89 protein-coding genes are annotated in these 86,689 nt (G+C 65.0%); 34 read left to right on the top strand and 55 right to left on the bottom strand.

All coding sequences use genetic code 11. The annotated features are described in order from the left end of the window. On the top strand, positions 1–1,018 hold a 1,018-nt coding region (hppD, locus tag CDE01S_RS09165), incomplete at its 5' end, for a 4-hydroxyphenylpyruvate dioxygenase (RefSeq protein WP_066706271.1). A 22-nt stretch (positions 1,019–1,040) separates the two neighbouring features. Here the strand turns inward: hppD and CDE01S_RS09160 are convergent. Beyond that, positions 1,041–2,201 (bottom strand): phospholipase A, encoded by a 1,161-nt coding sequence (locus tag CDE01S_RS09160; protein WP_084382821.1) that lies wholly within the window; start codon positions 2,199–2,201, stop codon positions 1,041–1,043. Beyond that, positions 2,198–4,351, bottom strand: coding sequence for an ATP-dependent helicase (locus tag CDE01S_RS09155; protein ID WP_066706212.1), 2,154 nt, complete (start codon positions 4,349–4,351; stop codon positions 2,198–2,200). The genes CDE01S_RS09160 and CDE01S_RS09155 overlap by 4 nt, the downstream gene beginning before the upstream one ends. Positions 4,352–4,418: 67 nt before the next feature. On the opposite strand from CDE01S_RS09155, the gene CDE01S_RS09150 reads away from it, so the two are divergent. Then, positions 4,419–5,384, top strand: a complete 966-nt coding sequence (locus CDE01S_RS09150; protein ID WP_066706210.1) for an AEC family transporter — start codon at positions 4,419–4,421, stop codon at positions 5,382–5,384. Between the two features lie 264 nt (positions 5,385–5,648). Continuing rightward, on the top strand, positions 5,649–7,805 hold the full coding sequence (gene katG / locus CDE01S_RS09145; RefSeq protein ID WP_066706207.1) for a catalase/peroxidase HPI: 2,157 nt from the start codon (positions 5,649–5,651) through the stop codon (positions 7,803–7,805). Positions 7,806–7,889: 84 nt separating this feature from the next. Here katG and CDE01S_RS09140 read toward each other — a convergent pair whose 3' ends face one another. The 8 genes from CDE01S_RS09140 to CDE01S_RS09105 all read right to left on the bottom strand — a co-directional run bounded on the left by CDE01S_RS09140 (position 7,890) and on the right by CDE01S_RS09105 (position 17,212). Beyond that, a complete protein-coding gene (locus CDE01S_RS09140) occupies positions 7,890–8,438 on the bottom strand; it encodes a c-type cytochrome (protein ID WP_084382820.1) in 549 nt (182 codons plus the stop codon). A 46-nt stretch (positions 8,439–8,484) separates the two neighbouring features. Further along, positions 8,485–9,831: an MATE family efflux transporter gene (locus tag CDE01S_RS09135; RefSeq protein WP_066706269.1), complete on the bottom strand. Its 1,347-nt coding sequence runs from the start codon at positions 9,829–9,831 to the stop codon at positions 8,485–8,487. 14 nt (positions 9,832–9,845) lie between these two features. Continuing rightward, positions 9,846–10,442, bottom strand: a complete 597-nt coding sequence (locus CDE01S_RS09130; RefSeq protein ID WP_066706199.1) for a DUF2239 family protein — start codon at positions 10,440–10,442, stop codon at positions 9,846–9,848. 86 nt (positions 10,443–10,528) lie between these two features. Then, on the bottom strand, positions 10,529–12,673 hold the full coding sequence (priA, locus tag CDE01S_RS09125) for a replication restart helicase PriA (protein WP_066706196.1): 2,145 nt from the start codon (positions 12,671–12,673) through the stop codon (positions 10,529–10,531). Between the two features lie 342 nt (positions 12,674–13,015). Further along, complete coding sequence (gene hemE, locus CDE01S_RS09120) at positions 13,016–14,122, bottom strand: uroporphyrinogen decarboxylase (protein WP_066706193.1); 1,107 nt, start codon at positions 14,120–14,122, stop codon at positions 13,016–13,018. Positions 14,123–14,250: 128 nt separating this feature from the next. Further along, positions 14,251–14,616 (bottom strand): hypothetical protein, encoded by a 366-nt coding sequence (locus CDE01S_RS18475; protein ID WP_066706190.1) that lies wholly within the window; start codon positions 14,614–14,616, stop codon positions 14,251–14,253. 10 nt (positions 14,617–14,626) lie between these two features. Then, positions 14,627–15,043 (bottom strand): CoA-binding protein, encoded by a 417-nt coding sequence (locus CDE01S_RS18470; protein ID WP_066706187.1) that lies wholly within the window; start codon positions 15,041–15,043, stop codon positions 14,627–14,629. Positions 15,044–15,058: 15 nt separating this feature from the next. Continuing rightward, positions 15,059–17,212, bottom strand: coding sequence for a protein-disulfide reductase DsbD family protein (locus CDE01S_RS09105; protein WP_066706266.1), 2,154 nt, complete (start codon positions 17,210–17,212; stop codon positions 15,059–15,061). A gap of 279 nt (positions 17,213–17,491) precedes the next feature. Here CDE01S_RS09105 and CDE01S_RS09100 point away from each other — a divergent pair, with 279 nt between their 5' ends. The 4 genes from CDE01S_RS09100 (at position 17,492) to CDE01S_RS09085 (ending at position 21,606) form a co-directional block, all read left to right on the top strand. Next, positions 17,492–18,706 carry a class I SAM-dependent methyltransferase gene (locus tag CDE01S_RS09100; RefSeq protein WP_066706263.1) on the top strand — a complete coding sequence of 405 codons (1,215 nt, stop codon included), beginning with the start codon at positions 17,492–17,494 and terminating at the stop codon, positions 18,704–18,706. A 26-nt stretch (positions 18,707–18,732) separates the two neighbouring features. Further along, a complete protein-coding gene (locus CDE01S_RS09095) occupies positions 18,733–20,331 on the top strand; it encodes a B12-binding domain-containing radical SAM protein (RefSeq protein WP_066706252.1) in 1,599 nt (532 codons plus the stop codon). Between the two features lie 4 nt (positions 20,332–20,335). Beyond that, the gene (locus CDE01S_RS09090; RefSeq protein WP_066706184.1) at positions 20,336–21,154 is read left to right on the top strand and encodes a creatininase family protein; all 819 of its coding nucleotides are present in this window, start codon (positions 20,336–20,338) and stop codon (positions 21,152–21,154) included. A gap of 68 nt (positions 21,155–21,222) precedes the next feature. Further along, positions 21,223–21,606 carry a PilZ domain-containing protein gene (locus tag CDE01S_RS09085; protein ID WP_066706181.1) on the top strand — a complete coding sequence of 128 codons (384 nt, stop codon included), beginning with the start codon at positions 21,223–21,225 and terminating at the stop codon, positions 21,604–21,606. A gap of 51 nt (positions 21,607–21,657) precedes the next feature. Here the strand turns inward: CDE01S_RS09085 and CDE01S_RS09080 are convergent, their stop codons facing one another. Beyond that, positions 21,658–22,074, bottom strand: coding sequence for an organic hydroperoxide resistance protein (locus tag CDE01S_RS09080; protein WP_066706178.1), 417 nt, complete (start codon positions 22,072–22,074; stop codon positions 21,658–21,660). A 78-nt stretch (positions 22,075–22,152) separates the two neighbouring features. Continuing rightward, positions 22,153–22,599 (bottom strand): MarR family winged helix-turn-helix transcriptional regulator, encoded by a 447-nt coding sequence (locus CDE01S_RS09075; RefSeq protein WP_066706175.1) that lies wholly within the window; start codon positions 22,597–22,599, stop codon positions 22,153–22,155. Positions 22,600–22,693: 94 nt separating this feature from the next. Between CDE01S_RS09075 and CDE01S_RS09070 the strand changes: the two genes are divergently transcribed. The 6 genes from CDE01S_RS09070 (at position 22,694) to cynS (ending at position 28,325) form a co-directional block, all read left to right on the top strand. After that, entirely contained in the window at positions 22,694–23,914 is a 1,221-nt protein-coding gene (locus tag CDE01S_RS09070; RefSeq protein WP_066706172.1) for a sensor histidine kinase, read from the top strand. Continuing rightward, positions 23,907–24,572 (top strand): response regulator, encoded by a 666-nt coding sequence (locus CDE01S_RS09065; protein WP_066706169.1) that lies wholly within the window; start codon positions 23,907–23,909, stop codon positions 24,570–24,572. Before CDE01S_RS09070 ends, CDE01S_RS09065 begins: the two co-directional genes overlap by 8 nt. Before the next feature lie 137 nt (positions 24,573–24,709). Further along, a complete protein-coding gene (locus CDE01S_RS09060) occupies positions 24,710–26,110 on the top strand; it encodes a CmpA/NrtA family ABC transporter substrate-binding protein (RefSeq protein WP_066706249.1) in 1,401 nt (466 codons plus the stop codon). Between the two features lies 1 nt (position 26,111). Next, positions 26,112–26,978 (top strand): nitrate ABC transporter permease, encoded by an 867-nt coding sequence (gene ntrB, locus CDE01S_RS09055; RefSeq protein WP_066706166.1) that lies wholly within the window; start codon positions 26,112–26,114, stop codon positions 26,976–26,978. Then, positions 26,968–27,840, top strand: coding sequence for an ABC transporter ATP-binding protein (locus CDE01S_RS09050; RefSeq protein WP_066706163.1), 873 nt, complete (start codon positions 26,968–26,970; stop codon positions 27,838–27,840). The genes ntrB and CDE01S_RS09050 overlap by 11 nt, the downstream gene beginning before the upstream one ends. Positions 27,841–27,881: 41 nt before the next feature. Further along, complete coding sequence (cynS, locus tag CDE01S_RS09045) at positions 27,882–28,325, top strand: cyanase (RefSeq protein ID WP_066706160.1); 444 nt, start codon at positions 27,882–27,884, stop codon at positions 28,323–28,325. 48 nt (positions 28,326–28,373) lie between these two features. On the opposite strand, the gene CDE01S_RS09040 is transcribed toward cynS, so the two are convergent. Then, complete coding sequence (locus CDE01S_RS09040) at positions 28,374–28,979, bottom strand: TetR/AcrR family transcriptional regulator (protein ID WP_066706158.1); 606 nt, start codon at positions 28,977–28,979, stop codon at positions 28,374–28,376. Between the two features lie 89 nt (positions 28,980–29,068). Between CDE01S_RS09040 and CDE01S_RS09035 the strand changes: the two genes are divergently transcribed. Then, complete coding sequence (locus tag CDE01S_RS09035) at positions 29,069–29,536, top strand: nuclear transport factor 2 family protein (RefSeq protein WP_066706241.1); 468 nt, start codon at positions 29,069–29,071, stop codon at positions 29,534–29,536. A gap of 85 nt (positions 29,537–29,621) precedes the next feature. Here the strand turns inward: CDE01S_RS09035 and infA are convergent, their stop codons facing one another. The 6 genes from infA to phnF all read right to left on the bottom strand — a co-directional run bounded on the left by infA (position 29,622) and on the right by phnF (position 32,917). Continuing rightward, a complete protein-coding gene (infA, locus tag CDE01S_RS09030; RefSeq protein WP_066706155.1) occupies positions 29,622–29,885 on the bottom strand; it encodes a translation initiation factor IF-1 in 264 nt (87 codons plus the stop codon). Positions 29,886–29,909: 24 nt separating this feature from the next. Continuing rightward, on the bottom strand, positions 29,910–30,164 hold the full coding sequence (locus CDE01S_RS09025) for a DUF6566 family protein (protein ID WP_157077087.1): 255 nt from the start codon (positions 30,162–30,164) through the stop codon (positions 29,910–29,912). Between the two features lie 338 nt (positions 30,165–30,502). Then, on the bottom strand, positions 30,503–30,721 hold the full coding sequence (locus CDE01S_RS09020) for a SlyX family protein (RefSeq protein ID WP_066706149.1): 219 nt from the start codon (positions 30,719–30,721) through the stop codon (positions 30,503–30,505). A gap of 106 nt (positions 30,722–30,827) precedes the next feature. Next, a complete protein-coding gene (phnN, locus tag CDE01S_RS09015; RefSeq protein WP_066706146.1) occupies positions 30,828–31,433 on the bottom strand; it encodes a phosphonate metabolism protein/1,5-bisphosphokinase (PRPP-forming) PhnN in 606 nt (201 codons plus the stop codon). 19 nt (positions 31,434–31,452) lie between these two features. Further along, positions 31,453–32,163: a DUF1045 domain-containing protein gene (locus CDE01S_RS09010; protein WP_066706144.1), complete on the bottom strand. Its 711-nt coding sequence runs from the start codon at positions 32,161–32,163 to the stop codon at positions 31,453–31,455. Then, entirely contained in the window at positions 32,153–32,917 is a 765-nt protein-coding gene (gene phnF / locus CDE01S_RS09005; protein ID WP_066706239.1) for a phosphonate metabolism transcriptional regulator PhnF, read from the bottom strand. Before phnF ends, CDE01S_RS09010 begins: the two co-directional genes overlap by 11 nt. A 73-nt stretch (positions 32,918–32,990) precedes the next feature. Between phnF and phnG the strand changes: the two genes are divergently transcribed. The 12 genes from phnG to phnE all read left to right on the top strand — a co-directional run bounded on the left by phnG (position 32,991) and on the right by phnE (position 42,611). Then, complete coding sequence (gene phnG / locus CDE01S_RS09000; protein ID WP_066706143.1) at positions 32,991–33,497, top strand: phosphonate C-P lyase system protein PhnG; 507 nt, start codon at positions 32,991–32,993, stop codon at positions 33,495–33,497. After that, positions 33,494–34,120, top strand: a complete 627-nt coding sequence (gene phnH / locus CDE01S_RS08995; RefSeq protein WP_066706140.1) for a phosphonate C-P lyase system protein PhnH — start codon at positions 33,494–33,496, stop codon at positions 34,118–34,120. The genes phnG and phnH overlap by 4 nt, the downstream gene beginning before the upstream one ends. Positions 34,121–34,122: 2 nt before the next feature. Then, positions 34,123–35,223: a carbon-phosphorus lyase complex subunit gene (locus CDE01S_RS08990; RefSeq protein WP_066706137.1), complete on the top strand. Its 1,101-nt coding sequence runs from the start codon at positions 34,123–34,125 to the stop codon at positions 35,221–35,223. Further along, positions 35,220–36,092 (top strand): alpha-D-ribose 1-methylphosphonate 5-phosphate C-P-lyase PhnJ, encoded by an 873-nt coding sequence (locus tag CDE01S_RS08985; protein ID WP_066706134.1) that lies wholly within the window; start codon positions 35,220–35,222, stop codon positions 36,090–36,092. Before CDE01S_RS08990 ends, CDE01S_RS08985 begins: the two co-directional genes overlap by 4 nt. Further along, entirely contained in the window at positions 36,089–36,538 is a 450-nt protein-coding gene (locus CDE01S_RS08980; protein WP_066706130.1) for a GNAT family N-acetyltransferase, read from the top strand. The genes CDE01S_RS08985 and CDE01S_RS08980 overlap by 4 nt, the downstream gene beginning before the upstream one ends. Position 36,539: 1 nt before the next feature. Further along, the gene (phnK, locus tag CDE01S_RS08975) at positions 36,540–37,322 is read left to right on the top strand and encodes a phosphonate C-P lyase system protein PhnK (protein WP_066706128.1); all 783 of its coding nucleotides are present in this window, start codon (positions 36,540–36,542) and stop codon (positions 37,320–37,322) included. After that, a complete protein-coding gene (gene phnL, locus CDE01S_RS08970) occupies positions 37,319–38,035 on the top strand; it encodes a phosphonate C-P lyase system protein PhnL (protein ID WP_066706124.1) in 717 nt (238 codons plus the stop codon). Before phnK ends, phnL begins: the two co-directional genes overlap by 4 nt. Then, positions 38,032–39,189: an alpha-D-ribose 1-methylphosphonate 5-triphosphate diphosphatase gene (locus CDE01S_RS08965; protein WP_066706108.1), complete on the top strand. Its 1,158-nt coding sequence runs from the start codon at positions 38,032–38,034 to the stop codon at positions 39,187–39,189. The genes phnL and CDE01S_RS08965 overlap by 4 nt, the downstream gene beginning before the upstream one ends. Before the next feature lie 14 nt (positions 39,190–39,203). Continuing rightward, the gene (locus tag CDE01S_RS08960) at positions 39,204–39,863 is read left to right on the top strand and encodes a DapH/DapD/GlmU-related protein (protein WP_066706105.1); all 660 of its coding nucleotides are present in this window, start codon (positions 39,204–39,206) and stop codon (positions 39,861–39,863) included. A gap of 100 nt (positions 39,864–39,963) precedes the next feature. Then, positions 39,964–40,827: a phosphonate ABC transporter ATP-binding protein gene (gene phnC, locus CDE01S_RS08955; RefSeq protein ID WP_066706102.1), complete on the top strand. Its 864-nt coding sequence runs from the start codon at positions 39,964–39,966 to the stop codon at positions 40,825–40,827. 39 nt (positions 40,828–40,866) lie between these two features. Further along, positions 40,867–41,811, top strand: coding sequence for a phosphonate ABC transporter substrate-binding protein (phnD, locus tag CDE01S_RS08950; RefSeq protein ID WP_066706099.1), 945 nt, complete (start codon positions 40,867–40,869; stop codon positions 41,809–41,811). Beyond that, positions 41,808–42,611 carry a phosphonate ABC transporter, permease protein PhnE gene (gene phnE, locus CDE01S_RS08945; protein WP_066706096.1) on the top strand — a complete coding sequence of 268 codons (804 nt, stop codon included), beginning with the start codon at positions 41,808–41,810 and terminating at the stop codon, positions 42,609–42,611. Before phnD ends, phnE begins: the two co-directional genes overlap by 4 nt. A gap of 20 nt (positions 42,612–42,631) precedes the next feature. On the opposite strand, the gene maiA is transcribed toward phnE, so the two are convergent. Genes maiA through CDE01S_RS08920 form a run of 5 tightly spaced genes read right to left on the bottom strand, consistent with a single transcriptional unit; the run spans position 42,632 to position 47,368 of the window. Continuing rightward, entirely contained in the window at positions 42,632–43,303 is a 672-nt protein-coding gene (gene maiA, locus CDE01S_RS08940) for a maleylacetoacetate isomerase (RefSeq protein ID WP_066706093.1), read from the bottom strand. Positions 43,304–43,307: 4 nt separating this feature from the next. After that, positions 43,308–44,645, bottom strand: coding sequence for an FAD-dependent oxidoreductase (locus CDE01S_RS08935; RefSeq protein ID WP_084382818.1), 1,338 nt, complete (start codon positions 44,643–44,645; stop codon positions 43,308–43,310). Further along, positions 44,642–45,799, bottom strand: coding sequence for an acyl-CoA dehydrogenase family protein (locus CDE01S_RS08930; protein ID WP_066706090.1), 1,158 nt, complete (start codon positions 45,797–45,799; stop codon positions 44,642–44,644). Before CDE01S_RS08930 ends, CDE01S_RS08935 begins: the two co-directional genes overlap by 4 nt. A gap of 45 nt (positions 45,800–45,844) precedes the next feature. After that, on the bottom strand, positions 45,845–46,417 hold the full coding sequence (locus CDE01S_RS08925; RefSeq protein ID WP_066706085.1) for an OsmC family protein: 573 nt from the start codon (positions 46,415–46,417) through the stop codon (positions 45,845–45,847). A gap of 48 nt (positions 46,418–46,465) precedes the next feature. After that, positions 46,466–47,368 (bottom strand): sulfurtransferase, encoded by a 903-nt coding sequence (locus CDE01S_RS08920; protein WP_066706082.1) that lies wholly within the window; start codon positions 47,366–47,368, stop codon positions 46,466–46,468. 189 nt (positions 47,369–47,557) lie between these two features. Here CDE01S_RS08920 and CDE01S_RS08915 point away from each other — a divergent pair, with 189 nt between their 5' ends. Continuing rightward, the gene (locus tag CDE01S_RS08915; protein WP_084382817.1) at positions 47,558–49,231 is read left to right on the top strand and encodes a bifunctional aminoglycoside phosphotransferase/ATP-binding protein; all 1,674 of its coding nucleotides are present in this window, start codon (positions 47,558–47,560) and stop codon (positions 49,229–49,231) included. A gap of 74 nt (positions 49,232–49,305) precedes the next feature. Next, the gene (locus tag CDE01S_RS08910) at positions 49,306–50,811 is read left to right on the top strand and encodes a hypothetical protein (protein ID WP_218016511.1); all 1,506 of its coding nucleotides are present in this window, start codon (positions 49,306–49,308) and stop codon (positions 50,809–50,811) included. Positions 50,812–50,953: 142 nt separating this feature from the next. On the opposite strand, the gene CDE01S_RS08905 is transcribed toward CDE01S_RS08910, so the two are convergent. From CDE01S_RS08905 to CDE01S_RS08895, 3 genes are all read right to left on the bottom strand, one after another. Then, positions 50,954–52,528 carry a hybrid sensor histidine kinase/response regulator gene (locus tag CDE01S_RS08905; protein WP_084382816.1) on the bottom strand — a complete coding sequence of 525 codons (1,575 nt, stop codon included), beginning with the start codon at positions 52,526–52,528 and terminating at the stop codon, positions 50,954–50,956. A 239-nt stretch (positions 52,529–52,767) separates the two neighbouring features. Next, on the bottom strand, positions 52,768–53,760 hold the full coding sequence (locus CDE01S_RS08900) for a Bug family tripartite tricarboxylate transporter substrate binding protein (RefSeq protein WP_066706076.1): 993 nt from the start codon (positions 53,758–53,760) through the stop codon (positions 52,768–52,770). Between the two features lie 58 nt (positions 53,761–53,818). Then, positions 53,819–54,286, bottom strand: coding sequence for a DUF3237 domain-containing protein (locus CDE01S_RS08895; protein WP_066706073.1), 468 nt, complete (start codon positions 54,284–54,286; stop codon positions 53,819–53,821). Between the two features lie 73 nt (positions 54,287–54,359). Between CDE01S_RS08895 and CDE01S_RS08890 the strand changes: the two genes are divergently transcribed. After that, a complete protein-coding gene (locus CDE01S_RS08890; RefSeq protein ID WP_157077086.1) occupies positions 54,360–55,166 on the top strand; it encodes a helix-turn-helix transcriptional regulator in 807 nt (268 codons plus the stop codon). A gap of 34 nt (positions 55,167–55,200) precedes the next feature. Here the strand turns inward: CDE01S_RS08890 and CDE01S_RS08885 are convergent, their stop codons facing one another. Next, positions 55,201–56,832, bottom strand: coding sequence for a sigma-54 interaction domain-containing protein (locus CDE01S_RS08885; protein ID WP_066706069.1), 1,632 nt, complete (start codon positions 56,830–56,832; stop codon positions 55,201–55,203). A gap of 56 nt (positions 56,833–56,888) precedes the next feature. Between CDE01S_RS08885 and CDE01S_RS08880 the strand changes: the two genes are divergently transcribed. Beyond that, positions 56,889–57,365, top strand: coding sequence for a PilZ domain-containing protein (locus CDE01S_RS08880; protein WP_169802248.1), 477 nt, complete (start codon positions 56,889–56,891; stop codon positions 57,363–57,365). Between the two features lie 21 nt (positions 57,366–57,386). Here the strand turns inward: CDE01S_RS08880 and CDE01S_RS08875 are convergent, their stop codons facing one another. From CDE01S_RS08875 to flgB, 16 genes are all read right to left on the bottom strand, one after another. Further along, the gene (locus CDE01S_RS08875; RefSeq protein WP_066706066.1) at positions 57,387–58,082 is read right to left on the bottom strand and encodes a histidine phosphatase family protein; all 696 of its coding nucleotides are present in this window, start codon (positions 58,080–58,082) and stop codon (positions 57,387–57,389) included. 100 nt (positions 58,083–58,182) lie between these two features. Next, a complete protein-coding gene (locus tag CDE01S_RS08870; RefSeq protein ID WP_066706063.1) occupies positions 58,183–59,115 on the bottom strand; it encodes a PhzF family phenazine biosynthesis protein in 933 nt (310 codons plus the stop codon). After that, entirely contained in the window at positions 59,115–60,311 is a 1,197-nt protein-coding gene (locus CDE01S_RS08865) for an aminotransferase-like domain-containing protein (protein ID WP_066706061.1), read from the bottom strand. The genes CDE01S_RS08870 and CDE01S_RS08865 overlap by 1 nt, the downstream gene beginning before the upstream one ends. Next, a complete protein-coding gene (locus tag CDE01S_RS08860) occupies positions 60,308–61,255 on the bottom strand; it encodes a DMT family transporter (RefSeq protein WP_066706059.1) in 948 nt (315 codons plus the stop codon). The genes CDE01S_RS08865 and CDE01S_RS08860 overlap by 4 nt, the downstream gene beginning before the upstream one ends. Before the next feature lie 81 nt (positions 61,256–61,336). Beyond that, positions 61,337–62,581, bottom strand: a complete 1,245-nt coding sequence (locus CDE01S_RS08855; RefSeq protein ID WP_066706057.1) for an HDOD domain-containing protein — start codon at positions 62,579–62,581, stop codon at positions 61,337–61,339. Positions 62,582–62,597: 16 nt separating this feature from the next. Next, a complete protein-coding gene (flgL, locus tag CDE01S_RS08850; RefSeq protein WP_066706054.1) occupies positions 62,598–63,791 on the bottom strand; it encodes a flagellar hook-associated protein FlgL in 1,194 nt (397 codons plus the stop codon). 25 nt (positions 63,792–63,816) lie between these two features. Then, positions 63,817–65,742 carry a flagellar hook-associated protein FlgK gene (flgK, locus tag CDE01S_RS08845; protein ID WP_066706051.1) on the bottom strand — a complete coding sequence of 642 codons (1,926 nt, stop codon included), beginning with the start codon at positions 65,740–65,742 and terminating at the stop codon, positions 63,817–63,819. Positions 65,743–65,753: 11 nt separating this feature from the next. Continuing rightward, positions 65,754–66,629 (bottom strand): flagellar assembly peptidoglycan hydrolase FlgJ, encoded by an 876-nt coding sequence (flgJ, locus tag CDE01S_RS08840; protein WP_066706048.1) that lies wholly within the window; start codon positions 66,627–66,629, stop codon positions 65,754–65,756. Between the two features lies 1 nt (position 66,630). Then, positions 66,631–67,701 (bottom strand): flagellar basal body P-ring protein FlgI, encoded by a 1,071-nt coding sequence (locus tag CDE01S_RS08835; protein WP_245636147.1) that lies wholly within the window; start codon positions 67,699–67,701, stop codon positions 66,631–66,633. A gap of 142 nt (positions 67,702–67,843) precedes the next feature. Beyond that, complete coding sequence (locus tag CDE01S_RS08830; RefSeq protein WP_066706045.1) at positions 67,844–68,542, bottom strand: flagellar basal body L-ring protein FlgH; 699 nt, start codon at positions 68,540–68,542, stop codon at positions 67,844–67,846. After that, positions 68,542–69,330, bottom strand: a complete 789-nt coding sequence (gene flgG / locus CDE01S_RS08825; RefSeq protein WP_066706042.1) for a flagellar basal-body rod protein FlgG — start codon at positions 69,328–69,330, stop codon at positions 68,542–68,544. The genes CDE01S_RS08830 and flgG overlap by 1 nt, the downstream gene beginning before the upstream one ends. Positions 69,331–69,371: 41 nt before the next feature. After that, entirely contained in the window at positions 69,372–70,112 is a 741-nt protein-coding gene (gene flgF, locus CDE01S_RS08820; protein ID WP_066706039.1) for a flagellar basal-body rod protein FlgF, read from the bottom strand. A gap of 37 nt (positions 70,113–70,149) precedes the next feature. Then, positions 70,150–71,400, bottom strand: a complete 1,251-nt coding sequence (locus CDE01S_RS08815; RefSeq protein ID WP_066706036.1) for a flagellar hook protein FlgE — start codon at positions 71,398–71,400, stop codon at positions 70,150–70,152. A 59-nt stretch (positions 71,401–71,459) separates the two neighbouring features. After that, positions 71,460–72,119, bottom strand: coding sequence for a flagellar hook assembly protein FlgD (locus CDE01S_RS08810; protein ID WP_066706029.1), 660 nt, complete (start codon positions 72,117–72,119; stop codon positions 71,460–71,462). 18 nt (positions 72,120–72,137) lie between these two features. Continuing rightward, positions 72,138–72,542, bottom strand: a complete 405-nt coding sequence (gene flgC, locus CDE01S_RS08805; RefSeq protein WP_066706027.1) for a flagellar basal body rod protein FlgC — start codon at positions 72,540–72,542, stop codon at positions 72,138–72,140. 26 nt (positions 72,543–72,568) lie between these two features. Then, the gene (gene flgB, locus CDE01S_RS08800) at positions 72,569–72,991 is read right to left on the bottom strand and encodes a flagellar basal body rod protein FlgB (protein ID WP_066706025.1); all 423 of its coding nucleotides are present in this window, start codon (positions 72,989–72,991) and stop codon (positions 72,569–72,571) included. A gap of 217 nt (positions 72,992–73,208) precedes the next feature. Here flgB and flgA point away from each other — a divergent pair, with 217 nt between their 5' ends. The 3 genes from flgA (at position 73,209) to CDE01S_RS08785 (ending at position 74,792) form a co-directional block, all read left to right on the top strand. Then, entirely contained in the window at positions 73,209–73,955 is a 747-nt protein-coding gene (flgA, locus tag CDE01S_RS08795) for a flagellar basal body P-ring formation chaperone FlgA (RefSeq protein ID WP_084382813.1), read from the top strand. Between the two features lie 101 nt (positions 73,956–74,056). After that, positions 74,057–74,386 carry a flagellar biosynthesis anti-sigma factor FlgM gene (flgM, locus tag CDE01S_RS08790; RefSeq protein ID WP_066706021.1) on the top strand — a complete coding sequence of 110 codons (330 nt, stop codon included), beginning with the start codon at positions 74,057–74,059 and terminating at the stop codon, positions 74,384–74,386. 25 nt (positions 74,387–74,411) lie between these two features. Next, positions 74,412–74,792 (top strand): hypothetical protein, encoded by a 381-nt coding sequence (locus CDE01S_RS08785; RefSeq protein ID WP_066706019.1) that lies wholly within the window; start codon positions 74,412–74,414, stop codon positions 74,790–74,792. Between the two features lie 45 nt (positions 74,793–74,837). Here CDE01S_RS08785 and CDE01S_RS08780 read toward each other — a convergent pair whose 3' ends face one another. The 11 genes from CDE01S_RS08780 to flhD all read right to left on the bottom strand — a co-directional run bounded on the left by CDE01S_RS08780 (position 74,838) and on the right by flhD (position 85,073). Beyond that, entirely contained in the window at positions 74,838–75,551 is a 714-nt protein-coding gene (locus tag CDE01S_RS08780; RefSeq protein ID WP_066706017.1) for an RNA polymerase sigma factor FliA, read from the bottom strand. Further along, entirely contained in the window at positions 75,551–76,360 is an 810-nt protein-coding gene (locus CDE01S_RS08775) for a hypothetical protein (protein ID WP_157077085.1), read from the bottom strand. The genes CDE01S_RS08780 and CDE01S_RS08775 overlap by 1 nt, the downstream gene beginning before the upstream one ends. Then, positions 76,353–77,783: a flagellar biosynthesis GTPase FlhF gene (gene flhF, locus CDE01S_RS08770; protein ID WP_066706013.1), complete on the bottom strand. Its 1,431-nt coding sequence runs from the start codon at positions 77,781–77,783 to the stop codon at positions 76,353–76,355. The genes CDE01S_RS08775 and flhF overlap by 8 nt, the downstream gene beginning before the upstream one ends. Beyond that, on the bottom strand, positions 77,780–79,861 hold the full coding sequence (flhA, locus tag CDE01S_RS08765) for a flagellar biosynthesis protein FlhA (RefSeq protein WP_066706011.1): 2,082 nt from the start codon (positions 79,859–79,861) through the stop codon (positions 77,780–77,782). Before flhA ends, flhF begins: the two co-directional genes overlap by 4 nt. Next, complete coding sequence (locus tag CDE01S_RS08760; protein WP_066706009.1) at positions 79,858–81,009, bottom strand: EscU/YscU/HrcU family type III secretion system export apparatus switch protein; 1,152 nt, start codon at positions 81,007–81,009, stop codon at positions 79,858–79,860. Before CDE01S_RS08760 ends, flhA begins: the two co-directional genes overlap by 4 nt. A 114-nt stretch (positions 81,010–81,123) precedes the next feature. Then, positions 81,124–81,768 carry a protein phosphatase CheZ gene (locus tag CDE01S_RS08755; RefSeq protein ID WP_066706007.1) on the bottom strand — a complete coding sequence of 215 codons (645 nt, stop codon included), beginning with the start codon at positions 81,766–81,768 and terminating at the stop codon, positions 81,124–81,126. A 2-nt stretch (positions 81,769–81,770) separates the two neighbouring features. Beyond that, positions 81,771–82,160, bottom strand: a complete 390-nt coding sequence (gene cheY, locus CDE01S_RS08750; protein WP_066706006.1) for a chemotaxis response regulator CheY — start codon at positions 82,158–82,160, stop codon at positions 81,771–81,773. A gap of 70 nt (positions 82,161–82,230) precedes the next feature. After that, positions 82,231–83,160, bottom strand: coding sequence for a flagellar motor protein MotB (motB, locus tag CDE01S_RS08745; RefSeq protein ID WP_066706005.1), 930 nt, complete (start codon positions 83,158–83,160; stop codon positions 82,231–82,233). A 17-nt stretch (positions 83,161–83,177) separates the two neighbouring features. Next, positions 83,178–84,038: a flagellar motor stator protein MotA gene (gene motA / locus CDE01S_RS08740; RefSeq protein WP_066706004.1), complete on the bottom strand. Its 861-nt coding sequence runs from the start codon at positions 84,036–84,038 to the stop codon at positions 83,178–83,180. Between the two features lie 157 nt (positions 84,039–84,195). Next, complete coding sequence (gene flhC, locus CDE01S_RS08735) at positions 84,196–84,735, bottom strand: flagellar transcriptional regulator FlhC (protein ID WP_066706002.1); 540 nt, start codon at positions 84,733–84,735, stop codon at positions 84,196–84,198. An 11-nt stretch (positions 84,736–84,746) separates the two neighbouring features. After that, positions 84,747–85,073 (bottom strand): flagellar transcriptional regulator FlhD, encoded by a 327-nt coding sequence (flhD, locus tag CDE01S_RS08730; protein WP_066706216.1) that lies wholly within the window; start codon positions 85,071–85,073, stop codon positions 84,747–84,749. Positions 85,074–85,175: 102 nt separating this feature from the next. Between flhD and CDE01S_RS08725 the strand changes: the two genes are divergently transcribed. Further along, the coding region (locus tag CDE01S_RS08725; RefSeq protein WP_157077084.1) for a tetratricopeptide repeat protein at positions 85,176–86,689 on the top strand (1,514 nt) is incomplete at its 3' end.

The raw sequence follows: 86,689 nt of genomic DNA, 5'->3' as shown, positions 1-86,689 counted from the left end.
TCAGCAAATCCCTAACCTGCTGGAGCCCCTGTTCGAGAAAATGGGCTTCAGCCTGGTGGCCCGCCACCGTTCCAAGGACGTGCTGCTGTACCGCCAGGGCGAGATCAACTTCATCGTCAACCGCGAGCCGCGCAGCCTGGCCTCGTATTTCGCGGCCGAGCACGGTCCCTCGGCCTGCGGGTTGGCCTTTCGCGTGCGCGATGCCCACCAGGCTTATGCGCGTGCACTGGAGCTGGGTGCGCAGCCGGTCGAGATTCCGACCGGGCCGATGGAGTTGCGCCTGCCGGCGATCCGCGGCATCGGCGGGGCGCCGTTGTACCTGATCGACCGCTTCGAAGATGGCAAGTCGATCTACGACATCGATTTCGAGTGGGTTGAGGGCGCCGACCGCCGGCCGCGCGGCCATGGGCTGCGCCTGATCGACCACCTGACGCACAACGTCTACCGCGGCCGCATGGCCTATTGGGGCCAGTTTTACGAACGGCTGTTCAACTTCCGCGAGATCCGCTACTTCGACATCCAGGGTGAATACACCGGCCTGACGTCCAAGGCCATGACGGCGCCGGATGGCAAGATCCGCATCCCGCTCAACGAGGAGTCTTCGCGCGGTGCTGGCCAGATCGAGGAGTTCCTGATGCAGTTCAACGGCGAGGGCATCCAGCACGTGGCGCTGCTGACCGACGACCTGCAGGCCAGTGTGGATGCCTTGCAGCTGGCCGGCATTCCGCTCATGACGGCGCCCAACGACGTCTATTACGAGATGCTGGGCGAGCGTCTGCCCGGCCACGGCCAGCCGGTGCCCGAGCTGCAGGCGCGCGGCATCCTGCTCGACGGTTCTACCGCCGGGGAGAAGCCTCGCCTGCTGCTGCAGATCTTTTCGCAGACCCTGCTCGGGCCGGTGTTCTTCGAGTTCATCCAGCGCCAGGGCGACGAGGGTTTTGGCGAAGGCAACTTCAAGGCCTTGTTCGAGTCGCTGGAGCGCGACCAGATCCGCCGCGGCGCGCTCCAGACGGGCTGAACCACGTCCGTCGGTTTGGGGCCTACCAGTCCACCAGGCTCAGGCCGATGCTGAGCACCGTGCGCTGGCGGTTGTAGTCCAGCAGCGAGTCGCCGTAGCCGCTGAACAGCTGCACGTGAAAGCGCAGCCCGCTGGCCAGGTTGCTGCGGGCGGGTGTGCCTATTGCGCGCAGCCAGTCGATGCGGATCGAACCGTTGCCGGCCGCCTGCAAGGAATGGCGCACCGTCATGCCCAGCGAGTTGAGTTTGTCCAGGTTCCACATGCCGGTGACTTCGGCGCGCCCCACGTAGTCACTGATGCCCGGGTTGTCATCACTGGCGGCGTCTTCCGGCATGCGTTGCCAGAGGCGGCCGGTCAGCGTGAAACGGTCGTCTTTTTCTGCCCCGGCCATCAGGATGATGCGGTTCCAGCTGCGTGACAGCGGCAGTGTCTGGCCGTTGGACTGGTGGTTCAGGCTGATGCCGCTGTAGCGCAGGCGCCAACCGCCGGGCAGGTCGGCGTCGGTGGGCACGATGTACATCAGCTCCGGTTCGTGGTCGGTGTTGCGGAACGGGCGCGAGAGCTGCTCGTTGAAGAGCTGCCAGTAGGACTGCTGGCTGTAGCCAAACCACAGCGAGTCGCGCTTGAGCGGGTCGTCGTGCGTCAGGAAGCCGGAGGCGATCTTGGTGCGCACCGAGAGCTGGATGCGGGTCTCGCCTTGCAGGTAGGGCTGGTAGCTGGCGGTGTGGCCGGCCGTGGGCGTGCTCGGCGCCGTGTTGACGCTGTCGGCGCCGATCAGTGACAGGCTGATCGGGCGGTAGCCGCGGATGTTGAAACGGCCGCAATCGCTGCTGGCCTCCAGTTCCCAGAAGCGTGACAAGGTTGACGACTGGCCGCTGCGACAGTCGGGTTCGGCTGCTGCGGTCTGTGCGGGCTTGTCAGCCGCCGCGGTGGCGGCAGGTGCTGCGGGCGTCGGCTGTTCCGAGGCCAGGGCCGGTGGGGCCGTTTTGGGCACTGTGACGGTCGTGGCCGGCACCTGCTGGGCGGCCCAGCGGTCGAAGCAGGCCAGCCGTGCCGGCGCGTCACCCAACCGGGTGCAGGCCAACCAGTCGACGTCTGGTGTCGGGATTTCAGGGTGATTTTGGGCTGTGGCGCTTGTCGATATTGCGCCAATAGCTATCAAAAATATAGCAATCGACCTCATGGCGAACCGGCCAGCGCTTGCGCAGCCGCCGTTTCCTGTGCCTTCTTGGCAAATTCGGCGCGCAAGGCACGCAGCTTTTCGCGCGGGTCCTCCTTCACCGTGGCCTGGTCCAGCGCCATCTCGGCGATGAAACGGCTGGGCTGGGCCGACACCATCTCGCGGCCCTTTTTCTTGCGGCGCGGCCAGCTCACGGCCAGCGTACGCTGAGCGCGTGTGATGCCCACGTACATCAGGCGGCGTTCTTCCTGCAGGCGCTGCGCAATGCTTTCATTGGCCGCCTCGTGCTCGCGCGTGGAGCCGCCCACCGAGTCGGCGCCTTCGTCGAGCTTGAACGGCAGCATGCCTTCGGTCACACCGGCCAGGATCACGTGCGGCCACTCCAGTCCCTTGGAGGCGTGCAGGGTGGAGAGCGTCACCACGTTCTGGTCCTGTTCGCGTTCGCTGATGGTGGACAGCAGCGAGATCGTCTGCGCCACTTCCAGCAGTGACTTCTTCTCGCTGGTGAGCGACACGCCGGCGGCATCGTCGATCTGGCCGCCGCAACGCTGCGCCATCCAGTCGCAGAACTCCATCACATTGGTCCAGCGCGAGGCGGCCACTTTTTCGTTGTCTTCGCTGTCGTACAGGTGTTTCTCGTAGCCGATCTCCTTGAGCCAGTCAGTCAGGAAGGCACGTGCATCTTCCGCACCGTTGGTGTGGCGGGCCCGGTACTCGAGGTCGTTCAGGTAACGGCCGAACTCGTGCAGGCTGCCGACGGCGCGGGCGTTCAGCACCGAGCCGAGCGAAGACGAGAACAGCGCTTCGAACAGGCTGAGCTTGTACTTGCTGGCGAACACGCCCAACTGCTGCAGCGTCTGGTGGCCAATGCCGCGCTTGGGCGTGGTGACGGCGCGCAGGAAGGCCGGATCGTCATCGTTGTTGACCCACAGGCGGAACCAGCCGCACAGGTCCTTGATCTCGGCGCGGTCAAAGAAGCTCTGGCCGCCCGACACCTTGTAGGGAATCTGCGCGCGTCGTAGCGCCTGTTCGAACACGCGCGCCTGGTGGTTGGCGCGGTAGAGCACAGCGAAGTCGCGGAACTCCTTGTGCTGCGAGCTGGCGCGCAGGCTCTGGATGCGTGCCACGGTGCGCTCGGCCTCGTGTTCCTCGTTGTCGGCATCCACCACGCGCACCGGCTCGCCTTCGCCCAGGTCGCTCCACAGGTTCTTCGGGAACAGCTTGGGGTTGGGGCCGATCACATTGTTGGCGGCGCGCAGGATGGCACTGGTGGAGCGGTAGTTCTGCTCCAGCTTGATGACCTTCAGGTTGGGGAAGTCAACCGGCAGCTTCTTCAGGTTGTCCAGCGTGGCGCCGCGCCAGCCATAGATCGACTGGTCGTCGTCCCCCACGGCGGTGAAACGCGAATTCTGCGGGTCGTGGCTGCCGACCAGTGCCTTCAGCACCTCGTACTGGGTGGCATTGGTGTCCTGGTACTCGTCCACCAGGATGTGGCCCATCATCTGCTGCCACTTGCTGCGCACGTCTTCGTGGTCGCGCAGCAGTTTCAGCGGCAGGCCGATCAGGTCGTCGAAGTCCACGCTCTGGTAGGCCGTCAGGCGCTCTTCGTAACGCGCCATGATGTGCGCGATGATGCGTTCGTTGTCGTCGGCCGCCTGCGCTTCGGCCTGCTCGGCGTTCAGGCCCATGTTTTTCCACGCACTGATGGTCCACTGCCACTGGCGGGCGGTGGCGGCGTCGACCGAGCCGCCAGCATCTTTCAGGATGCTGGTGACGTCATCGCTGTCGAGGATGGAGAACTGGGGCTTGAGGCCCAGCACCTCGCCGCTTTCGCGCAGCATGTGCACGCCCAGCGCGTGGAAGGTGCAGATGCGCACGTCCTTGGCTGCCTTGCCGATCAGGCCCTTGGCGCGCTCGCGCATCTCGGCCGCCGCCTTGTTGGTGAAGGTGATGGCGGCAATGCGTTTCGGGTCCATCCCGGCCTGGATCAGGCGGGCGATCTTGTGTGTGATGACGCGCGTCTTGCCCGAACCGGCGCCGGCCAGCACCAGGCAGGGGCCGTGCAGGTAATTGACGGCATCCTGTTGCGCGAGATTCAGACCGTGGGAAGGGGTGGACGACATGCAGAAAACAGAGGCGAAGCGAGGAATCATACCGAGAGTGCATCCCGCATCCTGAAGGGGGCGCAAAGCCGTGCCATCTGCTGTGACAATAAGGTCCGTGCTGAACATTCTTTCTGTCACCTTTCCCTTTTTCGCCCTGGTGCTGTGCGGCTATCTGGCGGCGCGCCGGCGCGCGCTGCCGCTGGAGGCGATTCCCGGGCTGAACGGTTTTGTGCTGTTCTTCGCCCTGCCCTGCATGCTGTACCGCTTCGGTGCCACCACACCGATTGGCCAGCTATTGGACTACGCGGTGTTCGCCGTCTGGCTGCTGTGCGGCCTGGTCATGGTGGGGGTTGCCGTTGCCGTCACGCGCAACCAGCGCACCAGCTGGAACGATGCCTCGTTTGGCGCGCTGGTGGCGGCTTTCCCCAACACCGGCTTCATGGGCGTGCCGCTGCTGGTGGCGCTGCTGGGGCCGCTGGCGGCTGCGCCCACCATCGTCGGCATGCTGGTCGACATGGTGGTCACCACCTCGCTGTGCATCGCCCTGTCGCGCCTGGACGGTGCCGACAAGCACGGCATGGCCGTGGCGCTCAAGAGCGCGTTGCGCGGCATTCTGACCAATCCCATGCCGTGGGCCATCCTGCTGGGCGGTGTGGCCTCCTCTCTCCAGCTGCAGTTGCCTGGGCCGCTGGACAAGACCGTGGGCCTGCTGGCCGACGCCGCTTCCCCGGTTGCGTTGTTCACCATCGGTGCCGTGCTGGCGCGTTCGCAGATCCTGACCGAGCAGAGCGGCCACCCGCCCATTCCGCCGCGCGACTATGTGCCGGTGGCGCTGTTCAAGCTGGTCCTGCACCCGCTGCTGGTGCTGCTGGTGGGCAGTGCCGCCATCTGGCTCGGCGTGCCGCTGTCACGTTTTGCCCTGACGGTGATGGTGCTGGCCGCGGCCCTGCCCAGCGCCAGCAATGTGTCGTTGCTGGCCGAGCGCTTTGGTGCCGACAACGGGCGTATCGCCCGCATCATCCTGGTCTCCACCGCGGCGGCCTTCTTGAGCTTCTCGGCCGCCGTGGCCCTGATGACCTGATTCCCGTTCTTTCCTCTGAGGCCGCTGCAGGCGCCGCGATAGGCTTGCGCTATTTGATGGATATTTCAAATCAAATGGCAAATTCAATAGTCAATATCTAAACTCGAGCCACTTTCAAGTCAAAGGAGTACCGTATGACCACTGCCTATCTGCAAGCCCATGCCCAACGCCAGCCGTCCTGGCTTGAATGCCTGGCCACCTTGGCGCAAGCCAGCTGAGACGTCGCGCCGCGGAACGTCAACCTCACACGCCTAGGAGAAAACCATGTCCCATGAAGCCAAATGCCCCTTTCACGGTGCCGCCGGTGGCGGTACGCAAAACAAGGATTGGTGGCCCAACCAATTGCGCCTGGATCTGCTGAGCCAGCATTCGGAGAAGTCCAACCCATTGGGCGCGAACTTCGACTACGCCCAGGAATTCAAGAAGCTTGACTATGCGGCACTCAAGGCCGATCTGAACAAGCTGATGACGACGTCGCAGGACTGGTGGCCGGCCGACTTCGGCAGCTATGCCGGTCTGATGATCCGCATGGCCTGGCACAGCGCCGGCACCTACCGCGTGGGCGACGGCCGCGGCGGTGCGGGCCGTGGCCAGCAGCGCTTCGCGCCCCTGAACTCCTGGCCCGACAACGTGAACCTGGACAAGGCACGCCGCCTGCTCTGGCCGATCAAGCAGAAATACGGCCAGAAGATTTCCTGGGCCGACCTGATGATCCTGGCCGGCAACGTGGCACTGGAAAACGCGGGTTTCCGCACCTTCGGTTTTGCCGCCGGCCGGGAAGACGTGTGGGAGCCGGACCAGGACGTGTACTGGGGCCAGGAAACCACCTGGCTGGCCGGCGACCAGCGCTACAGCGGCGAGCGTGATCTGGAGAACCCGCTGGCTGCCGTTCAGATGGGTCTGATCTACGTGAACCCCGAAGGTCCGAACGGCAATGGCGATCCGCTCTCGGCCGCCAAAGACATCCGCGAGACCTTTGCGCGCATGGCGATGGACGACGAGGAAACCGTGGCGTTGATTGCCGGTGGCCACACCCTCGGCAAGACCCACGGTGCCGGCCCGGCCGACAACGTGGGTGCCGATCCGGAAGCCGCCGCCCTGGAGCAGCAGGGTTTCGGCTGGGCCAATAAATTCGGCGCCGGCAAGGGCAAGGACACCATCTCATCCGGCCTGGAAGTGACCTGGACCAGCACCCCGGCGCGCTGGAGCAACGACTTCTTCCAGTTCCTGTTCAAGTACGAATGGGAAAAGACCAAGTCACCGGCCGGCGCCATCCAGTGGGTGGCCAAGGGCGCGGACGCCATCATTCCCGGCCCAACAGCTGATTCGCCGGCGCGCCGTCCGACGATGCTCACCACCGACCTGTCGCTGCGCTTCGACCCGGCCTACGAAAAGATCTCGCGCAAATTCCTGAACGACCCGCAGGCCTTTGCCGAAGCCTATGCCCGTGCCTGGTTCAAGCTGACCCACCGCGACCTGGGGCCGAAGGCGCGCTACCTGGGCCCCGAGGTGCCGAAGGAGGACCTGCTCTGGCAAGACCCATTGCCTGCCGCAACGCACAAGCCGACGGCGGCCGACATTGCCGACGCGAAGGCGAAGATTGCTGCCTCCGGCCTGTCCGTGGCTGAACTGGTGGCCACGGCCTGGGCCTCGGCTTCCACCTTCCGGGGCGGCGACAAGCGTGGCGGCGCCAACGGCGCGCGCATCCGCCTGGCGCCGCAGAAGGACTGGGCGGTCAACCAGATCGCGGCCAAGGTGCTGCCCAAGCTGGAAGCCATCCAGCAGGCCTCGGGCAAGCTGTCGTTGGCCGACATCATCGTGCTGGCCGGTGGCGTCGGCATCGAGATGGCCGCCAAGGCCGCCGGGACGGCCGTGGACGTGCCGTTCGCACCGGGCCGCGTGGATGCCACGATCGAGCAGACGGATGTGGCGTCCTTCGGCCACCTGGAACCCCTGGCCGATGGTTTCCGCAACTATGTCAGCGCGAAGATGGCCAAGTCGGGCATCCCGGCCGAGCACCTGCTGGTGGACAAGGCCCAGCTGCTCACCCTGACGGCGCCCGAGATGACGGCACTGGTCGGCGGCCTGCGGGTGCTGGGCGCCAACTTCGATGGCAGCAAGCAGGGCGTGCTCACGGCCAAGCCCGGCACCTTGACGAACGACTTCTTCGTCAACCTGCTCGACATGGCAACGGAATGGAAGCCGGTGTCCAAAGAGGCCGACAACTTCGAGGGCCGGGACCGCAAAACCGGCGCCGTCAGGTGGACGGGCAGCCGTGTGGATCTGGTGTTCGGTTCCAACGCCGTGCTGCGTGCGCTGGCCGAGGTCTATGCCAGTGCCGACGGCAAACAGAAGTTCGTGCAGGACTTCGTGGTGGCCTGGACCAAGGTGATGAACCTGGACCGTTTCGATCTGGCGTGAGTCGCCTGCAGTCTGGAAAGACAAAACAAAGGCCGCCCTCGGGCGGCCTTTGTCGTCTGGCGGCGATGCGCGCTGGCCCCCCGCTCAGGGCTGGGGCCGGCCAGGGCTTTGGGTGCCTTCGGCGCGTGCTGCGAGGTAGGCATACAGGTCCATGATTTGCGCGCTCACGACCGGTTCCCCTTGCCAGGCGGGCATCGTCAGCGGAGCGTCTTTGCGTTGCATGACCACTTCGACCTGGGTTTCCCGTGTGGTGCCCGGGGTGTTGGTTTGCGCCGGGGGCTGTGCCCAGTCGTAGCGTTGAAGCACCAGGCCGGCAAAACGACGCGGGCCCATGTCTTTCACGCGCGGCAGCAGGTCGGGGGCATTGACCGTGCCGTTTGCATCGGCGCCGTGGCAGCTGGCGCAGCGCGCCTGGAAAACGCGCCAGCCGACGTAGACCGATCCTGGCGGCTTGCTGCGCTGGGCGATTTCCTGGGCCGGCTGGCGGTTCAGCCATTCGGCAGAACAGCCGGCCAGCAGCAGGGCTGCCAGCACGGCGGCGCCATACAAGCGAGCGCGCGGCTGACGTGGGGACGTTGAAAACCTGGCCATCATCATTTTTTCCTTTTCTGGGCTGGAGCTGCTGTCATCCATGGTGCTGCTCCTGCTTCATTATGCGTGGGCTTGCGGCTGTTCGGCCTCACAGTCGGCGCAGCGGTTTCTTTTTCCAGACCAGCCGGTAATACGCCGTCTGCAGGGCCAGCATCGCCAGAAAGGCAATGGGGTAGGACGCCCAGATGCCGTTCAGGCCATAGAACTGGTTCAAGACCCAGGCCGCTGGAATTTCGATGCCCGCAATGGCGAACATCGTGATGGCGGTGGGCATCAGCACGTTGCCGCTGGCGCGCATCAGGCCCGACAGCACCATCGACATGCCCATGATCACGCTGCTCCACAGCATGATGTGCAGCAACGTCTGCGCCATGTCCACCACTGCCATGTCGGTGATGAACAGGCCCAGGATGTGGCACGAGAACAGATAACCCAGCCCTACCAGCGCGCCGGTCAGCACCAGGTTCATCATGATGCCGGTGCGGGCGATTTTGCCCAGCGTGTGGCCGCGTCCGGCGCCGATGGCCTGGGCCGCCAGGATGGAGGCCGTGATGGCGATGGAGATGGCCGGGAACTGCACGTACGAAACGATCTGGTTCACCGCGCCATAGGCCGCAGTGGCCTGTGAACCATGGCGGTTGACCAGGAACAGGACGGCGATCTCGGCCACCGAGATGGTGATCATCGACAAGGCCGTGGGCAGGCCGACGAACAGGATCTTGAGCAGGATGCTGCGGTCGATGCGCAGATGCCTGATGAACGTGGCATCGGGGGCGAGCGGGTGGTGCTTGCGCAGGAGGTACCAGGCCGTCCAGCCCAGTGCAACCAGGAACGACACGGCCGCGGCATAGGCACCGCTGGTCACACCCAGGCGCGGCAGGCCGGCCCAGCCCAGGATCAGTGCCGGTGTGAGCAGCAGGCTGACGCCGGTGGAAATCAGCAGCGTCAGCAGCGACGTGGTGGTGTCGCCGACGCCGCGTAGCATGGAGGTGACCAGCAAGAACAGGAACAGGCCGGGGGCGGCGATCAGCATGATGCGGGCATAGGCCGTGGCCTCCGGCAGGATGTCGGCCGGCGTTTCCAGCGCACGCAGCATCATCTCGGTGAACGTGCCGCCAAAGGCCGCCACCACCAAGCCTGCGTACAGGCCCACCATCAGTGTGGTGCCGGCGATGGCCTTGACGCGGCCCAGCTCCTTGGCACCCCAGGCCTGGCCGATGAGGATGGCGGCACCCGCCCCCAGGCCGATCATGAAGGCGATGAAAAAGAACAGCACCGGAAAGAGCGCTGACACCGCGGCCATGGCCTTCACGCCCAGCATCTGGCCCAGGTAGATGTTGTTCACCGTGCCGGAAAGCGCTTGCAGGATGTTGCTGACGATCATCGGCCCCAGGAAGGCCAGGTAGACCTTCCACAAGACGGGCGGCGATTGGATGGGTTCGGCGTGACTCATGCTTGAAAAGCCTCCGCCAGCAATTTTTTCAGGTGCGTTTGCACATCCACCGGCCAGGTGGCGATGCGGGCCTCCAGGCCGGCCTGGTCACCCGCAAACAGGGCACGGCTGGCCTCCTCGAAGCCCGCTTCGTGCCCGGCCATGGTGGCCATGAACTTGTAGCCCACCTCCCGGCTCTGCCGGGCGCGGTCCTTCCCTTCGGATGACATGCGGGCCGCCTCCACCAACTTGCGCAGTGCCACCGAGGCGCCGCCAGGCTGCTGGCCCAGCCACTCCCAGTGCCGCGGCAGCAGGGTCACTTCCCGCGCCACCACGCCAAGTTTGGGGCGGCCGGGGCCGCGGATGGGCTCGGGGCTGGGTTGGGGCGTGGCCGGCATGCCCAGCCGGGTTGCGAAGTCTTGCGCCGAGCCACGCCAGTCCAGCTCGATCGTCTCGCTGGTCGTGTCGTTGAAGACCAGCACAGGTGGCGGGTTGGGCTTGTCGGCACTGCGGTCCAGTGCGGCTTTGGCCAGCGGGGCCACGTCCTTGAGTTCGCCTGTGGCGATGCAGCGGCTGCCTTCAAAGGCCGTGCAGGGTGTGCGGAGCCAATCCATAAATTACCCGGATGAAATTGAAAAATCAAATTATACCCGGGTATAAATAATTTTGCAATTTCACCCGGGTGATAATTGATCTCGGGTCAGATCGTCAGGGGGTCAACGTCCACCGCCCAGCGGATCAGCCCTTTGCCCTCGGGCCCCTGCCGCACCTCGTGCAACACCTCATGCCAGCCGGCCAGGAAGCGCTGCAGTGCCGCGCGCGACGGGCTTTCGATCAGCATCTGCGCGCGCTCCACATTCGCCACCCGCTGCACGCTCATCGGCACCGCCGGGTAAAGCGTGACACCCAGCGCGGCGGCGGCTTCGGTGCCTGACGCACTGGCAGCCTGCAGAAAGCCCTGAGCCGTTTCCTGCGAACGCGCCTCGGCGCGCACCAGGGCCTGGAAGCTGAACGGCGGCAGGCCAGCCTGTTCGCGCTCTTTCAGTTCCCCGGCGGCGAAGGCCGGGTAGTCGTGCCGCTTCAGGGCGTCAAACAGCGGGTGGGTGGGATGGAAGGTCTGCACCCACATCTCGCTGTCGCTGCTGACACCGGTGTCACGCCCGGCGCGGCCGGCCGCCTGCATCAGCAGGCTGAACAGGCGCTCCGGCGCGCGGAAGTCGCTGGAAAACAGCGCGCTGTCGGCATTGACGGCCGCCACCAGCGTGATGCGGCGGAAGTCGTGGCCTTTGGCGATCATCTGCGTGCCAACCAGCACATCCACGTCGCCGGCGTGCACCTGGGCCAGTTGCGATTCCAGTTCGCCCTTGTGTTTGGTGGTGTCGGCATCAATGCGCACGATGCGCACGGCTTGGCCGTCCGGCCGCCTTACATCGTCCAGCAGCTCGGCCAGGTGTTCCTCCAGCCGTTCGGTGCCGCGCCCCATGGGGCGGATGTCCGGGTTGCCGCAGGCCGGGCAGGCGCGCGGCACGCGCTCGGTGAAACCGCAGTGGTGGCAGCGCAGCGTGCGGTCGATCTTGTGGAAGACACGGAAGGCGCTGCAGTAGGGGCACTCACTCTTCCAGTCGCAGTCCGTGCAGTGCAGCACCGGCGCGTAGCCGCGGCGGTTCAGGAACATCATGCTCTGCTCGCCGCGGGCGATGCGAACCTTGATCGCTTCCACCAGCGGCGGCGAGAACACCGCGTGTTTGGGCTGGTGGTTCATGTCGACACGACGCACCAGTGGCAGGCCGCTGGCCGGGTTGTGGCGGCCGTCCGCGGTGACGGCGGGTTCACTGTTGCCGCCCACGCGGCTGGGCATGTGCAGCCGCAGGTAGCGGCCGCCTTCGCTGGCGGGGCGGCTGTGGTGCCAGCTCTCCAGCGAGGGCGTGGCCGAGCCGAGGATGACCTTGGCGCCCTCCAGCTTGCCGCGGTAGACGGCGAGGTCGCGCGCGGAATAACGTGCGCCTTCCTGCTGCTTGTAGCTCGGGTCGTGTTCCTCGTCGACCACGATCAGTTTCAGCTGCGGCAGGGAGGCAAACACCGCCATGCGTGTGCCCAGCACGATGCGCGCCGCACCGCTGTGCGCGGCCAGCCAGCTGGCCAGGCGCTGCGGGTTGGTCATGCCGCTGTGCAGCGACACCACCGCCTGTTCGCCGTACACGGGGCCGAAGCGTTCGATGAAACGCGCCTCCAGCTGCGGCGTGAGGTTGATCTCGGGCACCATCACCAGCACTTGCGCCTGCGGGTCGCGTTCCAGCAGTTGCTGCACGCAGCGCAGGTAGACCTCGGTCTTGCCGCTGCCGGTGGCACCGAACAGCAGGAAGGGGCCGGCCTGGGTCTCGATCTGCGAGATGACGCTGGCCTGCTCCGGCGTCAGCGTCAACGGGGCAATGGCCTGGCCGGCCGGCGCGGGGCTGGCCGGGGCCGCCTTGGCTTGGCGCTTGAGCCGGCGCGCCAGTTGTTCGGCGCTGAGTTCGCGCAACTGCGGCGGCAGTGCGGCCAGTGCCACCTCGCCCAGCGAGCGCTGGTAGTAGCCGGCGGCAAAACCGACCAGTTGCCGCCAAGTATCGGTCAGCGGGCTCAGGCTGTCCAACGCGGCGGTGATGGGGCGGGTCTTGTCGGCATCGAACGGGGCTGCTTCGCCATCGGCGGGTGTGTCCCACACCACTCCCAGGGTCTCGCGTTTGCCGAAAGGGACACGGACCAGGGTGCCGGCGGCAAGTGCCAGCTCACTTCGGTAGCTCAGCGGCCCGGCGACCTGGCTGTGTGCCGGGGTCTGGACCAGAACCGAAAGCCAGTGCGTCATGGAAAAGCCCGAGTTGGGGTGAATTCTTGAAGTTGACTTCCGAAAAAGACGCTAAGTGCTTGATCTGGAAGGCTTTTGTAAAGCATTCAAAGTTTCTGTGGATAACTTTGTTGATATCGCGTATCGATTCAGGCCGAAGCCTTGAAAATCAAGGCTTTTCTTGGAATGCCCACAAAAAAAGCAAAGTACTAAACCCTTATAAATCAACCACTTAGGTCCGCTATGGCTTTGATAGCGGGCATCCCCCATTTGGGGGACGGATTCTGCACCGCAGCACAGCTTTTGTGCATAAGTCAGGATTCACCAACCTGTTCTGGGGCATGCCGGAACTCGGGAAAACCACTATTTCCGCATCTTGCGGGAATGTTCGTGCACCGCTTGCACCAGGGCTGCCACGTGCTCGGGCGGGGTGTACTGGCTGATGCCATGGCCGAGGTTGAAGATGTGGGTCGGGCCCTGGGTGGCCGGGTCGCGGTGCGGTGCGCCGAAGCTGTCCAGCACCTTCTTCACCTCGGCCTCGATGGCGGCCGGCGGGGCAAACAGCACGTTCGGGTCGATATTGCCCTGCAGCGCCTTGTGCGCGCCAACCTGCGCACGCGCCTTGCCCAGGTTCACGGTCCAGTCCAGGCCGAGCACGTCGCAGTCGAGTTGGCCCATCTCCTCCAGCCACAGGCCACCGCCCTTGGTGAAGACGATGCGCGGCACCACTTGGCCGTCCACGCCGGTGCGCTTGAGCTGCGCCAGCACGCGGGCCGTGTAGGCCAGGCTGAACTGCTGGAAGGCGCCGTCGGCCAGCACACCACCCCAGCTGTCGAAGATCATCACCGCTTGGGCGCCGGCGTCGATCTGGGCGTTCAGGTAGGTGGCCACGGCGTCAGCGTTCACTTGCAGGATGCGGTGCATCAGGTCCGGCCGGCTGTACAGCATGGTCTTGACCTGGCGGTAGTCGTCCGAGCCGGCGCCTTCGACCATGTAGCAGGCCAGCGTCCACGGGCTGCCGGAGAAACCGATCAGCGGCACGCGGCCGTTCAGCGCCTTGCGGATCGAGGTCACAGCGTCGAACACATAACGCAGCTTGTCCATGTCCGGCACTTCGAGCTTGGCCACGGCCGCCTCGTCGCGCACGGCGGTGGCAAAACGCGGACCCTCGCCCTGGGCGAAGGACAGGCCCAGGCCCATGGCATCGGGCACGGTCAGGATGTCGCTGAACAGAATGGCGGCATCGAGCGGGTAGCGTTCCAGCGGCTGCAGCGTGACCTCGGTGGCGTAGTCCACGTTGGTGGCCAGGCCCATGAAGCTGCCGGCCTTGGCGCGCGTGGCGCAGTACTCGGGCAGGTAACGGCCGGCCTGGCGCATCAGCCACAGCGGCGTGTAGTCGGTGGCCTGGCGCAGGCAGGCGCGCAGGAAGGTGTCGTTTTGCAGGGGGGCGAAGCGGGGGGTAGAACTCATACCCCCAATTGTCGCAGGTGTACCGGCGTCCCCACGCGCCCGCACTTCGTGTCGTTCGCTGCCCCACACAAGGGGAAGGGGGCGCTCGTTACCTTGGGGCGGCCCGGCGGCAGCTCGGGCGGCGGGCCTTACCGGGCCAAGCGCACTTCGAGGATTTCGAAGTCGATTGCCTCGCGGTAGATGCGCGCGTCCTGGCCGGCCATGTGCAGCAGGATCTTGGGGGCCTGGTGGGTCACGAGCCGGTGCGCCGCGATACCGGCCAGCACCAGGCCCAGGCCGATCCACGGATAGCCGTACCAAGCCATGCCGATGCCGGTCCCGATGATGGGCAGGATCAGCGCCGTCAGCATCAGCCGGTGCTTGACGTACTTGCGTGCCCGCTCCGGGTTGACGATGACGCGGAAACGCCCGGCCGGCAGGCCGGTGCGGAACTCGTCATAGGGCACCTCGATGGTTTCCGGTGCCGTGCTGTCGCGGCTGTTTGTCTCGCTCATATTCTTGTACTCAGGCCCGGGTGCGGGCGGCGTGGTCAATCTTCAGGCAACGATTCTGCACCACGGCCAGGCCGGCGGCGCGCGCCCGGTCTGCGGCAGCCGCATGTTCCACGCCGAGCTGCATCCACACCGCCTGCGCGCCGATGGCAATGGCCTCCTCGACGATGGGCGGGATGTCGGCCGAATTGCGAAAGCAGTTCACCAGCTCGATGCGCGCGTGCTGCGCTGCTTCACGCAGGCTGGGGTAGACCCGCTCACCCAGGATCTCGCCATTGGCATTCGGGTTGACCGGCACGATGCGCCAGCCCTGCGCCTGCATGTAGCGTGCCACCTGGTAGCTGTCGCGGTGTGGCTTGGGTGACAGGCCGACCACCGCCACGGTGCGGCAGTGGTCGAGGATGGTGCGGATCGCCTGGGTCTGGTCCATGCACGTGCTTTCAGCTCACAGCTGCGCCAGGGCGGCGCGCACTTCCTGCACGCTCAGGATTTCCGACAAGACGATCGGCGCCCTGCCTTGTTGGTAAAACACATAAACCGGCACGCCGTTGCGCCCCAGCTGCGCCAGTGCGGCGGTGATGGCCGGGTCGCGCCGGGTCCAGTCGGCGCGCAATAGCGTCACCTTTTTCGCTTCCAGCTCGGCCAGCACAGAGGGATCGGCCAGTGTGGTCTGTTTGTTGTACTGGCAGGTCACGCACCAGGCGGCGGTGAAGTCGACGAACACGGTCTGTTGGGCGGCCACCAGTTCCTCCACCCGGCCCGGGGCCCAGGCCTGCCAGCGTTCACCGGCCGCCGGGGCTTCCGCGGTGGTTTGGGTTTTCAAGGCAAATGGGCCGATGGCCCATGTCAACCATGCGCCAGCAGCTATCAAAATAGTAGCAATCACAAAACGTGAACGGCCGGTGAGCGTGAGCGACCAGATCACTGCGCTGAAAACCACCAGCAGTGCCAGCAGCGCGCCGGCGCCATCGACGCCGCTCTGGTGGCCCAGCACCCAGACCAGCCAGGCCACGGTGCCGAACATCGGGAAGGCCAGCAGTTTGCGCAGCGCGTCCATCCAGGCGCCCGGCTTGGGCAGGGCGCGGGCAAAGGCCGGCACGAAGCTGGCCAGCAGGTAGGGCAGCGCCAGGCCGAGGCCGATGGTGGCAAAGATCAGCAGCGCCTGCAGCGCCGGCAAGGTGACGGCCAGGCCGAGCGAGGCGCCCATGAAAGGCGCGGTGCAGGGCGAGGCCACCGCCACCGCCAGCACGCCGGTGAGGAAGGCGTCGAGCACCGGGTGGCGCGCCTGGAAGGCCGCCAGCGAGGAGGGCGCGAACTGGCCGAACTCGAACACGCCGGCCAGGTTGAGGCCGATCAGGGTGAAGAGGGCGGCGAGGGCCGCCACCACGGCCGGGTTCTGCAGTTGGAAGCCCCAGCCCAGGCTTTCGCCGGCGGCGCGCAGGCCCAGCAGCAGCAGGCCCAGCAGCACAAAACTCGCCACCACACCCGCGGTGTAGGCCAGGCCGCTGATGCGGTGGCCGCGGTGGTCGTCGGCATGGCGCGTGAAGCTCAGCACCTTGATGGCCAGCACCGGAAAGACGCAGGGCATGAGGTTGAGAATCAGGCCGCCCAACAACGCGCCCAGCAAGGCGGCGAGGAAACCGAGCGAGGCGGCGGGGGCAGCCGGGATCTGTGCATTGGCTTGCAGGGCCGCCTGCAGCGCTGGCGACAGCGCCGCCGGGGCCGCCGTCTTGGGCCACTCGCCGGTGACTGGCAACTCGACGCGCCAGCCCGCGTTCTTGTGCGTCAGCACCAGCGGCAGCACGGTGGGGCTGGCACTGCGCGCTTCGGCCAGCGGCAGGGTGGCGGTCCAGACCGCCCCCTGCCAGGCCTGCTGCCAGGGGGCCGAGGGGTTGACGATTTCGGCGGTCTCGGGAAAAACCTCCAACGTCTGCCCCTGCAGCCTGGCCGGCAAGCCGTGCAAGGTCAGCTGCAGGGTCCGGCCGTCGATGCGGAGCTGGCTGCCCTTGGCTGCCGCCAGCGCTTGCGGCTGGGCGGCCAGCGCGGCGTCAAAGGCGGCGCCGTTCAGGGCGGTCGAGCCTTTGACCGGAACGCTGAGCGTGAACTCGCCCTCTTCCGGAATGCATTCCTTGCGGCAGACCAGCCAGCTGGCCTTGAGCTTGACCGTCAGGTCCGGGTTGAGCAGCGAAGGTTTGAAGTCGGGGGTGATGGTCAGCGGCACCGGCAGCAGCAGCGTGCCTTCATAACCGTAGTTGACCAGCTTGCCGAGCGCGATCTTGTGCGGCAGCGGCCAGGCGATGTCGCCGGCCAGCACGCCCGGTGGCAGCGTCCATTCCAGCTGCGTGGGCAGGCCGGAGTCGCCCGAGTTCTTCCAGTAGGTGTGCCATTCGGGCTGGTGCCGGATCTGCAGCCCGAGCCAGACCGGCTGGCCCGGTGCCACGCCTTGGGGCGCATGGGCCATCAGTTCGGCGCGCACCTGCTCGGTGGTGACCACCGTTTTTTGCGAGCTTATTTGGGCCTGGGACCCGATGGATAAAGCGGCAGCTGCTATGAAAAAAAGAGCGTTCTGCAGAAGTCGGGACGGCCGGGGCAAGGTCATGAAGGGCAAGCGGTGAGTGAAGCCGGTGGGAGTGAGGGGCGCGGCACAAGTTCCCCGCCCGTTCGGGCGGGCGACGCACAGGCCACAGGCCCGCGCCGGGTGCAAGCACCAAATATAAGCCAATGCGAAAGGGCTTGCAAAAGGCTATGGCTGTCATAGACACTATCAAAGCCACGAGCCGGCTTGGGCTCGAATAATGCTTTCGTTTCCCGGAAACAGGCCGCGAAGAAGAGCCTGCGCATGACGTTCATCTAGCGGAGGATGCTTATGGTGCCCAGCATGGAAGCGGTTCTGAGCCCTTGGGTGACGCAACTCAAGGCCAAGACCAATCTACCGGTCCTGATTCAGTGGGGCGACAACCCGGCGCCGGGTTCCGGCCTGCGGCTCGGCGAGTTCAGCCAGCCCAAGGTGGTGATCCAGGTGCGCAAGGCCAGCGCCATCCCGCTGCTGCTGTCGCCCAGCCTCGACAGCCTGGGCGAGGCCTATGTTGAAGGCCAGATCGATGTGACCGGCAGCGTGGACGACGTGCTCGACATCGCGCACCGGCTGGCCGAGGCCGGCAGCAAGACCGAGGGCCGGCTGTCGCGCATGGTGCGCCGTTTCACGCACACCAAGAACACCGACCGCGAAGACATCCAGTACCACTACGACGTCTCCAACGCGTTCTACCAGGTCTGGCTCGACCCGGCCATGGTCTATTCCTGCGCCTACTTCGAGAACGGCGACGAGACACTGGCCGAGGCGCAGACCAAGAAGATCGACCACATCCTGACCAAGGTGCAGCTGCAGCCGGGCCAGCGCCTGCTCGACATCGGGTGCGGCTGGGGCGCGCTGGTCATGCGCGCGGCCTCGAAGTTCGGCGCGCGCTGCCTCGGCGTCACGCTGTCGCAGCGGCAGTTCGAGCTGGCCACCGAGCGAGTGCGCCAGGCCGGCTTGCAGGACCGGGTGGAGATCCGCCTGCAGGACTACCGCGACGTGCAGGGCCAGTTCGACCGCATCACCAGCGTCGGCATGTTCGAGCACGTCGGCATCCAGCACCTGCCCGGCTATTTCAGTCGTATCAACGAACTGCTGACGGACGAGGGCTGGGTGCTCAACCATGGCATCACCTCCACCGACGCCAATGACGGCGAAACCAGCCATGGCGGTGGCCGTTTCATTGACCGTTACGTCTTCCCGCACGGCGAGCTGCCACACATCGGCACCGTGCTCAGGACCATGCAGGAGGGCGGGCTGGAAGCGCTCGACATCGAGAGCCTGCGCCGCCACTACGCGCGCACCACCGGCTTGTGGAGCCAAGCCTTCGAGGCCAACGGCGAGAAACTCAAGGCCATGGTGGATGAGAAACGTTGGCGCATCTGGCGTGTCTACCTCGCCGGCAGCCAATGGGCCTTCGAGCACGACGAGGTGTCGCTGTACCAGGTGCTGTGCCGCAAGGCAGGCCGCCCGGCGCGTGGCCTGCCGTGGTCGCGGCGCTGGATGTACGCCCGCTGACAACGGCGCACTCCGATAATGGCGGCATGCCCGACCAGCCTGCCGCCATCGTCCTGACAACGCTCAACGCCAAGTACATCCACGCCTCGCTCGGCCTGCGTTACCTGCTGGCCAACATGGCGCGCCATGGCGGCGAGGACTTGCGCGCGCGTTGTGTGCTGCGTGAGTTCACCATCGCGCGCAAGCCGCAGGACATCGTGGACGAACTGCTGGCACTCCATCCGGCCATCGTTGGTTTTGGTGTCTACATCTGGAATGTGACGCAGACCACCGAGGTGCTGCGTTTGCTGAAAAGTGCGCAACCGGCTATCAAAGTCGTGTTGGGCGGGCCTGAGGTCAGCCACGAAGTCGAGCAACAGGCCATCGTGCAGTTGGCTGACCACGTGATCACGGGTTGGGGCGATGTCAGTTTCCCCAAGTTGTGCCGGGCGCTGCTGCATGGCCCGCAGCCCCTGATGAAAATCGTCGCAGGCGAGCAGCCACCGCTGGACGAGATCGTGCTGCCCTACGCCGAGTACAGCGACGACGACCTGGCGCACCGCCTGCTGTACGTGGAGGCGTCGCGCGGTTGCCCGTTCAAGTGCGAGTTCTGTTTGAGCTCGCTCGACAAGACCGCCTGGGCTTTCGACCTCGACACCTTTCTGGCCGAGATGGATGCGTTGTACCGGCGCGGTGCGCGCCACTTCAAATTTGTCGACCGTACCTTCAACCTCAAGGTCGAGGCCTCGGTACGCATCCTGCAGTTTTTCCTGGACCGGATGAGTGAGGACCTGTTCGTCCACTTCGAGGTGGTGCCGGACCAGCTGCCCGACCGGCTGAAAGCCATGATCGTCCGCTTCCCTGAGGGCGTGCTGCAGTTCGAGGTTGGCATCCAGAGCTTCAACGTCGAGGTGCAGCAGCGCATCTCGCGCCGGCAGGACAACGCCAAGACCGAGGCCAACCTGCGCTGGCTGGTGGGCGAGAGCCCGGCTCACCTGCATGCCGACCTGATCTTCGGTCTGCCGGGTGAGACGCTGCAAAGTTTTGCCCAAGGTTTCGATCGTCTGTACGCGCTGGGGCCGCACGAGATCCAGCTCGGCATCCTCAAGCGCCTGCGCGGCACGCCGATTGCGCGTCACACCGCCGACTACGGCATGGTCTACGACCCCGCGCCGCCCTACACCGTGTTGCAGACTGGTGCGGTGGACGCGGCCGCGCTGCAGCGCTTTACCCGCTTGGCGCGCTACTGGGATCTGGTGGCCAATTCAGGCCGGTTCCGGCAAAGCCTGCCGCTGCTGTTGCAGGGGCCGTCGGCGTTCGCTGCCTTTGCGGCCTTTGCCGACTGGCTGTGGCAGCGCCAGGGCGAGACGGCGCACCTGACGCCCGAACAACTGGTCGATGCGCTGTTCGATTACCTCGTCAGCGAACGCGGGGGCGACGAACAGGCGGTGCGCCAGGCCTTGCTGGCCGATTACCTGGCCAGCGGCGCCCGCGCACGGCCGCGCAGCCTGCGCGAGGTGCTGCCGCCCCAGGGGGTGCCCGTGCCGCGGGCCGTCCGGGTGCGGGCCGAGCGCCAGGCGCGTCACGGTGACCCAGCGACGCCAGCGGCCAGCACGGCCGCGGTGACGGCCGAGGCTCTAAGATAGACGCATGAGCACACCCGCCGTTCCTTCACGCTACTGGGCCGACCTGAGCACACGCGACTTCGCACAGCTCGACACAAGCTGCACCATCGCCGTGCTGCCGGTGGCCGCCACCGAACAGCATGGCCCGCACCTGCCGGTGAGTGTGGACACCGATCTGGTGGACGGCGTGGTGGCGGCATCGTTGCCGCACCTGCCGGCCGATCTGCCGGTGCTGTTTCTGCCAACGCAGGCGGTCGGCCTGAGCCCGGAGCATCAGCGCTTTCCCGGCACGCTCACCTTGTCCTCGCACACCATCATCAGCCTGTGGACCGAGATTGGCGAATCGGTGGCGCGCGCCGGCATCAAAAAGCTGGTGTTGCTCAATTCGCACGGTGGCCAGGTGAGCGTGATGGACATCGTGGCGCGTGACCTGCGGGCCCGGCTCGGCATGCTGGTCTACAGCGTGAGCTCGTTCAACCTGCCGCTGGGGCCGGAGGTGGCGCAGCAGTTCACGGCGGAAGAACACCGCTTCGGCATCCATGCCGGCCAGATCGAGACCGCCATGATGCTGGCGCTCAAACCGGAGCGGGTGGCCATGGGGCAGGCGCAGGACTTTGCTTCCGCTTCGCAGCAGCGCGCGCAGAAGTTCCCCATCCTCGGCAACGGCAAAAGTGCCAAGCTGGGCTGGCAGATGCAGGACTACAACCCGGCCGGTGCCGTCGGCAATGCGGCGGCTGCCACCGCTGCGCAGGGGCAGGCCGTGCTGCAGGCCAGCGGCCGGGCCTTGGCGCAATTGCTGGGTGAAATCGATCGCCTGCCGCCCGATACCCTGGTAAACACCTAGCCGTCCCGGTTTGACAGCCCGGGTCCGCAGGGCTACCGTGAGCACGTCTCCCTCTTCAGGAGTTGCTCATGAACACGACCACCGAACGTCGCCAATTCTGGCGCTCCGGCTTCGATGCGCCGGCGCTGGTATCTGTTGCCGGCCGCAACCATGCGGCGCGCCTGATCGATGTCTCGCTCAAGGGCGCCTTGATTGAGCATGACGACACCTGGCCCGCGAAGACCGGTCAGCCCTGTCACCTGCGCCTGGAGCTGGCCCCCGGGGCGGTGATCGTGATGGACGCCACGGTGGCCCATGTGGATGGCCGCCATATCGGGCTGCACTGCGACCGCATCGACCTCGACAGCATCACGCATTTGCGCCAGCTGGTCGAGTTCAATGCCGGTGACCACAGCGTGCTGGAGCGCGACCTGGCCAAGCTGATGGCCCAGGACACCAGCCTGCGGCATTAAGGAACGGGCCGCCCAGCAGTCGGCAAACGCGCCGGGCGGCCGAGGTGCTGCTTATTTCAGGATCAGTTCCACCGGCACGTTGCCGCGCAGCGCATTGGAGTAGGGGCAGACCAGGTGGGTGGCGTCCATCAATGCTTGGGCTTCTTCGCGCGGCAGGTCGGGAATGGTGACCTCCAGCGTCACGGCCAGGCCGAAACCGCCCTGGCCGTTCGGGCCGATGCCCACCGTGGCATCCACCTGGGTACCCTGCAGCTTGATCTTGCGCTGGCCGGCGACAAACGCCAGGGCCGAATCAAAACACGCCGAATAGCCAGCGGCAAACAGCTGCTCCGGGTTGCTGAGCGCGCCGCCAGGGCCACCCATTTCCTTCGGAATCGCCAGACGCAGATCGAGCACGCCGTCTTGCGAGACGACATGGCCATTGCGGCCGCCGGTGGCACTGGCACGGGTTTGGTACACGGTTTTCATAAATAGCTCCTAAAAGATTAAATCGCGTGCGATTAATTATCCGGGATTCATGAAACCTTGTTGGGAGCAGGGGATTTGTCAGCCTGCGGCCGACTGCAGATGGGCCAGCAGGCTGTCGAGTTGTTTCTTGAGTTTCAGCGCGTCCTGGGTGGAATAGCCCATGCGCTCGAGCAGCTGGGTCGGGATGCAGGTGCACTTCTGTTTGAGCGCGCGCCCGGCCGGCGTGAGGCTGATGTTGACCACACGCTCGTCTTCGCTGGAGCGCACACGCTGCACCAGGCCGAGCTGCTCCAGGCGTTTGAGCAGCGGTGTCAGCGTGTTGCTGGCAAGCTGGGCCCGCTCGCCAATGTGGGACACAGCGCACGGGGCGTCTTCCCACAGGATCATCAGCACGATGTACTGCGGGTAGGTCAGCCCGAGCGGCTCCAGCAGGGGCTGGTAGAGCCGGGTCAGCAACCGCGAGGCTGCATAGAGCGGGAAGCAGAGCTGCTGCTCAAGCAGCAGGTCATCGGAGGAGGGGGGCATGGACGGGCGGGTGAAAGCTGATATTCAGCGCTATTGTTTCAGGATTGGCGGCCACTGGACAAGCGGCTGGCATAAACATTGCAGCAGACAGGGCATGCCTGCCGCTCAGTTCGAAGCCCGCAACCCCTTGCCTGCCAGCGACGATCCGCTGTGGCAGCACCAGCTCGAGCTGCTGCTGGAGTCAACCGGCGAGGGCATTTTCGGTATCGACCTGGACGGCCACTGTACCTTCATCAACCGGGCCGGTGCCCGCATGCTGGGCTGGGCGGCTGACGAGGTGCTGGGCCGCAACATGCACGAGCTGACCCACCACTCGCACGCCGACGGCAGCGTCTATGCGGCACAGGACTGCCCGATCTTCAACGCCTTCCGCCAGGGCCTGCCCTGCCGCATTGACGCCGAGGTGTTCTGGCGCTGCGATGGCCAGCCGTTTCCGGTCGAATACTCCAGCTACCCGCTGCTCGATGCCGGCGTGGTGCGTGGCGCCGTGGTCACTTTTGTTGATATCACCGAACGCCGCCATGCGGCCGAGGCGCTGCAGTGTGCCAACGCCGAACTGGCACGTGCCAATGACGAACTGGAAAACCGCGTGGCCGCGCGCACGCGCGAGTTGTCAGTGGCACTGGGCCAGTTGCGCGAGCTGGCAGCGTATTCGGAAAAAGTGCGCGAGGACGAACGCACCCGCATCGCACGCGAGGTGCACGACGAACTCGGCAGCCTGCTGGTGGCGCTGAAGATGGACGTCAACTGGATGGACAAGCGCCTGGGCGAGCAGCAGCAGCGCGCACCGCACGAAGCCGAGGCCATGCGCACCCGGCTGCGCTGCAAGTGCCAGAACATGAGCCGCATGATCGAGACCGCGGTCGACAACGTCGGGCGCATCATCACCGACCTGCGTCCCAGCATCCTCGACCACCAGGGCCTGTGGGCGGCGCTGGAATGGCAGGCGCAGGAATTTGCCCAGTCGGCTGAACTAGCGCTGGCCTGGGACATGCGGGGCACCGAGGGCGTGATCCTGCCCGAGCCGATGGCGATGGCGGTGTTCCGCATCTTCCAGGAAATGCTCAGCAACGTAGGCCGTCATGCACGCGCCAATGGGCTGGACGTGCGCATCCGCATCGAACACGGCGAGTTGACGATCGAGGTGCAGGACAACGGCTGCGGTGCGACCGCGCAGGCCTTCGAGGCGCCGACGGCCTACGGCGTGCTGGGCATGCGCGAGCGGGCGCGCCACTTTGGCGGCCAGCTCGATATTTCAAGCCAAATTGGCTACGGGACCTTGTTCCGCTTGCGCACGCCGCTACGGAATGCATAGCATGATTCGCGTCCTCATCGGCGACGACCATCGCATTGTGCGCGAAGGGCTCAAGCAGGTGCTGGCCGATGCACCAGATGTGTGCGTCGTGGCCGAAGCGCCCAGCGGCCCCGAGGTGCTGGATCAGGTGCAGATGCAAGACGGTGCAACCGGGCTGGACCTGGTGTTGCTCGACATCGCCCTGCCGGGCCTGGACGGGCTGGAGGTGTTGCAGGCGCTGCGCCGCGACCATCCGGCGCTGCCGGTGCTGATGCTCAGCACCTACCCGGAAAGCCAGTATGCGGTGCGCTGCATCAAGCTCGGTGCCGGTGGGTACCTCAACAAGAGTGCCGATCCCGACGACATGCTGGCCGCCGTGCGCAAGGTGGCCGCCGGCGGCCGCTACGTCACGCCGGCCACGGCCGAGGCACTGGCGGCGGCCGTCGGCGCAGCGGCAGCAGGTGCCGGCGGGTTGGAGGCCTTGTCGCACCGTGAGCACCAGGTGTTCCGCCTGCTCACCGCCGGCCAGAGCGTGAGCGAAATTGGTGCGCAGCTCAAGCTCGCGCCCAACACGGTCAGCACCTACCGCGCCCGCATCCTTGAAAAAACCGGCACCAAGAACGATGTGGAGCTGGCGCTGTTTGCCGAACGGCATGGCCGCCGACCACCGACGGCTTGAATTGCACAGGGCTTTGTAGGGCTGGCCCTACAGGGCGTGGTGCTGGCGGGCACGAAATGCAGGCCAGCATGGGCGTGCCGCACAAACTGGCCCGACCTTTGCGTAAGACGTGGCATCCCAACCCAGAAGGTGATGCCATGACCCAGTACTTCGATCCCTATGACGCCGACCGCCCCCTGATGCTCAAGTGCAGCTGCGGCCGTGACCACAGCGTGGCCGAGCACCAGCAGGAGCTGGCAGCCGAACAGGCTGTCAAGGAACTCAAGCGCCGCAGCCTGACAAGTGAATTCGAGGCCTACAGCAATGAATTCATCGAAGCCACGTTGGTGAAAGCCATCTTTCCGCAGGACGCGGTGCGCCGGCGTTTCCTGCGTGCCGTCGGCAAGGGCACGGCCATGGCCGCCATTGCCAGCGTGCTGCCAGTGGCCAGCCTGCAGGCCATGGCACAGGAAAAAGGCTCACTGGAGAAGAAGGACCTGAAGATCGGCTTCATCCCGATCACCTGCGCCACGCCGCTGATCATGGCCCATCCGCTGGGTTTCTACAAACAGCAAGGCCTGAATGTCGAGGTGACCAAAACCGCCGGCTGGGCGCTGATCCGCGACAAGATGATCAACAAGGAGTACGACGCCACGCACTTTCTGAGCCCCATGCCGCTGGCCATCTCCATGGGCCTGGGCTCCAACGCCACGCCGATGAACGTGGCCACGATCCAGAACATCAACGGCCAGGCCATCACGCTGGCGCTCAAGCACAAGAACAACCGTGACCCGAAGAACTGGAAGGGCTTCAAGTTCGCCATTCCCTTCGAGTTCAGCATGCACAACTTCCTGCTGCGCTACTACCTGGCTGAAGCCGGACTGAACCCCGACACCGATGTGCAGCTGCGTGTGGTGCCGCCGGCCGAGATGGTGGCCAACCTGCGTGCCGGCAACATCGACGGTTTCCTCGGCCCCGATCCGTTCAACCAGCGCGCGGTGTACGAGGAGGTGGGTTTCATCCATGTGTTGACCAAGGACTTGTGGAATGGGCACCCTTGCTGCGCCTTTGGCACCAGCACCGAGTTCATCCAGAAGAACCCCAACACCTTCGCTGCGTTGTATCGCGCGGTGCTGACCTCAGCCGCCATGGCGCGCGACCCGAAGAACCGCGAGCTGATCGCCAAGGTGATTGCCCCGGCGCAGTATCTCAACCAGCCCGAGGTGGTGATCAACCAGGTGCTGACCGGCAAGTTCGCCGACGGCCTGGGCAACATCCAGAACGTGCCCGACCGTGCCGACTTCGACCCCATGCCCTGGCAGAGCATGGCGGTTTGGATGCTCACGCAGATGCAGCGCTGGGGTTACGTCAAGGGCGAGGTCAACTACAAGCAGATCGCCGAAAAGGTGTTCCTGATCACCGACGCCAAGAAGCATATGAAGGCGCTGGACCAGAAGGTGCCCGACGGGGCCTACCCGAAGTTCAAGATCATGGGCCGCGAGTTCGATGCTGCCAAGGCCGCCGAATACGCCAAGAGCTTCCCGATCCGAAAGGCATGACATGAACGCCGCACGTTCCCTCCAACTCAAGGCGGCCCTGCTGTCGGCGCTGATCCTGCTGCTGGTGCTGGGCATCTGGTACGTCGCCACCGCGTCTTCGGGCGCGGGTGGGGCGGCGGCCGGGTTGACGGCCGAGCAGATCGAATACACCAAGATGATGGGCAAGGAGATCGGCAACAGCAAGAGCGGCGGCTTCCCGACGCTGGGCCAGATGGGTAGCACGGTCTGGGGCCACCTGGCCAACCCGTTCTACGACAACGGTCTCAACGACAAGGGCATCGTCATCCAGCTGGGGTATTCACTGGGCCGGGTCGGGTTGGGTTTCGGGCTGGCCTGCCTGGTGGCGATTCCGCTCGGTTTCATCATCGGCATGTCGCCGCTGCTGCGCCGCGCCTTTGACCCCTTCATCCAGGTGCTCAAGCCCATCAGCCCGCTGGCGTGGATGCCGCTGGCGCTCTATACCATCAAGGACTCCTCCATCTCGGGCATCTTTGTCATCTTCATCTGCTCGGTCTGGCCGATGTTGGTCAACACCGCCTTCGGCGTGGCCTCGGTCAAGCGCGACTGGCTCAACGTGGCCAGCACGCTGGAAGTCAACCCGCTGCGCAAGGCCTTCCTCGTCATCCTGCCGGCGGCGGCGCCCACCATCCTGACCGGCATGCGCATCAGCATGGGCATTGCCTGGCTGGTGATTGTGGCGGCCGAGATGCTGGTGGGCGGCACCGGCGTTGGTTACTTCGTCTGGAACGAGTGGAACAACCTGTCGCTCACCAACGTGATCTTTGCCATCCTGGTCATCGGCGTGGTCGGCATGCTGCTTGACCTGGCGTTCGGCCAATTGCAGAAGGCGGTGACCTATGTGGAGTGAAGTCCCCTCGCGCGTTGCCACACCCGTGGCCATTGCCCCTACCTCGCCGCAACGAAAGGTTCCCACCGTGGACGGTTTCCTCAGAATCGAACAGCTCAGCAAGGCTTACCAGGCGGCCAAGCCGGTGTTCGCCGACGTCTCATTCACGCTGGAGCGCGGCGAGTTCGTCTGCATCATCGGCCATTCCGGCTGCGGCAAGACCACCATCCTCAACGTGCTGGCCGGGCTCGACACCGCCAGCAGCGGCCACGTTTTCATGGACGGGCGCGAGGTGGCCGGCCCCAGCCTGGAGCGTGGTGTGGTGTTCCAGGGCCATGCGCTCATGCCCTGGCTCACGGTGCGCCAGAACATTGCCTTTGCCGTCAAGTCGCGCTGGCCGGAGTGGCCGGCCGCCAAGGTCAACGTGCAGGTGGAGAAGTTCGTCGCCATGGTGGGGCTGAGCCATGCCATCGACAAGAAACCCAGCCAGCTCTCGGGCGGCATGAAACAACGCGTCGGCATTGCGCGCGCCTTTTCCATCCAGCCCAAGATGCTGCTGCTCGACGAGCCCTTCGGTGCCCTCGATGCGCTCACGCGCGGCACCATCCAGGACGAGCTGATGACCATCGTGCGCCAGACGCAGCAGACGGTGTTCATGATCACGCACGACGTGGACGAAGCCATCCTGCTGGCCGACCGCATCCTGCTCATGAGCAATGGCAGCGAGACCGCCACCGGCTACGTGCCCGGCGGCATTGCCGAAGTGGTGGTCAATCCGCTACCGCGTGAACGCACGCGCGCCGGTCTGCACCACCTGGACGGCTACTACGAACTGCGCAACCACATCGTCGATTTCCTGGTCACGCGCGCTGTGGCGCATTGACCTTGTCTCTTTCAACCTTCAACTCAACAACGGAGTCCATCATGAACCGCAACGACGTCACCGAAAAAATCATTGCCACCAAAGTGTCCAAGGGCCTGAAGTGGGACGATGTGGCCAAGAAGGTCGGCCTCTCCAAGGAGTGGGTCACCGCCGGTTGCCTGGGCCAGATGACTTTCGACGCCAAGCAGGCCAAGATCCTGGGCAAGATCTTCGGCCTCAGCGTCGAAGAGCAGAAATGGCTGCAGGTCGTGCCCTACAAAGGCTCGTTGCCCACGCCGGTGCCCACCGACCCGCTGATCTACCGCTGGTACGAGATCGTCAGCGTCTACGGCAGCACCATCAAGGAACTGATCCACGAGGAGTTCGGCGACGGCATCATGAGCGCCATCGACTTCAGCATGGACATCGTGCGCCAGCCCGACCCGAAAGGCGACCGTGTCAACGTGGTGCTGTCGGGCAAGTTCCTGCCGTACAAGCAGTATTGAGCGGCACGTTCGGGGCCAGGTCATGCTGGCCCCGAACGGTTCTCGGCCTCAGTGTGCCGTGCGTTTCGCCGGCATGGGGTGGTGGGGTGCGCTGGCCTGCAGCGACTTCAAAATCCGTTCCAGCGCCTGCAGCGCTGCATCGGCTGCCTGGTCGAACTGCGCCCGGATGATGGCGCCATCCACCGCGAGCGCAATGGCCTGGGCGTCGCGCGCACGCTGTTTCGACGGCGGCAGCAACGTCGCGATGGCCGCCACCATGTCCTGCTTGTGGCGTTGTGCGATCGCCACCACCTCGGGCTGCGTGCCACCCAGTTCGCTGACGCTGTTGATGAACGCACAGCCGCGGAAATCCGCATCGCCGAACCACTCCGCCAGCGCCGGCACCAGCGCTTTCAGGCCTGGGCCCTTGCGCTGCAAGGCATCGGTGAACCAGTCCATCCAGCGCTGGTGCCGGTATTCCAGAAAGGCCAGGATGAGGTCGTTCTTGCTCGGGAAGTGCCGGTAGAAGGTGACTTTTGTCACACCGGACGCCGCGATCACGCGGTCGATGCCCGTCGCGCGGATGCCTTCGCGGTAGAACAGCTCATGTGCGGTCAGCAGGATGCGTTCGCGGGCGGAGAGGTTCCGGGTGTCGGCGGGTTCTGTGAGGTGCATGGGTTCATTGTAGACAGATCTGTCTACTTTGGGTAGACTGCGGCATGTAGACAGACCTGTCTACATCAACCTGACCTGAGGACTGCATGATGGAAACCAAACCGCCGCTGCCACCCTTTACCCTTGAGACCGCCGCACAGAAGGTGCGCCTGGCCGAAGACGCCTGGAACTCGCGCGACCCGGACCGGGTGGTGCAGGTCTATACCGAAGACACGCGCTGGCGCAACCGCGCCGAGTTCCCGGTCGGGCGTGCGCAGGTGCGCGAGTTCCTGGCGCGCAAGTGGGTGCGCGAACTGGACTACCGCCTCATCAAGGAGCTGTGGGCCCATAGCGGCAACCGCATTGCGGTGCGTTTTGCCTACGAATGGCGCGATGATGCCGGCCAGTGGTTCCGTTCCTACGGCAACGAAAACTGGGAGTTCAACGAGCAGGGTTTCATGCAGCGGCGCTTTGCCAGCATCAACGACCTGCCGATCAAGGCGGAAGAGCGCAAGTTCTTCTGGCCGTTGGGCCGCCGCCCGGACGACCATCCGGGCCTGAGCGATCTGGGGCTGTGAGGCCGGCCTGAAAAAGCAAAGGCCTGGCGGCACCTCGGCTTCTATAAGCGGGGTGCCCCAGGCCTTGGCTTTGGTGAGCGCTGGCTTAGCGTGCCGGCGGGCGGCGCGGCGCCATGGCGGGGCCGCGGCCTTCCAGGTGGCGGAACTTGATACGGCCCTTGCTCAGGTCATAAGGCGACAGTTCGAGCGACACCTTGTCGCCGGCCAGGATGCGAATGTGGTTCTTGCGCATCTTGCCGGCGGAATAGGCGATCAGCTCATGGCCGTTGTCCAGCACCACACGAAAACGCGTGTCGGGCAGGACTTCCTTGACGACGCCGGCCATCTCAATCAGTTCTTCCTTTGCCATGTGGGTACTCCTGTGTTGCTTGGGTTAATGGGTCGGGGTACGCGTGGTTTCGCGTACCCAGTTCAGGCCTTGCTCGATCGCGTAATGCGCGGCTTCCTGGTAAGTGGGGAAATCGGGGATGAAGCGCATCACCCGGTCGGTCGAGGCGCTGCCGCGCCCGCTGGCAATCGACACCTGGGCCGCAAAGCGGCCGCCGGTCAGAGGTCGGGGGCAGGCTGCCACCCGGTATTTGCCCATCGTGATGGGCGAAGCATGAGAAATTGTCGTGTGTTGAATCATCAAAAAGCAAACCGGTCCGGGCGCCAGGCGCCTGACGGACGAATAACCAGTTGGCACGCACCTGTGCCGGTGGGTTCCGCCTGATCACCCTGGTCGCCCGTGCGGATGCATCGGGGCAGGGCACGCGTCACAGCAGGGACGACGTGAAGAACAGAAGGGAGGAAAAACCTGCCGCGTCGTGAGAAGGGGGCCGGTTCGCTCATGCGGGGCTGGACTGGCTACCCCTCTGCCGGGGGCGCACGCGTCATGCCTGGCAGGATGGACGCACACAGTCGCAACAAGCGATGGGTTAATGTAACACGTTTGCCCTCAACGCGCAGGACTTCTCTTCCATGGGCTCAGTAGTGCGGCGGCAGTTCGTCGCGCAGGTTGCGCTGCACAGGCTGGCCGCCTTCGGGCTGCTGGCGGCGCAACTCGGCCACCTCGCGCAGCAGGGCGTCAATCTGCTGCTGCTGGCGGAAGATGGTCTGGTTCAACTGGTCCAGCAGGTCTTCGGCGTAGCTGGCCTTGATCTCCAGTTCGGTCAGGCGGGCGTCGGTGTCGTGCGCTTGGTTCATGCCCTGTATTGGACCTGAAAACAGGTCTGCCGTGGCGATGCCGACGACAGACTGCACTGTTGGCATGGCTGTCGTCGTTGGCATGAGTCAGCGCCATGGCTGGGGGTTATGGCGCCGGGCGGTCCCTCGTTGTCACCGGGTTGGCAGGGAGCCGGGGCCACTCTGTCAGCTGTCCCAAGGCCTGCAGCAATCTTTCGCCGGCGGCGTCCAAGGCGCCGTCATTGCGAACTTCGAGTACAGCCCCCTGGGATGGCAGCCGGAGATCGACCGCTCTTTGCACGCGTGCTTCGATCATCTCGGGTGTCTCGCGGCCCCGTGCCAGCAGCCGCTGCCGCAGGATGTCGGCGCTGGCGGTGATGTGCAGCACGGTCAGGCCGGGGTAGCTGGCCTGCGCCTGCGGCAGGTAGGCCCGCGAGCCGTTGACCATCACCCAGCTGCCTGCAGTGAAAGCAGCCAGTTCGGCATGTCGAATGCCGTAATGCAGACCGTTGGCTTTCCAGTGCAGGGCGAAGGCCTGTTGGTCGCGCAATTGCTCAAAAGCGGCAACGTCCACGCTTTCGTGCGCCTCGCCGCCGGCCTGCGCCGGCCGGCTGATGGTGCGGCGCGCCCAGTGGATCGGCAGCGCAGGATCGAGCCGCGCCCGCAGCCAGGCCAGCAGGCTGTCCTTGCCAGCGCCGGAGGGACCGATCACATACACCAGACGTCGGTTCATCGGGAAACCTCCGCGCTGCTCATGCGCCCATCTCCTCATGCGCCACCAGCACGAAATCCGCGCCCGGGGTCGGTTCGGCAAACAGAGCCAGGGTGTCGAAGCGACAGGGCGGCAATGGGTCGAAGTGCTGCTGCGCGGCGTGTTGCAGCGCGTGCACGAGCGCCGGCGCTTCGTGCTGCAGCGGGCCGGTCAGCGACAGATGGAAGCGGAAGCGCTCCAGCACGAAGGGGTAACCCCAGCGCAGCAGCAGCGCATCCTCCTCCGGGCTGAGGCCGGCGGCGCGCCGGCGCTGTAGTTCGGCTGGCGACAGTGGGGCGGCCAGCGGAAGCAACTGCGTCACGCAGGCGGCAGCCACAGCATCAATGGCACGGTGGTCTCCCTGCGGGACCAGCGCCAGAAAATCGTCCAGCCGTGTCACCTGCAGTCGAGGCATGTCGAAGGGCTTCAGTTCGCGTGCCAACGCCCGCAACGCATCGCGCAGCTGTGCCGGCGTCACGCCGGCGGCGAGTGCGAACGGGGCCTTCAGCGTGGCGTGCCAGCCATAGCGGCGCGGCGCGGCCGTCAGGCGCTGCAGCGCCTGTGGCGGCACATGTGCAACCTCCGGCTGGGGCAGCAGCGTGTGGCGCGCGGCGCAGCGTCCGAGCCACTGGCTGCCGGCTTGCCACCAGGCACTGTCGGGCCGGGGTGCGTAGTAGACCGCATAGCGGTAGGCGGCGGTGTCAGCGTTCATCGTGGTTCACCGTGAGCTTGACGCGGTCGCCGGCAAAGCAGGCCGTGGCGTATTCGATCGGCTGCCCTGCGGCATCCACATTGATGCTCTCCACCTGCAACACCGGCCGGCTCGGCGACTGCTTGAGCAGCGCTGCCACCTCGGCCTCGGGCAGCACGGCGGTGATGCGGCTCTCGCGCCGCGTGTAGTCCGCCACACCGCAGGCGGCAAAGCCGGCCGTGATCGAGCCGGTGCTGCGCACCACCTCGGCCAGCTCCTCGAAGCGCGGCAGCGGAAAGAGCCGTTCGCTCACCTGCAGCGGCTGCTGTTCAGCCTCGCCCAGCACACGCAACCACAGCAGCGGGCTGCGCGTCGGCACCTGCAGCGCCTTCGCTTGCGCGGCAGTCGCCCGGACCGTGCGCGCCTGCAGCACCTGCAGGCCGCCGCGCAGGCCGGATTGCGCCAGGTTCTGCTGGTGGCGCGTGCGTTTGCCCAGCGCCAGGTCCACGGCGAACTCCTCCACATAGGTGCCGCTGCCCTGGCTGATGCGTACCAGGCCCTGCGTGCACAGGCTGGCCAGGGAGCGCCGGATGGTGTGGCGGTTCACGCCGTACTGCTCGGCCAGGGTGTGTTCCGAGGGCAGGCGCTGGCCGGGCGCGTAGACACCGTTGCCGATGGCCTCGGCCAGTTCGCTGGCGATGCGGGTCCAGAAGCTGTCCCGGCTGCTGCGGGCGGGGGGCGGTGATGCCGTGGCGGTGGTGCTGAGTGTTGTCATGAAACCTACATCTTTGATCTTTAAGCTGGCGCCATCGATCAACTTGTCTATACAACTTTAGGGTACCACGGACATGTTTCATGCATTTGACAACCCCGGCCCCAACCGGCCGCTGCAACGCCCGGACTGGATGGCCCTGCTGGCGCGCGCGCCGCTGCCGTTGCTGGAGTCCGCGCTCGGCCCGCAGGCGGCCGAACCGCGCTGGCTGCGCCGCCCGGAGACCGGCCTGATGATGGTGCAGGGCCGCGTCGGTGGCACCGGGGAGCGCTTCAACCTGGGCGAGGTCACGGTCACGCGTTGCGCCCTGCGCGTGGGCGCGGCCGAACAGGCGGCCGTGGGCGTGGCCTACGTGCTGGGCCGCTCGCACCGTCAGGCGCAGCTGGCCGCGCTGGCCGACGCACTGCTGCAGGACCCGGCGCAGCAGGACGGGCTCGATGCCGCGCTGCTGACCCCCGTGCGTCAGCACCTGGCGCGCCGGCGCGCCGAGCAGGCCGCCCGCACGCAGAGTACCAAGGTGGACTTCTTCACGCTGGCGCGCGAGAGCGGCGCCGACAACGACGACGAGGAGGAGGGCGCATGAACGCGGATGCACTCGCCACCTTGGGTGCCGGCTTCTCCCACGAGGCACATGGCAGTCAATCTGTCTTCCGTGCCGCGCTGCAGGCGCTGTCGCATCCCGGCCGGCCGGTGACAGTCGAGCACGATGCCGAGGTGCCGCCCAGCGGCCATGCGGCTTCGGCCGCCGTGCTGCTAGCCTTGCTGGATGCCGATTGCAAGCTCTGGCTGTCGCCCGCCCTGCGCAACAGCGGCGCTGCGGCCTGGCTGCGCTTCCATACCGGTTGCCGCCTGACAGAGCAGCCGGCGCAGGCGCACTTTGCCTGGCTGGCCGCGGCGGATGTGCTGCAACCGCTGGACAGTTTCAGCCTGGGCAGTGACAGCTACCCCGACCAGTCGACCACCTGTGTCATCGACGTGGCGGCATTGCACGCCGTGCCGGCAGCCACCGCACCGTGGCGCCTGAGCGGCCCCGGTATCCAGGATGTGGCGGGCCTGCAGGTGGAAGGGCTGGACCGCGGCTTCGTGGCGCAGTGGCAAGCCAACCACGCCCTCTTCCCGCGCGGTGTGGACGTGCTGCTGGCCACCGGCCGGCAGATCGTCGGCCTGCCACGCACCACTCGCATCGAACAGCAGAAGGAGGCCTGAGCATGTACGTGGCCGTCAAGGGCGGGGAAGCCGCCATCCTCAACAGCTACCGGTTGCTGGCGGCGCAGCGCCGCGGCGACACCGCGCTGCCGGAACTCTCGGTGGCGCAGATCCGCGCGCAGCTCAAGCTGGCGGTGGACCGTGTCATGACCGAGGGCTCGGTCTACGACCCCGAACTCGCCGCGCTGGCCATCAAGCAGGCCGCTGGCGATCTGGTGGAAGCCATCTTTCTCTTGCGCGCCTACCGTGCCACGCTGCCGCGCCTGGGCACCACCTGTGCGCTGGATACCGCGCGCATGACGCTGCAGCGGCGCATCTCTGCCACCTTCAAGGACTTGCCGGGCGGCCAGGTGCTGGGCCCGACTTACGACTACACCCAGCGCCTGCTCGATTTCACGCTGCTGGCCAACGCGCAAGAGGAGTCTGCAGCGTCTGGCGCAGTACCCGCCGCGCCCGAGCCGGCCACGCCGCGCGTGGTCGACCTGCTGAACCAGGAAGGCCTGATCGAAAACCGGCCCATGCCACCGGGCGACCCGGACCCGATGGACCTGACGCGCGAGCCGCTGCGCTTTCCGGCCGACCGCGCCACCCGTCTGCAAAACCTGGCGCGCGGCGACGAGGGCTTCCTGCTCTCCATGGCCTATTCAACCCAGCGCGGCTACTCGCACAGCCACCCCTTTGTGGGTGAAATCCGCTTCGGCGAAGTCGCGCTGGAGGTCGAGCCCGAGGAGCTGGGTTTTGCCATTTCCATCGGCGACCTGGAAATCACCGAATGCGAGATGGTCAACCAGTTCGCTGGCAGCAAGAGCGAGCCGCCGCAGTTCACGCGCGGTTACGGCCTGGCCTTCGGCCACAGTGAACGCAAGGCCATGGCCATGAGCCTGGTGGACCGCGCGCTGCGTGCCGACGAACTGGGCGAGAGCATCGAGTCGCCGGCGCAGATGCAGGAGTTCGTGCTCTCGCATTCCGACAGCCTGGAGGCCTCGGGTTTTGTGCAGCACCTGAAGCTGCCGCATTACGTGGACTTCCAGTCCGAGCTGGAGCTGGTACGCCGCATGCGAGCTGACCACAGGTCACCTACGACAGCAGGAGATGAGGCATGAGCGCCGCGCAAGTCAATTTCGCCTACCTCGACGAGCGCACCAAGCGCATGATCCGCCGCGCCATCCTCAAGGCCGTGGCCATCCCCGGTTACCAGGTGCCGTTCGGCTCGCGCGAGATGCCACTGCCTTACGGCTGGGGCACCGGTGGCATCCAGGTCACGGCCTCCGTCATCGGGCCGCAGGACGTGCTCAAGGTCATCGACCAGGGTTCGGATGACACCGTCAACGCGGTCAACATCCGGCGTTTCTTTGCGCGCACCACCGATGTGGCCACCACCACCCACACCACGGAGGCCACGCTGATCCAGACGCGCCACCGCATCCCCGAGACGCCGCTGCGCGAGGGCCAGGTCATCGTCTACCAGGTGCCGGTGCCCGAGCCCATGCAGCGCCTGGAGCCGCGCGAGGCCGAGACGCGCATGCTGCACGGCCTGGCCGAGTACGGCCTGATGCACGTCAAGCTGTACGAGGACATCGCGCGCTACGGCCATATCGCCACCACCTACGACTATCCCGTCTTGGTGAACGACCGCTACGTCATGGCGCCGTCGCCGATCCCGAAGTTCGACAACCCCAAGATGCACATGAACCCGGCGCTGCAGCTGTTCGGCGCCGGACGTGAAAAACGCATCTACGCCGTGCCGCCCTACACCCGGGTGGAAAGCCTGGCCTTCGACGACCACCCGTTCGAGGTGCAGCGCTGGGACGCGGCCTGCGCGCTGTGCGGTGCCACCGACAGCTTCCTCGACGAAGTCATCACCGACGACGCCGGCGGCCGCATGCACGTCTGCTCTGATTCCGACTACTGCCAGGAACGCCAGCAGGCGGCCGCCGATGTTGCCAGCACCGCCGACCGGGAGGTGGCATGAACATCGTCATGCGCCAGGCCCAGGCGACCGACATCCCCGCCGTGCTGGCTCTGTACGCCCAGCCGGGCATGGACGACGGGCGCGTGCTGAGCGAAGAAGAGGCGCAAGGTCTCTTCGCCGAGTTCGTCCGCTACCCCAACTACCGCCTGTTTGTGGCCTGTGACGAGTCGTCCGGCCGCGTCGTCGGCAGTTATGCCTTGCTGGTGATGCACAACCTCGCGCACCGCGGCACGCCCTCGGCGATTGCCGAAGACGTGGTGGTGTTACCCGACTGTCAGGGCCAGGGCATTGGTCGCCGCATGATGGCCCACGCCGTCGAGCAGGCGCGCCAGGCCTGTTGCTACAAGCTGGCCCTCTCCTCCAACCGCAAGCGCCATGCGGCGCATGCCTTCTATGAATCGCTCGGCTTTGCCCAACACGGCTTGAGCTTTGTCATTGAGCCTTGACATGACAACAACCACTACACCGCTCCTGCAGGTCCGCGGCATCCAAAAAAGCTATGGCGAGCGCGTGGCGCTGCACGACGCCTCCTTTGATCTCTGGCCTGGCGAGGTGCTGGCCGTGGTGGGCGAGTCCGGCTCGGGCAAGTCCACCCTGCTCAATGCCGTGGCTGCGCGCAGCCTGCCCGACGCCGGCAGCGTGCAGTTCCAGAACCGCACCGGTACCCTGCAGGAGGTCTACGCCATGAGCGAGGCCGAGCGCCGCCTGCTGGCCCGCACCGACTGGGGCTTCGTGCACCAGAACGCGGCCGACGGCCTGCGCATGGACGTCTCGGCCGGCGCCAACGTCGGCGAACGCCTGATGGGCCTGGGCGAGCGCCATTACGGCCGCCTGCGCACCACCGCGCAGGACTGGCTGCAACGCGTGGAGATCGACCCGGCGCGCATCGACGAGGCGCCGCGCGCCTTCTCCGGCGGCATGCGCCAGCGCCTGCAGATCGCACGCAACCTGGTCACGCAGCCACGCCTGGTGTTCATGGACGAGCCGACCTCGGGGCTGGACGTCTCGGTGCAGGCCCGCCTGCTCGACCTGCTGCGCCAGCTCACGCGCCAGATGCAGCTGGCCGTCATCATCGTCACGCACGACCTCGCGGTGGCGCGCCTGCTGGCGCACCGCATGATGGTCATGCAGCGCGGCCGCGTGGTCGAGTCGGGCCTCACCGACCAGGTGCTCGATGACCCGCAGCACCCCTACACCCAGCTTCTCGTCTCTTCGGTACTTCAACCATGACCGCACCCCTGCTCCAGATGAAAGGGGTGGCCAAGCGCTTCACCCTGCACCACCAGCACGGCGCCGAATTGCCGGTGCTCGACCAGGTCGACCTCAGCGTCCATCCCGGCGAGTGCATCGTGCTCGACGGCCCCTCCGGCATGGGCAAGAGCACCCTGCTCAAGCTCATCTACGCCAACTACCGCGCCAGTGCCGGCCGCATCACGCTGCAGCCGCCCGGCGGCGCGGCGGTGGAGATCACCGAGGCCACACCGCGCATGCTGGTGGAGCTGCGCCGCCACACCATTGGCTACGTCAGCCAGTTCCTGCGCGTGATACCGCGCGTCTCGGCGCTCGATGTGGTCGCCGAGCCGCTGGCCGAGGACGCCGCGGGCGACGCGGTCGCGCTGGAGGCCGCGCGCGAGCAGGCCCGCCAGTGGTTGACGCGGCTGCGCATCCCCGAGCGCCTGTGGCACCTGCCGCCGGCCACTTTCTCCGGCGGCGAGCAGCAGCGCATCAACATCGCGCGCAACATGATCAAACCGCGGCCGCTGCTGCTGCTCGACGAGCCCACCGCCTCGCTCGATGCCGCCAACACGCGCACCGTGATCGAACTCATCCACGAAGCGGTGGCGCGCGGCGCCGCCCTGGTGGGCATCTTCCATGACACCGCCGTCGGGGCCGAGGTCGCTACCCGCCGCGTCAACGTTGCCGACTTCCGGAGAAGCGCATGAACACCGCCACCGTCTTCAAGAATGCCCGCCTCGTGCTGCCCGACGAGGTACTGCTCGGCACACTGGCCGCCACCGAGGGCCGCATCGCCGCCATCGACAGCGGCAGCAGCGCCGCGCCGCAGGCCATCGACCTCGAGGGCGACTACCTGCTGCCCGGTCTGGTGGAAATGCACACCGACAATTTCGAGCGCCACCTGATGCCGCGGCCCAAGGTGCACTGGGCCGAGCTGCCGGCGCTGCTGGCGCACGACGCCGAGATCGCGGCCGCCGGCATCACCACCGTGTTCGACGCGCTGGGTGTCGGCGAGGCCGATCCCGAGAGCCTGCGCGGCAGCGCCTGGAACGGCGTGCTGGCCACGCTGGACAGCTGCACAGCGCAGGACCTGCTGCGTGCCGACCACCACCTGCATGTTCGCTGCGAGCTGCCGGCGCCCAACACCATCGATCTGTTCCAGCCCTTCCACGACCATCCGCGCCTGTCGCTGATCTCGCTGATGGACCACACCCCGGGCCAGCGCCAGTGGGAAGACATCGAGCAGGCGCGCATCTACTACACCGGCAAGAAGGGCTGGAGTGCCGAGAAGTTCGAGCGCCAGGTGGCCCACGCTGCGGAGCTGCAGGCACAGTACGCCGAGCCGCACCGCGCCTACTTCGTGGACTACTGCCGCACGCACGGCATCGCGCTGGCCAGTCACGACGACACCACGCCGACCCACGTGCAGCAGGCCCATGCCGAAGGCGCCAGCATGTCGGAGTTCCCCACCACGGTGGCCGCGGCACGCACCGCGCACGAACTGGGCCTGCTGACTGTCATGGGCGGCCCCAACGTCGTGCGCGGCGGCTCGCACTCCGGCAACGTGGCAGCGGCCGAGCTGGCACGCCACGGCCTGCTCGACATTCTTTCTTCCGACTACGTGCCGGGCAGCCTGCTCAGCAGCGTCATGCGCCTGGTGGACGACGGCCTGATGACACTGCCGCAGGCCGTGGCCACGGTGACGCGCAACCCGGCGCGCGCCACCGGCCTGCACGACCGCGGTGAACTGGTTGCCGGCCAGCGGGCCGACCTGGTGCAGGTGCGCCTGGCCGAGATGCCGGGCGGTGCCCGCCAGGCGGTGGTGCGCGCGGTCTGGCGCGAAGGCCGCCGTGTGCTGTGACGCAGGGACACGCGATGCACTACACCCATATCGCCGCCCGCAACCTGCCGCCCGATGTCGAACTGGGCCGCGAGCCGGCGATCGCGCCCGATGCCGTGATTGCCGACTGCCGCTTCGGCCGCTATACCGAGGTCGGGCAGGGCGTGCACATGACTGACAGCCTGCTCGACGACTACAGCTACCTGAGCCGCGGCTGCGAGCTGATCTCGACGGACATCGGCAAGTTCTCCAACATCGCTGCCATGGTGCGCATCAACCCCGGCTTCCATCCGATGGAGCGCGTCACGCTGCACCACATCACCTACCGTCGCCAGCGCTACGGCGCGCATGCGCAGGACGATGCCGAGTTCTTCGCCTGGCGTCGCCGCCAGCGCGTGCACATCGGCCATGACACCTGGATCGGCCATGGCGTGGTGATCATGCCCGGCGTGCGCATCGGCAACGGTGCGGTGGTGGGCAGCAATTCAGTGGTGACCAAGGATGTGCCAGCCTACGCCATCGTGGCCGGGGCGCCGGCGCGTCTGCTGCGCATGCGCTTTGCGCCTGCCATCGCCTGCGCCATCGAGGCCACCGCCTGGTGGGACTGGGACCACGCCACGCTGGTTGAACGCCTGCCGGCCATGGGCGATGTGCGGCACTTCCTGGCGCTGTACGGCGCACGGGACGGCTGCTGACCCCGGCCTACGCTGACACGCAAATGCCGCCGGGCTGTCAAACCGCTGTCACAACACGCTTTCACACTGAGCAGGATGTCTAGACGACTTGAGGACAACCATGAACACTGCATTGCATATCCGACAACTCAACAAGCATTTCGCCAACGGCAAGCATGCCCTGCGTGACATCAACCTGAGCGTGCAGCAGGGCGAGATGGTGGCGCTCATCGGCGCTTCCGGTTCCGGCAAGTCCACCCTGCTGCGCCATGTGGCCGGCTTGGTGGCAGCCGACGGCGCCAGCGACTCCCTGATCGAAATCCACGGCTGCTGCGTGCAGCAGGGCGGCCGCATCCATCGCAACATCCGCAGGGTGCGTTCCCAGATCGGCTTCGTGTTCCAGCAGTTCAACCTGGTGGACCGTCTGCCGGTGCTGATGAACGTGCTGGTCGGCCTGCTGCACCGCACGCCCGGCTGGCGCAGCTGGCTGCGCTGGTTCAACGCCCACGAACGCAGCGTGGCGCTGGACGCCCTGGCCCGCGTGGGCATTGCCGAGTGCCATGCCCAGCGGGCCTCCACCCTGTCCGGCGGCCAGCAGCAGCGTGCCGCCATCGCCCGCACGCTGGTGCAGGGCGCCCGGGTGGTGCTGGCCGACGAGCCGATCGCCTCGCTCGACCCCGAGTCCTCACGCAAGGTGATGGAGACGCTGGCCCGCATCAACCGTGAAGACGGCTGCACCGTCATCGTTTCGCTGCACCAGGTGGAGATGGCCATGAAGTACTGCCCGCGTGTGGTGGCGCTGCACCAGGGGCAGGTGGTCTATGACGGCCCGTCCGCCGCGCTTACACCGCGGCTGTTGCGCGAGCTTTACGGCATGCACGCCGACGAGCTGTTGGCAGAGCCCTCCGCACCGCAGGTATCCCCCCTGCCTGTGTCCCATGCGCCGGCCTCCGGCTGGCAAGTCCCGGTGGCGCAAGTCGCCTGATCCTCCACCCCTCCTTCAACCTCTACGGGAGTTCTTTCCATGTTCAAAAAAGCACTGGCCGGCCTGGCGCTGGGCCTGTCCCTGACTTGCGCCTGGGCGCAGGACAGCATCAACTTCGGCATCATCTCCACCGATTCGACGCAGAACCTCAAGACCGCCTGGCAACCCGTGCTCGACGAGATGGCCAAACAGACCGGCCTGAAGGTCAACGCCTTCTTCGCACCGGACTACGCCGGCATCATCGAAGGCATGCGCTTCAACAAGGTGCAGCTGGGCTGGTTCGGCAACAAGTCGGCCATGGAGGCGGTGGACCGCGCCAACGGCGAAATCTTCGCCAAGGTTGTCAACGTTGACGGCACCGAGGGCTACTACTCGCAGATGATCGTGCACAAGGACAGCCCGATCAAGTCGCTCGACGACGTGCTGAAGAACGGCAAGAGCTACAGCTTCGGCAACGGCGACCCCAACTCCACCTCCGGCTTCCTGGTGCCGGGTTATTACGTGTTCGCGCAGAACAAGATCGACGCCAAGACCCATTTCAAGGTCGTGCGTTCGGCCAACCATGAAACCAATGCCATGGCCGTGGCCAACAAGCAGGTGGATGTGGCCACCTTCAACAGCGAGAACATGGCCAAGCTGGAGAAGAACCTGCCGGAGAAGGCCAAGGAGCTGCGCGTGATCTGGACCTCGCCGCTCATCCCGTCCGATCCGCTGGTCATGCGCAAGGACCTGCCGGAGGCCACCAAGGCCAAGATCAAGGCCTTCTTCCTCAACTACGCCAAGACCAATCCGGCCGAGAAGGACATCATGGCCCGCATGAACTGGTCGCAGTTCCGCGAGTCGAGCAATGCCCAGCTGACCCCGATCCGCCAGCTGGACCTGTTCGGCCAGCGCAACAAGGTCGAGGCCGACGCCACCCTGGGCGACGCCGACAAGAAGAGCCGCCTGGCCGAGATCGACAAGAAGCTGGCCGCCCTGAAATGAGTACCGCCGCTCCCTTGCCGGCCCTGGCACCGGCACCGCCGGCGCTCAAGCGCAGCCTGGGTGCCTACCTCGTCTGGGGCCTGCTGCTGGTCCTGCTCGCGGCCTCGTGGCGCGGCGCCGACATGCGCCCGCTCGAGCTCTGGCGCGATGGCGGCAACATGGCCACCTACGCGGCCGAGTTTTTCCCGCCCAACTTCAGCCAGTGGCCGCTGTATGTGAAGGAAATGGTGGTCACGCTGCAGATCGCGCTCTGGGGCACGGCGCTGGCGGTCATCACCGCTGTGCCCATGGGGCTGCTGGCCTCGTCGAACATCGTGCCATGGTGGGTCTACCAGCCCATGCGCCGCCTGATGGACGCCTGCCGTGCCATCAACGAGATGGTGTTTGCCATGCTGTTTGTCGTCGCCGTCGGCCTGGGGCCGTTTGCCGGTGTGCTGGCCTTGTGGATCCACACCGCCGGCATCCTGGCCAAGCTGTTCTCGGAGGCCGTGGAGTCCATCGACCCGCAGCCGGTGGAGGGTATCCGTGCCACCGGCGCCAGCGCGTTGCACGAAATCATCTACGGCGTCATCCCGCAAGTCATGCCGCTCTGGATTTCGTTCACGCTCTACCGCTTCGAATCCAACGTGCGTTCGGCCTCGGTGGTGGGCATGGTCGGGGCCGGCGGCATCGGCGTCGTGCTGTGGGAGATCATCCGCGGCTTCCAGTACGCCGAAACCAGCGCGGTGATGCTGATCATCATCGTCACCGTCAGCGCGATCGACCTGGTGTCGGCCCGCATCCGCAAGCTGCTGGTCTGAGCGTTTGCAGCCGGGGCCGCTCAGGCCGCCGGCGCACCCGGCTGGCGGCGCGGGTGGGCGCGGGCGAAGGGCGCCAGCGTCTGGCAACGCGCCACGATGCGCTCGATGGTCGGGATGTCACGCACCTCGATCTGGAACACCTGCATCACCGCCAGCACGCTGGCCAGGCAGATGTCGGCCATGCCGGGCTGGTCGCCGTGGCAGAAGACGCCGGTTTCGGCCTCACTGGCCAGGCGCTGTTCCACGGCGCGCAACCCGGTGCCGAACCAGTGGGTCTGCCAGGCACGCCAGGCGGCATCGTCAAGGCCATGGGAGGCATTGAGGTATTTCCTCACCCGCGGTGTGATCAGCGGATGCGTGTCCGCCGCCAGCATGCCTGCCAGCGAGCGCACCCGCGCCCGCGCGTGGCGCTCGCTAGGCAACAGCGGCGGCTCGGGCTGGGTCTCTTCCAGAAATTCCAGAATGGCCAGCGACTGGGTGATGGGCGCATGGCCCGGTTCCACCAGCGTCGGGATACCGCCCAGGGGGTTGAGCGCGCGGTAGACCGGGCTGTGCTGCTCGCCGGCGTCGAGGTTGACGATGTGCTCGTGCACCGGCAACCCCTTCATCGCCAGCGCCACGCGCACGCGGTAGGTGGCCGAGGTGCGCCAGAAACCGTACAGATCGAACGCAGGGGTGGCGGATGTCGTCATGTGTTCAATGCAGCGTCAAGGGCAGCGAGGTTGTCTTCACCCGCACCATGGCTGGCCGGCTTTCGTAGGGCTGCGGCGTGCAGCCGCAGATGTCGGCCGCAATGGTGCGGGCCTGGCGCACGATCGGTTCGATGTAACGGCTGGCCTGCCCGTTCACCGTGATGCAGTCGCCCAGGGCGTGGATGTGCGGGTCGCTGGTGCGCAAGGTGTCGGGCGTCACCGCAATGCCGTTTTGCCATGCCAGCCCGGCGCCCTGGGCCAGTCGGCTCGGTGTCTGCAGGCCGGTAGCGGCAATCACCTGGTCGGCGGCAAAACGTTGGCCGCACTCGGTGCTCACGCGGTAGCGCCCCTGGATCTTCTCCACACGGGCCACGCATACGCCGCCAACAAAACGGATCGGCAGATCCTGCCAAGCCTGCAGCACCTGTGCGCCGGCCTGTGCGTCGTGCCAGCGTGCCAACGGTTCGGGCTGTGTGTCCAGCAGGGTGACGCGGTGGCCGCCCAGCGCCAGATCGTTGGCCAGTTCGCTGCCCACCAAGCCGGCGCCGACGATCAGCACGTCCTTGGATGTGTCTCCGAGTGCCGCACGCAATTGCAGGTAGGCGCCCAGATGATTGACGCGCCAGCACAGCGCGGCCGGCAGGCTGGGCGGCAGCGCCGGCTGCGCGCCGTGCGCCAGCACAAGGTGCTGGTAGGGCAAGGTGCCGCGTGTGGTGCGCAACTGCTGCGTATCGGCGCAGATGCGGATGGCATGGGTGTGCGCCAGCAGGCGCACGTTCAGGCGCTGCGCGGCGGCGGCACCGGTCTCGCGCACCAGCTTGTCCGCGTCGAGTTGGCGCGCCACCGCCACCGACAGCAGCGGCTTATCGTACACGTCGCCGGCGCAGGCGGTCACCAGCGTGATGGGCAGCGCCGCATCCAGGGCGCGCAGCGTTTCGGCCAGTTGCCAGCCGGCGCGGCCGGCGCCGACGATCACCACGCCCGGTGTCTGGCGCGCGGCCAGCGCCGGGGTGCAAGCGGCTTGCGCCTGCAACGCGGCCAGGTCTGGCGGCGTGTAGGGCGCAAAGTCGGCCTTGGTCACACCGCACAGCGGGCAGGCCCAGTCGTCCGGGATGTCGGCGAAGCGGGTGCCGGCGGGCAGGCCGCTGTCGGGGTCGCCATCGGCTTCGTTGTAGATGTAGCCGCAGGCGTTGCAGATGTACTGCTCAAACGGAGCGAGTGTGGCCCCCACGCTTGCCACTGCGTGTGCTGCGCTGCCCCCCGAGGGGGCCTTCGTGCCTTCGGGCTGCCGTGCGGCACTCGTACCTTGGACCGCCTCGGCAATCGGGGTGCGTGTGTTCATGCCGGCAGCTCCTCGGCGCTCAGGCGCGCCATCTCCTTGCGCAGGTGTTTGATGGCCGGCGTGACGATGGCCACGAAATGCGACTCGCGCACGCGGCGCTGCACGTCCGAACTCATCAGGTAACCACGCGCGCCCTGGTGCATCAGGGCCGACTGCGCGGCACGCAGACACAGCTCGGCACCATGCGCCCGCGCATCGAGCACGTCAATGAAAAACTCGGTGCTGCTGTCGAACGGTGTCTCGGCCATCTTCATCACGCGCGCGGTCAAGGCATCGAGTTCAGCCTGCAGCTCGGCGGGCCGGTCTTCCAGGAACTGGTTCACGTGGCCGAGTTGCGGCTCGACCGCCCACATGCTGTCTATGGCGCCCTGCGTGATGCCCACCGCCATGCCGCACTGGAGCATGACGAAGGCGGCGCGGATGCGTGCAATGGTCGGCTTGGCCGGGTCGGCGATCAGGTCGTCGGCGCCGATGAACAGGTCTTTCACGCGCAGGGCGTAGGTGCCGGTGCCTTCCATGGCCGAGAAGCTCGGGCATTCGCGCAGCTCCACACCGGGCGCGTTGCAGCGCAGCAGGAACATCACTTCCTTGTCCAACGGCTGTTGTGCCTCGTCCACCACCGCGGCAATGGCGCCGCAGTAATGGTCCGGTCCCAGGTTGCTCACCCAGGGCAGCGTGCCGTTGATGCGGTAGCCGCCTTCCACCGGGGTGGCCTTGAGCAGCAGGCCCTCGATCTGCGCGTAGCTCTTCATCGGGTTGGACAGCGCGGTACCGCCCAGGCCCACGCCGCTGGCGTGTTCCATCAGCGCCTCACCCATCAGCGCCGGGTTGCCCGACTGCTGCATGTACAGGCCGCACACTGCCTGGCACCACATCATGAAGCCGGTGGCACCGCACACACGCGACACCTCGGCCATGGCCTGAATGGCCAGTGCGTAGCTGCCTGGGCCGGCGTGCGCGTCCAGGTGCGCGCTCATGGCGCCCACGGCCGCGAGCTGGCGCAGCACCGCAGCCGGGTAGTGGCCTTGGCGGTCGATCGCTTCCACCTGCTGCTGCAGCGGGCCCTGTGCCACCGCACGTACGGCGGCCAGCAGGGCGTCGCCGGACAGTGGCGGCAGGCTGGTGACTTCACGGGGCAGGTCGGCGGCGTTCATGCGGGGCTCCTCGGTTGGCAGCGGGTGGAATGTCGGGGTGAAGGTTCAGTCGGCCAGGCCGATGGTGAACGGGATCGGGTTGCGCATCGTGTTGGCCACCGGCGAGTAGTAGTTGGCGTGCTGCACGATCTCGTCCAGCACCTCACGCGGCGCATCGCCTTCCACCAGCACCTTGACGCGGATGGCCTGGAAGCCCATCTCGGGCGGCGTTTTCTGCAGCGCGCCGTCGGCACCCCAGGCGGCCGGGTTGCCGATGTCGCCTTCCAGAAACACTTCGAGCTTGGTGAGCTTGACGCGCTTCCAGGTGGCCACGGCGGTGATGCCCACCGCCAGGCAGCCGCCCAGGCCCGAGAGCACGATCTCGCCCGGCGCCGGCGCGGTGTCCTGGCCGAACAGGTGCAGCGGCTCGTCCACCACCACCGGCGCATGGTTGCCCACGTAGCTGAGCGAGCGGTACTGGCCTTCCATCACGGTGTGGACCTTGTTGGTGCCGCGGCTGGCCGGGTTGTTGCGGCCTTTCTCGGCAAAGGCCATCAGGCCGTCGCGGTCGATCGGGCGCAGGTAGGCCTTCACGGTGGTCACGGGGGCGGTGGGTTCGAGCAGGTCGGTGGAGGACATGGTGTTTCCTAAAGTGCAGTTGCGTGTTGAAAAATGGGGGTGCAGGCGTCAGGCCGCCAGGGCCAGCGCCGGTGCGGCGCTCTTGAAGGGCAGGCCGGACTCGATCGGCAGCGCGTTGTCACGCGACCACTCGTTCCACGAGCCGAAGTACATGCGCACGTCCTGGAAGCCGGCCTGCTTGAGCGCCAGGAAGGTGTTGGAGGCGCGTGCGCCCTTGAAGCAGTAGAGGTAAACCGTGTCGCTCGGGCTGATGCCGGCGGTGGCGCATTCGGCGCGCACCTCGTCCGGCGACTTGAACACCGGGCCCTGTGGCGAAGGCTTCATGAAGCGGTACCACTCCACCCACTTGGCGCCTGGCAGGCGGCCCTTGCGCGGTGCGAAGTCCTTGCCATAGGGGCTGGAGCTGTCACCAATCCATTCGTCCACGTCGCGCACGTCCAGCAGCACGGTATCGGTGCCCAGGGCCGCGGCCACGTCTTCCTTGGTCAGCATCACGTCGGCGGTCTTGAGGTGGGTGGGGAAGGTGGCCGGCACCGGCGTCACCGCTGCGGTGGAAACCGGCAGGCCCGCCGCCTTCCAGGCCGAGAAGCCGCCGTTGAGCACCTTCACCTTGGGGTAACCCAGCCAGGTCAGCAGGTAATAACCGCGGCAGGACTGGCCGTAACCGCTGTTCATCGCATCTTCGTAAAACACCGCCGTCTCCTTGCCGGAGAGGCCGATGGCGCCCAGGTGGGCGGCAAAGGTGTCCTTGAGTTCCTTCAGCCCTTCGGGCGTGGAGGTGGCCAGGTAGGTGAAGGTTTCGCGCAGGTTGACGGCGCCGGCAATGTGGCCTTGCGCATAGGTGTCGGCGTCGCGTGTGTCGATGAGGACCACCGGCTCACTGGCCAGCAGGGCCTGCAGCTCGGCGGGAGAAATCAGGACGGTGGAATCCGCGGTGGGGGCTGTGCTCATGGTGCTCTCTCCTGGGGTTGAAAGGCAGATGCCTGGAATGCTTATCGCAACCCTCGTGCCAGGGGATGTCATGATGCGGAAATTTATGAAAAATAAGGCTGTAGGCCTTGTGAAATATGCGCCAACAGCTATCAAAACAGGAGCGTTTCGGGCGACGTGCCTGGCCGCTGAGGCTGGGCTGTGTCGACAATGTCAACACAATGTCGGCAATGGATCGAGGCGTGTCACCGCAGTGGCCGCGCTAATATCCGGCAGACCCATCTACCCCCAGCCACTTCGCATGCCGGCCCCCTCATCACCCAACTGCAGCGCACCCCAGCGGCCTTTGCGCATGCGGTGCCGGGCATTGAATGCATCGAGACCCACATCTCCTGGGTGCTGCTGGCCGGCGAGCACGTCTACAAGTTCAAGAAGCCGCTGGCGCTGGACTTTCTTGACTACAGCACGCTGGCCCTGCGCCGCGCCGCCTGCGAGGAAGAGCTGCGCATCAACCGCCGCACCGCGCCCGGCATCTACCTGGGCGTGGTGGCCGTCACCGGCACGCTGCAGGCGCCGCGCATCGTCCCCGTGGACGCGCTGCCCGTGGACACCCCGGTGCTGGAGTGGGCCGTGCACATGCGCCGTTTTGCGCAAGACGGCCTGCTGAGCCACCTGGCGGCCCAGGGTGCCCTGCTGCCGGCGCACATTGACCAACTGGCGCAGCACATCGCCGCTTTCCATGCCGGCGCTGCTGTGGCAGATGCCAGCAGCCCCTGGGGCCAGCCCGAGGCCATGCGCGAAGCCGTGGCGCACAACTTCGCTGACGTGTTGGCCGTGGTGGCGGGTACGCCTTTGCAGGGCACTTTGCAGACGGTGCAGGCATGGAGCCTGGCACAAGGCGCGGCATTGGCGCCGCTCATGCAACAGCGCCGAACCCAGGGCTGGGTGCGCGAATGCCATGGCGACCTGCACCTCAACAACCTGGTGCTGATTGACGGCGTGCCGGAGCTGTTTGATGCCATCGAATTCAACCCCGCCTTCCGCTGGACCGACGTGCTGGCCGACCTGGCTTTCGTGCTCATGGACCTGCAGGCCCATGGCCGCGCAGACTATGCGTGGCGCCTGCTCAACGCCTACCTGGAGCACAGCGGCGACTACTTCGCCCTGCAGCTGCTGCCCTACTACCAGTGCTACCGCGCCATGGTGCGTGCCAAGGTGGCGGCGCTGCGTTGTGCGCAACTGCAAGGGCAGGCAGGCGTGCAAGCGGCCGCGCAGCAGGAGGTGGTGCGTTACCTGCAGCTGGCGGCTGACTTGATCAAGCCACGTTCGCTGGCGCTGTGGCTCGCCACCGGTGTCTCCGGCTCCGGCAAGAGCAGCCAGACGCAATCACTCATCGAGTGGCAAGGCATCGTGCGCGCGAAGGCGGACGTGGAGCGCAAGCGCCTGTTCGGCCTGCCCGCCCTGGCACGCAGTGCCGACCATGTGCCCGGTGGCATCTACACCGCCGAGGCCGGCCAACGCACCTATGCGCACCTGGCTGAACTGGCGCGCGCCATCCTGCACGCCGGCCTGCCGGTGTTGGTGGACGCCACCTGCCTCAAGGTGGCGCAGCGCCAGCCCTTCATGGCATTGGCGCGGGAACTCGGTCTGCCCTGCCGCATCCTGGCGTTGGACGCACCGGTGGACGTGCTGCGCCAGCGTGTGCTGCAGCGGGCTTCAAAAGGGGGTGATCCGTCAGAGGCGGATGTGGCGGTGCTGGAAGGGCAGCTCAAGGCGCGCGAGCCGTTGACGCAGGAGGAGCGGGCGTGTGCGGTGCAGGTGGATACCAGCCGGCCAGTGGATTGGGCGGTGGTGTTGCCGTTTGACTGGATTTGCGCGAACTAGTTTGATTGTCAGGGCATCCTGAGTAGCAGGGTTTACGGTGAACGCGTTGATCCCAGGAGTAACTTCTTCATCGCGTGGCTACTGCAGCACAATTCAAATTAAAGATTTCGGAGGACGCAATGGGACAAGCCAAGCTTAAAGGCGCGAGCCAGGAGGAGCGTGTTGCTACGCTTTTTGCCGTGCATTCGGTCAAGCCTCTTACGCGGGAGCGCTACAACGCGTTCGTCGCATGGACCCGTTCTCCCATTGCTGCGGTTGCTGGCGAAGAACTCCAGTTTTTTTCTACTTTGGACGAACATGTGATTGGCGTGCTAATCCGTGATCGAACGGATCGTGACTACGGCTATATCACTCTTGGTCGAGACGGCAAGGGGAGATATCGCTGTATCGGTGGCGAGGTAAGCATGAGTCGTAATGACGCTTTGCATGCGATGCTGAAGGACCTCAAGAAACACTTTGATAGCGGCGCTGAGGTGTTCCAGCAAGGCGACGAAGTCGAGGATAAGGCCGGAATCGACCTATTTACGCCGGTCGTTCAAGAGGAAAAACTCAGCTCTACCTTTCAATTAATGCGATCGAGCAACCATTGGTTGCCGGCACGTTCGATCATGGCCGAAATGATGCGTCACTTTCGCGATATCGACGGAAATTTTGTCGAGCAGTTTCAAACAACTGGCTTCGATTCGAGGATTTGGGAGCTCTACCTCTACGCTGCACTACTGGAAGAAGGGCTGTATGTCGAGAAGCCCGACCCAGCGCCAGATTTCATGGTCTCCTTCGGTAGAAAGAAGGTCTTCATTGAGGCCGTTACAGTAAATCCCTCGTTGAATGATCCCGCGCCAAAGCCTGACGACAAGCCGCTATTTCGCCCGATCGAAGAGATTCGAAAGCTGAACGAAACCAAGATTCCAATTAAGTTCGGAAGCCCACTATGGTCAAAGCTCACACGCGCAAAGCCTTATTGGGAGATGCCAAATGTCGTTGGGAATCCACTCGTATTCGCCATCGCTGATTTCCATGAAAAACAGTCGATGACCTGGACGTCAACTGCTTTGATCGACTACTTGTATGGGGTCAGCCATGATTTCTCGATAGATGAGAAGGGGCAACTCATCATTTCTCCTGTGAAGATTGAGATGCACGAGTACGAAGGAAAGCAGATTCCGTCTGGGTTTTTTCTGCAACCTAACTCCGAGAACATCAGTGCGGTACTGTTCTCAGCCTCTGGCACTATCTCAAAATTCAACAGAATGGGGCGCCTTGCTGGTTTTGGTTTGCCCGAGCAACGAATGATGCGTGCAGGCACTAGGTACAAGCACGACAAAAATTCAGCATTACCGGAACCATTTTGCTTTGAGATCAAGCAGGGGGAGATTACGGAGACCTGGGCTGAAGGGCTCTCAATGTTCCACAACCCTAATGCGAAGTACCCAGTGGACCGGGAGATGTTCCCCAATATTGCGCACCACTACTTCGACGAGGGCCAAATTCGAAGTTATCTTCCTGATTTCCATCCGTATGGTTCATACACTTGGAATATCCTGCCGATAAAGGAAGAGGGCAAGCCAAGCGGTGCATAGCGCAGGTTGCGTTCAGATCCACTCAGTCCATCGCCGAGCTCGCGCCCTGACCGGTGCCAGCGCGATGTGCAGGCTGGTGTGGCGGTCGCCCCATGCATTTTTCTACGAAGAGCCTGCTGTGAAGGCTAAGGTCACGGTGGACTCAGTTAAACGCCGGCAGGTGGATGATCAACGTCGTGCTGTCCGTGGCGTCTGACACGACCAGCTCCACATCCCCTCCCTGAGCGCGGGCCAGGACCCGTGCCGAGTAGATGCCCAGCCCCGTTTTGCCGTCCTGGCCAGGTTCCAGGCGGTCGAAGAAATGGTCACGCAGCGCGGGCGGTACGGCGCGTGGGTTGCGGATCTCGATTCGCAGCCCGGCCTGTTCGCGCACGGTGATCTCGACGCGTGCGCCGGCCGGGGAGGCTTCGCAGGCATTGCGCAGCAGGTTTTCGAAGATGGAATAACACAGCGTGGCGTCGCCGCGTGCCAGCAGCGGGGCGTGGCCCGGGGTGTCGTCGGCCAGCACGGCCACGGTGAGTCGTTTGTCGGCATAACTCACGCGGTCGATGTCGGCAATGCGGCGCAGCAGCTCGACGATGGGCACCGGTTTGGAGTCGAGCACAAAGCGGCCGGTCTCGATCTTGAACAGCTCGGACGAGAGGTTGATGAGGTTCATCGCATGCAGGCTGCCCTGTTCGATGGCGCGCAGCGTGGCCAGCTGGCGGTGGGTGAGGTCGCGGTCCTGCAGCAGGCCCTGCAACTGCTCCACCACGCCGGACAAGGGGGACTTGATGTCGTGGCGGATGATGTGCTCCACATCGTCCTGCAGCTTGGCGGTTTCGAGCAGCCGGTCGTAGTGTTCCTGCAGGCCGTGGCGCAGCTGCCGGCTGTGCAACAGGTTGCGCAGGCGCAGGCGCAGCAGGCGCGGGGCCGCGGCACGTTCCAGGACGTCCACACTTCCCAGTGGTTCCAGGCGGCTCACATCCAGCGTGTGTGCGCTGTCTTCAAGCAACACCACCGGCACGTCCTCGGTGCCCGGCAGGGCGCGCAGTTTCTGCAACAGGGCATAGGGGTCCAGCCCCGGGGTGGCGCAGTCCAGCACCGCCAGGTCCGGGTGGTGTTCGGACGCGGCGGCTGTGAGGGCCTGGGCCTCGGTGCTGGCGCGGCTGAGCCGGTAGTCCTGCGCTGGCAGCAGGGCTGGCCAGTCGGCCTGGGTGTCTGCCAGCACCAGTACGTGGGGCAGCGGGCGGGCGGGTGCCGGTGCGGCTGGCGCCGTGGGGGCCGCGGCAGCCGGCTGCGGCGCTTTTGCCATGGCGGGCTTGTGGGCAGTGGGCGCGGGTGGCGTCCACGTCAGGGCGCGTGTCACGCGGGTTTCCAGCAGCGCCTGGGAGTAGGGCTTGACCAGCAGCGATGTCACGCCGGCGGCGATGACTTCATCCACCCGGTCACGCTCGGCGGACGACGTGATCATGATCACAGGCAGCTTGCGCAGTCTTGCATCAGACCGGATGGCCTTGAGCAGCTCCAGCCCATCCATCAGCGGCATGTGCAGGTCGGTGAGCACCACGTCGATATCGTGTTGATGCAGCAGCTTCAGGCCTTCCAGGCCATTGTGGGCGGCCAGGATCTTGCCGGCACCCAGCAGGCGCAGTTGGTTGACGGTGATGTGGCGCATGGTTTCCAGGTCGTCGACCACAAGAAAGACCAGGTCATCCATCGGGCGTGCAGGCGGCATGAAAAATCAACTCAGTGGTGAAGGCCGTGAGGGCGGGCAGCGCGGGGTGCGCCACGGCAACAGGGTGAGGACGTCCTCTTCCGGTGCCGGTGCCTCTGTATTCTGCGTCAGTTTGCCGCCGCGCTGGTTCACGCCGTCAGCACGCACGGCTGTGTGCATCAAATGCCAAAAGACCGCCAGCCGCGTGAGGTGCGGCTGGCGGTGAGCGCGGAGAGCCCGCGCGTGTAGGCGGTGTGGCCTCAGTCGGCCTTGAAGCCGGTGGCCGCCACGGCCTTGCCCCAGGTGACAGTGTCGGCGGCGATGATGCGGGCGAACTCGTCCGCGGTGGTGCCGGTGACGCGGAAGCCGGCTTCTTCCATCTTGGCCTTGGCGTCCGGGGCCTTCATGGCCTTCTGGACGTCGGCACTGAGCTTGACCAGGATGTCGTTGGGCGTCTTGGCCGGGGCCACGATGCCGAACCAGGAGCTGAACTCCAGCGTGGGGTAACCCTGTTCCTTGATGGTGGGCACATCGGGCAGGGCGCCCGCGCGTGTGGCGCCGGTGGTGCCCAGCGCCACCAGCTTGCCGGCCTTGACGTTGGGGGCTGCCAGCCCGACGCTGGCAAACACGCCTTGCACATCGCCGCTGAACAGGCCGCCCAGCGCGTCGGCCGTGCTCTTGTAGTGCACCGCTTCCGGCTTGAGCTTGACCGCTTCGCCGAACATGAAGGCACCGAAGTGGCCCGGCGTGCCGGCGCCGAAGGTGGCCATGAACAGGCCCTTCTGCTGCTGCGTCCAGCTGACGAATTCCTTCACGTTCTTCGCCGGCACCTTCTGTGGGTTGACCAGCAGCGCGAAGTCCGAACTCACCACCTGGCTCACGGGTGCGAAGTCCTTGGCAGGGTTGTAGGGCAGCTTGTTGTAGCTGCTGGGCGCGATGCTGAGCTGGCCGGTTTCGCCCAGCATCAGGGTGTAGCCGTCGGGTGTGGCGCGCGCGGCTTCGCTGGCGGCAATCAGGCCGCCGGCACCGGGTTTGTTGTCCACGATCACGCCCAGGTTGCCCCAGTTTTCGGAGAGCTTCTGCGCCAGCAGGCGGGCCACGATGTCGGGGCCGGTGCCGGCCGGGAAACCGACGATGATGCGCACCGGTCGCGTCGGGTAGGCGGCTTGTGCCTGCACGGCGGGCGCGGCGGCACAGGCGAGCAAGGCCGTGGCGGCGAGCACGGCACGGCGGGTGGTGAGGGTTGTTTTCATGGGGGTGTCTCCAGTTTTGTTATGAAAAAGGGGGATGCCGGTAGAGGGCTGCTGTGGCTCAGGCCACGGCAAACAACTTCATTTCGACGCGGTCCGGGTGCCGCGCGCCGGTGCCGATGAACAGGCGTTCGCTGATCCAGCCCAGCGCGGGCGAAGCAGTTTCGAAGCTCGGGCTGCAGCGGAAATAGATCAGCTGCGGGTCCACCGGCTCGCCGCGGATAAGCCGGGCGGTGAGCTCCGGCGGCGCCACGCGCACGGCCCGGTTCTGCACATAGATCAGGTCGCCGGCATCGGTCTCCAGCACGTAGCGGGCGTCCAGCTCGGCCAGGCGCGGGGTGACGATGAGCTGGAAGTCGGCGCCGCCGGGCAGCACACGCGCCGTCCAGCCCTGGCCCTGCGCCTGCCCGCCCAGGATCGGGATCAGGCGGCGCATGCCGTGCACGGTCTGGCCGACCTCCTGGGGTTTGTCCACCGTGACGGACAGATCGACAAAAAATTCGAGTGCGGGTTGTGGCAGGTTCAGCATGGCGGCAGCTTAAGGCGGCTCGACGTGAAGGGTTGTCATCCCTTAAGATGACAAGAAAAGAGAGAGACAAGCGATGAGGAAATGGACACCTGCGGCCAGCGCCAGCAGCACGGGCTGCTACGCGCACGTGCTGGCGGACCTGATCGGCCAGCTGGGCCAGCCGCGCTTCACGTCAGCCCTGCTGGAAGGGCTGAACCCGGTGGTGCCGGCCGCGTCGTTCTCGATCTACCAGACCGGCCACAGTTGTGTGCCGCAGCTGTTCATGTCGGGCAGCTTCGGCGTGCCGGACACCACGCGCGACTGCTGGCGCGCCTACCTCTCCGGCCCCTACCTGAGCGACCAGACCCTGGTGCATGACAGCGCCGGCGACACGCCACTGCTGTGCCACATCACGGCGCAGGAGGTGCCGGTGCAGCACCGGGCCCGGGTGTACGAGGCGCATGGTGTGGCGGAACGCGTGTCGGTGGTGCAGCAGACCGGGGCGTCGCTGCTGGCGCTCAACTTCTACCGCCACCAGCACCAGCGGCCGTTTAGCGACCAGCAGGTGGCCGGTTTTGCCGACATGGCGCCGGCACTGCTGGCCCTGGCCAAGAAACACATCGCCTTGTCGAGTCCGCCGCCGGTCACCGACCCGCTGGCGGCTTGGCAGCAGCGCCTGCGCCAGCTCAACCCGGCGCTGACGCCGCGCGAGCTGGACGTCTGCGCCCGGCTGTTGACCGGCATGACGCAGGACGGCATTGCGAGCGATCTGGGCTTGAGCCTGCCGAGCGTCAAGACCTACCGCAACCGCGCTTTTGCCCGCCTGGGCATCCATTTCCGCAACGAGCTGTTCGCCTTGTTGTTGCGCTCACCCGTCGTGCCAGCGGTCCACCACCAGTAGCAGTCGCGCACGGGCGCAGAAGGGTGCCGGGGTTTTATGCCCCGTGCTTTGCTTTTTTCAGCCGGTAGCCGAACTGCCGCACGGTCAGGCCCAGCGCTTGCGCGGCGCGCGACTGGTTGCCGCGGTGCAGCGCCAGCACCTGCTGCAACTCGTCCAGACTGTGCGAGTCGGCCGGCAGGTAAGCGCGCACCGGCGGCGCGTCGGCTGGCGGCTGCAGGGTCGCCGCCGGGTGCGACAGCTCGGGCATGTGGCTGGCCTGCGCCTTGCCGCGCGGCAGAAAGCGTTCCAGCTCGGCGGCCGAGACCATGGTGCTGTCGGTCAGCAGCACCAGCCGCTCGATGACGTTGCCCAGCTCGCGGATGTTGCCGGGCCAGGGGTGGGCCTCCAGCCGCGCCAGTGCAGCAGGCGAGAGGTTGACGTTGCGCTGGTTGGCCTGGTTGGCACGGTTGACGAAGTGCAGCGCCAGGGTGCGGATGTCGTCGCGCCGCTCACGCAGACTGGGCAGGTGGATCGGCACCACGCTGATGCGGTAGTACAGGTCCTGCCGGAAGCGGCCGCGTGCCACTTCGGCCTCCAGGTCGCGGTGGGTGGCGGTGACCAATCGCACGTCCACCTTGACTTCGCGCTTGCCGCCCAGCCGCACCACCGTGCCTTCCTGCAGCGTGCGCAGCAGCTTGGTCTGCATGGCCAGCGGCATGTCGCCGATCTCGTCGAGGAAGATGGTGCCGCCGTCGGCCTGCTCGAACCAGCCGGCGCGCGCGCTGGCCGCACCGGTGAAGGCACCACGCTCGTAACCGAACAGTTCGGACTCCAGCAGCGAGTCGGGGATGGCAGCGCAGTTGACCTTGATGAAAGGCGCATCGCGCCGCGGGCTGGACAGGTGCAGGGCGCGTGCAAACAGCTCCTTGCCGGTGCCCGATTCGCCCAGCAGCAGCACGCCGGCCTGCGAGGGCGCCACGCGTTCCAGCTCGTGCAGCGCCTGCAGCAGCGCCGACGAACTGCCGATGATGCCGTAGCGCACGGCGGCGGCGTCCAGCGCGTGGGTCAGCAGGGCGTTGCGTGTTTCCAGCTCACGGGTTTTTTCCTGCAGCAGGCCGTGCAACTGCAGGATCTGCCCGGCCAACGTGGCCAGGATCTGCAGCAGCGCCATGTCGTCGTTCAGGTGGCGCCGCCGGCTGCGGATGCGGTGACAGGCCAGCACGCCCACGGTGTGGTGGTTGACCTCGATCGGCAGCGCCATGAAGGCCACGGTGTCGGGTGGCAGCTGGGCGCGCGCCACGCAACGCGCCAGAAACAGCGGTTCGGCGTCGATGTCCTGCACCAAGATGGGCTGGCCGGTGGCCAGCACGCGGCCGGTGACGCCTTCGCCCACGGCATAGACACCACGCGCCACCTCGGCCCGGGTCAGGCCGTAGGCATGGCAGATGCAGGCCATGCCCAGGCCGTCCGGCGCCTCGGCGTCTAGCAGCACGATGCGGCCGCGGTTCAGGCCCAGCAGTTCGGACATCAGGTGCAGCATTTCGCGCAGCACCACGCCGGGCGCCAGGCTTTTGCCGATCAGGCGCATGACTTCGCGCATCAGCAGCAACTCCTGGGCGCGCCATTGCGCCTCGGGCGTGGCGCCGGGGGCGCCTGGATGGGAAAGTGCGGTCAGGGGCGGGGGCATGGACGGACACAAGCAAGAAGCTGGCCTGCTTGATGTCAGCCGCCGCCAAGTGCCTCATGGTATGGTCTGCGCTGGTCGCCCTGCGCTGTTCATGCCCCATGTGGAAATTCTGGAAGAAACCCGTTGTTGCCAAGCCGGTTGAGCCTGTCGAGGTGCTGCCGGTGCTGGCCCGGCCGCTGGCTTACCGGCGCTTTCTGCGCATGGTCTTCCAGGCCCCGGCCCGGCTCAACCTGAGCGGGCGGATGCGTGAGGTGCAGTTGCTCGACGTCTCGCTCAAAGGTGCGCTGGTGGACATGGGCTCGGTACTGCGCTGCCCTGTGGGCACGCACGGTCGTCTGCGCCTCATGCTGTCGTCCACTACCTTCATTGCCATGGACATCGTGGTGGCGCGTGTGCAGGGCAGCCAGCTGGGGCTGCAGTGCACGCACATCGACCTCGACAGCGTGACGCATCTGCGCCAGCTCATCGAGCGCAATGCCCAAGACCCGGCGCTGCTGGGGCGTGAGCTGGCAATGCTGATCGGCAGCGCCTGAGCGTCGCCTAGCGCCTGCTTGTCAGGCAGAGGTGATCCAGTCCGCCAGCGCGGGCTGGTCCAGGTGCGGCAGGGTGTTGTAGCTCAGCAGGGTGTGGCGCTTCGGGTTGAAGATGAACTCGGTCACCGCGCTGTTGCGGATGCGCATATTGAGTTCAATCGTGGTCTCGGGCGTGGTGCCCAGCACGTGGCCCACGGCGGTGGCGATCGGCCCCCCGCTGGAGACAATCAGCACATTGCCCTCGAAGTTCTGCCGCACATGGTCGAGCGCGCTGGTGACGCCGGCCTTGAACTCGTTGTAGCTTGGCATGCCCTTGGGGCTGACCACGCCGTTCATCCACTGCGTCAGGCCGTCGCGCAGCAGGCGGAAGTGGTGGCGGTACAGCTCGGGGGTGTCCGGCTTCTGCAGCTTGTGCGGGTGGATGGTGGCGATCACCGCTTCGCTGTCGTACTCGTTCAGGCCGGGCCACAGCAAGGCAGTGCTGGCGTGGGCCGCGGCGTCCTGCGGGTGGGCCAGCCCCAGGCCCTCGGCAATGCCGGCCCAGGTCTGTGCATGGCGGCGCAACGTGCCGGTGATGACCGCGTCGAACGTCATGCCGCGCTCGCGCCAGTATTGCCCCAGGCGTACGCTCTGCTTGTGGCCGAGTTCGCTCAGGCGGTCATAGTCCTGTTCGCCAAATGAGGCCTGGCCGTGGCGTACGAGGTAAAGGGTTCCCATGCAAGAAATTGTGGCAAAAAATGCCCCTGACCCTTGTCGCTCGTGCGACGCCAGCTATCAAATCAGGAGTGATGGGCCTGGTGCCGACGCGTTTGAGGACTCACAACTGCACATGGCCATCGATGCAGGTCACCACCTGGCCGCCGACCCAGACCTGGCCGCTGGCATCGCGCTCCAGTTGCACGCGTCCGGCGCGGCCCAGGCAGGTGCCTTGCGAGGCGACGTAGCGCGTGGGCAGGTGGCCCTCGGCCATCAACCACTGCGCCAGGCTGGCGTTGAGGCTGCCGGTGACCGGGTCTTCCGGGATGCCCACCGGCGCGGCGAAGGCGCGCACCTCCAGGTCCGCTGCGGCCTGTTGCGGGGCGTCGGCCGCGTGCTCGGCAAAGGCGCGTGCCTCACGGCTTGATTTTGCTATTAAATTTATAGCTGATTGCCCAGATTCGACGGCGCAAACCCCTACTTTTTGCTTCAAGTCCTTGAGCGCCTGGTGATCCGGCTCCAGTGCCAGCACGGTGTCGGTGCTGTCCAGCAGCAGGCCCAGCCACTGCGGGCCGTTGTCCAGATGCTGGGCGGCGCGGATCTGGTCCGTACGGATGCCGAGCGCCTGCGCCACCAGGGCCAGCAACTCGGGTGTCGGTGTGCTGCGCTGGAGCGGCGGCGCGGCAAAGGCCAGGTGGTGGCCGGCACGGCGGATCGACACCAGGCCCACGGCGCATTCCTGCACGATCACCTCCGTTTGCCTGGGTTTTCCTCCGGCTTCCAGCCAGGCATGGCAGCTGCCCAGTGTCGGGTGGCCGGCAAAGGGCAGTTCGGTGCCGGGTGTGAAGATGCGCACCCGGTAGTCGGCGCCGGCTTGTGTGGGTGGCAGCACGAAGGTGGTTTCCGACAGGTTGGTCCAGCGCGCGAAACGCTGCATCTCGTCATCGCTCAGGCCGCTGCCGTCGAGCACCACGGCCAATGGGTTGCCGTAGTAGGGCGTGGCGGTGAACACGTCAACCTGCTTGAAGGGGCGTTGGCGGTGCGTAGCGCTCATCACATGTTCTCCCGGATGACGGCGGCCAGGGCGGTCACGCCTTGCTGGATCTCCTGCTCGCTGGCGGTGACGAAGGACAGGCGCAGCGTGCGTGGGTCGGCCAGGTCGGCATAAAACGCAGCGCCCGGCACAAAGGCAACGCCCTTGTCGACCGCCTTGGGCAGCAGCGCTGCCGTGTCCATGCCTTGCGGCAGGCAGGCCCAGAGGAACATGCCGCCGTCGGGCTGGTTCCATGTCACCTCGGGAGGCATGTGCTGCGCGAGTGCGGCCAGCATGACGTCGCGCTGCGCCTTGTACAGCGCGCGGATGCGCGGCACGTGGCGGTCAAGGAAGCCATCCTTCATGACCTCGGCCACCACGCGCTGGTTGAATCCGGGGCTGTGCAGGTCGGCCGCCTGCTTGGCCTGCAGCAGCTTGGGGAAGAGGGCTTTGGGCGCCACCACGAAGCCCAAGCGCAAACTGGGTGCCAGCACCTTGGAAAACGAGCCGAGGTAGAGGCAGCCGTCGGGGTTGCGCGCAGTTAATGGTGCCGGCGGTGGGGTGTCGAACCAGAGCTCGCCATAGGGGTTGTCCTCGATCAGCGGCAGGCCCAGCTCGGCCGCACAGGCGGAGAGCGCCACGCGCCGGGCTTCGCTCAGGGTGCGCCCTGTCGGGTTCTGGAAGTTGGGCAGCACGTACAAAAAACGCGCCGGCGTGCCGGCCGCCTGGGCCTGGCGCAGCGCGGTGATGTCCACGCCTTCGTCGTCACTGGCCACGCTCTGCACCTGCGGCTCCATGGGGGCGAAGGCCTGCAGGGCGCCGAGGTAGGTGGGTGTTTCCACCAGGATGCGACTGCCCTGGTCGATCAGCACCTTGGCGGCCAGGTCCAGGCCTTGCTGCGAGCCGGTGGTGATGAGCACCTGGGACGGATCGACCGGCCAGGGCAGGGAGGCGGCCACCATCTCGCGCAGCGGGCCATAGCCTTCGCTGGCGGCGTATTGCAGCGCCGCGGCGGCATCGTCGCGCAGCACCTTGGTGCAGGCCGCGGCAAATTCGTCGACCGGGAAGGTTTTGGGCGAGGGCAGTCCGCCGGCAAAGCTGATGATGCCCGGGCGTTCGGTGACCTTGAGCAGTTCGCGCAACACCGAGGGGTTCATTTTTTCGGCACGTGCGGCCAGCACCCAGGGCGATGGGGTGTGCGGGGCACTCGGATTCATGGGGTGGTTCCTTCTTGATCGAGAGGGTGGTGTCGGGCAGCGGACACAGGCATTTTGCGCCCGGCGAACACCACGACCATCACGGCCAGGCCGAAGCCGAGGGTCATGACGTCGAGTGTTTCGCCCAGCAGCGGCACGGCAAACAGCATGGAGAGAAAGGGTTGCAGCAGCTGCAGCTGGCTCACGCGCACAGTACCTCCGAGCGACAGGCCACGGTACCAGGCGAAGAAGCCCAGCCACATGGAGAACAGCGCCATGTAGGCAAAGCCGCCCCAGGCGGCGGGACGGACCGGTGTGGCCGGCCAGGTCCAGAGGGTCAGCGGCAGCGTGACGGGCAGCGCCAGCAGCAGGGCCCAGCAGATCACGTGCTCGGCCGGCATGCGGTTGGCCAATCGGGCACCAAAACCATAACCGACGGCTGCGCACAGCATGCCGGCCAGCAGCAGGAGGTCGGCGGCTTGCAGGGTCAGGCTGCTGGCACCCGAACGCAGCATGGCAAACACCATGACCAGTGCCGCGCCCACCACGGCGAACAACCAGAAGCCGGCCGAGGGCTGCTGCCGGTGCAGCCAGGCACCCACGGCGGCGGTGGCCAGCGGCAGCACGCCCAAGATGACGCTGGCGTGCACCGCTTCCACGTGACGCATCGCCAGCGAGGTGCAGAGGGGAAAACCGAACACCACGCCCAGCGCCACGAGGACCAGGGCACGCCAGTCTTCCGCCGTGGGCCAGGGCGCGCGCATGACAAGCAGCAGGACGGCAGACAGGGCGGCCGCCACGGCGGCGCGGCCGAGTGCAATGAACAGGCCCGACAACTGGGGCGCATCAGGCGTGCCGGTGGCCAAGCGCGTCATGGGCAGGGTGAGCGCGAAGATGGCAACGCCCAGCAGGCCGAGCCAGAGGCCTTGGCGGAGATGGGGAGCAGGGTTCGGCGGGCGGGGCATGGGCTTCACTCTACCGTGCTTTCACGCGCTGGCCGCGCGGCGGTGTGCCGGCACCATGGCCGGAGAAGTCCGGCCGCTGGCTCAGGCCAGCAGGCCGCGCGCGGGGCGCGCCAACATGGCCGACAGGGTGCGCAGCAAGGCGCGGTTGACCTCTTCCATGTCAATCTGGTGCTCATTGCACAAGGTGTGGGTGGCACGGGTGTTGGGGGATTCCAGTGCCGTGGCAATGGCGAGGTAGGGCGCGTAGGGGCCGTCGTTCTGCAGCAGTGCGGCCTGGATCCGCTCGGGCAGCGGCAGGCGTTCCAGCGCGGTGGCCAGCGGCTCGCCCAGCAGCACGTCGATCTGCGACAGCAGGCCGCAGAGGTAGACCTCGCGCCGCAGGTTGTCTTCCTCGCCCGCATCCAGCAGGTGTTCCAGCAGGTGGGCGCGCGTGACCAGTGTGGTGCGGACCGGCTGCAGGTTCAGGTCGCTGGCGGCGTGCGGCAGCTGTTCCAGCAGCCAGGCCTTGAGCACCGAGTAGCCCAGCACCATCAGGCCGCGGCGGATGGACTCGACTTCGTTGCGCAGACCCAGGCCGGCCGAGTTCACGTAACGCAGGAAATGGTAGGCCAGCAGCGGCTCTTCGCTCAGGATGAGTTCGATGGTGTCGAGCGCCACGTCAGCGTCGATGGCTTCGACCAGGCGCACGATGGCGGTCTGGCCCGGCTGGATCAGTTGCTCCCGGTAACTGTGCAGCACATCTTCCACCGGCCAACCGGTCAAGGCCCAGGCGCCTTGCTGGTCCAGGCAATGCTCGGCCAGTGCGCGATTGGCGATGGCCTCATAGATCTGGCCGGGCACGACCGGGCTCTTGAGCGGCGCCTCGCCATCATGATCGCGGTGCGTCTGCAACGAGACGCGCAGGCCCAGCAAAGCTTCCTCAGCCGTGAGGTTGATGATGCTTTTATGGAAGCGTTCACTGATGGCGGGGTCGGGACGTTGACCAGGTGCCCCGCACCAGATCATCCGCAGGCCGCGCCCATGGGCGTGTTCCACACGTTGCGCCAGGGCGGCATCGCCCAGCCAGGCTTCGGGCACCTGCACCCAGGGATCGCTGGCGGTGCCGTGTTCCAGGATGTCGTTCAACAGCGAGGCGGAGTGGATCTCCAGCAGCAGCACCGGGGCCTGTTCCGGCCATTGCTCGCGCAAGGCGGCCAGCAGGTGCTGGGCGTCCACCGGCACCGCCGCATCGATGTCGACAAAGAGCCGCACGGCCGCCGGTTGGCGCAACTGGTTCCACAGCAGCTGATAGCCCAGAGAGATGTTGCCAAGAACGGTTTGGGCCATGGCGTGGCGGGTGGTTTTACCCCAGGTAGTTGAACAGGGACAGGCGTTGAACCTGTGCGTAGGTCTTCAGCGCCGCATCGTAACCGGTCTGCTGGTTCTGGAAGTCCGAGATGCCCTTGATCATGTCCATGTCCTCGGCGCGGGAGCGGTCGGTCTCGAGCTGGTTGGACTTGGTCTGCTGGTTGCTGTCAATGCTGTCGGCACGGTTGAGCATGTCGCCGGCCAGGCCGCGGGCGGACTGGATGCGATTCATGCCGGTATCGAGCTCGGCCAGGGCCTTGGTAAAGGCCTGGCTCAGCGTGTTGCTGTTGTTGGCGTTGTTGATGCCGGCAATGGCCTTGTCGATCACCTTGAAGACGTTGGTGGTGGTGCTGGGTGCCACGGCCAGCGTGTCAGCATTGGCCGGGTCGCCGTCCACCCGCACGGCCATGCCGCCGAACTGGATCGACTGGCCCTTGGTGTAGAGGCCGGTGGCCACGGTGGCGGTCGTGGTGTTGTTGACGACGGCGTAGGTGGTGACGCCAGCCGCGACGGTGAACGTGACTGTGTAGCTGTCACCTGTCACGGCGGAGGGGTTGACGACCTGGCCGGCATCGGTCCACGCAGTGCCGGTGTTGCCACCGCCCAGCGAAACGTCAAACACGCCATTGCCGGAGGGCACATTCATCCAGACGGCCTGGCCATCCATGGCGCTGGGAATCGCCACCGTCGAGCTGGCACTTTGCCCAGCAACACCGTTGAAGGTCACGCCGGCGGCGGCATCCGTGAAGGGTGAGCTGGCGCTGCCCAAGCCGCCGAAGAGTGGCACGCCGTTGCTGTCCACCTTGTTGGCGTAGCCGAACAATTGGTCGCGCAGGGCCGAGATCTGCTGCGCAATGCTGGTGCGATTGACGCTGGTGTAGCCGGCATTGCCGGCGCTGACCACCAGGTCGCGGATGTTTTGCAGCGTTTCGGTGGCATTGCCCAGGGTCGACTCGGCCATGGCCATGGAGTTCTTCTGGACGTTGAGTGCGCGCTGCTCGACCTCGATGCGGCTGATCCGGGTCATGGCCCGCTCGGCCTGCGCCGCGCCGGTGGGGTCGTCGCTGGGGCGCAGCACACGCTTGCCCGCGGTGAGCTTTTCCTGCAGCTCGGACAGACCTGCCTGATGGCTGGTCAATTTGGCCAGGGAGTTGTCATAGGCGTTGGCGCTACCCAGTCGCATGGTCATGTTTCAATCCTCGTCCTGTCTCTCGTCAACGCCCCAGGCTTTGCAGCAGCGAATCAAAGATATTCTGGGCCAGTTGCATCATCTTGCCGGAGGCCTGGTAGGCCTGCTGGTACTGCAGCATCCTGGCGGCCTCTTCGTCCAGGTTCACACCGGAAACGCTGCTGCGTTGCTGCTCGATGCTGCTGGCGATGTTGCCGGAAACGGTGCTCGCCGATTTGGCGCTCTGCACCTGGATGCCGATTTCCGCCATCAGGCCGGCATAACCGTCGGTCAAGGGGCCGCCGTCGAACATGGTCGCGTCGCGCAGGTTCAGCATCGCCTGGGCATTGCCGGCATTGAGGGCCGGGTAGGGGTTGACATCCACCTTGAACGTGTCGCCGGGCTGGGGTGTTCCCTTGAGGGTGAGCGACCAGCCAGCCAGCGGCGGGGCCGTGCTGTATTCGATCGGCTGGCCCGGCGTGTAGGTGTACACCGTGGCGCCAGTATCGGAGCGCGTGTAGGTGCTGGTGCTGGTGAAGTTCAGCGTGACGGCGGGCGGAACCGGGACGGAGCGTGTGGTGAGGCTGCCCACCGTCAAGGTGCCGGTGTTGGTCGTGCCGGCGGTGGCCGTGATCGGGCTGGCCATGGCCAGCCCGCGCGGCGACGAGAAGGCCGTGGCAATAGACCCGGCGGCCGTGCTGAAGGGCTTGAGCAGGAAGTGGTCGCCGGCAGTTGCCGGTGTGGCGCTTTGCTGGATGTCCAGGCCGTCAATCTTGACCGGGTTGGTGCTCGCAAAGTCAAAGGCCGTGGCCTTGCCGTCCGACAGGCGCACGATGGTGCCGGCTGTACCCGAGGTGAAGGTCACCTCGTAGTCCGAGGCCGCAAACTGGGAGGTGCCCGATGGGTTGGTCTGGACGCCAAGGCTCAGGGTCGTACCTGGCGGGGAATTGGTGTCGGCCGGGTAACCGTTGGGCAGGGCGCTGAGCTTGAACAAGGCTGTGCCGGCATTGCCGCTGAGATCCACGCCCAGGGCCTGTTGCTCGTTCATGCGCGTGCCGATGGCCAAGGCCATGCGGCCGAGCAGGTTGCCGGCATTGACCAGGTCTTCGTTCTTGAAGCGCAGCAGTCCTGCGACTTCCCCGCCGCCCAGCATGGAGGTACTGATCGGGTACTTGGTGCCGCCCGCATTGTTGATCAGCAACTGGCTCTGGTTGGGATCGCCCGAGTAATTGGTGGGAGCGATCTCCAGCTTTGATACCGTGGTGCCGAGCACCAGGGCCTGGCTGCCGCCCACGAAGACACCGACGGTCCCGTCCGCAGCAGGGATCGAGGTGGTCTGGATGTACTTGTTCAATTCGCTGATCAGCTGATCGCGCTGGTCCAGCAGGTCATTGGGCAGGTGCCCGCTGCCCGTGGCGCGCGCGATTTCCTGGTTCGACTTGGCGATCTGGTCGGCAAGGTTGTTGATGGTCGTGACGTTGGTCTGCAGCTCCTGCGAAACGCCCAGCCGGAGTTCGTAGAGCTGGTTGGCCGCCGTCTGGAAACGTGCGGCCATTTCGTCTGCGCTGGTCAGTGCCACCGCGCGGGCTGTCAGGTCGGAGGGTGCGCTGACAATGTCGGAAAACGAATTGAGCAGATCGCTGACCGAGGCGCCGAGGCCGTCTTTGCCGCCGGAGAACACGCTTTCCAGTTGCTGCAGTTTGTCGTAACGCGTCGCGTCGCTGGCGGCAACGGATTTCATCAGCGCAGCCTGCTTGGTCAGGAAATCGCTGTAGTTGCGCTGGACCGTGGTGATGTCAACGCCGTTGCCGTAGTAGCCACCACCGGTGAACTGGCCCTCCACGTTCTGGACGATGACCGTCTGACGCGAATAACCCGGCGTGTTGACGTTGGCGATGTTGTTGCCGACGGTCTCGAGAATCTTCTGGTTGACCAGCAGGGACCGTGCGCCAACGTTCAGGATATTGCCCATGCGTTTTCCCTTCAGGCGGTGGCGCGCTGCAGCCGCAACGTGGTGTTGATGGCCCGGCTCAGCTTGTTGGCGTAATCGGGATCGGTGGCATAGCCTGCGCGTTGCAGGCCGCTGGCATAGGCCTGGACCGAGCCGGTCTGCTGGCGTACCTGGGCGTAGCGCGGGCTGTCGGAAATCAGCCGGGCGTAGTCGCGGAACGACTCCTCGTAGGAGTTGTAGGCGCGGAACTTGGCCACGGTCTTTTGCGGCACGCCGTTGACATATTCGGTGGTGGTGACTTCCGCCACCTTGCCTTTCCAGCCCGGCCCGGCCTTGATGCCGAACAGGTTGAAAGAGGTCGAGCCATCGGCGTTGGCGATCTCGCGCCGGCCCCAGCCGGTCTCATGCCCGGCCTGGCCGATCATGAAGCTGGCGGGAATGCCGCTGCTCTGCTCCACCTTGGCGGCGATGCCGTTGAAGCGTTGCACAAAACTGGTCTGGCTGACGGTCGGCGCGGCATTGCCCTGGCCGGCTGCTGGCTTGATGGCTTGCTTGCCGGCAGCGCGTGCACTGCCTTGTTGTGCATCAGCCGCGGCACCCATCTGGCGCGAGAGCTGCTGGGCGATGATGTCCGACAGCCCGCCGGGCCGGCCCGACATCTGCACGGCCAACTGCTGGTCGAGCAGGTCGGTGCCGAGATCACCCTGGGCGCTCTCCAGCATGCCGGATTTCATGGTGGCTTCGCGCATGCTCTTGATCAGCTCGCGCATGAAGAGCGATTCGAACTGCTTGGCGGCCTCCTTGATGGCCGCCGGCGAGTCCTGGCCGGCCTGCAGCTTCAGGCTGTTGAGCGAGCGCGCATCGGCCGCCAGGGCATTGGAGTTGTGGGTCAGGTTGCCGACACCCATGTCAGATCACCTCAAGCTCCGCATTCAATGCACCAGCCGCCTTGATGGCCTGCAGAATGGCCAGCAGGTCTTGGGGGGTGGCGCCCAGTGCGTTGAGCGCGCGCACCACTTCCGACAGTTGCGGCGAGGCCGGTACCTGGATCAGCACGCCCGGTTCCTGCTTGATCTGGATGTTGGCTTTTTCCGTCACCACGGTCTGGCCGCTGGAGAATGGGCCGGGCTGGCTGACCACCGGGGTCGAGCTGATGCTGACCGACAGATTGCCGTGTGCAATGGCGCAGGGGCCCAGCGTCACGGCCTGGTTGAGCACCACCGAGCCGGTGCGCGAATTGATGACGACCTTGGCGGCGCGAATGGAGTTTTCCAGCGGCAGCTCTTCCATCTCGGCGATGAAGGTGATGCGCGCGTTGGGGTCAACCGGCGCCTGGACGTCGACGGTACGTCCGTCCATGGCGCGGGCAACGCCGTCGCCGAAACGGCGGTTGATGGCTTCGGCCACGCGGCGTGCGGTCTGGAAGTCGTAGGCGTCCAGACCCAGCCGGATGCTGTTGCCTTCGAGCAGCGGCGTCGGCACAGCGCGTTCGATCTGGGCGCCGCCCGGAATGCGGCCGGCGCTGAGGTGGTTGATCTGGACCTTGCTGCCGCCGGCGGCAGCACCGGCGCCGGCAATCACCAGGCTGCCCTGCGCCAGGGCGTAGATTTCGCCGTCGGCGCCCTTGAGCGGCGTGGAAATCAGGGTGCCACCCTTGAGCGACTTGGCGTTGCCCATCGATGAGACGGTCACATCGACCATCTGGCCCGGGCGGGCAAAGGCGGGCAGCTGTGCGGTCACCAGCACGGCGGCCACGTTCTTGAACTGCAGCCGCGAGATGACGTCGGAGGGCAGGGTGATGCCGAGCTGCTGCAGGTAGTTGTTCATGCCCTGCGTGGTGTACGGCATCTGGGTGGTCTGGTCGCCGGTGCCGTCCAGGCCGATGACCAGGCCGAAGCCGGTCAACTGGTTGCTGCGCACGCCCTCGATGGCCGCGATTTCCTTGATGCGCCCGGCCATGGCACTGCCGCCGACCAGCATGCAGGCCGCCACCAGCAGCGTGGCCAACTGGCGGAGCCGGTTCAGCGGGAGGCGGGGCAGGCAGGCATTCATGGCGTAGGACTCAAGTATTGGCGAAACGGGCCGATAAAGACTAAATCAGACAGTCCAATTCTGTATCGGCTCAAAACGGCCAAACGCTGAAAAAGAACCGCGTTAACCAGCCAACTGTCTGCGCTTCGTTCTGGGCGCCGCGACCCTTGGATTCGACGCGGACATTGGCCACTTGGCTGGAATTGACGATGCTGCCCGGCAGGATGGCGCGCGGATCGACCGTGCCGGAGAAGCGCAGCACGTCGACGTTCTGGTTCACGCCGATCTGCTTTTCCCCCACCACCACCAGATGCCCGTTGGGCAAGACCTCGGCCACCGTGGTGGTGATCGAGCCGGAGAAGGTATTGGCGCTTTCCGTGCCGCCCTTGCCGGCAAAGTCGTTGGCCGACGTGGCGGCGATCCGGGTCTGGTTCTCGGCCGCGGTAGCGGGGAAGTTGAAGCCCGGTGCGGCGGTGATGGACGAGTTGGCGCTGCTGGTACGGTTCGCCGTGGAGGTCGACTTCTGGCTGGCCGTGACGTTTTCCACGATCACGACTGTCAGGGTGTCGCCGACCACGCGGGCGCGTCGGTCCTCGAAGGAGGGGCGATAGCCGACCGTCTGGAACAGGCTGCCGGTGACGGGGCGGGCGGACGGGCTGGGAATGGCCGTGGGCTTGGGCTCGGCGAAGTCGACCTTGGGCGCGGTGGTCTCGCAGCCGGCGCACAGTCCGGCAATGACCACCACCCATCCCAAGCGTTGCAGTGAAGAGTAAACGGTCGGTGTGTTCATCACAATTGCCCCAGTTTCTGCAGCATCTGGTCGGAGGTCTGGATCGCCTTGGAATTCATCTCGTAGGCGCGCTGGGTCTGGATCATGGTCACCAGTTCCTGCACCACGTTGACGTTGGAGGTTTCCAGGTAGCCCTGCATCAGGCTGCCCATGCCGTTGAGGCCAGGGGTGCCGGTATTGGGCTGGCCCGATGCGGCGGTTTCGATATAGATGTTCTGCCCACGCGGCTCCAGGCCGGCCGGGTTGATGAAGCTGGCCAGGGCGATGGTGCCGATCTGGCGGTCAACCATCTTGCCGTTTTCCTTGATCGAAGCGGTGACATTGCCATCTGCGCTGATGACCAGGTTCTCGGCATTGGTGGGTACCGTGATGCCGTTGGCCACGGCAAAGCCGTTGTTGGTCACCACCTGGCCTTGGGCGTTGATCTTGAACGAGCCGTCACGGGTGTAACCCATGGTGCCATCGGGCATGGTCACCTGGAAAAAACCGTTGCCCTGGATCGCCACATCGAGGTTGTTGCTCGACTGCTGCACATTGCCCTGCGTGAACTGGCGCGCCGTGCCGACCACGCGCACGCCGGTGCCGAGTTGCAGGCCGGTGGGTAACTGCGACTGCTCCGAGGTGGCAGAGCCGACCTGGCGCAGGTTCTGGTACATCAGGTCTTCGAACGCCACATTGGAGCGCTTGAAGCCGGTGGTCGAGACGTTGGCCAGATTGTTGGAGATGGTGTCCAGCTGCATCTGCTGGGCTTCCATGCCGGTTTTCGAGATCCACAGGGAGTTGATCATGATGGGTTCCTAGGGCTTGTAGGGTGGCGACTCTGCGGGCTTCAGCCTTGCAGGTTCAACAGCTGACCGGCTGACCGGTCGTTGGATTCGGCGGTCTGCAGCAGGCGCATCTGGACTTCAAACTGCCGGGCGGTCTGGATCATGCCCACCATGTTTTCCACGGCGTTGACGTTGGAGCCTTCCAGCGTGCCAGGCATGAGGCGGGCGTTGGCGTTGTTGGGCAGGGCTGCACCGGCGGTGGCGCGGAACAGGCCGTCATCGCTGCGCTTGATCGGTTCATCTGCTGTCGGGGTGACCATCTTGAGACGCCCGACGGTGGCCGGCTGCTGGCCGCTGACCTTGGCCGTGATCGTGCCGTCGGCACCGATGCTGACCGTGGCACCGGCCGGGATGTCGATCGGGGCGCCGCCGTCAGACAGCACGGGCAGGCCGCTCATGGTCTGCAGGTTGCCCGCGGACGAGACCTGCATGGAGCCGTTGCGTGTGTAGGCTTCGGTGCCGTCCAGGCCTTGCACGGCAAACCAGGCGTTGCCCTGGGCCATGACGTCCAGATCGCGTCCGGTGTGTTGCGAGGGGCCGGGTGTGTCCAGGTGGCCGGTGGTGGTCTCCAGCGCGAAGACGCGGGTGGTGGCGCCGTCGCCGCGCAGGGGCACGGCACGGTAGGCCGCCAACTCGGCGCGGAACCCGTTGGTCGAGACATTGGCCAGGTTGTTCGACAACACAGCCTGGCGCTGGGCGGCCGCATTGGCGCCCGTCATCGCGGTGTAAATCAGTTTGTCCATGGCAGTAGGTACTCAGTAACAGGTTCCGGACAGCGGCTTAACGCAGGCTGGTCAGGGCCGACAGCGCCTGGTCCTGCGTCTTGATGGTCTGCACGTTCGCCTGGTAGGCGCGTTGCGCCGTCATCATGTTGACGAGCTCGGCGGTCAGGTCCACGTTGGAGTCTTCCAGTGCCCCGGAACGAACGGATCCCAGGCTCAGGGTGCCGGGTGTGCCGGGCGTGGCGATGCCCGATGAGTTGGTGGCAACCCAGTTGCCACCGCCGACCGGCTGCAAGCCCTGGTTGTTGCGGAAGGAGCACAGCTGGATCTGGCAGGCGTCCACGCTCTTGCCATTGGAGTAGCGGGCGGTGATGACGCCACCTTCGGAGATCTTGATGCCCGTGAAGGAGCCGTCGGGGTTGCCGTTCTGGCTCAGCGTGGTCACACCAAAAGAAGATGCGAACTGGGTCGAGTTGGTAAAGGAGGCTTGGGCGGTAAACGTGCCGTTCTTCGTCGTGAAGGGCATGGCGAACGGTCCCGGGTTCAGCAGTTTGCCGTTGCTGTCGAACTGCAAGGTGGCGACGGTGGAGGCTGTGGCGGTGGCGTTGCTGGTTGGGTCGGTGTAGACCTCCCAGTTGTTGACCAGCGGAGTCGGGAGCGGGCCGCCGGTGTCTGCCACCCGGCGCATGTAGACCTTGACGTCCTGGGCAATACCCTGGGTGTCGTAGGCGGTGATGGAGGTGCCGTAGGTCGTCAGCGGGGTGGTGGGCGTCACGCTGTTCCAGACGGGGGCACGTGCGTCCAGGTTGAACTGCATGCCGATGGTGGTCGTCTGTGCCGGCGCATTGCTGGTGCTGGTGTCGATTCTCAGCGGGCCGAGGCTCTGTCCGCCGTTGAGGTCGTAATTGATGCCGTACAGTTTTTCGCCGTTGTTGTTGACGACATAACCGTCCTGGTCCAGCTTGAAAATGCCGGAGCGGCTGTACAGCGAAGGTTTGTCCTTGTCCTGGCCGGTGGCGTTGTAGGGAATCAGGGGGAAGAACCCGTCACCGTTGATGGCCAGATCCAGCGTGTTGCCCGTCACGGAAATATTGCCTTGCGAGAACTCCTGGGAAACGGCGGACACCTCCACGCCGATACCCGCCTGGCCGCCCGAGCCGCCGGCACCGATGGTGGAGGCAATCACTTCGGCGAATTCTGCGCGCGATTTCTTGGCGCCTGCCGTACCGGCATTGGCGATGTTGTTGCCGATGACGTCGAGGTTTTTGCTGGCGGCATTCAAGCCGGAGAGGCCGGTCTGGAAACTCATGATCTAGGTTCCTTTATGGAAGATGTCGGGCGGTGAAGTGGATCGATGAACCGGTCGGGTCAATAAATGGCCGCGACGTCGGTGTAGGAAACGCTGGTGCCATTGGCCAGGTTCAGCTTCAGCGTGCCGCTCTCATTGCTGACCGACTGGATGGTGTCAACCGCCATCGGCGTGGCCGACACGCTCTTGCCACCCATGCTGGCTTTGACGGCGATCTTGACGGTCTGGCCCTGGTAGGCCGAGGCATCCCAGGTGAATTCGTGGCGGCCGGCATTCTTGGCGCCCAGGTTGAAGGTGTCGAGCACCTGGCCGCCGGGCGATTGGATTTCGACCGTGACGGAGTCGGCGCTGGCGCCGACATCCACGGCACCAGCGGCCACACCGTTGCTCACGTTCAGGGTGTTGCCGGCCAGCAGCACGTTGTGGCCGACCATGGAGGCGCTTTGCAGAATCTGCGTCGACAGCAGCTGCGAGACCATGTTGGACATGGTTTCGTTGAGTTTGTTGATGCCGGTGACGGTGTTGATCTGCGCCATCTGACTGGTCATCTGCGCGTTGTCCATCGGATTCATCGGATCCTGGTTGTTCAACTGGGCCACGAGCAGTTTGAGGAAGCGGTCCTGGGCGGCGGTCGCGTCGCTCACGGTGCCGGAGCCGGTGGTCAGGTTGTTGAGGGCTGCCGTGCTGCTGGCGTTGTTCACGGAGGAAGTGGTGGTCATGGTCGGGGTCCTTCTGGCTTATTGGCCAAGTTGGAGGGTTTTGAGCAGCAGCGTCTTGGCGGTGTTCATGACTTCGACGTTGTTCTGGTACGAACGGGACGCGGAAATCATGTTGACCATTTCCTCGACCGGGTTGACGTTGGATTGCGTGATGAAGCCTTCCGCGTCAGCCAGCGGGTGACTCGGGTTGTGCGTGCGCTTGCCGGGTTCCTGGTTTTCGCTGATGGTGCTGACCTTGACGCCGGCGGAGGCCTGGGAGTCCATCAGGACCGTTTCGAAAACGACCTGGCGGCCCTTGTAGATCTTGCCGTCCGGACCGGCCACGGCATCCGCGTTGGCCAGATTACTGGCCACCACGTTGAGTCGCTGCGACTGCGCGCTGACAGCACTGCCAGAAACGCCAAAGATGGAGAACATGGACATGGTGAGTTTCCTGGTCCTGTTGAAAATTACTGACCCTGGATCGCGCTCAAGATGGTCTTGGCGTGGCCGTTAATGAAACGAAGGGTGGACTCGTAGCGAACGGCGTTGTCCACGAAGTTGCTGCGTTCGCGGTCGAGGTCGACGCTGTTGCCATCCATGCTTGGCTGGGTTTGCGGGGCGTACGCCAGCGGGTTGCCGCCGAGTTCGCCCGTGCTGCTGGTCAGCGGGATGTGCTTGCTGTTGGAGGTGCTGCTGCCCATGCGTGCGGCCACGGGGGATGCGCTGTTGCCGGTGGCATTGGCCATGGCTTCGCGGAAATTCACGTCGCGTGCCACATAACCCGGCGTGTCCGCGTTGGCAATGTTGCTTGCGATGACGCGCTGGCGTTCGGCGCGCACGACCAGGGCCTTCGAGTGGAAGTCCAGACTGTTGGTCATTTGTGCAAACATGAATCACCTCAACTTTCGGTCTTGCTGCGCCACAGGCCGGTGCCCGGGCTTTCGACGTCTGGCAATTATGGAAATAACTTTAATTTTCGAGACCCTGAAGTAAGGGGAAAACACCCTGTATTTGCCGGATTCGCATGGGGCGCCCGTACGTATAGTTCCTGGTGTGGGTAGCGGTCGAGGACCGTTCTGAGCCCCTTGTCCGGAAAGGAATCCCCTCATGACTGCAAAAATGGATCAGGTATGGCCGTGGCGCGCGCTGCGGGCGATCTTTTTCTGGGTGTTCGCCTCCCTGATGGCCTCGGCTGCTCCGGCGCAAACCCAGTCGGCCGAGGCAGAGTTTCTGGGGGCGACGCGTCATTGGCTGGACCAGGCTGTGGCCGGCATACAGTCGTCCGGGGCCGTGCCTTTGCGCATGGAGGTGTCGGTGGGGACGCTGGACAGCCGGCTGCGCCTGGCCAGTTGCGCACGGGTTGAGCCCTATATTCCTGTTGGAACCCGGCTGTGGGGGCGAACCCGCCTGGGTTTACGCTGCATCGAGGGCATGGGAAAGTGGAATGTCTTTTTGCCCGTCACCATCAAGGCCATCGGGCGCGCATGGGTCATGCGGCGCGATGTGGCACCCGGCACGGTGCTGGGTGAGGCCGACGTGATGGAGGCTGAGGTTGACTGGGCGGAGGAGCCCAGTCCGATCATCGCGGATCCGGCGCTCTGGGTGGGCCAGGTGGCGGTCCGCAATCTGATGACCGGTCAGGCCCTGCGCCAGAACATGGTGCGTCCGGCCCAGGTGTTCCAGGCCGGTGCCCAGGTCCGCATCGTGGCCCAAGGGGTTGGCTTCCAGATCCATTCCGATGGCCAGGCGGTGTCGCCCGGCGTGGTCGGGCAAATGGCCAAGGTCCGCATGGACAATGGCCGCGTGATGTCCGGCACGGTACTGGATGCCCGAACAGTGAAGTTGGAAATGTAAGACAGGTTTTCCCGAAAGGATGCGGAAAAACCTAAAGTAAGTCATGATCGTGCCGATACCAATCGTACAAGGCTACTTCCACGGTAGTTCTGGAGAACGCGATGAAAATAGGTCAGCCATCAGATTTGCCAATTACTTCGACACCGCCTGCGGCGTCGGGGGCTGCGTCCGCGTCCGCCAAGGCGGCTTCGCAGGGCGCTGCCGCGACAGCTTCCCGCGATGCCAGTTCGGCGAGCGTGTCGGTCACGGTTTCAGCGCAGGTGCGTACCTTGACGCAAGCCGATCAATCCGAGTCCGCCGATGTGGACATGGACAAGGTGAACGCCGTGCGCAGTGAGATTGAACAGGGTACCTATGTGGTCAACCCCGAGGCCATTGCCGACAAATTGTTGGCCAATGCCAAGGAAATGCTGGACCGTACCCGAAGCTGATTTTTCTTATTGAGGGTGTCTTGCCATGTTGTCCCCACAGATTGAAAAGCAGTTGTCCGAGATCGAGCAGCAATGCGCGGCCCTGACTGCAGCGGTGGACAGTGGTGAGCCGGTGTCCCTGGAGGCGGCCAGCACCCAGTTGCGGCAATTGGCGGTCGACTTGTCGCAGTCGCAGGAGATCGCTCACCTTGATGCGCAAGCCACGCAGGCGTTCAAGGCTCGTTTGCAGAAGGTCGTCGGAGGGATTGGGGCGCAGCGCGGCAGTCTGGCGCGTCGTGCGGCCATTGTTGAACGCGGTTTGAATGCCATGGTCCCAGCCACGCGCGAGTCGACTTACGGCCAGGCCGCCGGCCCCTACGGTGCTGCGGCGAAACAAAGCGGGGCGTTCAAATTGCTCACGGCGTGAGCGTCGTCGCGCAAAATTAAAAAGGGCTGCCATCGCAGCCCTTTTTTAATGCGCGCGCATCTTGGCGCGCAGGCGGGCAATGGACTGACTGTGCAGCTGACAGACACGCGATTCGGTAATGCCCAGGACCGCCGCAATTTCCTTGAGGTTCATGTCCTTCTCGTAGTACATGCTCATGATGTACTGCTCGCGCTCCGGCAGATTCTTGATGGCTTCCACCAAGGACTTGCGGATACGCTGGTCGCGCAGCAGTTCCATGGGGTCGGCTTCGGTGTCGACCATGTGACGGTCGAGAAAGCTGTCCTCGCCTTCGCCACCTGCCATGTCCTCAAGGTAAACCAGCTGCGTGCCTTGTACCTTGCCCAGCAATGTCTGGTAGTCGGCCAGGCTCATGCCCAGCTCGCCGGCAATCTCGGACTCCGTCGGGCTGCGGCCCAGTCGGTGTTCCAGCCGGCGCAGGGCGACTTCGATTTCCTTCTGGCTCTTGCGTGAGCCGCGAGACATCCAGTCGTTCTCCCGCAGTTCGTCGATCATGGCGCCGCGGATGCGCTGGGTCGCGAAGGTCTCGAACTGGACGCCCTGGGTGGCTTCAAAACGGTTCAGGGCTTCGGACAAGCCGATCAGGCCAACCTGGATCAGGTCGTCCACCTGGACGCTGGGCGGCAGCTTGGCCATCATGTGATGGGCGAGGCGGCGGACCAAGGGGGAATACTGCCGGATCAGGGCATTGCGGTCGAGTTGACCTTTGGCGGTGTACATCAATGACTCCTCTTCCCAATGTCATTGTCGCTCGTGGCCTGCCGCCAGGCGGACATGCTGGCGTCCGGCTGGCGTGGCATTTCGTTCTCCAGCAAGCGCAGCGCCAGCCGGTTGACGTCGCGCGGCGCTTCCTCGTCGTCTTGGCGCATGTCCACGCTCAAGGTGGTGATCTGCCGACCCAGAAAATTCATGGCACAGCCTTGAAGGCTTTTGTTCAGGTTACGAGCACTGGCCAGACTGCTCTGATCGGAGGCATCCACCATGGAAACAATGGTAGGTTGAAGCCGGCCGTTGAGCAACAACTGTTTCATGGCCTGGTAGGCTGTCAACACGGATCGTCCATTGGTGGAAACGGCCAGCAGAGGTTCGATGCGGCTGTCTGGCAGGTTGGCGGCCAACACGCCGGCATTCGCATACAACACCACCACATCATAGTGCTGGAACAACTGTTCCAGCGCCTCAAACGGTGCCGTGTTCTCCCGGTCCTGGGATGCTGCACACAGTTGATGCAAACCGATGGCGGCGGGGTAGATCGACCAGACCGTATCCATCGCCTCGTGCGGCATGTCTTCCGGCCGGCTGCTTGGGGCAAGCAGCTGCTGCAGGCCGGGGTTATTGGCAGATTCGCTTTGGGTGGCATCCAGCACGACAGCGAAATAACCCAACTCGGACCAGGCTGAGCACAGGCTCCACAGCAGCGGGAGCTCGCTGGGTCGATCGTCGTGGCTGGCCATGACGACGAGGCGAGGTGCGGCCTGGGTACTGAGCCCTTGCAGGCCTGCGCCCTGGGTAACACATGCATCAAGCATGGATCATCCCTTGCGATGGAACGGCCGGCTGGCTGAAGATGAAGCCCAGATCCGAGGCCTGGGGGTCGAAGGCCGATTTGTTCGGCGTGCGCATGGACAGGCGAACCAGCTTGGAGGCATCGGCCGACTCCCAGTCCTCAGGAACACGTTGGCCGGTGGTGACACCACGCAGGACCAATTGGTGCCGGATGGCCGCATCGAGTGCCGGGCCCAGCTTGACGGCTTCGTCAATCTTGGAGAGGACGGCCTGCTGCACGCCGGTCGAGCGGAAGGACGACACCACCTCGTCCAGCGTTTCGCCCTGGCCGCCGGCATTGAGAACCAGCAGGCGGTTGACGTTGGGCAGGTCCAGCACATCGAGCAGTTCGCGCTTGCGCGGATCGCGGGGGGCCACGCCCGTGGTGTCGATCAGGATCATTTTCTTGTTCGACAGGAGATTGAGCAAATCCTGCAAGGCGGCCTGGTCATGGGCCAGGTGCGCCACGACACCGAGCATGCGTCCGTAGGTGCGCAGCTGTTCGTGAGCGCCGATGCGGTAGGTGTCCAGCGTGATCAGGCCGACACTGGCCGGGCCATACTGGCGGGCGCACAGGCCGGCCAGCTTGGCAGTGGTCGTGGTCTTGCCGACACCGGTCGCGCCGACCAGGGCGTAGACGCCGCCTTCTTCCGGCAGGGAGCGACCGGTATCGGTCTTGAGATTGCGTTCCAGCACATCCATGACCCAGCGCACGGATTCGGTGGCGCCCAGGCTGTCAGGCAGCTTTTCCAGCATGGCGCGAGCCAGGGCGGGTGAATAGCCCGCCCGGATGAGCTTGAGCATCAGGTTCGACTGGATCGGGTTCTGCTTGGCTTGTCCAAGCCACGCCAGCGTGTTGAAGCGCTCCTCGATCATGTCTTTCATGGCCTGCAGTTCGTCGACGATGCCCTGGGGCATCTGTGCCGGTTGTGCCGCGACTTTGGGGCTGCTGACGGCAGGTTGTTTGGGGGCGCTCATGGGGGCATCCATCCAGACGGGCGCTGCACTTTCGCTCAAGCGTGTGGCTGCCGGTGCGGGGGTGTCCTGCGCAATCACTTTCAGCGAGTCATGGCGGCGGCGTAGCATGCGCTCACGCACATAGTCCTGGAACGACAAGGTGCTCATGGCCAGTTGCTCGGCATCCTCTTCGACCTGGGACTGTGTCGTCGGCGGGGCATTTTTCGCAGGTTTGGAAGCCACGGCTGCCGGCTTCGGTGCTGCTGCGGTTCTGCTGGGGGCCTCTTGGGGCTGGTCCAGTGAGTTCAGGGTGTCTTCAGCGGTCGCCAGGACCTCCACGCCCGTGGCGGTCGGTCGGTTCGAGAGGATCAGGGTTCCTTCGCCAAAAGCCATGCGTGCCTTGGCAAGCGCTTCGCGTGAAGTCGGGGCGTGAAAGCGTTGAATGTTCATGATGTTGCGCCTCTCAGAATCGGGCCAATACGGATGGTGTGGGTTTCAGGGATCTCGCTGTGCGCGAGAACCTGCAGACGGGGGGCAACGCGGCGCACAAGTCGTGCGATGGCGTTGCGGATGGTGTCGGGTACCAGCAGGCAAGCCGGCACGCCAATTTCTTCCTGCTTGAGTGCCATTTCGGCGGCCGTGCGGCTCAGCATGTCGGCCACGCCGGGGTCGAGCGCCGGGCCGCTGGCATTGCTCAAAGCCTGGACCAGCAGCCGTTCCAGCGGCGGATCGATGGCGATGACGTTGAGTTCACGCGAGGGGCCGTAGATCTGTTGCACGATGGCCGGCGACAGGGCCACCCGCACACGGCGTGCCAGCTCGGCCGGATCGGAGGTGATGCCTGCATGCTCGGCGATCGATTCGATGATGGTGCGGATATCGCGGATGTGCACCGACTCTTCCAGCAGCAGCTGCAGGATTTTCTGGAAGACGGCAATCGACACCATTTTGGGAACTACTTCTTCGATCAATTTCGGCGCCAGTTTGCTGACATGCTCCACCAGTTGCTGGGTCTCGGTGCGGCTCAGCAATTTGGCCGCGTGGACTTGCATCAAGTGTGACAAATGAGTGGCCATCACAGTCTCGGAATCAACCACGGTAAAGCCGGCCATTTGCGCCGCTTCCTTCTGTCGTTCGTCGATCCAGTGCGCCGGCAATCCGAAAGCCGGGTCGGTCGTGGCGGTGCCCAGCAGCGGCGTGGTGATACCACCCGGGTTGATGGCCAGGTACATGCCGGGGAAGGCTTCGCTTTCGCCGACGATGACGCCGCGCAAGGTGATGCGATAGCCGCTGGGTTTGAGTTCGAGGTTGTCGCGCACATGGACCGGTGGCGGCAAAAAGCCGACTTCCTGGGCGAACTTGCGGCGTACCCCCTTGATGCGGGTCAGCAGGTCGCCCTGGCGGTTCTTGTCGACCAGCGTGATGAGGCGGTAACCGAGTTCCAGGCCCAACTGGTCCACGGGCTGCAGATCGTCCCAGCTGGCTTCGCCGTCGTGGGCCGCTGCCGGTTTCTCCTCTTTCGGCTCAGGCTCTGGCGGCTTATGGGCCAGCACCCAGGCCACGTAGCCGAGAATGGCGGCAATCATCAGGAACACGACATGCGGCATGCCGGGGATGACGCCCAGCACGCCCATGATGGTGGCGGTGATGCCCAGCACGCGCGGCGAAACGAACATCTGGTGCACGATCTGGCGACCGAGGTCGTGTTCCTTGCCCACACGGGAAACGACCATGGCCGCGGCCACGGAAATCAGCAGGCCGGGGATCTGGGCCACCAGGGCGTCACCGACCGCGAGCAGGATGTAGCTGTCGGCGGCCTGACCAATGCTCAGGCCGTGCTGAGCCATGCCGACGATGAGGCCACCAATGATGTTGATGAACAGAATCAAGATGCCGGCAACGGCATCGCCACGCACGAATTTGGAAGCACCGTCCATGGAGCCGAAGAAATCGGCCTCTTCGGCCACTTCAGCACGCCGGCGCTTGGCTTCTTTCTCGTCGATGGTGCCGGCGCTGAGGTCGGCGTCGACAGCCATCTGCTTGCCCGGCATCGCGTCCAGCGCAAAACGGGCCGACACTTCGGCAATACGTTCGGCACCCTTGGTGACCACCACGAAGTTGATGACCACCAGAATGGCGAACACGATCAGACCGACCGCAAAGTTCCCGCCGATGAGGAAGTGGCCGAAGGCCTCGATCACGGCACCTGCGGCACCGGCACCGGTATGGCCTTCCAGCAGCACCACCCGGGTGGAAGCCACGTTGAGCGACAGGCGCATCAAGGTGGTGAGCAGCAGCACCGAGGGAAAAGCGGCAAAGTCCAGCGGACGCAGCATGTAGGCGGCGACCATCATGACCATCAGGGCGACGGAGATGTTGATGGTGAAGAACACATCGAGCAGCCAGGCGGGCAGCGGCAGGACCATCATGGCCAGGATGGCGACGACCAGCATGGGGGCGGCGACGCCTTGCAGCATCGATGCGTTGCTGCCAAACCAATGCTGCAGTGTTTTGAATTGCTGGTTCATGATGCGGTGACGGTCTGTTTGGCCAGGGGATCAAGTTCGGGTGGAACGAAGGGCTCTGGCACTTCATCCGGCATGGGGCCTTCACCGCGCATGGCGGCTTTGAGGCGGTAAACATAGGCCAGCACCTGCGCAACGGCGGCGTACAGGGTGGCGGGAATGTTTTCATCCAGCTCGGCGTTGGCGTACAAGGCGCGCGCCAGCGGGGGGGACTGCAGCACCGGGATGTCGTGGGCCTTGGCGATGTCGCGGATCTTCATGGCCAGCAGATCAGCGCCCTTGGAAATGACACGTGGCGCACCCATGGTGGTCTCGTCGTACTGGATGGCCACGGCGTAGTGGGTCGGGTTCATGACCACGAAATCGGCCTTGGGGACGGCGCGGATGCTGCCACGCTGAGCCATCTCTCGCTGCTTGGCGCGCATCTTCCCCTTCATTTGCGGGTTGCCGTCGGATTCCTTGTGTTCGTCCTTCACTTCCTGAAGTGACATCTTGAGTTGCGACTTATGCAGGAAACTCTGCAGCGGCAGGTCGATCATGGCCACTACCAGGATCACCAGCAGCAGCAAGCCCATGCCGGTGGACAGCCAGTCCATCAGATGCCGGAGCGCCGAGCTGGAGGGCTGCAGGATGAGGGCGGCAATGCTGTCGATGCTGGACTTCAGGAAGGTGGCCGCAATGACGACCAGAATCAGCGAGACCACCGTCATCTTCACGATCTCGGCCAGTTTCTTCTTCGAGAACAGGCCCGAAATGCCTTTCAGCGGGCTGAGCCGGCTCAGGTCGGGCATGACTGGTTTGAGGCTGGCAACCCAGCCGCCAGCGGTGATGGCGCTGAGGATGATGGCTGCCGTGACGATGGCGGCAAATACGACACTGCCCACGAGCCCGGCCAGCACCATGTCCTGCAGGCGGGTGAGCATGGTGTCAGGGTGCAGGACCGTGGTGGCGTCGAAGGAGAGTTGCTGGCTGAGGCCCAGCTTGAGGCGTTCAAAAAGAAGGGGCGACAGCGTCATCACGGCCGCGGCGCCGGTGCCCAGCACAGCCAGGTGCGTCAGGTCGGTCGAGCGCGCAACCTGGCCCTCGGAGCGCGCTTTCTGCAGCTTGCGTTCCGAGGCGGGAAGATTGCGATCCTGACTGCTCGATGTCATGGTGGTGGGACGGTGAAGTTCCCACCATTGTCGTTACCGACTCGGCAAACTAAAGGTCAAAAAGAGGGGGTTTGGCCGGCTACTTTCCGCTTGGAGGCCGGCCGGTCGGCAAGATCAGAAACCGAGGCTGGCGAGCAGGTCGTCGACTTCGGATTGGCTGGTGACCACTTCGGTATTGCCTTCGGGGTTGATGACCGGCCCTTGCAGGACGGGATGACCTTCCACCGAGGGCGTTGACGGCTTGGCAACCACTGTATGGGGCGGTGCCGTCTGGATCAGCAAGCTCACCAGTTGATCTTCAATGGTCGTAGCCAGGTTGACGACGCGGGCAATCACTTGCCCTGTGAGGTCATGGAAATCCTGGGCCATCATGATTTCGGTCAGGTGCTGGTCGATGGCCTGGCTGGACTGCTCCATGTCCGTCAGGAAATTCATGATGTGACCTTTGGCCACGGCGGCAACCGGGTCCTGCACCATCAAGGCCTTGACGCGACGGGTCTCGGCGGCAATGTAATCGTGCTGGTTCTTGGCCTGATCGACCCGGTTCAGGACTTTTTCTGCCGCTTCGCCCGTCAATTTTGCAATGTAGGACAAGCGGCTTTTGGCGTCCGGCAATTCCTCGGCACTGCCGCGGAGCTTTTCGGCCATCCCCAATTCACGCAGCGTGTCGTGCAACTGACGCGTCAGCTGGCCGATCTTGTGGTGGACATCGGAGTTTTCGGCTTCACCGGCACCTTGGGTGGCGTCGCTGGTTTCCATGGTTACTGCAATCCCGTTTTCTTGAGAATGTGGATCAGCTTGTCTTCCAGGGTTGCTTTGGTGAACGGCTTGACGATATAGCCGGCGGCGCCTTGCTGGGCTGCCAGCACGATGTCTTCTTTACGCGCCTCGGCGGTGACCATGAGAACCGGGATGTGCTTCAGCTTCTCATCCTTCTTGATCTCGGCCAGCAGCTGGAAGCCGTTCATGTTCGGCATATTGATGTCGCTGACGACGAAGTCGAAGTTGCCATTGCGCAACTTTTGCAGGGCAACAACACCGTCTTCAGCCTCATCGGCTTCACTGAATCCGCTCTCTTTGAGCAGATTGCGGACAATTCGCCGCATGGTGGAAAAGTCGTCAACAACAAGAAATCGGAGCGGATTGGCCATAAGTGACCCTTTCAATGGCGTTTAGCCTGATTATCGCAAGGATGGACGGTTTGGATGATGCACGGATTTGTCATCTTGTGGCAGTTTCCCCGGCATCGGTGTTGGAAAGGGATGATACCGGCGTACGGCCAGTGCCCAGAAGGCGTTCTTCGGCTTCACGGGTCATGACAATGATACTGATTCTGCGGTTGACCGGGCTCAGTGGCTGGTCCGGCTCCAGCAAGATGCTGGAGGCCAGGCCGACCACACGCGCCACCTTGTCGTCCGGCATGCCGGCAGCCACCAGTTCCCGGCGAGAGGCGTTGGCGCGATCGGCCGACAGCTCCCAGTTGCTGTAGCCGCGTTCGCCGCTGCCATAGGGGGCCCGGTCGGTGTGGCCGTCAAGGCTGATCTTGTTCTCGACCCCGCTGAGCGCCGTGCCGATTTCCCGCAGAATGTCGCGCATATAGGGCTTCACCACGGCGCTGCCGGTGTCGAACATCGGGCGTTTCTGGTCATCGACGATCTGGATTTGCAGCCCGTCGGGTGTGGTTTGCAGCCGGATCTGGGAGCTGAACTCGGCCAGCCTCGGATTGTTGGAGATGATGCCACTGATCTTGGCGCTCAGGGGTGCCATTTTTTTGGCATCTTGTTTGGCTGCCTCCGCCCGAATGGCTTCCTGTTCCTTCTTTTTCTGCGCCAGTTCCTTGCTGTCGCCCTGGCGGGCCTGACCGACCATTTGCGTCAGGTCGGCGCCACCGCCGGGCAAGATGGAGTTGCTGGCACCCGTGCCGCTGCCGCCTGCCATGGCCACTTTCATCGGGGCGCTGAAAAATTCCGCAATGCCTTTCTTGTCGCCTTCGGTGGTGGAGCCCAGCAGCCACATCAGCAGGAAAAACGCCATCATGGCCGTCACGAAGTCGGCATAGGCAATTTTCCAGGCGCCACCATGGGCAGCGTGGCCGCCCTTCTTGACCTTCTTGACGATGATGGGCTGGAGCTTTTTCGCGTCGGAAGCCATATCACTCTTGCGGGGTCTTATTTCTTGCCACGGACATGGCTTTCCAGTTCCAGGAAGGTCGGGCGTTCGGTCGAGAAGAGGACTTTGCGGCCAAACTCAATGGCGGTCGACGGGTTATAGCCTTGCATGCTGGCCAGCAATGTGGTCTTGATGCACTGGAGTTCCTTGGCGCTGTCTTCCGATTTCTGCTCCAGCAGGCCCCCCAAGGGTTCCACCACGCCATAGGCCAGCAGAATGCCCAGGAAGGTGCCGACCAGCGCCGAGGCGATCATGCCGCCCAGCACGGCAGGAGGTTGTCCCACCGAGCCCATGGTGTTCACCACACCCAGCACGGCAGCCACGATACCAAAGGCGGGCAAAGCGCCAGCCAGGCGGGCCAGCGCCGCCACCGGTGCGTGGGCTTCCTGGTGATGGGTGTCGATTTCGCTGTCCATGAGAGATTCGATCTCATGGGCATTGAGGTTGCCGGACACCATCATGCGCAGGTAGTCGGTCATGAACTCGACCACATGGTGGTCATTGCCCACAGTCGGGTATTTCTGGAAGATGGGTGATTCGTGCGGGTTCTCCACATCCTTCTCAATCGCCATCAGACCTTCCTTGCGGGCCTTTTGCAGGATGTCATACAGCAGGGCCATGAGCTCCAGATACCGTTCTTTGGTATAGATGGAGCTTTTCAGGGCCTGCGGCAACAGGGCGATGGTGGCCTTGAGAACCTTGGGCTGGTTGTTGACGGCGAAGGCGCCGAGGGCGCCACCGAAGATCGTGATCAGTTCGAAGGGCAGGGCGGTCAGGATCACGCCAATGTTGCCGCCGTGCAGGATGTAGACGCCGAAGATGCAACCCATGGCGACGGCATAACCGATGATGACTGTCATGTTGGTGCGGTGTCAGAGTTGAGGGTTGCAGCTGGGGAAAAGTAACCAAACTGATGAATCAGATCAAACCATTCTAGGGGATTCAGCCCGTGCGCCAAACGTGAAAAAGGGCCCCTAAGGACCCTTTATCGGCATTTAATTGGCGTCTTTGAGCACTTCAGTGCAGCAGGATGCCGCCGGCAGCCGTGCTTTTGCCGGCACGTGCCGGTGGCGAGCACAGGCCGCATTCAAAGTGGCGCGAGTTCTCATAAGGTTCGGTCACGTAATGGCCGCCGCACTTGGAGCAGCGCGTCATGCCCAGCATGTTGTTGTCGATGAACTTGACCAGACGCCAGGCGCGGGTCAGCGACAGGATTGGTTCCATGGCACAGGCCGTGATCTGCTCGCTGTAGAGCTTGTAGGCCTTCATGATGGCGTCGATGTCCTCCAGCGCGCTGACCTTGGTCAGGTGCTCGTAGATATTCAGGAACAGCGAGGAGTGGATGTTGGGCTGCCAGGTCAGGAACCAGTCGGTCGAGAAGGGCAACTGGCCTTTGGAGGGCGAACGGCCAGCCACTTCCTTGTACAGGCGCAACAGACGCTCGTAGGAAAGATTGGTTTCGCTTTCCAGGACCTGCAGGCGGGCGCCCAGCTGGATCAGGGCAACGGCGCGCTCGATTTCGCGGGATTCGTTGAGGACGCTTTTTGCGGTGGCCATGTCGGTTCTCCTCAGATGGATTCGGCGAAGCGGCCGGCCATCAGAATGCTGGCGTGCAGCTTGGTGGTAGCATCGTTGTCAACTTTGCGCGTGGTGTGGTTGGTCAGCAGGTTCCAGACCACGTCGTCGTCCATGCGGAAGCGGCACAGCAGCATGTTGCCGGAAGCGATCTTCGAGATCTGAACGGGAGACAGGGCGGCAATCAGATCGGCGGACTCTTCGGAGATGCCCAGGCGGAACAGGGCTTCGGCCTTGTCCTTGCGAATCAGGCTTTGCGCCAGCATCAGGTAAGTCAGATTGGCTTCGCGGATTTCAGCGGTCAGTTGTTCGTCGGTCATGTTCAGCTCCTTCATGTGGGCGGGCCCCGTGAGGCGATGGACCTGATTCTGTCGATCGCGGAAGAAACTTGAATCGGCGACTGGCTGCCCTTGGTGTGAGAAGTGAGGGAGGCGGCTTGTAGGGGAATTTCCTGCACGGCGTCCGGTCGGGTTGGGGAAATGAGAGTGGAATCAGGTGCTATTCATCCGTTTGTGGCGGGGTGGCGCCGCTATTCTTCATGGCGTACATTTCAGGCCACCTCTTCCATGCCAATCGACAGCTGCGACATGACAGACATCACCGATCCAACTTCCCAGGGAGGACGGTCCGTTGATGACCTGCTGGAGCAGGCGATTGCCAGTCATCAGGCCTGGAAGTTTGACGAGGCAGAAGCGTCGTACCGTGCGGTTCTTGCATTGGAGCCAGGCAACGCGGACGCCTGCCACAACCTGGGGGTGCTGTTGGCCATCCAGTTGCTCAGGCCGGCGGATGCCTTGCCCTACTTTGAGGCGGCGCTTAATGCCGATTCGGCACGGGCGCAATACTGGTTTAGTTATATCGACGCCCTGATCCGGGCAGATCAGAAAGCATTGGCCCAGAGCCTGCTGCCGATCGCCCAGTCGATGGGGGTGCAAATGGCCATGGTCAATGCCTTGGCTGAACGTCTGGCCGAGGCGCCGCAAGTGCTGTCTACGGCATCGCCGACGGTTGCCGCGCCGGTCATGGAGGCGGGGGAGCCTGCGGCAGCGCAGCCGCAGCCCAAAACCGAGAAGAAGCGCAAGGTCAGGCGCGCGCAGGAGGTTTCAGAAGCGGACCAAGTTGAGCTGATCCAGCTGTTCCGCCAGCGCAACTGGGTAGCTGGCGAAGCGCGGGCCCGCGAATTGATTGCCCAATACCCGGACTCCGGCTTTGCCTGGAAGTCGCTGGGGGTCATGCTGCATACGCAGGGCAAGCTGGATGAGGCCTTGCTCGCCAAGCGCAAGTCGGCCCAGCTGTTGCCGCTGGACCCGGAGGTGCATTGCAACCTGGGTCATCTGTTGCAGGAAGTCGGCGAATTCCAGGCCGGGCTGGATGCCCTGAATCGTGCCCTGAAGCTCAAGCCCAACTACCCGGAAGCTTTCAACAATCTTGGCATCACATACCAACGCCTGGGCGAAATTGACCGTTCCTTGGCCTATTTCAAGAAGGCCCTGGAGCTTCAGCCTGACAACCGGATCGATTTTTCGAATTACCTGTTCACCCTGAATTACCACCCGGACCTCAGTGCCGAAGCGGTTTACGAGGGGTACGCCGAGTTTGATCGGCGTTTCGGGCAACCGGTGAGGGCGCAGTGGCGCCCCCATGCCAACCCGCCTGCCGACAAGCGTCGTCTCAAGGTAGGTTATGTGTCACCGGATTTCCGCGCCCACTCGACGCAGAACTTCATGGAACCCTTGCTGTCGCAGCATGACAGGTCGGTTGTCGAAGTCTTTGCCTATGCAACGCTGGCGCGCGAAGACCAGGTGACGCAGCGCTACAAAAGCTATGTGGATCACTGGGTGTTGACCAACGGCATGAGCGACGAGGCCTTGGCCGAGCGCATCCGCGCCGATGGCATCGATGTCCTAGTGGATGTGGCCGGGCATTCAACCGGCAA

This window comes from Curvibacter delicatus NBRC 14919 (assembly GCF_001592265.1).
GTDB classification, from domain to species: Bacteria; Pseudomonadota; Gammaproteobacteria; order Burkholderiales; family Burkholderiaceae_C; genus Hylemonella; species Hylemonella delicata.
This window is presented reverse-complemented; position numbering and strand designations above follow the sequence as displayed.

What these genes read in the sequence shown, in the direction of transcription:
- CDE01S_RS09160 (WP_084382821.1), bottom strand. Translation starts at nt 2,201, where the DNA reads ATGAGGTCGATTGCTATATTTTTGATAGCTATTGGCGCAATATCGACA.
- CDE01S_RS09155 (WP_066706212.1), bottom strand. Translation starts at nt 4,351, where the DNA reads ATGATTCCTCGCTTCGCCTCTGTTTTCTGCATGTCGTCCACCCCTTCC.
- katG (WP_066706207.1), top strand. Translation starts at nt 5,649, where the DNA reads ATGTCCCATGAAGCCAAATGCCCCTTTCACGGTGCCGCCGGTGGCGGT.
- CDE01S_RS09140 (WP_084382820.1), bottom strand. Translation starts at nt 8,438, where the DNA reads ATGGATGACAGCAGCTCCAGCCCAGAAAAGGAAAAAATGATGATGGCC.
- CDE01S_RS09130 (WP_066706199.1), bottom strand. Translation starts at nt 10,442, where the DNA reads ATGGATTGGCTCCGCACACCCTGCACGGCCTTTGAAGGCAGCCGCTGC.
- priA (WP_066706196.1), bottom strand. Translation starts at nt 12,673, where the DNA reads ATGACGCACTGGCTTTCGGTTCTGGTCCAGACCCCGGCACACAGCCAG.
- hemE (WP_066706193.1), bottom strand. Translation starts at nt 14,122, where the DNA reads ATGAGTTCTACCCCCCGCTTCGCCCCCCTGCAAAACGACACCTTCCTG.
- CDE01S_RS18475 (WP_066706190.1), bottom strand. Translation starts at nt 14,616, where the DNA reads ATGAGCGAGACAAACAGCCGCGACAGCACGGCACCGGAAACCATCGAG.
- CDE01S_RS18470 (WP_066706187.1), bottom strand. Translation starts at nt 15,043, where the DNA reads ATGGACCAGACCCAGGCGATCCGCACCATCCTCGACCACTGCCGCACC.
- CDE01S_RS09105 (WP_066706266.1), bottom strand. Translation starts at nt 17,212, where the DNA reads ATGACCTTGCCCCGGCCGTCCCGACTTCTGCAGAACGCTCTTTTTTTC.
- CDE01S_RS09100 (WP_066706263.1), top strand. Translation starts at nt 17,492, where the DNA reads ATGGAAGCGGTTCTGAGCCCTTGGGTGACGCAACTCAAGGCCAAGACC.
- CDE01S_RS09095 (WP_066706252.1), top strand. Translation starts at nt 18,733, where the DNA reads ATGCCCGACCAGCCTGCCGCCATCGTCCTGACAACGCTCAACGCCAAG.
- CDE01S_RS09090 (WP_066706184.1), top strand. Translation starts at nt 20,336, where the DNA reads ATGAGCACACCCGCCGTTCCTTCACGCTACTGGGCCGACCTGAGCACA.
- CDE01S_RS09085 (WP_066706181.1), top strand. Translation starts at nt 21,223, where the DNA reads ATGAACACGACCACCGAACGTCGCCAATTCTGGCGCTCCGGCTTCGAT.
- CDE01S_RS09080 (WP_066706178.1), bottom strand. Translation starts at nt 22,074, where the DNA reads ATGAAAACCGTGTACCAAACCCGTGCCAGTGCCACCGGCGGCCGCAAT.
- CDE01S_RS09075 (WP_066706175.1), bottom strand. Translation starts at nt 22,599, where the DNA reads ATGCCCCCCTCCTCCGATGACCTGCTGCTTGAGCAGCAGCTCTGCTTC.
- CDE01S_RS09070 (WP_066706172.1), top strand. Translation starts at nt 22,694, where the DNA reads ATGCCTGCCGCTCAGTTCGAAGCCCGCAACCCCTTGCCTGCCAGCGAC.
- CDE01S_RS09065 (WP_066706169.1), top strand. Translation starts at nt 23,907, where the DNA reads ATGCATAGCATGATTCGCGTCCTCATCGGCGACGACCATCGCATTGTG.
- CDE01S_RS09060 (WP_066706249.1), top strand. Translation starts at nt 24,710, where the DNA reads ATGACCCAGTACTTCGATCCCTATGACGCCGACCGCCCCCTGATGCTC.
- ntrB (WP_066706166.1), top strand. Translation starts at nt 26,112, where the DNA reads ATGAACGCCGCACGTTCCCTCCAACTCAAGGCGGCCCTGCTGTCGGCG.
- CDE01S_RS09050 (WP_066706163.1), top strand. Translation starts at nt 26,968, where the DNA reads ATGTGGAGTGAAGTCCCCTCGCGCGTTGCCACACCCGTGGCCATTGCC.
- cynS (WP_066706160.1), top strand. Translation starts at nt 27,882, where the DNA reads ATGAACCGCAACGACGTCACCGAAAAAATCATTGCCACCAAAGTGTCC.
- CDE01S_RS09040 (WP_066706158.1), bottom strand. Translation starts at nt 28,979, where the DNA reads ATGCACCTCACAGAACCCGCCGACACCCGGAACCTCTCCGCCCGCGAA.
- CDE01S_RS09035 (WP_066706241.1), top strand. Translation starts at nt 29,069, where the DNA reads ATGGAAACCAAACCGCCGCTGCCACCCTTTACCCTTGAGACCGCCGCA.
- infA (WP_066706155.1), bottom strand. Translation starts at nt 29,885, where the DNA reads ATGGCAAAGGAAGAACTGATTGAGATGGCCGGCGTCGTCAAGGAAGTC.
- CDE01S_RS09025 (WP_157077087.1), bottom strand. Translation starts at nt 30,164, where the DNA reads ATGATTCAACACACGACAATTTCTCATGCTTCGCCCATCACGATGGGC.
- CDE01S_RS09020 (WP_066706149.1), bottom strand. Translation starts at nt 30,721, where the DNA reads ATGAACCAAGCGCACGACACCGACGCCCGCCTGACCGAACTGGAGATC.
- phnN (WP_066706146.1), bottom strand. Translation starts at nt 31,433, where the DNA reads ATGAACCGACGTCTGGTGTATGTGATCGGTCCCTCCGGCGCTGGCAAG.
- CDE01S_RS09010 (WP_066706144.1), bottom strand. Translation starts at nt 32,163, where the DNA reads ATGAACGCTGACACCGCCGCCTACCGCTATGCGGTCTACTACGCACCC.
- phnF (WP_066706239.1), bottom strand. Translation starts at nt 32,917, where the DNA reads ATGACAACACTCAGCACCACCGCCACGGCATCACCGCCCCCCGCCCGC.
- phnG (WP_066706143.1), top strand. Translation starts at nt 32,991, where the DNA reads ATGTTTCATGCATTTGACAACCCCGGCCCCAACCGGCCGCTGCAACGC.
- phnH (WP_066706140.1), top strand. Translation starts at nt 33,494, where the DNA reads ATGAACGCGGATGCACTCGCCACCTTGGGTGCCGGCTTCTCCCACGAG.
- CDE01S_RS08990 (WP_066706137.1), top strand. Translation starts at nt 34,123, where the DNA reads ATGTACGTGGCCGTCAAGGGCGGGGAAGCCGCCATCCTCAACAGCTAC.
- CDE01S_RS08985 (WP_066706134.1), top strand. Translation starts at nt 35,220, where the DNA reads ATGAGCGCCGCGCAAGTCAATTTCGCCTACCTCGACGAGCGCACCAAG.
- CDE01S_RS08980 (WP_066706130.1), top strand. Translation starts at nt 36,089, where the DNA reads ATGAACATCGTCATGCGCCAGGCCCAGGCGACCGACATCCCCGCCGTG.
- phnK (WP_066706128.1), top strand. Translation starts at nt 36,540, where the DNA reads ATGACAACAACCACTACACCGCTCCTGCAGGTCCGCGGCATCCAAAAA.
- phnL (WP_066706124.1), top strand. Translation starts at nt 37,319, where the DNA reads ATGACCGCACCCCTGCTCCAGATGAAAGGGGTGGCCAAGCGCTTCACC.
- CDE01S_RS08965 (WP_066706108.1), top strand. Translation starts at nt 38,032, where the DNA reads ATGAACACCGCCACCGTCTTCAAGAATGCCCGCCTCGTGCTGCCCGAC.
- CDE01S_RS08960 (WP_066706105.1), top strand. Translation starts at nt 39,204, where the DNA reads ATGCACTACACCCATATCGCCGCCCGCAACCTGCCGCCCGATGTCGAA.
- phnC (WP_066706102.1), top strand. Translation starts at nt 39,964, where the DNA reads ATGAACACTGCATTGCATATCCGACAACTCAACAAGCATTTCGCCAAC.
- phnD (WP_066706099.1), top strand. Translation starts at nt 40,867, where the DNA reads ATGTTCAAAAAAGCACTGGCCGGCCTGGCGCTGGGCCTGTCCCTGACT.
- phnE (WP_066706096.1), top strand. Translation starts at nt 41,808, where the DNA reads ATGAGTACCGCCGCTCCCTTGCCGGCCCTGGCACCGGCACCGCCGGCG.
- maiA (WP_066706093.1), bottom strand. Translation starts at nt 43,303, where the DNA reads ATGACGACATCCGCCACCCCTGCGTTCGATCTGTACGGTTTCTGGCGC.
- CDE01S_RS08935 (WP_084382818.1), bottom strand. Translation starts at nt 44,645, where the DNA reads ATGAACACACGCACCCCGATTGCCGAGGCGGTCCAAGGTACGAGTGCC.
- CDE01S_RS08930 (WP_066706090.1), bottom strand. Translation starts at nt 45,799, where the DNA reads ATGAACGCCGCCGACCTGCCCCGTGAAGTCACCAGCCTGCCGCCACTG.
- CDE01S_RS08925 (WP_066706085.1), bottom strand. Translation starts at nt 46,417, where the DNA reads ATGTCCTCCACCGACCTGCTCGAACCCACCGCCCCCGTGACCACCGTG.
- CDE01S_RS08920 (WP_066706082.1), bottom strand. Translation starts at nt 47,368, where the DNA reads ATGAGCACAGCCCCCACCGCGGATTCCACCGTCCTGATTTCTCCCGCC.
- CDE01S_RS08915 (WP_084382817.1), top strand. Translation starts at nt 47,558, where the DNA reads ATGTCAACACAATGTCGGCAATGGATCGAGGCGTGTCACCGCAGTGGC.
- CDE01S_RS08905 (WP_084382816.1), bottom strand. Translation starts at nt 52,528, where the DNA reads ATGCCGCCTGCACGCCCGATGGATGACCTGGTCTTTCTTGTGGTCGAC.
- CDE01S_RS08900 (WP_066706076.1), bottom strand. Translation starts at nt 53,760, where the DNA reads ATGAAAACAACCCTCACCACCCGCCGTGCCGTGCTCGCCGCCACGGCC.
- CDE01S_RS08895 (WP_066706073.1), bottom strand. Translation starts at nt 54,286, where the DNA reads ATGCTGAACCTGCCACAACCCGCACTCGAATTTTTTGTCGATCTGTCC.
- CDE01S_RS08890 (WP_157077086.1), top strand. Translation starts at nt 54,360, where the DNA reads ATGAGGAAATGGACACCTGCGGCCAGCGCCAGCAGCACGGGCTGCTAC.
- CDE01S_RS08885 (WP_066706069.1), bottom strand. Translation starts at nt 56,832, where the DNA reads ATGCCCCCGCCCCTGACCGCACTTTCCCATCCAGGCGCCCCCGGCGCC.
- CDE01S_RS08880 (WP_169802248.1), top strand. Translation starts at nt 56,889, where the DNA reads ATGGTATGGTCTGCGCTGGTCGCCCTGCGCTGTTCATGCCCCATGTGG.
- CDE01S_RS08875 (WP_066706066.1), bottom strand. Translation starts at nt 58,082, where the DNA reads ATGGGAACCCTTTACCTCGTACGCCACGGCCAGGCCTCATTTGGCGAA.
- CDE01S_RS08870 (WP_066706063.1), bottom strand. Translation starts at nt 59,115, where the DNA reads ATGAGCGCTACGCACCGCCAACGCCCCTTCAAGCAGGTTGACGTGTTC.
- CDE01S_RS08865 (WP_066706061.1), bottom strand. Translation starts at nt 60,311, where the DNA reads ATGAATCCGAGTGCCCCGCACACCCCATCGCCCTGGGTGCTGGCCGCA.
- CDE01S_RS08860 (WP_066706059.1), bottom strand. Translation starts at nt 61,255, where the DNA reads ATGCCCCGCCCGCCGAACCCTGCTCCCCATCTCCGCCAAGGCCTCTGG.
- CDE01S_RS08855 (WP_066706057.1), bottom strand. Translation starts at nt 62,581, where the DNA reads ATGGCCCAAACCGTTCTTGGCAACATCTCTCTGGGCTATCAGCTGCTG.
- flgL (WP_066706054.1), bottom strand. Translation starts at nt 63,791, where the DNA reads ATGACCATGCGACTGGGTAGCGCCAACGCCTATGACAACTCCCTGGCC.
- flgK (WP_066706051.1), bottom strand. Translation starts at nt 65,742, where the DNA reads ATGGGCAATATCCTGAACGTTGGCGCACGGTCCCTGCTGGTCAACCAG.
- flgJ (WP_066706048.1), bottom strand. Translation starts at nt 66,629, where the DNA reads ATGGGTGTCGGCAACCTGACCCACAACTCCAATGCCCTGGCGGCCGAT.
- CDE01S_RS08835 (WP_245636147.1), bottom strand. Translation starts at nt 67,701, where the DNA reads ATGCTGGTCGGCGGCAGTGCCATGGCCGGGCGCATCAAGGAAATCGCG.
- CDE01S_RS08830 (WP_066706045.1), bottom strand. Translation starts at nt 68,542, where the DNA reads ATGAACACACCGACCGTTTACTCTTCACTGCAACGCTTGGGATGGGTG.
- flgG (WP_066706042.1), bottom strand. Translation starts at nt 69,330, where the DNA reads ATGATCAACTCCCTGTGGATCTCGAAAACCGGCATGGAAGCCCAGCAG.
- flgF (WP_066706039.1), bottom strand. Translation starts at nt 70,112, where the DNA reads ATGGACAAACTGATTTACACCGCGATGACGGGCGCCAATGCGGCCGCC.
- CDE01S_RS08815 (WP_066706036.1), bottom strand. Translation starts at nt 71,400, where the DNA reads ATGAGTTTCCAGACCGGCCTCTCCGGCTTGAATGCCGCCAGCAAAAAC.
- CDE01S_RS08810 (WP_066706029.1), bottom strand. Translation starts at nt 72,119, where the DNA reads ATGACCACCACTTCCTCCGTGAACAACGCCAGCAGCACGGCAGCCCTC.
- flgC (WP_066706027.1), bottom strand. Translation starts at nt 72,542, where the DNA reads ATGTCCATGTTCTCCATCTTTGGCGTTTCTGGCAGTGCTGTCAGCGCG.
- flgB (WP_066706025.1), bottom strand. Translation starts at nt 72,991, where the DNA reads ATGTTTGCACAAATGACCAACAGTCTGGACTTCCACTCGAAGGCCCTG.
- flgA (WP_084382813.1), top strand. Translation starts at nt 73,209, where the DNA reads ATGACTGCAAAAATGGATCAGGTATGGCCGTGGCGCGCGCTGCGGGCG.
- flgM (WP_066706021.1), top strand. Translation starts at nt 74,057, where the DNA reads ATGAAAATAGGTCAGCCATCAGATTTGCCAATTACTTCGACACCGCCT.
- CDE01S_RS08785 (WP_066706019.1), top strand. Translation starts at nt 74,412, where the DNA reads ATGTTGTCCCCACAGATTGAAAAGCAGTTGTCCGAGATCGAGCAGCAA.
- CDE01S_RS08780 (WP_066706017.1), bottom strand. Translation starts at nt 75,551, where the DNA reads ATGTACACCGCCAAAGGTCAACTCGACCGCAATGCCCTGATCCGGCAG.
- CDE01S_RS08775 (WP_157077085.1), bottom strand. Translation starts at nt 76,360, where the DNA reads ATGCTTGATGCATGTGTTACCCAGGGCGCAGGCCTGCAAGGGCTCAGT.
- flhF (WP_066706013.1), bottom strand. Translation starts at nt 77,783, where the DNA reads ATGAACATTCAACGCTTTCACGCCCCGACTTCACGCGAAGCGCTTGCC.
- flhA (WP_066706011.1), bottom strand. Translation starts at nt 79,861, where the DNA reads ATGAACCAGCAATTCAAAACACTGCAGCATTGGTTTGGCAGCAACGCA.
- CDE01S_RS08760 (WP_066706009.1), bottom strand. Translation starts at nt 81,009, where the DNA reads ATGACATCGAGCAGTCAGGATCGCAATCTTCCCGCCTCGGAACGCAAG.
- CDE01S_RS08755 (WP_066706007.1), bottom strand. Translation starts at nt 81,768, where the DNA reads ATGGAAACCAGCGACGCCACCCAAGGTGCCGGTGAAGCCGAAAACTCC.
- cheY (WP_066706006.1), bottom strand. Translation starts at nt 82,160, where the DNA reads ATGGCCAATCCGCTCCGATTTCTTGTTGTTGACGACTTTTCCACCATG.
- motB (WP_066706005.1), bottom strand. Translation starts at nt 83,160, where the DNA reads ATGGCTTCCGACGCGAAAAAGCTCCAGCCCATCATCGTCAAGAAGGTC.
- motA (WP_066706004.1), bottom strand. Translation starts at nt 84,038, where the DNA reads ATGACAGTCATCATCGGTTATGCCGTCGCCATGGGTTGCATCTTCGGC.
- flhC (WP_066706002.1), bottom strand. Translation starts at nt 84,735, where the DNA reads ATGGCCACCGCAAAAAGCGTCCTCAACGAATCCCGCGAAATCGAGCGC.
- flhD (WP_066706216.1), bottom strand. Translation starts at nt 85,073, where the DNA reads ATGACCGACGAACAACTGACCGCTGAAATCCGCGAAGCCAATCTGACT.